Source organism: Duganella rhizosphaerae, from assembly GCF_040364205.1.
In the GTDB taxonomy this organism is placed as follows: domain Bacteria; phylum Pseudomonadota; class Gammaproteobacteria; order Burkholderiales; family Burkholderiaceae_D; genus Rugamonas; species Rugamonas rhizosphaerae.
In genome coordinates this window covers 1-114,082 of the sequence record NZ_BPWK01000021.1, presented here as the reverse complement: position 1 = coordinate 114,082, position 114,082 = coordinate 1, and the positions used below count along the sequence as shown (strand labels likewise).

Here is a 114,082-nt window from a genome sequence, read left to right as displayed (position 1 = left end):
ATTTCATTACTTCTTGTGAACATTTGATATTTTAAGTTTCACGCTGCCTAAGCAGCGTGTGCACTTTCATCAAACGTCCACACTTATCGACTGTAAATTTTTAAAGAACTTCAATTCGGTACTGCTTGCAACCGGCGACAAAGCGTTGTGTTTGTCAGTTGCGAAGAAGGAAGATTATGAGGCGTTTCGCCGCTTTCGTCAACCCTCTTTTTTCCTCGCTCACTTCACATTTTCGTGTGTCGTTTTGCGGGGAGGCGAACTATAGCAAAGGGTACTCATGCTGGCAAGGGTAAAATAGCGGTTTCACCGAAACATAAGTACGTCATGTCCATTCTGCTCACTACCCTCAACGCCCGCTACACCCACGCCTCGCTGGGACTGCGCTATCTATTAGCGAATATGGGAGAGCTGCAGGAGCAGACCCGCTTGCAGGAATTCGTCATCGGCGCGAAAACCACCGAGATCGTCGAACGCATCCTGGCGCACGCGCCGCAGATCGTCGGTTTCGGCATCTATATATGGAACGTCGAGGAAACCACCAAAGTCGTCGCCATGCTCAAGCGCGTGGCGCCGCATGTGGTGGTGGTGCTGGGCGGTCCGGAAGTGTCCTACGAATCGAACGAGCAGGAAATCGTCAAGCTGGCCGATTACCTGATTACCGGCTGGGGCGACGTCACCTTCCCCAAGCTGTGCGGCGAGATCATTCACGGCCCCAAGCCGCTGATGAAGATCCACGCCGGCGTGCAACCGCCGATGGCCGAGATCAAACTGCCCTACTTGCTCTACACCGACGACGACATCAAGAACCGCACCATCTATGTGGAAGCGTCGCGCGGCTGCCCGTTCAAGTGCGAGTTCTGCCTGTCTGCACTGGACAAGACGGCGTGGCCGTTCGCGCTGGATAACTTCCTGGCCGAGATGGAGTCGCTGCACGCACGCGGCGCGCGGCTGTTCAAGTTCGTCGACCGCACCTTCAACCTGAATATCAAGACCAGCCTGAAGATCATGCAGTTCTTCCTCGATAAGCTGGAAGCCAACCCGGACGATCCGGTCTACGCCCACTTCGAGCTGGTGCCGGATCACCTGCCGGACGCACTGAAAGAGGGCATCAGCAAATTCCCGCACGGCGCGCTGCAATTCGAGATCGGCATCCAGAGCTTCAACCCGGCGGTTCAGGCACTGGTCAGCCGCAAGCAGGATAACCAGAAAGCCGCCGACAACATCCGCTGGCTGACCGACCACTCCAACGCCCACATGCACGTGGACCTGATCGCCGGCCTGCCCGGCGAAACGGTGGAGAGCTTCGCCGAAGGCTTCAACAAGCTGTGGGCATTGAATCCGCACGAGATCCAGTTCGGCATCCTCAAGCGCCTGCGCGGCACGCCCATCATCCGCCATACGCAGGAATTCGGCCTGGTGTTCGAGCCATACGCGCCGTACACCATCCTCGCCAACCGCGACATTGATTTTCCGACCATGCAGCGCCTGGTGCGCTTCGCGCGCTACTGGGACCTGGTGGCCAACTCCGGCCGCTTCGGCCACACGCTGCCGGTGCTGCTGGGCGACGACGCCTTCGGCCGTTTCATGGCGTTTGCCGACTGGCTGTACGCCAATACCGACGCCACCCACCGCATCGCGCTGGAGCGCCTGGTGGCGATGGTGTGCAAATACCTGCAAAGCCAGGGCATGGACAAGGACGCCGCCGAAGCGCTGCTGGCCAGCGATTATGCGGGCGCCAAGCCAAAACCGGTCGAGACGCCGGCGCCCAAGCGGCAGGCCCGCCGGCTGGCCGCCTGAGTGCGGGAGCGCACCCCGCTGCACATCCATTGGTAGCCGCCGGGGCGAAACTCCCTTAAACTGACGAAATGCCTATTGCCAAAGAGCCCACACTCACTCTCAATCCCGGTGCCGCCAAGGGGCCTTCGGTCGCCGCAGGCGGCACGTGGCAAGTGCACGCGCTGGCGCAGGGCCGGACCATGGCCACCATCACGGCGCTGATCAAGACCCTCAAGGCCGACAACGTCAAATGGGATTTGACGGCGATCGACAGCATGGACCACATCGGCGCCCAGCTGCTGTGGAACGCCTGGGGCAAGACCCGCCCCGCCGAGCTGCAACTGGCGCCCGGCCAGGAAGAATTCTTCAGCCGGCTCGAAACCACCGGCAAGCTCGAACTGCCGCGCCCCCGCGCGCAGCGCCTGACGTGGGTGATGAAGCTGGGCTTCGCGATGCTGCTGTTCTTCGAGCACCTGATCGCCCTGGTCACTTTGATCGGCCTGGTCGTGCAGGAATTCTGGCGCTTCCTGCGCGCGCCCATGCGCGGACCGTGGAAGGAAATCTCCGCCAATATTTTCCACGCCGGCTTCCAGGCGCTGGGCATCACGGCGCTGGTTGGCTTCCTGATCGGCGTGGTGTTCTCGTATCTGTCGGCGCAGCAGCTGCGCAACTTCGGCGGCGACATCTTCCTGGTCAACCTGCTCGGCATGAGCATCATCCGCGAACTGGGCCCGCTGCTGGCGGCGATCCTGGTGGCCGGCCGCTCCGGTTCCTCCATCACCGCGCAACTGGGCGTGATGCGCGTGACCGAGGAACTCGACGCCATGCTGGTGATGGGCATCTCGCACGGCTTCCGCCTGATCATGCCGAAGGTGCTGGCCCTGGCGATCGCCATGCCGCTGCTGGTGATCTGGACCGACACCATCGCGCTGTTGGGCGGCATGGTGTCGGCCAAGGTCGAACTGAATTTGTCGCCGCAGTACTTCATCCTCAAGCTGCCGGACGCGGTGCCGCTGGCGAACTACATGATAGGCCTGGGCAAAGGCGTGGTGTTCGGCATCCTGATCGCGCTGGTGTCCTGCCACTTCGGCCTGCGCATCAAGCCGAACACCGAAAGCCTGGGGCGCGGCACCACCACCTCGGTGGTCACGGCGATCACCGCGGTGATCCTGGCCGACGCCGTGTTTGCGATCGTCTTCAGTGGCGTGGGGTTCTGATGGCCAATCCAGCACTCGTCCCCGCAAAAGCCTGCGGCCCCGGCACCGGCGAACTGACGCTCGACGGCAGCGTCCCCATCGTCGAGATCACCGGTCTGTGGACCAAGTACGGCCGCACCGTGGTGCACCAGGATTTGAATCTTGAGATCGAACAGGGCGAGATCCTGTCCATCGTCGGCGGCTCCGGTACCGGTAAAACCACGCTGCTGCGCCAGATGCTGGGCCTGGAAACGCCGGCGCGCGGCTGCGTGCGCGTGTTCGGCGAAGACATCAGCGAAGTCGGCTCCGAGCAGTTGCAGCAGCTGCGCAACCACTGGGGCATGCTGTTCCAGCAGGGCGCGCTGTATTCGGCGCTGACGGTGTTCGACAACATCGCCCAGCCGATGCGCGAGCTGCACACGCTGCCCGAAGACCTGATCCTCGACGCCGTGCTGCTGAAGATGAACATGGTGGGCCTGGGCCCCGAACAAGCGAACAAGATGCCGTCCGACCTGTCCGGCGGCATGGTCAAGCGCGTGGCGCTGGCGCGCGCGCTGGCGCTCGAACCCAAGCTGCTGTTCCTTGACGAGCCGACCGCAGGCCTCGATCCCGACCTGTCCGAAGCCTTCGTCTCGCTGATCAAATCGCTGCACCGCGAATTGGGGCTGACGGTGGTGATGGTCACCCACGATCTGGACACGCTGTTCGCGCTGTCGACCCGCATCGCCGTGCTGGCCGAAAAACACGTGATCGCACTGGGGCCACTGAAAGAAGTGCTGACGGTCGACCACCCATTCATCAAGGAGTTCTTCCTCGGTGACCGCGGCCGCCGCGCGCTGGAAGCGCTGGACGAAAAAACCAATACGGAGTCCCATTGATGGAAAACAGATCCCACGCACTCACCACCGGCTTCTTCACGATCACGCTGCTGATCGCGGCCATCCTGTTCGGCCTGTGGTTCAACCGCGACCGCGTCGAACGCGCGCCCTACGTCATCGCCACCGCGCAATCGGTGCCGGGCCTGAACCCGCAGGCGCCGGTGCGCTACCGCGGGCTGGAGGTGGGCAAGGTCGCCAGCATCGCCTTCGATCCCAAGATGGCCGGCCAGATCCTGGTCACCCTCAACATCAACACCGACGCGCCGATCACCAGGACCACCTTCGCCACGCTGGGCTACCAGGGCGTGACCGGCATCGCCTTCATCCAGCTCGACGACGACAAGGTCGGCTCGCCGCTGCTGGCCACCAACAGCGACAACCCGGCCCGCATCCCGCTGCGCGCCGGCTTCTTCGACCAGCTGGAAAAGCGCGGCAAGGAAATCCTGACCCAGTCCGAAGAAGTGACGCGCAAGCTGAACAACCTGCTCAGCCCTGAAAACCAGAAGACCATCCTCAGCGCCTTCTCCGACGTCAGCGCCACCGCCAACGCCTACCGCGAACTGCCGGCCAAGCTGGAGCCGACCATCGCCAAGCTGCCGGCGCTGACCGAACAAACGCAGCGCACGCTGAACTCCTTCAACACGCTGGCCACCGATTCCGACCGCCTGGTGAAAACCCTGCAGGCGCCGGACGGCCCGATCGGCCGCATCGCCGCCACCGCCGACCGCATCGGCGGCTCGGTGGAGGCGGTGGCCGGCGGCATAGAACTCGACACGCTGCCGCAAGTGAACTCGCTGTCCGACGACACCAAGGCTTCGATGCGCGCGCTGCGCAAGACCATGAACAAGATTAACGACCGCCCGCAAAGCCTGATCTTCGGTTCGCCCGGCACGCCGCCGGGTCCCGGCGAAGAAGGCTTTTCCGCCTCGTCCAAATAAGGATCACTGAGATGACTACCGCCATCCGCAACGCCATCCTCGTCGCCGCTCTCGGCGCGCTGCTGGGCGCCTGCGCCAGCAAGGGCCAGCCGACCGCGCAATACGATTTCGGCCCGCTGCCTCAAACGCAGACGCCGGCGCAAGCGCCGTCCGCCGTCGGCGCCATCATCGTCGCCGATATCGTCGGCCCGGCGGCGCTGGACACGGAACGCATGCAATACCGCCTGCTGTACGCCGACGCGCGCCAGTCGCGCCCATACGCCTACAACCAGTGGACCGCCACGCCGTTCCAGCTGATGACCCAGCGCATGAAGGCGCGCATCGCGCAGGCCGGCGTCAAGGTGCTGTCGACCACCGACGCCGCCGCCAGCCCCACCGTGCTGCGCATGGAGGTCAACGACTTCGCGCAGAACTTCGACAGCGCCAGCAGCAGCGCCGGCATCATCAGCCTGCGCGCCTCGCTGTTCCGCAACCACAAACTGGTGGACCAGAAGACCTTCAGCCGCAGCAGCCCGGCCCCCAGCCCGGACGCCGCCGGCGGCGCCCAGGCGCTGGCCGCCGCCACCGACGCCGTCACCGCCGATGTGCTGGCATGGCTGACGGCGCTGCCGTCGCAGTAGGAATGACGGAGACCACCACCGTTACGCCGCCTCCGCCAGCGCCGGAGCCGGCCAGCAAGCCGTCGCCGTTCACGCGGGCGGCGCTGCTGGCCTATGTGCTGCTGATCGTCTACGCCAGCTGGTTCCCGTTCTCGGGCTGGCACAACCAGGGATTGTCGCCGCTGATCTTCCTGGAGCACACCAGCATGCCGCGCTACTGGACCAAGTTCGACGCCATCACCAACGTGGTCGGCTACATGCCGCTGGGGACGCTGATCGTCTACGCGCTGTACCCGCGCTTCAAGGGCATCGCGGCCTGGCTGATGGCGGCCGCCGGCGGCGTGCTGATCTCGGGCCTGATGGAGGGCGTGCAGACCTACCTGCCCAGCCGCGTGTCCTCCAACCTGGACTTCTACACCAACGCCGCCGGCTGCGCGCTGGGCGCGGTGATCGGCGTGCTGACCGTGCGCCGCCTGCTCGACCGCAGCCAGTTGCAGCGCCTGCGCCAGGCCTGGTTCGCGCCGCACGCCAGCCAGGGCCTGGTGCTGCTGGCGCTGTGGCCGCTGGCGCAGATGTATCCGCAAAGCTTTCTGTTCGGCCTGGGCCAGCTGCTGCCGATCCTGTCGGAATGGCTGTCGCAGCTGCTCGACACCGAGATCGACCTGGCCAGCTACGTGCGGCCGGACGCCATCCTGACGGTGGAACAATACTGGCTGTCCGAAACCATCATCACCGCCTGCGGCATGGTGGGCGCGGCGCTGACCCTGCTGTGCCTGCTGCGCAAGCCGGCCCCGCGCGGCCTGCTGGTGGTTGCCATGATAGGCGCGGCCATCGTCGTCAAGGCGCTGGCGACGGCGCTGCTGTTCTCGCCGGAAAACGCCTTCGTCTGGGTCACGCCGGGCGCCGAGGGCGGCTTCCTGATCGGCGCCATCATGCTGGCCGGCCTGACCTTCGCGCCGCACGTGGCGCAGCGGCGGCTGGCGGTCACCACGTTGTTGCTGAGCCTGGTGATCGTCAACACCACCCCGGCCAACCCGTATTTCGTCGCCACCTTGCAGACCTGGGTGCAAGGCAAGTTCCTCAACTTCAACGGCGCGGCGCAATTCCTGACCTTGCTGTGGCCCTTCTTCGCGGTCTGGTTCCTGTGGCTGCCCTCACACAAGCTCAATAAGCCCTGAGCGGGTATCATAGCGGCTACAACTTTCCCCGAGATACAGCGATGAGCGATACACCCTATTTCAAGCATCACGTCTTTTTCTGCATGAACAAGCGTGACGACGGCCGTAACAGCTGCGGCGACCACGGCGCGGAAACCGCGCAAAAACACGCCAAGAAGCGCTGCAAGGAACTCAACATCAACGGCCAGGGCAATGTCCGCATCAACCAGGCCGGCTGCCTGGACCGTTGCGAAGAAGGCCCGGTGCTGGTGGTCTATCCCGAAGGCACCTGGTACACCTACGTCGACACCAGCGACATCGATGAAATCATCGACACTCATCTGGTGCAGGGCAAGGTTGTCGACCGTCTCAAAATCTGAAGAGCTCTATGAACAAGAACGAAAAATTCACCCTGGCCGGCGGCGCCGGCCAAATGGAAGGCATCCTCGACTATCCGAAGAGCGCGCCGCGCGGCGTCGCGCTGGTGGCCCATCCGCATCCGCTGTACGGCGGCACCATGGACAACAAGGTCGCCGTGACGCTGGCGCGCACCTTCGTCAACCTGGGCTACGTGGTGGCGCGCATCAACTTCCGCGGCGTCGGCGCCTCCGAGGGTGTGCATGACCACGGCCACGGCGAGACCGACGACATGGCCGTGCTGCATGCCTGGATGACGGCCAAGTATCCGGGCCTGCCGGTGGCGCTGTCGGGCTTCTCGTTCGGCACCTTCGTGCAATCGCAGCTGGCGCAGCGCCTGGCCGCCGCCGGCACGCCGGCCGAGCGCCTGGTGCTGGTCGGCGCCGCCGCCAAGAAATGGGAAATGGCCACGATCCCGGCCGACACCATCCTGATCCACGGCGAAAACGACGACACCATCCCGCTGATCGACGTGCTGGACTGGCTGCGTCCGCAGGACATCCCGGTGATCGTGATCCCGGGCGCCGACCACTTTTTCCACCGCAAACTCCAGCACATCAAGAGCTGGGTGACGCAGCTGTGGCACCGCGACACCGATGTTGCCGAGACGGAAACGGACACCGCAGCGGCCGACTAACGCCCTATAATCCCTACGCCTTTAACTTTTCACCGAATAAAGCAACCCATGAAAAAAATTATCGCGGCACTGGCCACCAGTGTGATGTTGATGTCCGCCGCCGTCGCCCAAACCCTGCCGCCGCCGACCATCGCCGCCAAATCCTGGCTGCTGCTGGACGCCACCAGCGGCCAGATCATCGCCTCGCAAGACCCGAACGCCCGCATCGAGCCAGCCTCGCTGACCAAGATCATGACGGCCTACGTCACCTTCGGCGCGCTGCGCGACAAGAAAATTGACCTGAAACAGATGGTCAACGTCTCCACCAAGGCGTGGAAGGTCGATTCGAGCAGCTCCAAGATGTTCATCGACCCGGCCACGCCGGTCAGCATCAACGACCTGCTGTACGGCCTGATGGTGCAGTCGGGTAACGACGCCGCCGTCGCGCTGGCCGAAGCGGTCGCCGGCGACGAGTCCGCCTTCGTGGTGATGATGAACAAGGAAGCCCAGCGCATGGGCCTGACCAACACCCACTTCGCCAACCCGCACGGCCTGCCGAGCCCGGAAAACTATTCGACCGCACAAGACCTGTCGGTGCTGGCCAAGCGCGTGATCCTGGACTTCCCGGAGTTCTACAAGATCGATTCGGTCAAGAGCTTCACCTACAACAAGATCACCCAGCCCAACCGCAACCGCCTGCTGTGGCTGGATCCTACCGTGGACGGCATGAAGACCGGCCACACCGAAGCGGCCGGCTACTGCATGATCGCCTCGGCGCACCGTCCGAACGGCGCCGGCGAGCGCCGCCTGGTGTCGGTGGTGCTGGGCACCACGTCCGACCAGTCGCGCACGCAGGAGAGCCAGAAGCTGCTGAACTGGGGCTTCCAGAACTTCGACACGGTCAAGCTGTACTCCAAGGGCCAGGCCATCGCCACGCCGGAGATCTGGAAGGGTTCCAAGGGCGCGGTCAAGATCGGCTTCGCCAACGACGTGCTGGTGACGGTGCCGAAGGGCGTGGCCGCCAAGATGAAGCCGCTGCTGGAGCGCAAGGACCCGCTGGTCGCGCCGCTGGCCGAGAACAGCCGCGTCGGTTCGCTGAAGATGATGGTGGACGGCAAGCCGCTGCTGGAGCTGCCGGTGGTGGCGCTGGAAACCGTCGATCAAGCCTCGATCTTCGGCCGCGCCTGGGATTCGATCCGCCTCTGGCTGAAATAAACCCGCACTGCCCACCGGGGTCTGACCCGCCGGGTCAGCCCCCCGCTACGCTTGGGGGTGGCGGCTATCAGTCGTCGTTGGCGTGGGTGTGCTGCATCGATTCCTGCGCCCACTTGAAGGCCGCCTGGCCGACCATGCCCAGCCCATCCATGTCCAGCCCCTCCTTCTCGGCGATCTCCAGCGCCCGATCGACCTTGTCGCGCTCGAGCAGCAGCACGATCGTCAGATACGGCCCGTAGACCCCATCACTGTTGAGCAGCACGTCGCGGATATCGTCCGACAGATGCATCTTGTCGACCAGGTTGGCCATCGGCACACCGAGCAAGACGTCGAACAGCGACAGCAATCCCACCAGGAACAATTCGTCGCGCTGGGCCTGCGGCAGCTTGCTGCACGTCTCCAGGAAGCGCGCGCGCGTCAGCGCCACTTCCAGCAGCGATTCATCGCGCGCCTGGTTGGCGCCGCCGCCCAGGCGGAACATCGACACCGTCAAACCCCGGTACAACTGATTGCGCCCCAGCACCATGAACGCTTGCTGCAAGCTGGTCACCTTGGTGGTCTGGCCGTTGCTCGGCGCGTTGGCCCATTGCAGCACCTGGTAGGTCATGCCGGGATCGCGCTTGGCCACTTCGATCATGGCCGGCAGCTCGGCGTCGGTGCGCAGCAGGTTGAGCAGCTCGATCGAGGTCATGCGGCTCTGGTCGACCTTGGCGTCCGGGTCCACCTTGTCGCTGGTGGTCAGGAAGTGGCCCATGAAGTAGTTGCAGCCCCACGACATGCACATGCGCTGCTCGTCCCACGATTCGACGCCGTCGACCGCCAGCTTCATGTCGGGATAGCGCATGCGCAGCTGCTTGATCAGGGACTGGAAGTCGGCCAGCGTATGGTCGCCCAGCGACAGCATGGCGACGTCGCACACCGCCAGCAGCGGCGCGTCGGCCGGGTCCAGCGAAATGCCGCGCAGCGCCACCTTGCAGCCGGTCTCGCGCAGCGCCGTCATGCGGCCGGCGATCTGCTCCACCGGCAGGCTGGCGCCCTTGCGGTCGAGCATGAAAACGGTGTGCGGCGCCACCAGCGGCGCATGGCGGTTGAAGATCACGGCGTCCATGCTCAGCTGCACCAGCGCGATGCGGTTCTGGGCAAACTGCGGCAGCCGGGCCGCGACCAGGGTCTCGATCAGCACCGGCTCCGGCAGCGGCGCGCGGTTGCCGCCGAAGGGCACGGAAAAGCGGTAGCCGCACAGGCGGTGGCGTTCGTCGACGATCTCGGCGCGCACCACGATCGCCTCGGGGTCGCCGTCATGTTCGGGTGCTGGGGCGGGCGCTGGCGCCGCCTTGGCGGGCGTGGCGGCCGGCGCCGGCACGGGTTCCGGTTTGGTTTTCAGAAACGATAAGAAGCCCACTTGCTGACCCTCCTTCACCGTATATTACTTTCGATCATACAATGAAAAACCGGGCGAAAAACGCTCCCCGCCGAAAAATTCATTGCCAGACGAACACTAGCCGGCGTAACTAAAGTACAAGCTTGCCGCTATAATCTCGCCACTCCCCTCACCCCTGAAAGTGCGACCATGAGCTACGCCCCGCCGACCGACCTGACCTGCCCCGCCATCGTCACCAGCAAAGGCGGGCTGACCCTGTCGCGCATCGTGGCCGGCATGTGGCGCATAAACGAGTGGCAGCTGACGCCGCAGCAGCGCGTCGGTTTCATCGAGCAATGCCTGGCCCTGGGCGTCACCAGTTTCGACCATGCCGACATTTACGGCGGCTACGGCGTCGAGGCGCTGTTCGGCGAGGCGCTGGCGCTGCAACCGTCGCTGCGCGCGCGCATGCAGCTGGTGAGCAAGTGCGGCATCAAGCTGGTCAACGAGGCGCGACCGCAACACACCATCCAGCACTACGACACCAGCGCCAGCCACATCGTCGCCTCGGCGGAAAACTCGCTGCGCCAGCTGGGCACCGACCACCTGGACCTGCTGCTGATCCACCGCCCGGACCCGCTGATGGATTTCGACGAAATCGCCGGCGCCTTCGAACAGCTGCGCCAGGCCGGCAAGGTGCGGCACTTCGGCGTGTCCAACTTCAGCCGCCACCAGTTCGAGTGCCTGAACCGCCGCATTCCGCTGGCGACCAACCAGGTCGAGTTCTCGCCGCTGTGCGTGGCGCCGCTGTTCGACCAAACCTTCGACGGCCTGCAAGACCTGGGCGTGGCGCCGATGATCTGGTCGCCGCTGGCCGGCGGCCGCCTGTTCAGCCGCGACGACGCCGACGGCAGCCGCGTGCGCGCGGCGATCCAGAAGGTGGCCGACGAGCTGGGGCGCCCGTTCGGCAGCGTGGTGTTTGCGTGGATTATGCAGCTGCCTAGCCGGCCGCTGCCTTTGACCGGCTCGGGCCGCATCCAGGCGGTGGCCGAGGCGGTGGAGGCGACCCAGTTCAGCCTGAGCCGCAGCCAGTGGTTCGAGATCCTGCGCGCAGCGCGCGGCCACGAAGTGGCGTAACGCTACCCCGCACGGCCGTGCGGGGGCGGACCCCGCGGGGTCCGCCCCCTAAGTGGCACGGCCAGCGTATCGCTCAGGGCTTGCCGGGTTGATGTCAGTCTTCATAGACGCGCGGCGGCGCGATGCCGCGCCAGCCCTGCCGCCACGCCAGGTTCAGCGCCAGCGTGCCGGCGATGTAGACGGCGAAGAACAGCGCGAAGTACATGGCCTGCAACCAGGCCAGCAAGCCCAGGTTGACCACCAGCAGCACCAGCGCGGCCTTGCTTTTCTTTTGCTTGGAGCTGGGGAAGCGCACGGTGGTCACCATCAGCCCGCCCACCACGAACAGCAGCGCGACGATCAGGCCGCCATGCAGCACCGTGGCCGCCGGGTCCGGCCACGCCACCACCACCGAGGCCACGCAGGCCGCGCCCGCCGTGCTCGGCATGCCGACGAAATAGCGCGGATCGGTGCGACCGACGTTCACATTGAAACGCGCCAGGCGCAGCGCGCCGCAGGCGACGAAAAAGAAACTGGCGATGCCGCCCACCCGCAGCAGGGTCGGATGGTCGACGCCCAGCTGCACGAAGCCGTAACAATACAACAGCAATGCCGGCGCGCAGCCGAAGTTCATCATGTCGGCCAGCGAGTCGAGCTGCATGCCGAATGCGGAGGCGGTGTTGGTGGCGCGCGCGACCAGGCCGTCGAGCGCGTCGAACACCCCGGCCAGTACCAGCAGCACGGCGGCCAGCCGGTAGTCATGGGCGGATCCGACCAGGGCGTTGTCGACCGAGATCACGATGCTGCCGAAGCCGCAGGCGATCGACATCAGGGTGACCAGGCTGGGCAAGGCGAACTTGGCGCGCTGTACGCGCGCATGGTGTAATGGCTTCAAATTGGGGCAATCAAAAAAACGCCGCGTAGCACAGCAAACGACAAGCTTACCATTTTAACCCGCTGTCCCCCTTGTTCATACCGGGTGCTGCCAGACTGAAATCTGGCATAAAATTGCTACAGCCGGCCACGGCCCGGCGGCACACTGCACAGGAGTTCCCATGATGACCCACCGTCGATGCGCCCCCGCGCTGTCCGCCCTGCTGCTGGCCCCGCTGTTGAGCCTGCTTTTGTCCGCTTGCGGCGGCGGTGGCGGCGGCGCCTCCACCAGCGGCAGCCCCGGCGTCACGCCGCCCGACCTGACCCAGTCGCCGGGCGCCCCCGTGTTCACCGGCAACACCGCGCTCGACGGCTACGACTGGATCAACTACCGGCGCGCGCAGCTGGGCCTGTCCGCGCTGGCGCGCAACGCCGGCATCGACGCCGCGGCCCAAAGCCATTCCAACTACCAGCGCCTGAACAACACCGTCAGCCACGAGCAGACGCCCGGCCTGCCCGGCTTCACCGGCGTCACCCTGTTCGACCGCCTGACCAGCGCCGGCTACAAGGTCACGCTGCCGTATGCGATCGGCGAAGTGATTTCCGCCACCAGCAACCCGTCCGGCTTTTACCAGGCGGAGGAATTGATCACCGCGATCTACCACCGCTTCGTGATGTTCGAGCCGGTGTTCAAGGAAATCGGCACCGGCGCCGCCACCACCAGCGCCAACTACACCTATTTCACCGCCGACCTGACCGCCGTCGGCGGCTACGGCGCCGGCCTGGGCGCCGGCCGCATCGTCAACTACCCGGCCGCCAACCAGGGCGGCGTGCCGGTCAACTTCTTCAGCGACAGCGAATCGCCCGACCCGGTGCCGGGACGCAACGAGGTCGGCTATCCGATCAGCGTCCACGCCGACACCATCCGCGCCGGCGTCGGCGTGACGGTGCAAAGCTTCACGGTGGCGCCGCGCGGCGGCGCCGCGCTGGACGTGCGCCTGCTCAGCCACGCGGCCGACCCCCAGACGCCCGAGACCGCCGCCGCCATCGTGCCGCTGGCGCCGCTCAAGAGCGCCACCGTCTACGACGTCAGCTTCAGCGGCGTGGTGGCCGGCGTGGCGGTGACGCGCAACTGGTCGTTCACCACCCGATGAACGCGTGCGCCGACGCCGTGCTGGACGTGGCCGGCGGCCTGCGGCAGTTGATGGGCGACTACGCGCTGTACCTGAACATCGTGCGGCGCTTCCAGCAGCGCTATCATGCGGCCGCGGCCGAGGTGGGCGCGGCGCTGGCGGCCGGCGACCACGCCGGCGCGCTGCGCATCGTCCACACCGTCAAGGGCGCGGCCGGCATGATCGGGGCGCAACAGGTGCAGCGGCTGGCGGCCGCGCTGGAGGCGGCGTCCTGCGCCGCGCCGCTGGCGCCGCTGGAACGGGCGCTGGCGCAGCTGATGCAGGCCATCGCCACGCTGCTGGCGGCCGAGGGCCCGCCGGACAGCGCGGCCGTGCCGGCCACGGCGCCGGACGCGCGCATGCTGGTGCAGCACCTGGCGCGGCTGCTGGAGGAAGGCGATGGGGCGGCGATCGATGTGCTGGAACAGTCGGCCACGGTGCTGGCCGCCGCGCTGGGCGTGGCGCGCTTCGAGCGCGTGACGAGCGCGGCCCACCAGTTCGATTTCGAGACGGCGCTGGTGCAGCTGCGCGCAGAGCCGGCCTAAGCTCAGCGGCTCAGCGGCTCAGCGGGTATATTCCTTTTCCTCGTCGAAGGCGTCGGCGCACTCCTTGTCGCAGAAGCGGCGCACATTGTCCAACGGTTTGTCGCAATACCAGCAGGCGCCCTTGGGCGGCAGCGTCTGCCGGGTGCGCGCGGGCGCGGGCGGCGCCGTGGCGGACGGCGCTACGCCGGCGCCATCATCCGGTACGCTCTCTTGTGTCGGTTCCACGATCGCCTCCTTTCCAGGCAGTGCTCAGGTCCACGTTTGCAAGATTACTTCAGCGGAATATCCGATGTATGAGAATTCTCAACCAAATCATGATAGCAGGTTCGGCATGGCGGCCCCAGGCGTCAAAAGCCCAAAACCGTGGTTGCCCAGCCGCACCGCAAGCGCTGTAGAATGAGGAAAAATTTATTAATGGAAAAGTAGAAAATGATAGTGAGTCCGACAGGCAACATCGGGCCGCGAATTTTCGTGACTTGCTGGCCATCCCGGGGCAAACTCGATCACCATCGACCGGCATTCCCGCCGTCCCGACGGCGTCGATAAAGCCCCCAGCGATCCATGACTTGCGCGCCTGCCCCGCCCCGGCAACACGCTCCCGGCGTGCGCGCCAGCCTTGCGCTCCTGGCCATCGCTTGCATCTTGCCAGTCGTTATCGTGACCGCCTTCCTGATCGTCCATTTCTATGACCGCGAGCGCACGCAGCTGATCGACAACACCATCAGCCGCGCCCGCTCCATCATCATCGCCACCGACCGCGACATCGAAAGCACCCAGCTGGCGCTGCAAACGCTGAGCACCTCGAACATGCTGCTCAACCAGGACTTGCGCGGCTTCCACCAGCGCGCCACCGGCCTGGTGGACAAGCTGGGCGCCGACAGCATCATCCTGATCGACACCGACGGCACCCTGCTGCTGTCGACCCGCCGTCCGTACGGCGCGCCGCTGGCCAAGCTGGGACGGGCGCCGCTGCTGCAGCGCATCCTGGCCAGCGGCCGGCCGGGCGTGTCCGACATGTTCATCGGCCCGCTGGTCGGGCGGCCCATCTTCGTGGTCGGCGTGCCGGTGATGCGCGCCGGCGCCATCGTCATGACGCTCAACGCGGTCTTCACGCCGCAGCGCCTGCAACACGTGCTGAACGAGCAAAAGCTGGCGGCCAACTGGCGCGCCAGCGTGCTCGACACCGAGGGCCGGGTGGCCACCCGCTCGCACGACCAGGACACCTACGCCGGCCGCCAGGTCAGCGCCGAGCTGCGCCGGCAGCTGGCCAGCGCCAGCGAATCGGGCCTGAAAACCCGCACGCTGGACGGGCAGGACGTCTACGTGGTCTACAGCCGCTCGACCCGCACCGGCTGGAGCGCCGTGCTGGGCATTCCAAGCGAGCAGCTCACGGCCAGCCTGTACCGCACGCTGGCCTGGCTGGTGTCGGTCACGCTCGCCGCGCTGGGCGCCGGCATGGCGCTGGCGTGGCTGCTGGGCGGGCGCATCGCCCGTTCGGTGCAGGCGCTGGTGGCGCCGGCGCGCGCGGTCGGCGCCGGCGCCGAGCTGGCGCTGCCGCCGCTGCACTTCCGCGAAGCCAGGCAGCTGGGCCAGGCCCTGCGCGAGGCCGCGCTCAGCGTGCGGCAAGCCCGCGCCGACATGCGCGAAAGCGAGCAGCGCCTGGCGCTGGCGGCCAACGCCGCCCACCTGGGCATCTGGACCCGCGAGCTGAGCGACCAGCTGATCTGGTGCTCGGAGCAGTGGCGCGCGCTGTTCGGCTTCGCGCCGGAGCAACAGCTGACGCTGGCCGACCTGCTGGCCAAGGTGCACCCGGACGACCGCGCCGCCGTCCAGCGCACCCTCAGCCACGCCCAGCACGGCGCGCCGCGCTACGACATGGAATACCGCGTGCTGCTGGCCGGCGGCGAGCAGCGCTGGATAGGCTCGCACGGCAGCATCGAGCACGACGGGCAGGGCCGGCCGCTGCGGGTGCGCGGCGTGTCGCTCGACATCACCCAGCGCAAACAGGCCGAGCTGGAGCTGCAGCAAAAGCAGAAGGAAGTCACCCACCTGGCGCGGGTGGCCATGCTGGGCGAGCTGTCGGGCGCGCTGGCGCACGAACTGAACCAGCCGCTGACGGCCATCCTCAGCAACGCCCAGGCGGCCCGCCGCTTCCTGGCGCAGCCGGCGCCCGACCTGGCCGAGGTGGCCGAGATCCTGGACGACATCGTCGACGAGGACAAGCGCGCCGGCGACATCATCCAGCGCCTGCGGCGCCTGTTCGGCAAGCAGGACATGCCGCGCCAGCGGCTGGCCGCCGCCGGGCTGGTGGACGACGTGATCGGCCTGGTGCGCAACGACCTGATCCACCACGGCCTGACCGTGCGCACCGAACTGGACGAGCAAGCGCTGACGCTCAGCGCCGATCCCGTGCAGCTGCAACAGGTGCTGATCAACCTGCTGATGAACGCCTGCGACGCCCAGGCCGCGCCGGCGCACGCGGACCGCGTGATCGTGCTGCGCTGCGCGCGCGACGGCGACGCCGTGCAGTTCAGCGTGATCGACCGCGGCGCCGGCATCGCGCCCGACATCCTGGCGCGCATCTTCGATCCCTTCTACACCACCAAGGCGCGCGGCATGGGGCTGGGGCTGTCGATCTGCCGCAGCATCGCCACCGCCCACCACGGCACGCTGTGGGCGCACAACAACCCCGACGGCGGCGCCAGCTTCCACCTGCGCCTGCCGCTGGCCGAAGGCGCGCCATGAGCGGCGAACAGCGGGTGTTCCTGGTCGACGACCAGCCGGCCGTGCTGAAGGCGCTGGCGCGGCTGCTGGGCGCGGCCGGCTTCGCGGTGCAGCCCTACGCCAGCGCCCGCGCCTTCCTCGACGCGCTGCCTGCGGACGGCGCCGACGGCTGCCTGGTGCTGGACCTGTCGATGCCGGAGATGGACGGCCTGGCGCTGCAACAGGCGCTGGCCGGGCGCGCCAGCACCCTGCCCATCATCTTCCTGACCGGCCACGGCGACATCGACACCGGCGTGCGCGCGATGAAGCTGGGCGCGGCCGACTTCCTGACCAAGCCGGTCGACGACGAGCGGCTGATCGCCGCCATCCACGCGGCGCTGGCCCAGCACCGCCAGGCGCGCAGCGCGGGCGCCGAGCTCGACGAGATCCGCCAGCGGCTGGCCACACTCACCCCGCGCGAGACCGAGGTGCTGCACCTGATCATCGAAGGCTTGCTCAACAAGCAGGTGGCGGCCGCGCTGGGCACGGTGGAAAAGACCGTCAAGGTGCACCGCGCGCGCGTGATGGCGAAAATGCAGGTGCGCTCGGTGACGGCGCTGGTGCGCCTGGTCGACCGCGCGCGCCACGGCTAGCCGGCGGTATTGGCCCAAGGTCCAATAGCCGCGCCGTTGCCGCCGGGCTATTGTGCAGTCATGGATACCTCACTTCCCTGGGTGGCTGTAGTAGACGACGACGACGCGATACGGCGCGCGCTGCTGCGCCTGCTGCGCTCGGCCGGCATCCCGGCCCAGGCCTACGCCGGCGGCGCCGACTTCCTGGTCGCGCTGGACGGCGGCCGCCCCTGCTGCGTGGTGCTGGACGTGCACATGCCTGGCCTGTCCGGGCTGGAGGTGCAGGCCAGGCTGGCCGCGCGGGCGCCCGAGGTGGGCGTCATCATCCTCACCGGCCAGCCCAGCCCGGCCGAACAGGCGCAGGCGCAACAGCACCTGCCGCTGGCCTATCTGAGCAAGCCCGTCAACGATCAACTGTTACTGGACACCATCAGCCTGGCCTGCGGCCAGGCGGCGGCGTCCTTCACCGGAGGCCCACGTCCATGAACACGATCACCCCCCTGCATGCCGCCAAGATCCTGATCGTCGACGACCAGCCGCTCAATCTCGCGCTGCTCGAACAGGTGCTGGCCAGCGCCGGCTACACCAGCGTCAGCTGCACCAGCGACGCGCCGGCGGTGGCCGCCATGCACCGCCTGCACCACTACGACCTGATCGTGCTGGACCTGAACATGCCGGACATGGATGGCTTCGAAGTGCTCGACAGCCTGCGCCAGATCGAGGCCGAGCAATACCTGCCGGTGCTGGTGGTGTCCGCCGAGCCGGACTACAAGCTGCGCGCGCTCAAGGCCGGCGCCAAGGACTTCATCTGCAAGCCGTATGACTACGACGAGCTGCTGTCGCGCATCCGCAATATGCTGGAAGTGCGGCTGCTCTACACCGGCAGCCGCAACTACGGCCCGCGCATGGCCGGCCACGACCACCTGACCGGCCTGCCGAACCGCCAGCTGTTCGCGCAGACCATGGTGCCGCAGCTGGCGGCGGCCTGGCCGCGCGCCAGCGCCCTGCTGCTGGTCGACCTGGACGGCTTCACCGCCATCAACGACAGCCAGGGCCACGCCGCCGGCGACGCCCTGCTGTGCCAGTTCGCCAAACGGCTGGGCCAGCTGGCGCCGCCGCCCGCCACCATCGGCCGCCTGGGCAACGACGAATTCGCGCTGCTGCTGCCGGCCCAGCTGCCACAGGCCGGCGCGGTCGCCGACCAGATCCGCGAGGCGCTGCAGCAGCCGTTCGACCTGCCCGGCGGCCAGACCACGATGACGGTCAGCATCGGCATCGCCGCCTGTCCGTCCGACATCGACGACGTCGCCACGCTGCTGCGCTACGCCGACATCGCCCTGCACCAGGCTAAGCAGGAAGGGCGCGACCACTGCTGCTACTTCACCGACGCCATGGACCTGCAGGCGCAGACGCGCTACCAGCTGGAGCACGCGCTGCGCCAGGCCAGCGAACGCGGCGAGTTCGAACTGTATTACCAGCCCAAGGTGCAGATCGGCACCGGCCGCATGGTCGGCGCCGAGGCGCTGCTGCGCTGGAACCGGCCCGGCCACGGCCTGGTGTCGCCGGCCGAGTTCATCCCGCTGCTCGAGCGCAGCGGCCTGATCGTGCCGGTCGGCGCCTGGGCCATCGACCAGGCCTGCCGCCAGATCGCCGCCTGGGCGCCGCACGCCAACGGCCCGCTGCCGATCGCCGTCAACGTCGCCAGCCGCCAGTTCGCCGACACCAGGCTGGAGCAGACCGTGGCCGAGGCCATCGCCCGCCACGGCATCGATCCCGGCCTGCTGTCGTTGGAGGTGACCGAGAGCGCGATGATGGACGACATCGGCCGCACCGCCGCCACCCTGAGCGCGCTGCGCGCGACCGGCGTGCACATCGCCATCGACGACTTCGGCACCGGCTATTCCAGCCTGGCCTACCTGAAGCGCTTCCCGGTCGACACGCTGAAAATCGACATCGCCTTCATCCGCGAAGTGACCAGCAGTCCCGACGACGCCGCCGTGGTGGACGCCATCATCGCCATGGCGCACAGCCTGAAGCTGGAGGTGGTGGCCGAAGGCGTGGAGACCGCGGCCCAGCTGGCCTACCTGGGGCGCCACCGCTGCGACCAGATCCAGGGCTATTTCTTCAGCCGGCCGCTGCCGGCGGCGCAGCTGGAGCAAATGCTGCGCGACGACGTCCGCCTGCGCCTGCCGAACGACGCTGGCGACGCCCCCGAGCGCACGCTGCTGATCATCGACGACGAGCCGCACATGCTGACCTCGCTGCAGCGCCTGCTGCGCCAGGACGGCTACCGCGTGCTGACCGCCAACGGCGCGGCCCAGGCCTTCGCGCTGCTGGCGCAATATCCGGTGCAACTGGTGCTGTGCGACCAGCGCATGGAGGAAATGAGCGGCACCGACCTGCTCGACAAGATCAAGCAGATGTACCCGGACACCTTCCGCATCATCCTGTCCGGCTACACCGACCTGAACACGATCATGGAATCGATCAACCGCGGCGCCCTGTACCGCTTCTACACCAAGCCCTGGGACAACCGCACCTTGCGCAACAATATCGACGCCGCCTTCCGCCACTACTGGCAGCTGCACGGCCTGCAGGAACCAGCGGCGCCGCAGCTGGCCATGGCCGCCGGAGCCTGACATGCATGGGCTGCTGGCAAGCCAGCTCAGCCTGCTCGATCCGGCATCGGCGCAGTGCGATCCCGCCGCCTTCCGCGCCGCCGTCGACGCCAGCTACGAGGCCTACGACGAACAGCTGCGGGTGCTGCGCCGGCAGCTGGACCTGGCCGCCAAGATGGCCAGCCTGGGCCAGGTCGCCGCCGGCATCGCCCACGAGATCAACAACCCGGTGGCCTACGTCTGCGCCAACCTGGAAATGCTGCAGGAGAGCCTGACGCCGCTGCTGGCGCTGCTGCAAACCTGCGAACAGCCCGGCGCCGCCGACCTGCCCGCGCTGTGCCGCGAGCTGCCGCTGCTGGTGCAGGAGTCGCGCGACGGCATGCAGCGGGTGCGTCAGATCGTGCTGGACCTGAAAGCGTATTCGCACGCCGGCGAACAGCCCCAGCAATGGGAGTGGGCCGACCTGCACCGCGGCATGGACGCCACGCTGCACATGCTGCGCAACGAAATCAATGGCCGCGCCGAGATCGTGCGCGACTACGGCGTGCTGCCGCCGGTGCAGTGCCTGCCCTCGCAGCTGAACCAGGTGGTGATGAACCTGGTGGTCAACGCTTCCCACGCGCTGGGCCCGCAACGGGGCCGCATCACGCTGCGCACCGGCGCCCGGGACGGCGAAGTCTGGTTCGCCGTCAGCGACACCGGCAGCGGCATCGCGCCCGACCATGTGCCGCGCCTGTTCGACCCCAGCTTCACCACCAAGCCGATCGGCCAGGGCACCGGCCTCGGCCTGTCGCTGGTGCGGGACATCGTGCACAAGCACGGCGGCCGCATCGACGTCAGCACCGAGCTGGGCAAGGGCAGCACCTTCCGCGTGGTGCTGCCGCAGCGGCATACGGCCTGAGCGCCCCTGGAGAACCCCATGCGTGGCTTCACCACTTCCCCCCGCCTCGCCCTGCTGTGCCTGGCAACCGGCCTGGCCGCCGCGCCGGCCCTGCCGGCCAGCGAGCCGATCTCGCCGGTGCCGCTGAGCTTGCACCAGGACCCGGCCAAGGCCGCGCTGGGCCGGCGCCTGTTCAACGACGTCCGGCTGTCGGGCAACAGCAGCGTCTCCTGCAGCAGCTGCCACAACGTCGCGCGCGGCGGCGCCGACCAGCGGGCCAAATCGCTCGGCTTCCTGGGCAAGCCGGGCGCCGTCAACGCGCCCACCGTGCTCAACGCCGCGCTCAACTTCAAGCAATTCTGGGACGGCCGCGCCGACACGCTGGAAGCCCAGCTCGACATGGTGATCCGCAATCCGGTCGAGATGGGATCGTCGTGGGAGAGCGTGCTGGCCAGGCTGGCCGGCGACGCCGCCTACCGCGACGGCTTCGCGCAAGCCTACCGCGACGGCCTGACCATCGCCAACCTGCGCCACGCCATCGTCAGCTACGAACGCACGCTGATCACCCCCAACGCCCGCTTCGACCAGTACCTGCGCGGCGACCGCAACGCCATCACGGCGGCGGAACAGGCCGGCTACGCCAAGTTCAAGCGCTTCGGCTGCGCCGCCTGCCACCAGGGCGTCAACGTCGGCGGCAATATGTTCCAGAAATTCGGCGTCATGGGCGACTACTTCGCCCAGCGCGGCGGCGCCAACGAGGCCGACCGCGGCCGCTACGCCGTCACCCACAATCCCGACGACCTGCACGTGTTCAAGGTGCCCAGCCTGCGCAACGTGACGCGCAGCGCCCCGTATTTCCACGACGGCTCGGCCGCCACGCTGGAGGACGCGATCGACGTCATGTTCAAGTTCCAGCTGGGGCGCAGCGGCAGCCGGCAGGACAAGGCCGACATCATCCAGTTCCTCAATACGCTCAACAGCACACCGGCGGGGCAGCCATGAACGCGCTCCGCCGGTGGTGGCGACAACGGCTGCGCCTGTACCGGCTGCCGCTGGCCTGCCTGCTGCTGGCCGTCCTGCTGGGAGCGATCTACGCGCGCAGCCTCAGCTATGACAGCAACGACTACTTCGCCAACGTCGCGCTGCTGCGCCAAGTCGCCCAGCTCGACGCGCAATGGGAACTCGACGCGATGAAATCGCGCATCGGCCTGAACCCCAGCTACGACGCGCTGGCCCATCCGCTGGCGGCCATGCACGAGCTGCCCTTGCAGATCGAGGCATCGTCGCCGCAGCTGGCCGCCGCGCTGGACGCCTACCAGCAGACGCTGAGCGCGAAGGCGGCGCTGATGGAGGCGTTCAAGTCGCACAACGCGGTGCTGCACAATTCGCTGGACTTCCTGCCCGTCGCCGCCGACGACATCGGCGTGTCGGCCAACCAGCAGCGCGGCCACCGGCTGGAGGCGATGGGCCATGCGGAGGCGGCCGCCCACCGCCTGCTGCTGGCCTTGCTGATCTACACCGACGGTCCTTCCGAGAACGGCGTCGCCGAGGTCGAACGGGAGCTGGCCGCCCTGGCGGCCGCGCGCGCCGGCCTGTCCGGCGAGCTGGCCGAGCGCATCGACACCATGAGCGCGCACGCGCGCACCGTGCTGGCTGAACAGGTCGCGGTCGACCGGCTGCTGACCGGCATTGCGGCGGCCCCCACCGACGAGCGCATCGACGCCATCAGCGCCCTGCTGGGCCAGCAACAGCAGCTGGCGATGCAGCGCCTGCACGCCTACCGCTACGGGCTGATGCTGCTGGCCGGGCTGCTGGTCGGACTGCTGGCCTACACCGCGCTGCGGCTGCTGCGCAGCCACGCCACGGTCCAGCGCGTCAACGCCGAACTGCAGACCGCCAACGACCACCTCGAAGGCCGGGTGCAGGAACGCACCGCCGAGTTGCTGCAAGCGAACCAGCGCCTGCAGCAGGAGATGGCCGAACGCAAGGCCCTGCAAAGCCGGCTGGTGCAGTCGGAAAAGCTGGCCTCGATCGGCCAGCTGGCGGCCGGCGTGGCGCACGAGATCAACAACCCGCTGGCCTTCCTGGCGTCCAACTTCGGCACGCTGGAGGACTACCTGGACAAGCTGTTCGAGCTGCTGAACGCCTACGAGCAAGCCGAGCACGACGGCGCCCCGCGCGAGGCGGTGGCGCACTCCCGCAGCCGGGTCGACCTGGCCTACCTGAAGCAAGACATTCCGGCGCTGGTGGCCGAGTCGCGCGGCGGCATGGATCGGGTCGGCAAGATCGTGCAGGACCTGAAACAGTTCTCGCGCGTGGAAGCCACCCAGGACTGGGAGTGGGCCGACCTGCGCACCGGCCTGCAATCGACGCTCAACCTGATCGGCGGCGAGCTGGAAGCGGTGGCCGACATCCGGACCGAGTTCGGCCCGATGCTGGAAATCGAATGCATGCCGTCGCAGCTGAACCAGGTGTTCCTGCACCTGCTGCAAAACGCCGCCCAGGCCATCGGCCCCGAACGCGGCCACATCACCGTGCGCTGCGGCAGCGCCGGCGCCGAGGTCTGGCTGGAAGTCAGCGACACCGGCGGCGGCATCGCCGCCGAAGCGCTGCCGCGCATCTTCGACCCCTTCTACACCACCCGGCCGATCGGCAAGGGCACGGGGCTGGGGCTGTCGCTCTCCTATGGCATCGTGCAAAACCACTACGGCCGCATCGACGTGCAGAGCACGCCGGGCCGGGGCAGCACCTTCCGCGTGACGCTGCCGGTCAGCCACCGCATGGCCCAGGCCTAGAAAGAGTGACAGCGGCGCGGCTGCGCTTATAATTCCAAGGTCACTACCCAGTCACTACCGAGTCACTACGCGGCCACGCCAGGAAAACAGCGCATGCAAGCAAACACCACCGCCACCCCGCCTGCCGCCGGCAGCCACGCCCACCTGTCCGGGCGCGTGCTCGGGCTGGCCAACCTGGGCCTGATGGTGCTCGACGCCAGCGGCCGCATCGTCATGTGGAACCAGTGGCTGGCCAGCCATTCCGGCCTGTCGGCCCACCGCGTGCTGGGCAGCGACCTGTTCGAACAATTCCCGGAACTGCGCGGCCAGCGGCTGGAGCAGGCGGTGCAGAGCGCGATGCAGAGCAACCTGCCGCAGCAGCTGTCGCCGGCGCTGAACCGCTCGCCCTTCCCGCTGTACCCGACCGGCACCTGGGGCGGCGAACGGGTCGAGCAGGCGGTGTCGGTCACGCCCTTCACCGAGGGCAAGGAGCGCTACTGCCTGATCGAGGTGAGCGACATCAGCACCACCGTCGGCCGCGAGCGCCAGCTGCGCGGCCAGGCCGAGGCGCTGCGCGCGCAATCGTACGTGGATGGCTTGACCGGCATCGCCAACCGCCGCCACTTCGACGTCGCGCTGGACCGCGAGCTGCGCCGGGCACAGCGCAACCACGGCCAGCTGTCGCTGCTGCTGATGGACATCGATTCCTTCAAGGCCTATAACGACCACTTCGGCCACCAGCAGGGCGACGCCTGCCTGACCCTGGTGGCGGAAGCCTTCGCCGCCATGCTGCAACGCCCGGCCGACCTGGCCGCGCGCTACGGCGGCGAGGAGTTCGCCGCCGTGCTGCCGGACACCGGCCCGGAGCAGGCGGCCCAGCTCGCCGAAACGATCCGCGCCCGCATCGCCGCGCTGGAGATCACGCACGCGCCGGCCGCCAACCGCCCGCACGTGACGATGAGCATCGGCGTGGCCACCTACGACAAGGACCGCCTGTTTGACGCCGCCACCATGCTGGCCGCCGCCGACGCCTGCCTGTACGCCGCCAAGCGCGCCGGCCGGGACTGCGTGATCGTCGACCGTCCGGCCGAAAACGCCGCCTGACCATCCATCAACTCCATGCATGCCTGCCGCTGCGCGCGGCGGGCTTTCACGCATTAGCTGGGCTTATGCATGCCATGCAGAGTATTCATTTGTCAACGCTGGCAAAAAAAGGGCAACATAGTGCATAACCCATAAAAATGGAGACAGCACATGCATCAGCAAGGCGAACTGGCAGGCAAGGTGGCGTTGATTACGGGAGGCGCATCCGGCATCGGCCGCGCCACGGCGGAATTGTTTGCGCGCGAAGGCGCCACCGTGCTGATCGCCGACCGCGACGGCGCGGCGGGCGAACTGGCGGTGGCGGCGCTGATCGAGGCCGGCGCGCGCGCCTCCTTCATCCGCACCGACGTCGCCGTGGCCGCCGATTGCGCGGCGGCGGTGGCGGCGGCCGTGTCGCGCTACGGCCGGCTCGACGTCCTGTTCAACAACGCCGGCATCACGCGCCGCGCCAACGTCATCGACACCACCGAGCAGGAATGGGACCAGGTCATGGCGGTCAACGTCAAGTCGATTTTCCTGATGTGCAAACACGCCGTGCCGGTGATGCAGCAGCAAGGCGGCGGCAGCATCATCAACACCGCTTCCGGCTGGGGGCTGGTGGGCGGCAAGGATGCCGTGTCCTACTGCGCCTCCAAGGGCGCGGTGGTGATACTGACCAAGGCGATGGCGGTGGACCACGGCCCGCAGAACATCCGCGTCAACTGCGTCTGCCCCGGCGACACCGATACGCCGATGCTGCGCAACGAAGCGCAGCAGCTGGGGCTTGAGGAAGCCGCGCTGGTGACGGCCGGCGCAGGACGGCCGCTGATGCGCGTGGGCCAGCCACGCGAGATCGCGCAGGCGGTGCTGTTCCTCGCATCGGATCGTTCTTCCTTCGTCACCGGCGACGCGCTGGTGGTGGACGGCGGCGGCCTGGCCGGATCGGCATAAACCGTGAACAAGTGGGAGAACCCCCAGCTGCTGGAGGAGCACCGGCTGCCTCCGCACGCCTACTTCTTTGCCTACGACGATGCCGAGTCGGCGCGCAGCTTCGACCGTGAGCGCAGCCGCCGCTTCCTGTCGCTGAGCGGAGCTTGGCGCTTCGCGTACTTCGGCCACCCGCTGCAAATGCCGACACAGTTCTACAGCGAGTACATGGCGCACTGGGGCAGCATCGAAGTGCCAGGCATGTGGCAGCTGCAAGGCCACGGCCAGTTGCAGTACACCGACGACGGCATGCCCTTCCCGGTCGACCCGCCCTACGTCCCGTCGGCCAATCCGACCGGCGCTTACCAGTGCTGCTGGACGCTGGGCCCGGAGTGGCGCGGCCAGAACGTGATCCTGCGCTTCGACGGCGTCGAGACCTATTTCGAAATCCACGTCAACGGCCGCTACGCCGGCATGAGCAAGGGCAGCCGGCTGGCGGCCGAATTCGACATCACCGCGTTGCTGGTGGACGGCGAGAACCTGCTCAGCGTGCGCGTGCTGCAATGGGCCGATTCCAGCTATCTCGAAGACCAGGACATGTGGTGGACCGCCGGCATCTTCCGCGACGTCTACCTGATCGGCAAGGGCGCCATCCACGTGCAGGACGTCTGCGTGCAGACCCGCTTCGACGACGCCTGCCGCGATGCGCGCCTGTCCTGCGCGCTGACCGTATCGGCGCAGGACGGCTACCGGATCGATTGGGCGCTGTACGACGGCCCGCGGCAGTTGCAGCAAGGCGGCGGCCAGGCGCCGGCATGGGAAGTGGACGTGCCGGCCCCGCGCCAGTGGAACGCCGAAGATCCCTACCTGTATCGCCTCGAAATCAGCCTGTACGACGCCGGCGACGAACTGCTGGAAGTGGTGCCGCTGCGCGTAGGCTTTCGCGAAGTGAGCGTGCAGGATGGCCTGATGTACGTGAACGGGCGCTATCTGAAACTGCACGGCGTGAACCGCCACGACAACGACCACCTGCGCGGACGTGCCGTGACGATGGCGCGCGTCGAGCAGGATATCGTGCTGATGAAGCAGCACAACATCAACTCGGTGCGCACGGCGCACTATCCCAACGATCCGCGCTTCTACGAACTGTGCGACCAATACGGCCTGTTCGTGATGGCCGAGACGGACGTGGAAACGCACGGCTTCGTCAACGTCGGCAACCTCAGTCAGATCACCGACGATCCGGCATGGGAAGCGGCCTTCGTCGACCGCATCGAGCGCCATGTGCACGCGCAGAAGAACCATCCGTCCATCATCATCTGGTCGCTGGGGAACGAGTCCGGCTACGGCTGCAATATCCGCGCGATGGCCGCGCGCTGCCGCCAGATCGATCCAACACGGTTGATCCACTACGAGGAAGACCGCGACGCCGAGGTGTGCGACGTGGTCAGCACCATGTACTCGCGCGTGCAGATGATGAATGCCTTCGGCGAGTACCCGATGGACAAGCCACGCATCCTGTGCGAGTACGCGCACGCGATGGGCAACGGACCGGGAGGCTTGAGCGAATACCAGGCGGTGATGGACCGTCATCCGCACCTGCAAGGGCACTACCTGTGGGAATGGTGCGACCACGCCATCCTGCAACCGGAGGTGGCGGGACGGCCGTTCTACGCCTTCGGCGGCGACTACGGCGACTATCCGAACAGCGGCAACTTCTGCTGCGATGGCTTGATCTACCCGGACCAGCGGCCCGGCCCCGGCCTGCGCGAATATAAGCAGGTGATCGCGCCGGTGAAGGTGCGCGCCATCGATGCCGCCGCCGGCAGGCTGGAAGTGGAGAACCGCTACTGGTTCAGCAGCCTCGATTGCATCACGCTGCTGATCGAAACCAAGGCAGATGGCGAATCGCTCCGATTGCAGCGCGTGCCCCTGTCGCCGCTGCCGCCGGGCCAGAAGCAGGAGATCCGCATCCCCGAGCCGCCATCGGGCGGCGGCCGGCGCTATCTGAACGTGCGCGTGGTCCGCGACCAGGCCACCGCCTACAGCGCGCCGCAGCATGAGATGGCGGTGTACCAGTTTGCGCTGCCGTCCTCGCCCTCGCCCGCTGTGCCACCAAGCTCCAAGGCCGCGCCCAAGCTCATCGAGCATCGCCTTGAGTACCGCCTCGAAGGCCATGGCTACCAAATGGTGTTCTGCAAACTCACCGGAAAACTCAAGGAATGGGTGGCGCATGGCGCGCCATTGCTTGCGCGCCCACCGCAGCTGACGTTCTACAAACCCTGCATCGATAATCACAAGCAGGAGAACGAAGCCCTGTGGCTGCCGCAGCACCTGAACATCATGCAGGAACATCTGCGCCGCATGGAGATCAGGCGCAGCGACGCGGCGGTGGAGATCATCGTCGATTGCCAGATCGCGCCGCCGGTACTCGGCTACGGCATGCGCTGCCGCTACCACTACCACGTCGATGGCGCGGGCAAGCTGCGACTTACCTTGTCCGGCACACCCTACGGCGGTTTCAGCGACATGATCCCCAAGATCGGCATGACGTTGGGCCTAAGCCGCCAGCTGGACCAGATCGAATACTTCGGCCGCGGCCCGGGCGAGAACTACCCGGACAGCAAGGCGTGCAGCATCATCGACCGTTACCGCAGCAGCGCGGCCGACATGTTCGAGCACTACCCGAAGCCGCAGGACAACGGCAACCGGCAGGACGTCACTTGGGCCACGCTTCGCGACAGCCAGGGCAAGGGCCTGTTAATCCAGGCACCGCAAGGCATCCACTTCAGCGTATGGCCCTACAGCGCCGAACAGATCGCGGCCACGCGGCACGACAACGAATTGCGCGATGAGGACTACTGGACCGTCAACCTCGATCACAAGATGAGCGGACTCGGTTCCAATTCCTGGGGCTCCGAGGTGCTCGAATCGTACCGGGTCTATCTGGAGGCGTTCAGCTACAGCGTGGACTTGTCGCCGCTGAATGGGGAGGACAGCCTGTGATTATCCTGAACAGCGTGGACGAATTCCGCCAGCGCTACCACTCCGCACGCAAGTGGCAGCGCTGCATCGAAGCCATCGCCAACCTGCCGGCGCTGAAGCCAGGCGTGTGCCACTCCATCGGCGATTCGCTGGTCTACCGCCTGGTGGACGGCCCGGCCGCCGCAGCACCCAGCTTCACCGGCAACCGCCGCTACGTCGAGATGCACTACTACCTGTCCGGCAACGAGACCATCGCGTATGCGGCCAAGCCGTCGCTGACACGCCTTGCGGCCTACAGCGACGAGACCGACCGCGAGACCTTCAGCGGCGAAGACGTCCATCGCCACACCGCCAGCGCTGGCCAGCTGCTCATCTTCGACAACGACTGCGCCTACCGGCCGCTGGGCTCCGATCATCTGCGCAAAATGGTGCTGATGGTGACGATAGAAGGTGCGACTTTCCACAATAAGTGAGTTGACATGGCAATTTCGAGTAACGCGCAAATCGGCCGCTTCATGCTGCTGTCGATGGCGGTGGCGGCGATCTTCAATATCCGCAATGTCGTCAACAGCAATATCGCCATCGGCATGGTGGCTGTCCCGTCCTTCCTGTTCGCGACGGCGACCTTCTTCATTCCCTATGTGCTGATCATCGCGGAATTCGTCAGCTTGAACAAGGACGCCAAGTCCGGCATCTACCAGTGGATACGCTCGTCGATGGGCGACAAGTGGGCCTTCGTCGGCGCCTACTGCTACTGGTTCGTGAACCTGTTCTACTTCACATCGGTGCTGCCCAATATCCTGGTGTATTCGTCCTACGCGTGGCTGGGTTACGAATACCAGTTCTCGTCGCTGGTGACGGTACTGCTGTCGATCGTGCTGTTTGCCTTTGCCACCTGGGTCTCCACCAAAGGCGCGACATGGGTGGGCCGCGTGACCTCCATCGGCAGCTCGCTGGTGCTGTTGATGGCGTTCGGCTTCGTGGGATTGAGCCTGGCCGACTGGATCGGCGGCGTGGAGCCCGCCACGCCCATCACCGCCGCCGCGATGACGCCGACGTTCAGCTGGGGCTTCATGGGCGTCATGGCCTGGATACTGTTTGCCGCCGGCGGCGCTGAGTCGGTGGGCGTGTTCCTGAACGACGTGCGAGGCGGCGCCAGGACCTTTGTGCGCACCATCGTTTTCGCGGGCCTGCTGATCGGGGTGCTGTATTCGGTGTCGGCGCTGGTGCTGAACCTGTACGTGCCGGCGTCAAAATTGAGCTATACGTCGGGCGTGTTCCAGGTGTTCGGCGCGCTGGGGGCGCATCACCAGGTATCGCCTGTGCTGCTGAACCGTTTGGTGGGCGCGGTGATGCTGCTCGGTTCCTTCGGCACGCTGATGGTGTGGACTGCCGCGCCGGTCAAGGCGCTGTTCTCGGAGATCCCGAAAGGCATCTTCGGCGAGCGCGCCATCGCCTTGAACCGTCATGACATGCCGGAGCGCGCCGCGTGGATACAGTTTTGCGTGGTGGTGCCGCTGCTGGTGATACCGGCGCTGGGGTCATCTAACGTGAACCAGCTGCTCAATGTGGTGATCAACATGACGGCGGCCACCGCGCTGCTGCCGCCGCTGATCATCATGGCGGCCTACTTCCACCTGCGTCTGCGGCTGGACCACCTGCCGCGCGACTTCCGCATGGGATCGCGCCGTGTCGGGTTGGCGATCACCAGCGTGCTGCTGGCGTTCTTTGGTATCGCCTTCATCGCCGCGATCTTCCCGGCCGGCCAGAACCTGCTGCTCACATTGGGCTACAACGTGGGCGGCGTGGTTCTGTTCCTGGGGTGGGCGTTATGGAAGTACCGCCTGTATGAGCGCGGCCTTGTTATCACTTCCGAGGTTTTGCATCCCGCGCCAGCATCAGCAGGTGCGCGGCGCTCCAACTGAAATTGGTGGCGCCCTGCATGCGGCCGGTGATGGGGTGGTAGTTTTCCCGGATCGGCGCGTCGCCTTGCAGGCCTTCCGCGCCTGTCGTGAAGCGCTTGGCGATGGCGTCGGCTTCCGCGGCGTGGCCGTAGTTGCGCAGACCCGCCGCGCCGAAATAGACCTGGTCCAGCCATACCCTGCCGCGCCAATATATCTCCGGATCGTAGGATGGATTGGAGACGGCTGCCGTCGGCATCGGCACGGGGGTGCCGAATTCGGCCGGGTCCAGCATCTTCGCGATCACCGCGTCCGCCTGCCGCTGTTCGGCGGCGCCGGCCCATAGCGCGGTCCAGCCTTCGGGGCCGCGTCCGCGCATGGTCAGCAGCGTGCCGCCAAGCTTTCGGTCGTAGTAAAAACCGCTGGCGGTATCGAAGAAGCTGGTGTTGATCAGGCCACGCAGATGCGCCGCCTGTTCGCGCCACGCGCGCGCGGCGGCGTGGTCGCCCAGCTCCTGCGCCATATCCGCCAGGATCAGCTTTTCGCGATAGAGGAAGGCGTTCAGGTCCACCGATTCCTGGTCGATGGAGTAGCCCAGCAGCTTGCCTTGCTGGTCGCGGTTCTCGACCACGCGCACCTGCCAGTCGCGCCGCGCGGCGGCCAGGTCGCCGCCGTGGACCCTGTCGGCATAGCGCTGCAAGGCGGCGGGCTCGATGAAGCCGAAGCGGGCCGCGTTGTCCATGCCCGATTCATAGCCGGCCGCCTGCTGCACCGGCAGTTCGATGGCCGCGTACTGTCCGGTATCGACGATGCGGCTGTAGGCGGCGAGACCGAGGCAATCGCGCACGCCGTCCTGCTCCGCTCCGCAGCCGTCGAGCGCCGCCGGCGACAGTGGTTTGACGCGGAAGCGCAGCTGGCCGGCGTCGTCGTTATGGAGCGGGTGCACGGTGGCGCCATATTCGGCCAGGCCGTTGTGATCGTGGTCGCGGTTGCGATACCACCAGCGATGGTAGGCCTCCAACTTGGGCAGCATCTCTTGCAGCCAGGCGCGATCGTGGGATTGGCGGTAGATTTCCCATACCGTCCATGCGGCCAGTGGTGGCTTGGTATCGCGCTCGTTCCAGTTGTCGCCGTCGCCACCGCGCGCGGCATCCATGTTGTAGAAGACATTGTCGGGCACCATCCCCTCGTCTTGCGGACGCACCGCATCGCTGGCCTGTATCTGGTAATCGAACAACGAGCGCACCGTGTTGGCGGCCAGCGCGGGATCAATGGCCGCCAGCGCGTAGGCCTGCTTCCATGTATCCCAGGTCCAGGCGCCGTTGAACCAGCGCGCCGTGGTGGACGGCACCATTGCGTCGTGGCGGAAGGCGCCACGTGGCGCACGCCAATTGCCGATCAGGGTTTCCAGCGCCTTGGTGCTGAGTGTGGACGCGGGAAGCTTGGCCTTCCACGCGGCCCAACGACGCTCGTTCGCCGCAATCGCCTGTTCGGCACGCGCGGGGTTCGACAGCAGCGAGGCCGCATGTGCAGAGGCAGCATCCGTGTCGTCCAGCTGGTAGCTGTAGGCGTTGTAGATCGTTTGCTGCCGGCCGGCGGCGAGCAGCGGCAAGTCGGCGCTGCTGTCGTAGTGCTGGTTGCCCACGCTGTCCTGCGCGCGCACGCTGCGCTCGATGCGGTAGCGCGAACGGCCGCTGGTCATCACGTTGCCTGCGTCGCGCACCTTGCCGAAGGTGATGCTGACGCCGCCGGCATCCTGGACCAGCTGCGGCTTCCACGCCGGCTGGCGCACGGCCACGGCGCCGTCCTTGCCCCACTGCGCCATCAGGTCGCCCTGCCAATGCGCCTTCAGCGATAGCGCCTTGCCGGACGTATTGCGCAAGCGGTAGCGCACCAGCGCACTGCAGGAGTTGACGAAATGCAGATCCACATCCAGCTGCAATCCCGGCCAAACCAGCCGCTGGCTCAACACGCCGGGACGCGCGGCGCTGGTCCAGCGGGCCTGCTCCGGCCGGAAGCTGCGCCCCGTGTGGCGATCCGTCAGATCCAGCCGCTCCAGCGCCGAGGCGATATACAGGCTGTACTCCTCGGCGATCACCAGCGGGCCGCTGAAGGTTCCGGCCAATGTCGGCGTATCCGGCAGCAGGAAGCCGTGCCAGCTGCCGGCATCGAACATGGGATTGAAGCGCTGGTTTTGCTCGGCGTCGAAATCGCGCGCGGCGGTCGGAGTTCCGTATCGGTTGATGGAGGGCGTTTGCGCGTGCGCGGCCCAGGCGGCGGTGCATGCTGCAATCAGCAGCAGGTTGCGAACAGATGAGGACATAGGAGGGAATGAGAACGAGTTATCAGGAAGGGTAACACGATGAGGCCGGGCGTTTTACGCGCCCGGCCCTGATGCATCAGAAGCGGTAAGACAGCGAGGCCGTGGCGTTGCGCCCCAGGATAGGCCGTGCGTAGAACAGGCTACCGTTCGAGCTTTGGTTAAAGCCGCTACGTGGATTCCCTTCGGTCAGGCCGATCGAGTTGGTCACGTTGTTCACTTTCAGGTTCAGCTTCCACTTCTTGTCGATCTTGATCTCCGCTCCCATGTCGATCACATGGTAGGCCGGCAGCGCCAGCGCGTTTTCAAAGTCGGCGAAGCGTTTGCCGATATGGCTGTAGACCAGGAACACATCGCCGAAGCCGAAATGCAGCGTCGGGATCAGGCGCACCTGTGTGTTCGGCGTACGCATCACCTGGTTGCCGTTCTGCTTGGCCTCCTCCGCGTTCGGGTCGATGCCGTTGATGGTGGCCTTCTGCAAGGTAGCCACGTACTCCAGCGAGAACTGCTTGAACGGATTGATGATGCCCTCCAGCTCAATGCCGGTCGACAGCGTCTTGACGAACACCTGGCGGAAGTCGCCCGTGGCCTGGTTGGTTTCGCCGAAGGACAGGTTGTCGAACTTGGTGTGGAATACCGTGGCCGACGTGGTCCAGAACGGCGAAATGTAGCGCACGCCCGCCTCGGTGAAACTGAGCCGGCTGGCGCCGTCGACGAAGCTGTCGCCGCTGTACAGGGTCGGCATGTTGGTGCCGCTGGCGTAGCGGCCATACGTGGCCACGTGGTCGTTGAAGGCGTAGTTGAAACCCGCCGTGTAGGAGGCTTCCTTGATCGTCTTCTGCTTGCGAGTCCACACGCCGGTGCCGGCACGGCGCATGTAGTTGTTGGCGATGATGTTGTCCTTGTCGCTGCCGTCCGCATTGAAGGCGCCGGGGATGATGGCGCCCTCGGTCAGGTTGTCGCCTGGCAGATCGTCGCCGGCCGCCAGCACGCCTTCGTCCTGTACGTCGTAGCGGGCCACTTCGTAGCGCACGCCGGCGTCGAGGCGCAGGTTGTTACTGACCTTCCATTCGTCGTTGACGAAGTAGGACATCGACTTCATGTCGCCTTTGTGGCGTTCGTAGAAGTAGCCGTTGCGCAGCACGCCCTTGTCCGACAGGTAGCCTAGGATCTTGTTGTTGGCGTCGACGGCGACGATATCGAGCCGGCTCGGTTGATCGCGCACGTCGGTGATGATGCGGGCGCCATAGTCGGAATCGTCGTACAGTTTTTGTGCGGCGAACAGGATGCCGGCGGTGAAGCTGTTCTTGTCGTTCTCCTTCGTCACCGACAGCTTGTCAATGAAATGGCCCAGTGAACGGAAGCGTGTCTCGGCCACTGCGTCGGTGGTGAAGCCGTTGCCATTCAGGGTGGATGGGTCGTTGATCAGTTGACCGCTGCCGGCGTAGGCCAGCTTTGCGGTGCCGCCGAAGCGTTTCAGCAGCGCGGCGACGTCGCTGGACTGTGCCGGATCGAGGCGGTTGCTGGCGCGGACCAGATAGCTGTTGGGACCATTGAACACCGACTGCGGCGACACGTCGTATCGCGTGTAGCGCGCGTTGTTGCGGAACGACCAGTCGCCGCCCAGTTCATGCTGCAGGTCCGCGCCGATCACCTTGGCCAGCACGTGGAAGCCGGTATGGAGGTCGGTGGTCACGGGACCATTGGTGGTCTGGTTGGTGATGTGCGCCAGGTCCGGACCATCCAGCGAGCCGTAATGCGGATTCACGCCCGGCACGCCGGTCGGGTTGCCGGGATTGGTCAGCGGGATAGGCAGGTAGAAGGTGTTGTGGTCGTTGACGTACTTGGCCGACAGCGTCAGTTCGCCGCGCTCCAGCTTGCGCGTCAGGTTCACGCGAAGCTGGCCGCCATGGTCGGCGGTGATGCCGATCGGGCGCACGCCCTTGCCTTCGCGGTAGTAGCCGCCGGCCGCGTAGGTCCAGTCGTCGTCGATCGGGCCCGAATACACGCCCTCGGTACGCACCATGCCGTAGTCGCCGATGGTGACCTTGGCCTCGCCCTGCGGCGTTTGCGTGCCCTTCTGGCTGATGAAGTTGACGATGGCCGCCGGGCCGTTGGTCGACAGGATGGCCGAGGTGCCGCCGCGGATCGCCTCGAAGCGCTTGATGGTGACGTCCTCGCGCATCAGAACGTCCACCAGTTCACCGTCGTAGATCACCGGCAGGCCGTCTTCCTGGAGGCTGATGAACTGGAACGCGGCGCCGCCGCTCAAGCCGCGCGGCGAGACGTTGTTAGACACCTCGCCGCCGGATGCTTCCACCCACAGGCCGGGAACCTGTTGCAGCGAATCGGCCAGGCTATGCGGCGCGAGCTTCTCCAACTTGGCCAGGTCCACGGTCGTAATGGCGACCGAGGATTCCAGCTTGGTGCGATTTTTGGCGGTGGTGCCGGTGACGACCACCTCCTGCATGGGCGTGCCCTTGTCGGTGGCGCCCGCCGCGTCGGGCGCTGTTTGCGCCTGCGCGCCGTGCATGGCCGCCAGCTGGGCCAGGGTGGCGACCGAAAGGGTCAACCCGGTTTTTTGTCTCATTTGGAATCTCCAGATAGTTATCGTTATGTTTGTTGTCTTACTTTGTTGCCGCTACACCGAGACCGGCCACATGGTCTGCTCCCGGTAGCCGGTCGTCACCGGCAAATACCCATTGAATTGCGCATCGAGTTCCGCGTCGCCGCTGTCGATGCGCAGCACGCCGCCGTGCAGCGACAGCAGCTTGTCCTGCGGCGCCAGCACATGCAGCCCACGCCTGCCGGCTGCGCGCAGCAGGCTCGGTGAAATCTGCTGGTTGCCGCGTCCCAGCACCAGTCCTTGTCCGCCAATCGGCGACAGCACCAGGTGCGGCGGCGATTGCCAGTCTCCGGCCAGGTTTTCCAGCTCACGACGCGATGCGTCGCGCGCCAGCAGCGTGCCGTCGCCCAGCACCGCGTCCACACCCAGCAAGGCGCCGTCCACGCCCAGCAGCGACAGCAAGGCCTGCGTGGTCGAGCCGGGGCCGATCAGATACAGCGAACGCGCCTCCATGCCTTCCGCAAAACTGCGGGCGATAGCCATGCGCTGCGCCCCGCTGCCGCTGGCATGACGCGACTTGCCGCCTTGCGTCAGCGACGGCGCCAGCGGCAGTTGCAGGTAGCCGTACAGGCGCGGCACGATCTGGTTGCGCCGCAGCGCTTCTTCGTCGAGGTCCATCACTTCGGCATCGCTGCAGATGGCCAGGCCGTTCTGCTGAAACTGGCGCAGCAATAGCCCTGCGGCGGTTGGATGGTTGGCGAATACCGCCGATTGCATCTTCACGCCGGCAGGCACGCCCAGCACCGGCAAGGTAGCCATCACGCCGGCGTCGCGCAGGCCATCCAGCACATCGCGCGCGGTGCCGTCGCCGCCGGCAAACAGCAGCAGGTCTATCCCCATGCCGGCCAGGATGCAGCTGGCGCGGCGCGTATCCGTCGCCTGCGACGGCGACGCAACCGGCACGACGGCGCTGGCCTGCAGGCCCGCCGCGTGCAATGCGTGCAGGCCCATGTCGCCGTCCGCCGTGTACCAGCTGATGGCGTGCGCCGCGCCGCCACAGGCCGCGAACATGACGGCCATGCGTGCGGCCACCTGCGGCAGGACGCCGGACGCTAGCGCGGCCTGCACGCTGTCGGCGCCGTCCGAGCCTTTGAGGCCGGCCGGGCCGCCGATGCCGGCCCAGGGATTGACCACCAGCCCGATCTTCATGCCAGCCCGCGCTCGCCCAGCTTGCGTTGATAGGCGCGCCAGGTGATGGACCAGCGCTCCGGATCGTCCAGCATCTCGCCCTGCACACGGTGGACCGGACAGTTGTGCGGCGCGGTCTTGACCAGATCCGGATCGCTGTGCGCCTCGCCGGCGATGTGGCGCATCACGCCGATAAATTCATCGAGATCGGCGCGCGAGTAGGATTCGGTCGGCTCGATGGTGGCCGGCTCCGGCACTACATACGGATGGTGGCTGGTCCAGTAGTGCACGCCGAAGTCGGCGGCGCGCAGGCCGATTTCTTCCGACGTCACGCCGGTGGCCTCGGTCAGGCCCGCCCAGCTGTAGCGCACCTGCTCGATGCGGCGCTTGCCTGCCGCGTAGGGCGCGGACATGCCGTCGATCTTCAGGAGCTCGTGCATCATGTAGTTGTTGTTCAGGACCGCGATCTCGGAAACGGTGCGCAAGCCCTCGGCGCCCAGGTTCATGATCCACGCATAGGCGCGCAGCATGATGGAGGCGGTGCCGGTGAAGCTGCTGATCTTGCCGATCGATTGCACAGCGCCGTCCACCAGGGTGTAGCGGCCATCCTTCTGCAGCACCAGGGGGCCGGGCAGGAACGGCGCCAGCGCCGCCGTGCAGCACACTGCGCCAACCGCCGGGCCGCCGCAGGCGTGCGGCGTGGCGAAGGTCTTGTGCAGGTTGAAGTGGCACAGGTCGAAACCCGCCTCGCGCGCGCGGGCGATGCCCAGCAGGCCGTTGGCGTTGGCCTGGTCGTACACGCACAAGCCGCCGGCGGCATGCACCACGTCGACGAATTCGCGAATGCGGCCGTTGAAGATGCCGGTGTCCTCAGGGTTGGTGATGACCAGCGCCGCCGTGCGTGGCGATACGGCCGCCTTCAGGGCCGCCAGGTCCGGATAACCGTTGGCGTCCGGGTAAAGTGTGATGACCTTGTAGCCTGCCAGCTTGGCGCAGGCGGCGTCCGACGGGTGCGAGAAGATGGTGGTGATGACTTCATCACGCCGGCCTGCTTCGCCACGGCTCTCGTGCCAAGCGCGCACCATCGCCATGTTGGCGAAGATCGCTTGCGATCCGCCGCGCGCCTGCAACGATACGGCATCCATGCCGGACACTTCTCGCAGCACGCCTTCCAGCTTGTCCATCACCTCCAGCATGCCTTGCACGGTGCTGTCGGGCTGGCGCGGATGCAGCTCCGCCATGCCGGGCTGGCGCGCCAGCTGGTCGTTGATCTTCGGGTTGTACTTCATGGTGCAGGTACCCTGCCCCACGTCCACGTTGAGGTCCGCGCCCAACGTCTCCTGCGACAGGCGCAGGTAGTGGCGCAGCACGCGGTTCTGCGACATCTCCGGCAGCGCCGGTGGGCGCTGGCGCAGCATGGAGGACGGCAACCCGGCCAGCGGCTGGCCTGCCAAGCGCACGATGTCCGGCTCCACTTCCGGCACCAGGATGCCGCGTTCACCGGGCTGGCTCAGTTCAAAGATGACGGGTTCGTCCCAGCGCGCCTGGTGGTAGCGGCGCATCTGCTGTTTGCGGTGGTGGGCGATGTTATCCATGGCGTTCATTGGTTGAGGACTTTCTCTAGCGTTGCGCACAGCAGGTCGATGTCTTCCTGCGTGTGGACTTCGGAAAAGGCGTACAGGGCCGACTGGCCCAGCGCGGGGAAGGCGGCGCTCAGGTCATGGCCGCCAAAGACGCCCTGTTGCAGCAAGGCGGCGTTGATGGCGGCCACCGGCAGGCCGGTGTCGTCGAAGTTGACGACGAACTCGCGGAAGTGACAGCTGCCCGCATGCGTGACACGCACGCCGGGCAGGCTCGCCATGCGCTGCCTGGCGTAGGCGGTGCGCTGGGCGATGCCGGTGGCCAGTTCGGTCATGCCCTGTGGTCCCATCAGCGCGAGATAGACGCCGGCGGTGATGCCCCACAACGCGGCGGCGGTGCCGACGAATTCATTGCCGTTTTCGCGCTTGTCAAACGAGGTGCGGCTGTAGGCCACGTCGCCGAAGCCGTATTCGCCCGGCACGCTGGTCGGCACAATGCCGAACAGCCGGGATGGATACTGCATGACGATGGCGGGATCGTCGTGGCTGGCGATGAAGCCACCCTGGCCGCCGCCGTAGTTCATGTGCATGCCCAATGGCTGGATGTCGCCGCAGACGATGTCGGCGCCGTAATTGGCCGGCGGCGCCAGCACGCCCAGCGACACCGGATCGACACCGACCACGAACAGCGCGCCCACCGCGTGGGCGGCGGAGGCCAGCGCGGCGCCGTCGTCGATGGTGCCGAGGAAGGATGGGATGTCGACGTACAACGCGGCGGTATCTTGATCGAGCAGCTGCTTCACCGTGGCCAGGTCGAGCAGGCCGGTTTTCGGATCGAACGGCGCGGTGATGAAATCGAGATCGGCGCGGCCGTAGGTGTTCATCATGGACAGCTTGTCCGGGTTGACGTGGCCGGCCACGATGACGCGGCGGCGGCCAGTGTGGCGGCCGGCCATGCGCACGGCGGTGGCGGCGGCCTGCATGCCGTCGTACACCGGCACGTTGACCACGTCCATCTCCAGCAACGCGCCCATCATGCTGCAGTACTCGAACAGCGACTGGAAGCGGCCATGATCGTCATACGGTTCGCCGGCGTAGGCGGTGGCGAACTCGCTGCGGCCGTTGATCTCGTCGCAGACGGCCGGCACGTGGTGCTGGTAGCAGCCGCCGCCCAGGAAGCTGAGCTGCCCGGCGCAGTGGCTGTTCTTGCGCAGCAGGCCGTCCACGTGGCGCTTGAGGCGCGCCTCGGACAGATGCGGCGCGGCGATCGCCAGCGGCGCCTGCATGCGCAAGGCGGCGGGGATGTCGGCAAAGAAGTCTTCGGTGCTGGTGGCGCCCACGGCGCGCAACATGGCGTCGCGCACGGCGGGGACCGAGTTGGGGATGTAGGGGTGGATGAAGGGCTTGCCAGGTTCCATGTCATTTCCTGTTGATCGAGGGTGGATACCCCATCTTGTAGGAGCGAAATAACATTGACAAATGATCAGTATGCATGCGATACATTAGAAAAATTCATGCATGGAGAACGCCTTGGTTCATTCTTCCAGTCTGTTACGGCAGTTGAAAACGTTTGAAGTTACGGCGAGGCACATGAGTTTTACCCGTGCCGCCGATGAGTTGTGCATCTCGCAGGCGGCGGTCAGCCACCAGATCAAGACGCTGGAAGAGGCGCTGCAAATCAAGCTGTTCAACCGCATGACGCGGGCCATCGCACTGACCGGCGAAGGGGCGATTTTGCAACGCAGCCTGGTCGATGCCTTCGGCCGCATCGATCGTGTACTGGCGCAGTTGGCGCAGGGCGAGGGGCGCGCGCGCAAGCGGCTGACGGTGGCAGTGACGCCTGCCTTCAGCTCGCGCTGGCTGGTGCATCGGCTGGACCGTTTTCTGGCGGCGCATAGTCAGCTTGAAGTGCGGCTGGTGCATACGGTAATGCACACCGACCTGGGGCGCGACAGCATCGACCTGGCGATACGCTGGGGGGATGGCAAGTGGCCGGGCGTGGAGTGCGAGCGCCTGTTCGGCACCGAGCTGCTGCCGGTATGTTCACCGGCGATGTTGAAGGAAGGCCCGCCGTTGCTGGAGCCGTCCGATCTGGCGCATTACACGCTGCTGCACGAGGACAGCTGCGACGATTGGGAGCGCTGGTTCGAGCAGGCGGGTTTGGCGCCGTCGCTGGCGCTGCGCGGTCCGCTGATCGACGACAGCAATGCGCTGATGCAGGCGGCGCTGAACGGCCAGGGCATCGCGCTGGGCCGCATGGCGCTGATCCGCGACGACCTGCGGCGCGGCACCCTGGTCAGCCCGTTCAGCCAGACGCTGTCCACACAGGGCGCCTACTACATGTGCTGGCGCCCCACCCGCACGGAGCAGGAGGCGTTGACGTGGTTCTCGGATTTCTTGCGTGATGAGGCGCGTGAGCAGGAAAAGCATCTCGCCCTTACCTCGGAATCATGACGGCTGGAATTTCAACGCACCATTGCGCCTGCCGTAACAGGCGTTTGATTTTCCCTTGAGTCATGTCCCCCCAGATTTGGCCGTGATAAGGGTTCACGCGAATGGGATCATCGTAGATAGGATCAAACCCTATCATGAGTGTTTCTTGTCGAAAGTCTCGCGCGATAAATCGGACTGCACCAATCGCGGCAGGCGGGGGAAGCATGATCTGGACTTGTGGATCAAGTCCATCCTTCAGTATCAACTGCTCAAGGTCCACGGAGATACCGGTGGTTGGTGAACTAATTTTCAGTAGTAAAGAAGAGAGTCGACGTCCCCCCCTTCCCATCCGGGACCAGATGATGTTCCGTAACCTTCCGCAAAATGCCGTCGGTATCGTGTATTCCGTCGTGATCGTGCGGTGTTACGTTCCCATCTGCATCACGCGGCGGCGGGGATAACACCAGCGCCCTCGGTAATCACAAGCAGCCACTTTGCCACTTGAGAGAAATCCCTGGTAAGCGACAACTCCTCGTCATTCCCATAGTCAGTAAAGCTGACAAATGCGCGGACATCATACGGCTTCACAATGTGCAGTTCCAAATCTCCATGCACAGTATGCCATTCAATCTGAAGGTCCCCGGCAGATCCAGGGACAATTGCCGGCGTTGGAGTGTCCGCTCCACATATCTGCGATAGAAGCTGCGCCGCAAAATAGGTATTCTCGTAAGAGACCGCCACCCCTCGGTAGCCGTCCCAACCATACGTTAGCCGTCGCAGCGCATTAAGTTTAGCAAGGACGGCATCCATTAATGACGAACTGGATGCGCTCATGCTAATCGCTCGATCAACGGTCTGGGCTCGCTCGTGGCGTGTCACGGCTCCGGAAAATGTTGAGTTAGACATTTTTCATTCCCCATTTCTTATGCGCATATGGAGTAGTAATTTCTCGGAATTTTTTTACGATCTTGCTGCGACCACAAATCATAAAGTCCATTGCAGATGCCACGGTAGGCTCCAGCGGCGTTCCCCGAATCGAGATAGTCAGTCCGAATGTCGGCTTGCCTTTGGCATCAACCCCGGAGCCGCAGTCGATAAACATTCTGGCGTAAGGCGATCCATTGTCTCTCGTGAGAACATAGCGCAGGCTAATGCCTACGCTCTCTGGTTCCGCCGCGCTTCCAGCCCAAAGTGTGATCCACTTCGCGAGCGCTCTTTCAGCATCCGATTCGATCGCGATCTTATTGATGTACGAAATCTCGCATTGATTGACGACAAGCACCTGCTTTTCAAGCTTGCCAGCATATCCCTCAAGAAGAGAAAGTTCGTTGTTGTAAGCAGTGGCCATTGCTTCGAAGTGGGGATAAATTCCGGAACCCTCGACGTTGCGCCAATTATGCAGAAGCCGGTCTGGCTGAAATTGAATCAGTTGACTCCCTGCCGGATCCAAAAACCAAAATCGATCATGCAGCGGACCATCAATCAAGTTCAGCTGATTCATGGAGTTGATGGGCGCATGTCCTCCGAATATTTCAAACGAAGGAGGTAACGGTGAGCGCTCCTCAACGCGAGGATATCGATCACGATACAGCGCCCAGACTTCGCCGCATTTTATCTGCTGATAGCCAACAAGGGAGTCAAATTGAACACCAAGAACGACCTCATCGAGCGGAGGAGCGTCGAAGTCAGGCAAATCGGCAGGTCTGTTGAGAGGAATATTCATCAAGGGAACAATGACATGTTTAGAACACTATACTCCAATGATCCTGGACTGCAATCCACAACAACAACCAAAGCGCCTAGATTGGCAGTTCTGTCGCCGGCCGCGACGATACGCCCTGCGCCAATGCGGCAGCCTGTTCGGCGGCTTGCGCGCGCAGGAAGGCGGGACGCTGGCGCAGCCGCTGCCAGTAGGCGGCGACGGCTGGCGTGAAGGACGTGTGCAGTCCCAGCTGCTCGGCCAGCAACAGCGCGTAGCCAACCGAGACGTCGGCCGCCGTGAAGCGGCCAGCGCACAGGAATTCGTTTTGCTCCAGGCGCGGCGTCAACGTTTTCAGGCGCGATAAAAACCAGCGCGAATAATCCTCCACCACCTGCGGCTGCAAGCGCTCCGGCGATTCGAAGCGGCTGTAGCGCAGCACCAGCGTTTGCGGGAAGGTCAGCGTGGCTTCGCCGAAGTGCAGGTAGTTCAGCCATGCGCCGTAGTCCGCCTCGTCCAGCGCGACGTTCAGCCTTGCCGCCGGATGGCGCTCGGCCAGGTACTGGCAGATCGCCGCCGATTCCGTCATCCGCATGTCGCCATCGAAGAAGGTCGGCACGGTGCCGCAGGGATTGATGTCAAGGTAGGACTTGTCGTGCACGCGCGGCGGGAAGGCCAGCATGCGCAGTTCATACGGCAGTTCCAGTTCCTCCAGCATCCACAACGGACGGAAGGAGCGCGCAGCGATGCAGTGATAGAGGATCATGGCTTACTCCGCAATCCGTTTCAGCCATGCCACGAAGGCAGGGTTCGCGTCCGAAGGCTGGTCCTGGATAAATTTCTCTAGCTCGTCCGTCATTCCGAACAGCGCCCAGACAAGCGGCGCCAGGCGGAAGGCGGCGCTGTTCGCCTGCTCGGCATCGCGCAACAGTTGCAGGCTGCGCTCCTTGTATTCCGGCAGCACGTCCGATTTGTAGCCGCGGGCCTTGCCTAGGCCGGCGAGGTACATCAGTTTGGGAACCTCGGCCGTGGGCCAGTACAGCGACATGGTGAGCGGCCAGTCGAGTATTGAGCGCTCGCCCCACATCGCGGATTTCGGCAGTTGCCCATTGTCCAGCAAGGTCAGCATGAAGGACTGGCCCAGTTCGGTCAAATACGCCGCCATGGATTCGGATGCAGGGCGCTGATAGAACGCGTCCAGCGGCTGCTCGCGCTTGTGGCCGATGCGCGCCAGCAGGCGCTCTTCCAGCCACAGTACCAGCGCGCCAAGTTCATCTTCCGTCGCGCTGCCGCTTTCGCTTGTCTGCCTGGTGCGCGTGGCGCAGTCCCACAGATGCAAGGCGATGCTCCATCGGGCCGCCTTGCCTTCACCGGTACAGCCGACCTCGCCGGTCACGAAATATTTCATCCCTGCCGGCACGATGTCGAAGAGTGCATGGCCGTCGGTTTCGGTTCCCGCTACGACCGGGCCGCTGCCTTCCACGATCAGGATGTTACAGCTGGCGGCGTAGTCGCTCCAGTAATGCGCGGCTTCCGCGAAATACAGGGGAAACGCACGGGTGTAGCGTCCCAAATCATCCTCGCGCTGGGATTCGGCGCGCTCGGTTCCGTCGGTGATTTTTGTTAGCGCAAAGAAGCCGATCCCTGGAGCGCTTTCGGATTTCCTCGCGAACAGCCAGTCCACGTTGCGCAGGCCGTAGTGCCAGATCGGCTGGGTCAGCGACATGGTGGCGATTTTCAGGTTCGCCTGGTCGAGCGGCGCGGACTGCGACGATTGCTGGCGCATCTCCTGATACGCTTCGGCAAACTGATCGAGGTGCTGCTTGATCGGAGGGAAGCCCAGCGCGTACATGCGGCCAAGCAGCGCCTCGCCTTCGTCCACCCTGCCGAGTTCCTGGCAGGCGCGCAGCAGGTTGATGCCGGCCATCGGATCGTGTTGGTGTTCGTCGTAGGCCGGGCCTACCAGCTCCAGCATCAGCGGCAGCTGTCCGCTGTTGCCCATGTCGCCGGACATCATCATCAGCGCGTTGCCGTCGAAGCGGCCGCCGTTCAGCACGGCCGCGTACAGCGCGCGCGCCGCCGGAAATTCCTCTTTTTCCAGATGATGGCGCGCCAGCCACAATTGCGCGCGCCAGCTTCCCGGCAGGGCGGCAGCGGTTTGCAGCGCCTGCAAATAGCCGGCTTCGCCATCGCGCTCCTTCTGGATCGACGCCCACCACATCAAGCCGTTTTCCTGGTTCGGATCGGCCTGGACCGCGCGCCATAAGGTTTCATCCGCCAGCGCCTCGTCGCCGCGCTCGGCGTAGACCTTGGCCAGATTGGTCAGCAGCGTGCCGGTCTCGCCGACCTTCTCCATGCCGGCGCGCAGCGCGGCTTCGGCCGCGTCGCACTGGCCGTTCTTCAGCAGCACGATGCCCAGCAAGGTGTGGCTGCGCTCGGGCAGCGTATCGATTTTCAGCAGGCGCTCCGCCGCCCGCTGCAGGTCCGCTGCGAAGCCATCGTTGAGGCCCGAGAGTATCAAGTTGTAGAGTTCATCCGGCTTGTTCCACTGCTGATTCAGGCTCGGCAGGAACATCTTGTCATGCCACTCGTTGCGGCTGATGTTCAATTCGCGTCCGTAGGCGTCATAGACGGTGATCAGTTCCCCGCCGCCCTGTCGTGCTTCCGTAACTGGGGAGGAATCGGAAGCTTCGTTTTTTTTACCGGACAGGGCGGACAGGAGGCGTTTGAACATGGATGGTGGGGGTTGGTTGGTAAAGGTCGGCGCCTACTTGCCGATGCAGAAGCGGGAGAAGATCACACCCAGCAGATCGTCCGACGAGAACGCACCGGTGATGCCCGACAGCTGCACCTGCGCCAGCCGCAGCTCTTCCGCGAACAGCTCCAGCGACTGGTCGTTCTGCGCAGCGTGTTCGCCGGCGCGCTCCAGATGGGCGCCGGCGTTCTTCAGCGCGATCAGATGGCGTTCGCGCGCCAGGTACAGCGATTCGCCGGTCTGCTGCCATCCGGCGATGCGCAGCAGCTCGGCGCGCAGCAAATCAATACCGATATGCTCGTGCGCCGACAGGTACACATGCGTCGCATCCTCCATCGGATCGACGCCCGGCTTGTGGCCCGACAAGTCGATCTTGTTCCAGATGCGCAGCACCGGCACGCCCGGCGGGAAGGCGGCGACGATGCCCTCGTCCGCGCGCGACGGGCCGTGGTCGGCGTCCAGCAGGTGCAGGATGACGTCGGCCTTGCCGACCTCGCCCCAGGTGCGCTCGATGCCGATGCGCTCGACCACGTCCACGCCATCGTCGATCGCGCGGATGCCGGCGGTGTCGATGATGTTTAGAGGTATACCTTCAATCTGGATGGTCTCGGTGACTTTGTCGCGCGTGGTGCCGGCGATCGGCGTGACGATGGCTACGTCCGTGCCCGCCAGCGCGTTCAGCAGCGACGACTTGCCGACGTTGGGCTGGCCGACCAGCACCACGTTCAAACCCTCGCGCAGCAGCGCGCCTTGCGACGCCTGCTTGAACACCTGCTCCAGCGCTTGGACGATGCCGGCCAGCTGGCCGCGCGCGTCGGATTTTTCCAGGAAGTCGATTTCCTCTTCCGGGAAGTCCAGCGTGGCTTCGACCAGCATGCGCAGGCCGGTCACGCCGTCCACCAGCGCGTTGACCGTCTTCGAGAACGCGCCCGACAGCGATTGCGACGCCGACTTGGCGGCCGCTTCGGTGGAGGCGTCGATCAGGTCGGCCACGGCCTCGGCCTGCGCCAGGTCGAGCTTGTCGTTGAGGTAGGCGCGGCGGGTGAACTCGCCCGGCTCGGCCAGTCGCAGACCCAGCTCGGCGCCCGCCTCCAGCACGCGCGCCAGCAGCAGCTGCAGCACGATGGGGCCGCCGTGGCCCTGCAGTTCCAGCACGTCTTCCCCGGTGTACGAATGCGGCCCCTTGAACCAGATGGCGATACCCTGGTCGATCAGTGCGCCGTCGGCCTGCTTGAACGGGATGTAGGTGGCGTGGCGCGGCTGCAGGGCGGTAGCGCCAAACAGCGCGGTAATCAGCGGCTTGAGGTTCTTGCCGGAGGCGCGTACCACGCCGATGCCGCCGCGCCCTGGTGCGGTGGCGATGGCGGCGATGGGGGAAGAGTCGATATTCATAAGGCAATTGTAAAGTAAAAGTAGGCCGTTCAACCCCGTGTGCCTAAGCGAAACGCCAGCTTCGCCACTTAGGGGTCAGACCCCGTACGGGGTCTGACCCCACCGGGCAGTGCGGGGTAACGCCTGGCTATGCGGGGTAAAAAAAAAGCCCGCGATTAACACGGGCTTTTCTGCAACAAGCTGGCTATCAGGAGTTGGCGGCCGCTGGCGGCGCGAACTTCTTGGAGATCACGTACTGCTGACCGATCGACAGCACGTTGTTCACGACCCAGTACAGCACCAGGCCGGACGGGAAGAAGAAGAACATGACCGAGAATGCCAGCGGCATGAACAGCATCATCTTCGCTTGCATCGGATCGGCAGGCGCAGGGTTCAGCTTGGTGGTGATGTACATCGAGATCGCATACAGCACTGGCAGGATGTACCAAGGATCCGGCGCGGCCAGGTTGGTGATCCAGCCGATCCACGGCGCGCCGCGAATCTCCACCGACGCTTGCAGCACCCAGTACAGGGCGATGAAGACTGGCATCTGCACCAGGATAGGCAGGCAGCCGCCCAGCGGATTGATCTTCTCGGTCTTGTACAGTTCCATGGTGGCCTGGTTCATCTTGGCCGGATCGCCTTTGTAGCGCTCGCGGATCGCCTGCATCTTCGGCGTGACCAGTTTGACCTTGGCCATGCTGCGGTAACCGGCGGCCGACAGCGGGAAGAACGCCAGCTTGATCAGGATGGTGAAGGCGATGATGGTCCAGCCCCAGTTGCCCAGCACCTGGTGGATGTGGTCCATGACCCAGAAGATAGGCTTGGCGATGATGGTCAGCCAGCCGTAGTCCTTGACCAGGTCCAGGCCAGGCGTGACTTTTTCCAGCAGCTTCGATTCCTGCGGGCCGGAGTACAGCTTGGCCTCGTTGCTCACGGTGGCGCCCGGCGCCAGCGTACCCAGCTGCTGGATGGTGCCGATCGCGTACTGGTTGGTCGTCACTTTCTTGGTGAAGATGGTGCGCGCCAGCTTGTCCTGCGGGACGAAGGCGGAGACGAAGAAGTGCTGCGAGATCGCGAACCAGCCGTTGTCGGCCTTGGTCGGGTGATCCTGTACGGCGTCCTTGCCGGTCTTGGCGGCTTCGGCGGCTTCTTTTTCCAGCGTTTCGAACTTCAGCTTCTTGTAGTGGTCTTCGGCGGTGTACAGCGTCGGGCCGGTGTAGCTGCTGTTGAAGTAGGAGTCGCCGGCCGGCTTGTTGCCGTCGTGGACCAGCTGCAGATACAGCTCAGGCTTGACCGGAGCGGCGCCGACGTTGGTCACGTCGTGGCGCACGTCGATGGTGTAGTCGCCGCGCTTGAAGGTGTAGGTCTTGGTCAGCTTGACGCCGGCCGATTCCGCTTCCAGCACCAGTTGCACCTGGTTGGCGTCGCCCAGCATGCGCGGGCCAGGCTTGGCGACGAAGCCGGTCTGGTGGTTCGGCAGGCCGGCGGCGCCGATCAGGCCGGTTTGGGCCAGGTAGGTCTTGCCGGTGCCGGCGTCGACGTCGAACAGCACCTGGTTCTTGCTGGTGTCCACGCCGTCCTTGAACTTCAGCAGTTCCAGGCGCTTGATGGTGCCGCCCAGGGTGTCGACGTCGACACGGAACAGATCGGTGGTGACGGTGATGCGCTCACTCTTGAACGCCTCGGCCGCTGCGGGCGCGCCCGGCAGTGCGGACGCAGCTGAGCCAGCTGCGGCCGTCGCGGTGGCGGCCGGCAGGTCGGATTTCTTCGCTTCCGGGGCCTTGGCGGTCTGCGCCGGGGCGGGAGCAAACATGGAAGGCTTGCCTGTCGAGACCATCCAGTTGTTCCAAAGAACTACCAGCGACACGGCAAACACGATCCACAGGATGGTACGTTTATTGATATCCATTAGGCTATTTGTCAGGAGTGGTTGCAACCGCAAGCGGTCGTAGAAGAGGAATTCGTTTTGCCGTCCGCAGGGGGCACCGGATCGTGTCCGCCCGGATTCCACGGATGGCAGCGGCACACGCGCTTGGCCGCCAGCAGGCTGCCCTTGGCGGCGCCGTGCACCTGCAACGCTTCCAGCGCATAGTTCGAGCAGCTCGGATGGAACCGGCAGCTCGGCGCCATCAGCGGGCTGATGGCCAGCTGGTAAAAACGCAGCAGGAAGCGTAGCAGTTTTTTCATGATGCCACAGGTGGAGGCGGCGGCGTCGAAGGCAAGGCCGGTTTCGGCAGCTTGGCCACCTTGGCCTGCGCGAACAGACGTGCCAGTTCCACCCGCAAAGCCGCTTTCAGCTTGGCAGTGGTGGCCGGTCCGTCCTTGCTGTTGACCGGCTTGGCCAGGCGCACCAGGCAGTCGATCGCCGGCAGGCCGGTCTGGCGGAACAGTTCGCGGGTAACGCGTTTGATCGTGTTGCGCGTGACGGCGCGCGGCGCAAATCGCTTGGCCACAACGACGCCCAGCCGCGCATGCGGCAATTCATTCAGACGGGTGTAGAGCACGAAGTGCGCGCTTTTTTGGGTAGGGCGCAAACGAAAAACGGATGAAAATTCATCCGTTTTAACGATACGCCGAACGCGCGCGAAGTCGTGTGAACCTTCGCCTGTCGAGCCGCTTGAAATACAGCTTTCCACGCGATCAGCTAACAAGAGTTGGCTTATACAGCCAGACGCTTGCGGCCTTTGGCGCGACGTGCGTTGAGCACTTGACGGCCACCGCGGGTAGCCATACGTGCGCGGAAGCCGTGGGTACGCTTACGGCGTACAACGGAAGGTTGGTAAGTACGTTTCATGTTGGTCTCGCTAAAAGCAGAAAAAAATGCAAAATCGGGTTGTGGCCCCGTCAGTTTTTGGTGCCAATGACACTTCGCGCACCCATGCCAACGCTACCGGCACAAGCTGGGTCCATCTCATCGCCCGCTAAATCCACGCTTACTCCATATTGACGTTCATGTGAATAAACTAGGAATACGGGCGGGGAACCCTGAATTATCAACATTTCGGTCCCGCTTGTCAACAACTGATGGCCTCCGGCCGCCATTCGGCGACCGCCTAAAGTGCGAAAATAAGCATCGTGCCTGTGGATAACTTGGGCCGGCGAGAGTAGAATAGCGCGTTACGTGTGGCGAACCCAGGTTCGCCGACACCCTTATCAGCAGTAAAGAATAGATAAAGATTCATGGAAAATTTCTGGCAGACCTGCTCCGCCCAGCTGGAGCTGGAGCTGACGCCGCAACAATTCAGCGCGTGGATAAAACCGCTCATCCCCCTCGACTACGAGGCGGGCAAGTTGCGTGTGGCCGCGCCCAACCGGTTCAAGCTGGACTGGGTCAAGTCCCAGTTCGCCAGCCGCATCACGGCCCTGGCCTGCCAGTATTGGGAAGCGCCGACCGAGGTGCAGTTCGTGCTCGACCCGCGCCTGGCGCTGCCGAAAAAACCGGCGACCGTGGTGCCCGCGCCCGACTACAACGACGGCAACCCGAACGGCCACGCGCGCAACTCCGACCCGGTGCCGTCGGTGCCCGAGTTGCCGGCTTCGGCCGCGCCGCGCCGCGAGCAGAGTCGCATCAACACCGACCTGACCTTCGACAGCTTCGTCACCGGTAAGGCCAACCAGCTGGCGCGCGCCGCCGCGATCCAGGTGGCCAACAATCCGGGCGTGTCGTACAACCCGCTGTTCTTCTACGGCGGCGTCGGCCTGGGTAAGACCCACTTGATCCACGCGATCGGCAACCAGGTGATGGCCGACCAGCCGGGCGCCAAGATCCGCTACATCCACGCCGAGCAGTACGTGCGCGACGTGGTGACGGCTTACCAGCGCAAGGGCTTCGACGACTTCAAGCACTACTATCATTCGCTCGACATGCTGCTGATCGATGATATTCAATTCTTCGGCGGCAAGAGCCGTACGCAGGAAGAATTCTTCTATGCGTTCGAAGCGCTGATCGCTGCCAAGAAGCAGATCATCATCACCTCGGATACCTATCCGAAGGAAATCACCGGCATGGACGACCGCCTGATCTCGCGCTTCGATTCCGGCCTGACGGTGGCGATCGAGCCGCCGGAGCTGGAAATGCGCGTGGCGATTCTGCTCAAGAAAGCCAAGCAGGAAGGGGTTACCTTCTCGGACGACGTCGCCTTCTTCGTGGCCAAGCACCTGCGCTCCAACGTGCGCGAGCTGGAAGGCGCGCTGCGCAAGATCCTGGCGTACTCGCGCTTCCACGGCAAAGACATCACGATCGACATCGTGAAGGAAGCGCTGAAGGATTTGCTGTCGGTGCAGAACCGCCAGATCTCGGTGGAAAACATCCAGAAAACGGTGGCGGACTTCTTCAACATCAAGGTGGCCGACATGTACTCCAAGCGTCGCCCTGCCAACATCGCGCGGCCACGCCAGATCGCGATGTACCTGGCCAAGGAGCTGACGCAGAAGAGTCTGCCGGAGATCGGCGAGCTGTTCGGCGGCCGCGACCACACGACCGTGCTGCACGCCGTGCGCAAGATCGCGCTGGACCGCACCAAGAACCCGGAATGCAACCACGAGCTGCACGTGCTGGAGCAAACCTTGAAGGGCTAGCAAACGTCATTCCCGCGAAAGCGGGAATCCATACTGAGCGTCCTGGCCGGCGTTCTATGGGTTCCCGCCTGCGCGGGAACGACATAGTGGCGGACGGGTTGGTTTGGCTTTATGATCTAGGCAAAAATGCACGTCTGCTCACAAGGCAACATTGTTATAAAAATATCGTTTAATCTTTACTATTGAGGATAACTATGCAATTGGTCAAAACCACCCGAGATACCCTTCTCCGGCCACTGCAGATCGTGAGCGGTATTGTCGAGCGTCGGCACACTATGCCGATTCTGGCCAATATCCTCATCCGCAAAGAGGGCGAGAGCGTATCCTTCCTGTCGACCGACACCGAAGTCCAGATCACCACCAACGCCGAGATCGGTTCCGGCAGCGAAGTGACCGGCACCACCGTGGCCGCGCGCAAGCTGCTCGACATCCTGCGCGCGCTGCCTGAATCGGGCGACGTGACGATGACCCTGCTGAACAAGCGCCTGACGGTACAGACCGGCAAATCGCGCTTCGCGCTGCAGACGCTGGCCGCCGAAGAATTCCCGACCGTGCAGCAGGCCGACAGCTACAGCGCCTCCGTCACCTTGCCGCAGAAAACGCTGAAGCACCTGTTCAACATGGTGCACTTCTCGATGGCCCAGCAGGACATCCGCTACTACCTGAACGGCCTGCTGCTGGTCCTGGACGGCAAGAACGTGATCGCCGTGGCCACCGACGGCCACCGCCTGGCGTTCTGCCAGGTGGAGACCGAGCAATCGTTCGAACGCCAGGAAGTGATCATCCCGCGCAAGACCATCATCGAACTGCAGCGCCTGCTGGAAGAGAACGACGAGACCGTGCAGCTGGACATCGCCGCCAACCAGGTCAAGCTGACCTTCGCCGACATCGAGCTGATCTCCAAGCTGGTCGAGGGCAAGTTCCCCGACTACACGCGCGTGATCCCGAAAGGCTACAAGAACGAGTTCACGATCGGCCGCGATGAGCTGCTGCGTTCGCTGCAACGCGCCGCCATCATGACCAGTGACAAGTTCAAAGGCGTGCGCTGCATCATCACGCCGGGCAGCATGAAGATCAGCTCGACCAACGCGGACCAGGAAGAGGCCGTGGAAGAACTGGAAATCGACTACGGCGGCGACAGCGTCGACATCGGCTTCAACGTGACCTATCTGCTGGACGTGTTGAACAACCTGAAGTGCGACCAGGTCAACGTCGCGCTGGGCGATTCGAACTCGTCCGCGCTGATCTCGATCCCGGACAATGCCGACTTCAAGTACGTCGTCATGCCGATGCGTATATAAAAACGTAGCAGCAGCACCGTCATTCCCGCGCAGGCGGGAATCCATACTGAGCGATATAGGATACTCAGCATGGGTCCCCGCTTTCGCGAGGACGACGCAGTCCCCAGTAATTCGTCACATTGAGAAAGCAGCACATGTCCGCCATCCCAGAAGAGAATCCAGTACCAGTACCGGCCAAAACCGAAGAATACGGCGCCTCGTCGATCCAGATCCTCGAAGGTCTGGAAGCAGTCCGCAAACGACCCGGCATGTACATCGGCGACACCTCGGACGGCACCGGCCTGCACCACCTGGTGTTCGAAGTGCTGGACAACTCGATCGATGAATCGCTGGCCGGCCACTGCACGGAAATCCACGTCACCATCCACTCGGACAACTCGATCTCGATCACCGACAACGGCCGCGGCGTACCGACCGGCCTGAAGATGGACGACAAGCACGATCCGAAGCGCTCCGCCGCCGAGATCGTCATGACCGAACTGCACGCCGGCGGCAAGTTCGACCAGAACTCGTACAAGGTGTCGGGCGGCCTGCACGGCGTGGGCGTATCGTGCGTGAACGCGCTGTCGAAACTGCTGAAGCTGACCATCCGCCGCGACGGCAAGGTGCACTACATGGAGTTCGTCCGTGGCGTGCCGCAGAACCGCGAACTGGCGGAGAAGGACGGCTTCGCCGTCTCGCCGATCAAGGTCATCGGCGACACCGACAAGCGCGGCACCGACGTGCACTTCTGGGCCGACGAGGAAATCTTCAACCACGTTGAATTCCACTACGAGATCCTGGCCAAGCGTATCCGCGAACTGTCGTTCCTGAATAACGGCGTCAACATCAAGCTGACCGACCAGCGCAACGGCAAGGAAGAAATCTTCGCGTTCGAAGGCGGCACCCGCGGCTTCGTCGAGTACATCAACAAAGCCAAGACCGTGCTGCACCCGACCGTGTTCCAGGCCACCGGCGAACGCATGTCGGACCAGGGCACCAACATCTCGGTGGACGTGTCGATGCAGTGGAACGACGCCTACAACGAACAGGTGCTGTGCTTCACCAACAACATCCCGCAGCGCGACGGCGGCACCCACCTGACCGGCCTGCGCGCCGCGATGACCCGCGTCATCAACAAGTACATCGACGAGCAGGAATTCGCCAAGAAAGCGAAAGTGGAAATCTCCGGCGACGACATGCGCGAAGGCCTGACCTGCGTGCTGTCGGTCAAGGTGCCTGAGCCGAAGTTCTCGTCGCAGACCAAGGACAAGCTGGTGTCGTCCGAAGTGCGCGGCCCGGTCGAAGAGATCGTCGCCAAGACGCTGTCGGACTACCTGCAAGAAAAACCGAACGACGCCAAGATCATCTGCGGCAAGATCGTCGAAGCGGCGCGCGCGCGCGAAGCGGCCCGCAAGGCCCGCGACCTGACCCGCCGCAAAGGCATCATGGACGGCCTGGGCCTGTCGGCCAAGCTGGCCGACTGCCAGGAAAAAGATCCGGCGCTGTGCGAACTGTACATCGTCGAGGGTGACTCCGCAGGCGGCTCCGCCAAGCAGGGCCGCGACCGTAAGTTCCAGGCCATCCTGCCGCTGCGCGGTAAGGTGCTGAACGTGGAGAAGGCGCGCTTCGAAAAGATGCTGTCGTCGGAACAGATCACCACGCTGATCGCCACGCTGGGCACCTCGATCGGCCCGGACGAATTCAACGTCGAGAAGCTGCGCTACCACCGCATCATCATCATGACCGATGCGGACGTCGACGGCGCCCACATCCGCACGCTGCTGCTGACCCTGTTCTATCGCCAGATGCCGCAGCTGGTAGAGCGCGGCCACATCTACATCGCGCAACCGCCGCTGTACAAGGTCAAGGCCGGCCGCGACGAGCGCTACCTGAAGGATGACGCGGAAGAAGCGAGCTACATGATGAACGTGGCGCTGAACACCGCCGCGCTGATGCCGCGCGAAGGCGCCGATCCTATCGTCGGCGAACCGCTGGGCGAGCTGGTGCGTCAGTTCAACCTGGCCAACGTCATCATGACGCGTCTGACGCGCGTGATCGACCGTGCGGCGCTGACGGCCATCATGACTGGTGTGACGCTGGATCTGAGCACGCAGGAGCTGGCTGATGTATCGGCCCGCGCGCTGGTGGCGGAGATCAACGATATCGCGGTCAAAGTGACAGTGATTTCGGATGAGCTGTCCGAGAAGCACGCGCTGCGCATCGAGCGTATGCATCACGGCAACATCAAGGTCAGCTCGATCGACGCGGACTTCGTGCAGGGCGCGGACTACAACGTACTGGCCAGCGCGGCAGCCACGTTCAAGGGCCTGATCGGCGAAGGCGCCTACGTGCGCCGCGGCGAAGGCGAGCGCACCAAGGAATCGGCCGTTGTGGACTTCCACCAGGCGATGCAATGGCTGCGTGATGAGGCGGAACGTGTGGTGTCCAAGCAGCGCTACAAAGGTCTGGGTGAGATGAATCCGGATCAGTTGTGGGAGACCACCATGGATCCGACCGTGCGCCGGTTGTTGAAGGTGCAGATCGAGGATGCGATTGCGGCAGATCAGATCTTTACCACTTTGATGGGCGATGATGTAGAGCCGCGTCGGGCGTTTATCGAGAATAATGCTTTGCGGGCGGGCAATATCGACGTTTAAGCCAATGCAGGTGACTCAACTGGTAGCAATTTGTGGGTCATAAATTGCTACCAGTTTTTAGAAAGGCTCATGAATTTTCATGGGCCTTTTTCAATAGTTTCCTTGTTCAATCAATAGATCCTGACCAGCGATACAGTCATTGCAGCAAGCCCAAGAATAAGAAATCGCCAACCGCCAACCGGCGCAGCGGAGCACCCCGATGCTGAACCAACGACATTGCATCGTTCTCATCACTAAGGTGTGTGCAAGCGTGGCTGTTCGGTTAGAATCGTCGCATCATTGGAGAAGTGTATGCGTATAGAAGCAGTCGACCTATTTTGCGGCGTTGGCGGCCTCAGTTATGGCCTCAAAGCAGCGGGAATCAAGATAAAAGCAGGGTATGACACCGATACTAACTGCGAATTTCCCTATGAGAGCAATATTAAGGCCAAATTTCATAAAAAGAATGTGGAGTTGCTAAACGGCGAGTCGATTTTAAAGCACTATTCCAAAGGAACAGTTCGGTTGCTTGCTGGCTGCGCGCCCTGCCAACCGTTCTCAACGCTCGCACTGGGCAGAGACAATTCTGAAGATGCGAAATGGTCTTTGCTGGACCATTTCGCTCGCCTGATTGAAGAGACGCAGCCGGAGCTGGTGTCGATGGAAAACGTACCGCGCGTTACCAATCATGCCCCCTTCAAAAAATTCATAGCGACGCTGACACGTAACAATTACCATTTCGACTGGAAGCGCGTCCGTTGTGCAGACTATGGCATCCCGCAAGAGCGGCGCCGATTCGTACTAGTTGCATCCAAGTTGGGTGAAATCAAGATTCCTGGCCCCACTACCAAGAAAGCGATTACCGTCAAGGAAGCGATCGGCCATCTGCCTAAAATTAAAGCTGGAGAAACTTGCGGCACCGACCCGATGCACAAGGCCAGATCACTGACGCCAATTAATCTTAAACGCATTAAAGCCTCCCAGCCTGGCGGCACTTGGCTCGACTGGCCCGAGGATCTGCGGGCGCCGTGCCACAAAGCGGATTCCGGTAAATCCTTCAAAAGCGTCTACGCGCGTATGAAATGGAACGTGCCATCGCCAACCATTACGACGCAGTCCTATAACTTCGGTACAGGCAGGTTTGGGCACCCGGAACAACATCGCGCGATTACCCTACGCGAAGCAGCTATTCTACAATCGTTCCCCGACGACTATCAATTCGTCGGCCCTGACGTGCCGATAACATTCTCCTCAGTAGGCAGAATGATCGGCAATGCAGTGCCGCCAGCGCTCGGCAAACTTGTTGGCGACATTTTCAAAGCTCACCTCAAACAATTGGAGATAAAATCCTGATGGCCGACCTCAAGTTTCGCATCGAACTGAACGTTCTGAATCATCTTGGCATCGGCCTATACAGCTCGACCCCCGCAGTGGTCAGCGAGGTCATCTCCAATGCTTGGGACGCAGATGCGGCCGAGGTCAAAATCCAACTCAAATCCGACGATGACGAAATCATCGTTGACGACGACGGGCACGGCATGACGGAAGACGCCGTGCTAAACAAGTTCCTAAAGGTTGGATACACGCGACGCCTTCGAGAGAAGAACAAGTCAATGAGCCAAAGCGGCAAACGCCGGGTCATGGGCAGAAAAGGCATCGGCAAGCTCGCCATGTTTTCGCTTGCCAACTCGATTGAGGTCGTCACCAAGGCGGAAGGAACAGATGCGGTTGCATTCAAGATTGACGTCAAAAAGCTGAAGGCGATGACCAGTGGCTCGGAGGATGCCGTTGACTACCCAGTCGAGAGGATCGATGTCCCTGCCGATTTCACGAAACCGATGGGAACGCGTATTCGCTTGACCGATCTAAACTCAAAGATTAACAAGACTGAGGAATATCTCCGCCCGCGGCTTGCGCGACGATTCGGCGTTTTTGCCGATACCTTCAAGGTCGAATTGAATGGTAAAGCCCTTACGCGATCTGAAGCCTCTCTCTACAAAGATCTGCAATTCCTGTGGTTCTTCGATACGGTCGCTCGGGATGAAGTCCTCAAAATCGCGCCCGCAGTTGCGACGAGGACCGACGAGGAGGGGAATATCGAACACTTTGCCGCCAGCCTGCCGGCAATCCTAAAGGTCGGGGGCGTTGACGTGGAAGTAAAGGGCTTTATCGGGACCGTCGACACCCCTTCCAAGCTGGGACGTGGAGACGAAAGCCTCAACAAGGTTTCCATCTTCGCCAACGGCCGCTTGTTTCAAGAGGATATTCTGTCCGAACTTGGCGATGCGCGCTACTTCAACAATTACATCTTCGGTGAGGTGCAGGCCGATTTCTTAGATTCCGACGACACGGATCGCGCCACAGCCAGCCGCGAGGCCATCAAGCACGATGACGCTCACTTTCAGGCGCTGCGTTCGCATCTGGTCATCGTAATGCGCCAAATCCGGGACGAATGGGATGACTGGCGCCGAGAGCTGGGTTACACGAAGACCGCTACTCCAAATCCAAACATCGTCGAATGGCTTGACAGCTTCACCGATCAGCGCGACCGAAAGGCTGCGGACCGCATCATGACATCAATCGGCAACGTCTCGGTCTCCAATGACCCTATCCAAAATCAAGAAGCCCAACGCTTGCTGTATCGCAGCGCGATCGTAGGTTTCGAAAAATTGCGAGCACGACAACGCCTCGATGAGCTAGACAAGATCACCGACGTACTTAGCCCGGAGTTTCAGGCAATCTTCGCGACACTCGACGACATCGAGGAAAGCTATTACCTCGACATCACAAAGCAGCGTCTAGAGATCATCCGCAAATTCGACGTAGAAATTGTAGATGCGAAAAAGCTTGAAAAAGTGGCGCAAAAATACTTGTTTGATCATTTGTGGTTGCTCGATCCGTCATGGGATCGCGTCAAAGGCACTGAAGCGATGGAAGTGACGATGACCGCCGAGCTGAAGCGCGCGTGCCCCGAAGCCGAAGTTGGTGCTCGGCTGGACATCGCCTACCGCACAACGGCAGGTGCGCACATCATTATCGAACTCAAGCGGCCTGGGTTGACTTTGAAGATGACCGATCTCGAAATGCAGGCGCGAAAATATGTTGAGGCGATGGAGCAATATTACCGTGACCATCCAGATTTCCTCGCCAAACTGGGTGGACGAGTCCCCGGAATCCAAATATTCCTACTGATTTCTACTGCCCCGCCGATCTCGCAGAAACAGCAGGAGGCCCTCAATGCCTACAACATCAAAATTCTGACCTACAAGGGCTTGATTGAATCTGCTAAGGCGTCCTACCAGAACTACTTTGACGTCAAGACCACGGTCGGCAAGCTTGAAACGATCCTGAGTAAGCTATAACGACCTACAGCTTGCGGCGCTCATCAAACAACCGCAAGCTCAACTAGCCTTGTAATGACCCAACGAATGTAGTTTTCAAAATTCTCTAAGTTTCCATTCGTTTTGATCTTCGATATTTACGATGAACCGAGTTTCGGCGCGCTGCCAGCAGGTCCCAGGAACACATGCAAATCTTCTTCCAGCGCCGCTAGATCGCCAAGCTGGCACTCCCACACGACATGCACCTGCCATCCGGCCTGTCGCAAGGCATCGTAGCTACGCGCATCGCGCGCCTTATTGCCATTGAGTTTATCGCTCCAGAACTCCACCCGCGACTTCGGAATACGCGCCAGGTTGCAGTTGTCGTGTAAGTGCCAGAAACAGCCGTGAACGAAGATAACTTTCTTCCGCCCGGGAAAGACCAGGTCCGGCGATCCGGGCAGGGTCCGCACATGCAGACGGTACCGGTAGCCGGCTGCGAACACCAGTTTGCGCACGATGAGTTCGGGACGTGTGTTCTTGCCCCGTATCCGTGCCATCAACGCGCTGCGCGCCGCCTGGTCTATCGAATCGACCATGTCGTCCTCCACTCCCTTCATCCTGATTAGAGCAAAGATCGCAGGTCTCACAGAATATTCAAGAGTGTTCTGATAAAACACAAGAAAGTCGCACCAAATACTGTTTAAACACACAGTATAATTGACGCAATTTGTGTCTCATCGGCAGTTGACGGAGTTGGTTGAGGTCCGGCATTGCTTTATACTGCTGCAGTTCCAGTTGGCTAACGCGCCGGGCCGGGCCGGGAGCATCGCGCTAACAGATTACGTCTGGTTGGAGCTAAATCGATTCAATCCAACCGTATTAAAAAAAACACCATGTACAAGCAGCCCCTCTCCTCCGCGCTTCACACAGAACACCTTGTGTTGGCTCCACGCCCTCTAGAATCGATCGAGCTTTTTGCGGGCGCGGGAGGTCTGGCTCTCGGATTTTCCAGTAACGATGTGCATCACAAGGCAGTGGTCGAGTGGAACACACATGCATGCAATACCATACGGCACAATAAAAAGCTCAAGGTCGCTCCGATCAGCCATTGGCCGGATGTGACGGAAGGTGACGTCAGAGAATTCAAGTACGACACTTTTAAGGGCATTGATCTGATCACAGGTGGGCCACCTTGCCAGCCTTTTTCGATGGGTGGGAAGCACGGCGGCTTCCTGGACGAACGAGACATGTTCCCGCAAGCCGTACGTGCGGTACGTGAGACAAAGCCGCGCGCTTTCGTCTTTGAGAATGTCAAAGGTCTGAAGCGGGCCGCCTTCTCAGACTACTTCAACTACATCATGCTTCAGCTTGAGTTCCCTTCTTTGGTGGCGAAAGCCAAAGAGCAATGGACCGAGCATCTGGCCAGACTGCAAAAGCAAAAGGCCACTGGCAAGGGCAGCGAATACAGGGTCTACGAACGCTTGGTGAACGCAGCGAACTATGGCGTGCCGCAAAAGCGCATGCGCGTGTTCTTCGTCGGCTTCCGCGTCGACGAGAACAAGGTGTGGACCTTCCCGGCCGAAACCCACAGCAGCGATGCGCTGTTGCTGTCGCAATGGGCAAAGGGTGGCGACTATTGGAAGCGGCACAAGGTCGCGCTGAAAGACCGTCCGGAGAGGCCTGAGGGTGTCGACAAGAAGATCCGCATACTGTTGGATTCGGATCCCGACGCCAACGTTCTGCCGTGGGAGACAGTGCGCGATGCGATCTCCGATCTACCTGATCCTGAGCGTTATCCAAACAATCGTGATTTCCAGGCACATCGTTTTCAGCCTGGCGCACGTACATATGTCGGGCATACCGGCAGTCCCCTTGATGAGCCAGCGAAAGCGCTGAAGGCTGGCGATCACGGAGTGCCAGGTGGTGAGAATATGCTGCGTCGTCCTGACGGCTCCGTGCGATATTTCACGATCCGCGAGTCCGCGCGCATCCAGACCTTCCCGGATAATTTTCTCTTTGAGGGCTCGTGGTCCGAAATCATGCGCCAGCTAGGCAACGCAGTGCCTGTGCGGCTAGCGGATGTGATGGCGGAAGCTGTCTGCGATTTGCTCAGAGAGTAAATCGCAATTCGGATCTAAGGCGTCAGCTCTATCCCATATTGGTAGTGCTTGGCGGTTTTGTAGAGCACCATGCCGTAGCTGATGATCGCGCCTTTCCAGCCTTCGCCAAGGAAGGTGACGGCGGCCTGGAGCAGGTGCCGCGCGCTGCGGTCCTCATCCGCCAGAATAATGGTTTTTTCGAGCTCTTCTGCCGGCACATCGAAGCGGAAAACGTAGGGCAGTTGCGCTTTCATCGCGTTGAACATTTCGCCCAGCTGGATCCTGTTCTGTTCATCCGTTTTCAGATTGATCTTGAAGTCATCGATGATCGGGTAGGTTTGGTCGAACTTGCCTGGCTTGGTGGTATCGCGTTCCTTGCCGGGATCCTTGGGACCGAAGCCGCCGCCGTTCCACATGTCCTTGTGCTCTTCCTTGAACATCGAGATGAGTATGCCTTCGTTGGCTGCGGTACTCATGCTCTTGTCCAGCAGTAGCGACTTGTATCCGATTGCTTGGGCATCGATACCTTGTCGGCCCAGGAGTTTAGTCAAGTGTTGCGACAACCTGTCGGCCACGTTGATGGCCTTGCCGACGTACTTTGGAATGCCTTGGTAATGCACTACGTAGACGCCTTGCTGGGAGTCCACTTCACGTTGATAGCGCGTTAAATCCAACAACGATTCCTGGCTCAAGACCGTCTCGTTCAGGCCCTCCAACTTTTCTTTCAGTTGGAGGGAGACGGTTTGCAGGAAGTCGAAAACGTAGAGAGAGTGCAATTCGATAGACTTTCAAGAGATGTTTGCCAGGAAATATACCTGCTCATGCTACCTGATCATCGCTTGATGGGGGGAACAGATTCTATTCTGAGGAGAAGGTGCCGATCGTCGAGATCAGCGTGGCGCCGCAACTAGTCTTGTCGCCGTCGTATGCCACCGCTTTGCCGTTGACCATGTGCTTGGCATTGCCGCTTACGATCGTGCAGTTCTGATGACCATAGATAGGGCAAATACACTTATCGCCGATCAGCGCTACAGGCTTGCCGCTTACGGTGATATGGGGGGCACCGCTTTCTACAACTTGACCACCGTGTGAGGTGGGATCCCCTAACCGAATGATATTAGCCATTTAGTTCTCCTGAATGTCCCGATCAACGCCGTTAGCTGCACTGTCGAGGCGATCCGGCTTCAGCTGGCTCTGCGTTGGCGAATCAATCTCTACACGAGTTCAGACCGTCGAATTTTCGGTATTGAACCTCGGCGACTCAAGTGTAATTTTTTCCATATCGACTTCTGCCCGGGCAGCATAGCCTGAGGCATCACACTACCGTCGGCGAAGTATTGACACTCTCCGAGTTACGCTTGTGTTTTTTCGTCACCGTCCACGCATGCCCACCAGCCGCTTTGAGGACATACAGTGCCTGCCATTACCAGCATACCTAAGAGTTAGGCCTTCAAATAGTCGGCAATCCCTGTCCGCTTTCAGCAACCGGCCGCACCCGGATTGACTTTGTTACTCGATCCCAAAGCATCATCGCCTCCTCGTCGGTAATGCTCGGCTTCACTCGCCCTGCTTTATTATTCTCGACACCGGTGTGAAGCTTGACGTCGAGCACGGGCAAGTATGCATTCTTAGGCTCACCTTGGCTGAGGAACACAAATTCATGAGACTCTTCTTCGGTCACTTGAGCGGGTTTCCTTGCCAAAATCTCGAAGCCGCTCCAGTTTCCGATCTTGCGTTGCCCGCGACGTAGAATTTTTATGCGTGAGTACCAGTCACCATTTCCAGCTCTCTTTGCGTCATCTTCTGCTTGTCGTAGACGGGGTTCAATAGCATCGGACTCAACCAAGAAATCCTTCTTGATCGCGGCGATCGAAAAATGTACGTCAGGGTGTTCAACTAGTCTTATGCCCAGCCGAAAATTTTCATGTGTCAGCTCTTCGGAATCGCGAATGAACCCGCCATCCACACATAGCCCTGGCTCAGAAGGAATCTCTAACTCCGCACGAGATCGCAACAGTCGAGCAACAGAGTTCAATTTCTGGACTGACTTCTCGTACTCGGCCTTCTCCCCATAAGGGTTTACTTTCTGAACAAAGAGATCGTCACCTACGGAAAGGTAAGATTCGATTCGATAAAAATCTCCGCCGCCGGGACTAACCCCGAATACGATTTTTTGATGTGTGACGGCACCATTGATGGCCTTACCCAGCATAGAATCCTGGTCACGCAAGTGGTCATAAGCGCGGTAACGTTCCCTTTCTATCTCAGCCAACCGAGTTACAATTATTTCCTTCATATTTGCGGCCTTCCCAGGATGACGCTCCAAGGAAAGAGGAGCCTCAGTGGGCCCATAGACTACTTGAGCAGACAGAGGTACATCAATCAGAAACCGGCCAAAACATACCGTCTTTGTTTTATCAAATAGATGCTCGAGAACTGGAGATGAAGTAGTCATGTTTCTTCCTATGGCACGTCGGCTACCTAAGTGGCCATCGCCTAGTATGAAAACCGATATCGTGATCAGCGCGCCGGCGATGCAGAGGCGAGTGGATCTGCTATGCATGTTTGCACCAGCTCATCGTCTCGATGATGCGAATCAAGCTGTATAAGGTTGATTTCAGCGCATTCGGGTCTTGATAGCTATTTTGATGTTCATAGCCGACTTGACGAAATACTCCGCTGAACTTTCCGCTCAATAGCTGATGCTCTGCGGAGCGGAGCGGAACCGTTTGGTCACCTGGTCCAACGCTTGGTCCTAGCGACACATCCCAGACCCTTGGTTCCTTCGTTGCACTTGGATCGCGCACTTTAAATTTTCCCTGGCGTGAATCAGTAGTGACAGTTAGATTTTGCCAATCATTACCTTGGTACTTCTTATCTAGATTCCACGATACAGATGCCCATGATGCCCTGGCAGTTTCAGCAGAATAGTGAGCATAACTCCGGCTATGATAGGTAGAATTTATGCTTTCATGAAAAGCCTTTGCTCGCTGTAGCAACTCACATGTATGCTCAAAACCGCGATCATCAAGATGCCCAGGATTGAGCCATTCTTCTCTTAGTAGACCGAACCATTTTCCTCTTAATTGATAAATTTCAGCGTAGGGATCGCCATGTACGGGAAGTCGTTGCAATACGGCATCGTCTTTTCGTATCTCTAGCCACCCGTTACCGTAGGCTTTGCTTGGTAGGAGCTCCAGTCCGCCTCGCGCGTTTCCCAAGACGGCAGTAACTTCATCGCCATAATTTCCCAGTACTTTGGCTGCCACAGAGACACCCAAAACTCCTTCTTCAAAACCGCAACGCATACGTTTATAAGCAGCTGGCGCTCCTATCGCTGGCATCGCGCCATGAACTATGCCCAGCACTTGGGACTCAAGTGCTCCCATTTCGGGATGAACCAGTGCCCTTCCGACAAGCCCCCCCATGGAATGCGTAACAACAATGACCTTTTCGCACGTATATTTTTCTGAGTACTTTGCAATCAGGGCTCGAATACGCCCTGCTACTTCAACAGCAGAATCTCTGTTTGATTTTAGCCAGTTGTAGCCCATTGCATGCACGGGAAACCAGCACCCCGCAACAGCCGTCTTGATTTCGTCGAGTGATAGCGGTTTCAATGCTGGTGATGGCGCAGCTCTCCATTGTTGCGGATCCACGTCCACTATTTCCCTCCAATAGCCATATGCGATAGGCATGTTCAAATTTTCTTCACACAGCTCCAAGACGCGACGGTAGCTATCAAAATATATTTCCGACCACCCACGCTCACGCGCCTTCATTTCTTTCGTGTGCCGGTGTCCGTCCGTTACAGGATCATCAATAAGTAAAGGAGTATTCACGCCAACATTGAGATGCACGTCAATGCCATTTAGCGTATGGCGCCGGCCGGCAGTAATCGACTTATTTCCGGTCGGTCCAGTTGGGTCATAGATGTCAACCTCGGTGGTATCCGGGTCCAGTTGTAGCTGTCGGTCAGCAGCCGTAGCGCGAAGAAGCGCTGTCCCTTCAGACAGGTCATCAGGCCGCCAAGCAACGTTATTCGTATAGCTCAGCAACGCTTGTCTCTCCGCTGTCATGCGGAGGTTTGATCCCATAATGCCGGGCAAAAAAATAATCGGCAGCACCCTCTTAGGAGGCACACTCATCTTTTGTGGAACCGTGTCTGCCACAGGAGTGCAGTATCCATTTGCTTTCACACCACCGCTCTCAACCTTCACCCCCAATTGGTTTGTCATGAAATTCCCCTCAATCCAATAACTCAATTTGATAGGTAGCGAAAGCGATCTTAGTAGTAAACTTTTCGGTCAGTCCCGCTTTGCTCGTTGTGCCCTCAAACACTTTTCCATCTTCGAGCGTAATGCGATATTTTCGCTCTGCAATTGGCTCATCGGTAGTAAGGTCGGTTACAAGCACTTGCTGATCATGTTCGACTTCTGTGCTGGGGAGCTTTAGGTTTTCAGTCGAACCACTTCCACCATTCTCGTGAGAAAATTGCGATGACTTGATAGTGTGGACTCCACTACTTTGCTGGGTAATAGCGCCTCCGCCATAATCGGCCTGGCATCCCTTGGCAACTACTTTGATTGTCGGTGACTGCAACTCGATACCAACATTCGCAATCAACCTTATCCTCTTCAACGAAGTTATTTCGATATCACCATCTTGCGATTGGATCCGAATATTCCCGCTGGCAGCGACCAATTTGATGCCGAGTTTGAAAGCGAACATGCTAACGCCACGAGTTGCTCTCAACATCAGGTTTCGTCCGGCACCGATGCGCGTATCAGCAGCACTGACCATGTCAATAGCTGACGTCGCTCCCAGCGCAAGGGATTGCTGGCTTCCGATGAAGGCGCCTGCAGGTGCGCTAACGGCGACAATCGGTTCACCTTCTCCATCCCATTTTTTAATTCGCCCGACCAATAGATCGAGTTCGGGACCGTCCGCCAAATCCTCAGCATGTTTTTCCGCCAAGGCGGATAGTTGCTGAGCCACTTGCTGAGATAGCTCAGCTGTACTCAATAGTTCCTCTCGGCTCAGCAGCTGTCCTGAAGAATTAGTCTGGCCGCTCGCGGTGATCAGTACGCCCTGGGCGCCTCGAATCGAGACCGCCTTATCACTTCTGAGTTCAGCCCCTTCGCCTCGCGAATTGCCTGCACCATTTACTCTCGACTGTGTGAGAAAACCGAGGTTCAGTTCGCTGCGGCCGTGGTCGCTGGACAGTTGGGCACTGATCTGTCCTTCGGTGTCATCAAAACGCAATTGATTAGCGCGGCTGCCTTTGATTTCGCGGCTTTTGATACCGGAAAGGTAGCGGTTGCCTGGAAGGTCGCCGGCGCTGCTGAGGGCTGGTGGACAAGCTTGCTGGTTGTAGAGCTGGCCGACGATGACCGGCTTGTCTGGATCACCGCCGAGGAAATTGACTAATACTTCGGTGCCGATGCGTGGCAGGCCGACGGTGCCGCATTGTTGAAGGCTGCCGGGGCCGTTGCCGGCCCAGTTTGAGGCGACTCGTACCCAGGCGGAGTCAGTCTGGGTATCGGATGCGCCGGCGTTGGCGGCCTGCTCGTGATCCACCGCACGCGTGCCGGGGAAGCGGATCTTTACACGGCCCATCTGGTCGCAGTGGACTTCCTCCCCTTCCGGCCCGACAACGATCGCGCTTTGCATCTGCGCCTGCGGCAGATCCGTACGCGGATCATAGGCCGGCACAATGATCACCCCACGCCGCACAGCCGTGAACTGGATATGCATGCGTAGCGGTCCCGATGCCACCTTGTCCGCCACATCCTTTTGCAACTGCAACTCTTGCGCGCCCTGCATCCAACGGCTGCGGGCGAACAGGCGTTCCACGCGCATCGCCAGCGCCTTGGGCAGGTTGTTCTGCGCATTCACCTGCAAGGCCGTGACGACAAAATCCCGTTCCTCGGCCTGATGCTCGTCCACCTCGGGATGCTCAGCCAACGTGAAGTACTCTCCGGCGCACAGATCGCGCACGCTGCCTTCGCCGTGGAAGCATTTCGTTTCGTAGTCGTGCCGATCCATGCGCAGCTTGCCCAGGCGACACAGGTCCTCGTTGTCACTCCCCGCATGCGGCGTCAGGATTTGATAGTCGTCCAGGCTCGCGGCCAGCTCGTTGCCGCTCACGCCCTGATTCACGCCGCTGCTGGCGTCCATCATCATGAAGTCGCGGCCTTGCGCGTTGCGATAGTCCCAGCTATGCCGCGTCACCGTGCCCGGCTGCAGGCTGCGCACCGCGCTCCAGGAAGTGATCGTGTCGCGCTCCTCGGTCGCGGCGTCGCGGTGATAGCGGATGGTGCCGGCGGCGTTCTGGCGCAGCATGTCGGCGTTGTTGAACAGCACCAGCGTATGCACCGGGTACTCGCCGCCCTCCGCGCGCACGAACCAGCCTATGCCGCGCCGCTTCAGCAGGCGCCGAATGAAGGCCGCGTCCGATTCGTTGTGCTGCATGGTGAACTCGCGCTGCGGATATTCGCGCTGGTGGAAGCATTCGTCCACCTCGTGCTTGAAGCAGGTGCCGAGGATGGGACTCTTGTGCCGCCATTCGTTCAGGATGCGCTGGACGATCTCCACCTCGTTCATGTTGCGGAACACGCGCGTGTTGGTGCGCTTTTCCAGTATCGACAGCGCATCGCGCAGCACCAGCTGGTAGCTGGCCAGGCCGCCGTCGCTGTCGCCCGAGCTGGCCTCGGTGACGATGCCGCAGACGCTGCGCAAGTCTCCCGTGTCGGTGACGAATTCCAGCGCGGCCGGCACGGCGATCATTTGCTTCAAAGGCAGATACGCGTCGGACGACACGCACAGCACGCGATACTCGATGCCGCCGCACAGCGCCTCCGAGCCGAACACCCGCTGCGGCAGCAACATATCGTCGTTGACGCCTCCCGGCAGATCCAGCCGCAGGCGCAACGGCCGGTTGCTGGCCACCAGTTCCTTGGCCAGGCCCATGAAGCTGAAGAAATCATTATCGCTTTCCACAATCGCTCCTCAGGTATGCAGCAGGTACATCAGCTCTTCGCGGTCCCGGCTTGGCGGCCCGTCCACCAGGCAGGTGTTGACGCCCAGCCTGCATCCTCCATCCAGACTCGGCGCGCGCACATCCTCCGCCCGCTGGATCAGATGCACTTCATATGTCATGCCTACGCCGCAGTGCAGGCCCAGCATCGCTTCCAGCCGCTGCGCGGCGCTGTGGCCGGGCAGGAAATCCCCGTAGGCCGCGCTATCCAGCGGACCGATGCGCAGGCGCACGCGCGCATCGCAACCGTAGATGCGCTCGCCCAGCATCACACCCGCGCCCAGGTCGACATGGGCCTTACCCAGCTGCGCCTGATCCGCCGCAGGCAGCGCTTGCCACTGCACGACCAACTGCTCCACCACAAAGCGCACGTTGAAGTATTCCGAGTAGATCCCCGCCATCAACGGCGCCGATACGCTGCGGCTCCGGATCTGCATCGCGTAACGCGCCAGCGTCTCGCGATCGACCGATCCGTCGGGAGCCGCACCGGACAGTGCAAGCAGCATCGCGAGAAAACCGTCGTCGCCATCCGCCGCCGTCATGCATTCCGGCCGGTGCTTGGCCCACGCCTGGTAGAACATGCACAGCGACCGGTGCGACAGCATGTCCAGGAAGGCGCGCGGCCCGCCGTCGTTGCTGGTCCTCTCGTGACGGTTGATGCACTCCGAGTAATGCAGCGGCAGCGCGCCGTGGCTGCCCAGCAGGCCCATGAAGGCTGGCGTCAGGCGGATCAGGTCGCCGCCATCGTCGCTAACGTTCTCGATCTGGTTCGGCGGGAACGCCAGCGACAGCCGGTTGCGATAGCGCAGCCGACGCGGCGGCTGCGCCTGCTCGACCAGGCGCACCGCCTGGAAAAACTCGAAGCCTTGCGGCTCCGCCAGCAGTGCGTCGATCAGGCCAGCGTCAGTGCGCCGTTGCGGGGCAGGCATCGCAGCAACTCCTTTCCGCTCACGTGGGACAGCACAACCAGTTGCGTGAAGCTATTCAAATGCACATGCAGGCCGAACAGATGATCGAGCACCTGCGCGAAGGCATGCACGCCGGTGCCGGCATACGCGTCCTCGTCCAGCGACACCCGTACTTCCACGCCGCGCAGATAGGCGCTGCCGCGCACCTGCCGCACCCACGCGGTGGCCGGCTGCTGCGACAGCGCCATGACGCCGTCGATCTGCCGCTGCGAGACGGCGCTGTCCTGCTGGGCGTACAGGCGCAGCATCGCGGTCAGCGCCGGCAATCCCTCCTGCGTCAGCGAGCGGTGGTTCAGCGCCAATTGCGTGATGAGTCCCCATTGATTGCCGCCGCTTGCCTGCCGGTAGGACAGCGTCGGCCGCCGCAGCAGGCGGATCGGGAAGCTTCCGGCGGCCACCTCTGTGCTGAGGTCCCCGCGCGCGCGGCCGTATTGCATGCCATGCGGCAGGTTGCGATTGGTGCAGGTGACGCGCACCGAAGCCGTGCCCTCGTCCAGCTTCAGCGGCGAGAAATCGCGGTCCACCAGCGCGAGAGAGTATTCGTGGCCGGCGGCGGCGTCGGCCAGTTCCTCGTCGCGATGGGCGAGCCAGTAGTGGCCTTTGCGGCTGTCCTCCTCGCCGTGGCGCAGCGAATAGTAGGGAAAGAACTCGGTGAGCGCGCTGCCCTGCGGCGTCTTGCGCAGCAGCTGCACCGTATCGATGCTGTAGATTTCGCAGGCGCTGCCTGGCATCTCGTCCGGCATCAGCGGATAGCTGCTGCGGCGGTGGTCGATGCGGATCGGCGTGGCTTGTTGCGTGTACAGGTTGACTACGGGCGTGCAGCCCAGCACCAGATGGTCTTCCGACAGCGTGCGCAGGATGCGTGCGGCCGGCGCGTCGGGCCGCAGCTCGGCCAGGGCAACGCGCAGCGTCAGCCGCGAGCAATCGGCCGGGCTGGCGGCCACCAGCGCGGCCAGGTCGATATCGAAGAAGTCGAATTTTTCCGGGAAGGCAAAGTACTCGCTCAGCAACCGGTAGGCGCTGTGCTCCGAGGACGCGGCCGGCAGCAAAGCGTCCTCGGCGGCGAAGCCGGCCGGCGCGATCGGCAGCCGGTCCAGCATGCGCCACTGGCCGTTCGCCTCCACGCAGGCACAGGCTGCGCGCATGAAGAGCATGTCGCGCAGGGTGGCCCGCAGCGAAGCCTCGCCGTCGATAAAGACGCGCACGATCGGCAGGCCCAGCGTCGCCAAGCCCCGCGCGGCGGCCGTGCTGTCGATGGTGATGCAGATCGCGGAACCGGCCTCGCCCGGCAGCGGCAGGGTCGACGGCGCCTGGATGTACGGCTCGAACCAGGCGGCGCTGATGGTCAGCGGCGCCACCGTCACGTCGTAGACGGTGCGAAAGCGGCAGGCGACGGCGCTGCGTCCCAGCGACTTCATCTCCGTGCCGCGCGGCAGTGTGGTGACGCTGCTGATTTCGTTGACCTTGGCGCCGCTGTAGTCGATGCGGGCGATGGAGCAGGAAGGAATCGGCCGCAGGTAGTGCGGATACAACATGCCCAGCAGCGCTTCGGTGAAGTTGGAATAGCCGTCGTCAAGCAGCTTGGCGACGCGGGCGTTGAGAAACGCCGTCGCCTGGATCAAGCGTTCGACATGCGGATCAGCGCAGGTCTCGCCGCTCATTTGCAAACTGCCCGCCAGCTTGGGGTAGCGACTTGCAAACTCGGCGCCGGTGCGCCGCAGCATGCTCAGTTCGCGTTCGAAGTAAGGCAGCAGTTTTTCCATCGTGGCATCCATCGCAAGATGGGCGGTCCACAGAAATTTATGGACCGCTCAGGTTGCCGATCATGTCATGCCAGCAGGCTCTCCTATTTGATCTTCAGCAACGCAGCCTTACTTCGTCACCCGCTCCCAGCCGGCGCGCACCGCATCCTTGAACTTCTCCCAACTCGACTGCGCATGCTTGCTTTCCCAATCGCTGCGCAGCTCAGGCTCGGCCTCCTCCCACGGCTTGTCCTTGTAGCCGGGGTTGCCCGCCATCGACTGGCCGTAGCGGTAGGCCGGATCGAACTCCTGATAAGTACCGCCGCCATACGAGAAAGTGTCCTGCCAGTGCGTGCGGAAATACAGGACGTCGTCGCCCTCGCCGCCGCGCAGGATGTTCAGGCTGTCCTGATTCGGCTGCGTCGTGTCGCGCGGGTAGATGCGCATGCCGCTGCGCTGCACCGTGCTCTGCTCCGAGATCGGCACGTTCACGCCGGTCAGCGATGGCGACGCCACTTCGCCGCGCTGCATCGATCCCTGCGTCAGCGAGCCCTGCTCGGAACGCGCAAAGTCCACCGCCTCCTCGCGCTGGCGAATGCCATGCTGCTCCGGCGCGCTTTGCTGCGCGCCCAGGCCGGTCTGCGGCGCGCCGGCGCCGCTGCGCTGCACTTCGGCGCCGGTCCAGCCGCTGGCGCGCCACATGGTCTCGTGCTCGTCGATGTCGATCGGATTGAAATCCTCCACGATGTCGGCCGCGCGGTCGGCTGCCTCCATGCCATTGGTCTGGATGGTCAGCACCACGTGGCCGCGGTTCAACGCCTCCGCATAGATGTGGCGGTCCGCATGCTCGCGCCCCAGCAGGCCGCTGAACATCTGCTTGATGGAGTGGAGTATGGATTCGTTGTCGTTGATGCGCGGCGTGCCGGCCACGGTGCCGGAATCGCTCACGGTGATGCTTTCGGCGGCATAGCCGCTGTGAATCAGTTCGTCCTTGGCTCGGTTGGCCTCGGCACGGGTTTCAAATACAGCTGCGAGTGTGTGTGTCATGGTGGCTCCTGGATAAAGACGCTGGCGTTCAGACCTGGTGTCCGACTGCAATCCCAGTCTACGTCTTACGTCGCGGGCGTAGCGCTCGTTTGCCAGCAGGAAAATGAGCGCACCGGATTGCATCGTTCAAGCCGCTCAGGCGGCCATCAGTTGCTGCTGCAAGGCCTGGTTGAAGGCGGGGATATCGTCCGGCTTTCGGCTGGTGATCAACTTGCCGTCCACCACCACTTCCTCGTCGCTCCACTCGGCGCCGGCGTTGCGCAGGTCGGTTTCCAGGCTGGGCCAGCTGGTCACGTGCTTGCCCTTGACCAGGTCGGCGTCGATCAGGGTCCACGGGCCGTGGCAGATCGCGGCGATGGGCTTGTTCTCGCGGCCGAATTCGCGGATGAAGGTGATCGCCTCCTTGTGCAGGCGCAGCTGGTCCGGATTGGCCACGCCGCCCGGCAGCACCAGCGCGTCATAGTCGGCCGGCCTGGCGTCGCGCACGTTGAGCTCCACCTCGTAGCGCGAGCCCGGCTGCATGTGGTTGAACGCCTGGATATGCTCGCCCTTCTCCTTGGTCGAGACCAGCGTCACCCTGGCGCCCTGCTGTTCCAGGAAACGGCGCGGTTCGGTGTATTCGGCCTGCTCCACGCCGTCGGTCATCAGGATGGCGACGTTGGTGTTTTTCAGTTCGGTAGTCATGGCTACTCCTGTCTGGTGAGAACGGAGTAGCGTGCCATATCGACGGCGCGCCGCATGTGCGCGCACGAACATTACGACAACATGAGGATGAACTCCCGGCCCGGCCGGGAGTCCGGTGCCCCCATCAAGCCTGGGGTTCGATCGTCTTCACCAGTTCGCCGGCTTTCATCGCGCTCATCAGGCCCATCAGCGTGCTGAAGGCGTTGCTGTCGCCACCGCCCATCTGCACCTGCGGCACCAGCGGCACCTTGGCCGTTTCAAACGCTTCGGCCAGGCGCAGCATCACGGTCTGCATCAGCTGCTTGTCCGCGCCTTCCCCCTGCATCGCCTCGGACTTGGCCTGGATGGCCGCCGCCTCCGCCTCGCCCACCGAGCGGATCGCCGATGCGCGGCCGGCGCCTTCCATCTCCTGGCGGAACTTGTCGGCCTGCGCCAGCGCTTCGATTTCCTGGCGGCGCTTCTCGGCGGCCTTGACGTTGGCCGAACCCTGGTTCTCCTTGATCGAGATATCCACCAGCGAGCCGGTCAGCTCCTTCTGCTTGGCGGCGCGCTGTTCGGCCTCGTTCAGCTCGCGCTGCTTGTCGGCCGCGATCTGCTTCTGTGCAAACGTCTCGACCTGCTCGCGGGCGATCTGGCGGTCGCGCAGCTGGGCCATGATGTCCTCGATCTTGTTGTCGCCGGCCTGCGGTTTCGGCGTGCCGATCAGCACCTCCTGGAATTCCAGCGAGTAGGCCTGGAAGCGCTGTTTCATGTCGATCGACGCGTTGTTCTGCAACTCGCTGCGCGACTGGATCAGGTCGATGAAGGTCTTGGTCTGCGAAACGTTTTTAAAGTACGACGACACCATCGGATCGAGCGTCTGCTCAACCAGCTGCGCCACGTTGCCGAAGCGCTGCACCACCATCGGCGCCTTGCGGTAGTCGATGTGCACCACCACCGACAGCGGCAGCTGCGGCTCGAACGCGTCCTTGGTGATCAAGGTGATCTCGCGCAGGTTCTTGTCGAAGTTGGAGCCGCTCTCGCCGGACTTCCACATCAGCACGAAGTTGGTGGTCGGCACCAGCTCGATCTTGCCGGCGTAGGTGTTGAAGGCGTACTTGCCCGGCATTAGCGCATCGCGCCACACGCCGCGGCAGCCGGTCTCCACCAGCTCGCCGTGCGAATACTCGGTGCCCGACAAGTCCGTGCCCACCCGGCCCGTGTACGACACCACCACGCCGACAAAGCCGACCGGGATGATGGTCTTCTTGATGAACTCCACCGTCGCAAACAGGCGGTTGATGAAGTAGGTGCCCTCCACCAGCACCCGCTCCTGGCGGCCGCGACGACCACCGGCGGCGAGGAATTTCTCCGGCTCCTGGAAGGCGTTGTGGGTGTCGCCGACATCGGGCGCCAGCAGCTCGTCCTTCAGCAGGCCGGGGCCGTCCTGCACCGTCACCACGGCCAGCTGGTCGGAGTCGTGCGAGCCGGTCACTTCCTTGATCACCACGGGCTTGAAGCCGCCGCGCTCGTCGAGCACGCCGCGCATCTGCTGGTAGTAAGCCTTCTCCAGCGCATCCAGCGACATCGAATAGGTCGACTCTTCCGTCATCACGACGAACAGCGCCGGGTTGATGATATGCGTACCTTCGCGCAGCACCATGCGCTGCGGGCCTTTCTGGCCGCCGTCGCGCAGGAAGTCGCGGACGTTGCGGAAGTCGACGATGCGCGAGTTGTCGGCCAGCGTCTGGCCGGCCGGCAGGTCCATGCCGTCGCGGGCGAACACGTAGGCGATGGTGCCCTGCGTGACCGACACCATCGGATGGATGTGCACGCGATACTGGAACGGCGCGAAGAAATGGAAGCCGCCGCGGCGCAGGTCAGGCTGCAGGCCGGCCTCGCCGTTCAGCGCCAGCAGGCCGTTCTGCACCGAGCCGGACGAGCTCCATAGTTTTTCGATGACCCCGACTCTGTCGTTGGGGATGTACTTGATGATCCCGGAAAACTTGATCAGGGCGGCGATGATTAAAATCAGGACGACAACGGTCACTTCACTGCCAAGCAGGGTAAACATACGAACCTTTCGGTTGTGGAAAAAGTTGTGGATGCAGGTGTGGCGTGTGCGGTCTGACGCAGCTAGCGCGGCGGGCTGGCAATGGTCAGGCTGGCGTGTGGGGGAGTTGCTGCGGTCGCCGCGAGGGCACTTGCGAGTGGGGTGAACACGATTTTTTGTTAGGACTTTTCAGTGAGTTCGTGCAGCTCATTCTGGCACAAATCCCTTGAAGGTAAAGGCTGTCCGCCGCGATTAGAGCCGCAGCTCTAATCGCGGCGAACCGCCTTAACCGGCCGGCGTGTAGCTGAAGCCGGCGCCGATGATCTTGGCGATGGCGACCTGATTTTCCGCGCTCTCGCTAAAGCCCATCAGCAAGTCGGCGCGCGACACGCCGTCGTGCAGGCGGTCCAGCCAGAAGCTGTTGCCGCCCTCATCCGGCGCGCGGTGCAGCACGTTGTTGTACAGGTTGGTGACGAACTGCTGGTCGGTCGGCGCCGCGCCGTACAGGGTCTTGAATTCCTGGCTGTCGATGAAGCCCTGCGCCACCGTCTTCAGGTCGACGCCGCGGTCCAGCACATTGATCCAGTAGCCGACGCCGCCGCTGTCCGGCGCGCGGTTGAAGGCGGACTGGTACAACCGGTACGCCTGGCCGCCGGCGCCGCCCAGATCCAGCGCCACCGCGTGATCCGAGAACATCAGCCGCTCGACGCCGGTCAGCGTGTCGGCATCCTTGTCCGCCCAGTAGTCCCTGACGCTGACGCTGCCGTCGGTGTTGCGCACGATGCTCAGCTCATACTGCTTTTGCGCGTAGTAGACGGTGTCGAGGCCGGCGCCGCCGTTCAGGCTGGCGCCGGTGCCTTTGCCCAGCATATAGTCGTTGCCGTCGGTGCCCACGGCCACCGGCTTGGTCGTGGTGAAGCTGTAGCTGGTCGCGCCCGCGTAGTGGTTGCCGGCCAGGTCGAGGATGCTGCCGTCCGGCAGGTTCAGCGTGTAGGTCATGCCCGGCACCAGGTTCTGGTGCGGATTGATCACCAGCGCATGGCCGGACACCGACGCCAGCGGCTCGCCGTTGCCGGTCACCGCAACACCGGCGGAATCGGTCAGGGTGATGCCCGTGCCCAGCATGATGGTCTCGTTGAAGTTCAGCGCGAAACGCGGCGTCAGCGGCACATCGACCGCGCCCGCCGCCACCGTGCTCGATACCAGCCGCGGCGCCGTCACGTCGCCGCTGGTCAGGGTTTCCTCGACCGTGTAGGTGCCGGTGTGGTCGGTGCCGCCGCGGATGTCCAGGTAATAGTCGCCGGAGACGTTGGCGACGTAGGTCATGCGGGGTTCATTGCCGCTGGCGGCGCTGCTGCTGGCATAGGCATACGAGCCGCCGTAATTGTTCACCAGCGACATGCCGGCATAGTTGCTGCTGGTATCCAGGGTGCCGCCGCCGCTGGACTTGCCGTGCAGGTCGAACACATAGGTCCGGCCCGCATCGAGGTGCACCTTGATCCAGTCATGGTCGTCCGCCACTCCGATGATGCCGGTCACCGGCGCGCCGGGACTCAGCGTGCCCAGGGTCGCCGGGGTGGCGGGGAAGTCGTCGCGCCCCAGGTCGGTCGCGCTCAGCTTGTAGCCGCCGGCCAGGCCGCTGCTCGTCGAGGTCGCCACGGTCAGGTAATAGTCGGCCGACTGCGCCGGCTCGAACAACTTGTGGATCTTGCCGTCGGACGAGTACTGGTAGCGCAGCGACACGTAGTTGCCGGAGCTGTCCTTCATCTCGAGCGAGGTGTAATTGTTCCAGTTGCCGCCGCCTTCGACCGGCGCCAGGTCCAGCGCATAGGTCTGGCCGGCGATCAGGTGCACCTTGAAGACGTCGCTGTCGCTTGGCAGTTCCAGCTTGCCGCTCACGGCCGTGCCGGGTTCCAGCGTGCCGGCATGGGCGGCGTCGTTGCCGTAGTCGTCCTTCTGGCCGAATTGCGCCGCCACCCGGTAGGTGCCGGACGTCTGCGTCGCCGCCACTTCCAGGTAGTAAGTGCCCTTGACCGATGGCGTGAACGGCAGCGTCCCGGCGGTGGCGGTATAGCTGGGGGGCGACGACACCAGCAGCTTGCCGGAGGCGTCGAGCAGGTTGAAGGCGACGCCGTAACCGCCGTTGAGCGTGCCGGCGCCTTCCTTCTGGCCCCCGAGCGTGAACCAGTAGAGCGTATCGGCGTCGAGCGTGACCGCAAACCAGTCGCGGTCGCCGCCGCCGGCTTCCAGCTCGCCGTTCATCGGAGTACCCACCAGCAGCTTGCCGGCGGTGGCGGTGGTGGCGCCGAAATCGTCCACCGCCTGGCTCGCCGTCACGTTATAGGCAACGCCGGTGTAGCCGGACGCCTGCAGATAAAAACTGCCGCCCTTGGTCGGCGTATAGCTGAACGTGGTGTCGTTGCCATAGCGCGTAGACGCGACGGTGCTGCCGGCGCCATCCTGCAGCAGCAGGTACTGCGTGTACGAGGGAATCGTCCCGTCGGCGCCCATGCTGAAGGTGTAAGTCACGCCGGCGGCCAGCTCGGTCTTGAACAGGTCGACATCGTTGGGCGCCTGCACCTTGCCGTGGAGCGTAGTCCCCAGCGCCAGCGCGGCGGCGTCGGCGCGGGTGTTGCTATAGTCGTCCACCGCGGCAAGGCCCAGCTTTACCGTGTACGACAAGGCGGTGGACAAGCTGGAGTAACTGTCCACGCGCACCGTGTAGCTGCCGCTCTTGTCCGCCTGGAAGCGGAGCACCGTCTCGTTGTTGAACGTCTGGTTGGCGGCGCCGGCGTACTGGCCATTGCTGTCATACAGGTAGAGGCTGGCGTAGCGGCTATCGCCGGCTTGCGTATTCAAGGTCACCGTGTAAATCTGGCCCGCCACCGTGGTGATGGTGAAGGGATCGGTGTCGCCATTGAACTCCAGCGACCCGCTCAGCTGGGCACCCTCGTTCAGTCTGCCCGGCGCTGCGGCCGTAAAATCGTCGCTCAGCAAGCGCATGCTCTGCGTATAGCGGCCGAGGTAGGAGTCGGTGGTCACGGCCAGGTAATAGTCGCCGCCAGTCTCCACCCTGAACGGAGAGGCGCCGAGCGCGCTGTAATAGCGTCCGTTGGCGTCATAGATAGCGACGTTGGCCGGTACCGATCCCGTGCCGGCGTCAAAGGCGATGATCTGCCCGGCCACGGTATGGAATTTGAACCAGTCGGAGTCACCCGGCCGCTCGAATTTTCCGGTAATCGTATTGCCGCTGAAGTAGCCGGTGGTGGTGATGTCGGCGGCGAAGTCGTCCGCCGCCGGCGGCGCCACCTTGATGGTGTAGCTGCCGGCGGCGCTGTATCCGGCGCCGGCCGACACGTAGTAGTCGCCGGAAGTGGTCGGCGTAAAATTCATCGCCGGTCCGAAGCTGCCGTTGCCGTAAGCGTAGCCCATCCACTGCCCGGTGGGGCCCATCAGCGTGAGCGAGGTGTTCGACATGCTGGCCAGCGTGCCCCCGCCTTGCGCCGCGCCGTCCAACTGCAGCACGTAGCTGGTGCCGGCCGTGAGCGACATGCGGAACCAGTCGCTGTCCGAGGTGGTCTCAAAGATGCCGGTCGTGCCTTTGCCGACGACCAGGCGGCCGGTGGTGTTGATATCGCTGCTGTAATCGTCGCTCATGGGAATTGTAGATGGATCAATAGTTCCAACATATTATCAACATTTCACACCGGAAAAACTATTCAATTGTCACCCGCGGCCGCGCCGCGACGCGCCCAGCGTCTATAATTGATTTTCCCTGCCGAACCCGGAAAGTGCCCATGCCGAAGCCCGTGCCGTCCCTGCTAGCGCTGACCTTCGCGGCCCTGTCGCTGACCACGGCGCATGCCGCGCCGGGCGAACTGGTGATGCTGGCGCCGCTGGACCAGACCATGCCCATCGTCCGCTTCAGCAACGGCGCGCTGGACGGCGGCATCCTCAAGGACGTGGGCGACGCCCTGGCGCAGCGGCTGGGCCTGCGCGCGGTCTACCTCAGCGTCGACGTCGCCGGCGTCACCCCGGCGCTGAGCAGCGGCCGCGCCGACGCCATGTGCTACGTGATGCCGGTCTGGATCGACGGCGACTACGACTGGAGCACGCCGCTGCTGCCCGACACCGAAATGGTGGTGGCGCACGCCGACGCGCCCCGCCTGCGCTCGCTCAAGGACCTGCGCGACAGGCCGATCGGCACCGTCGCCGGCTACCGCTATCCGCGCCTCGAGCAGGTGCTCGGCAGGCGCTTCTTCCGCATCGACTCGGCCAGCATGGACGCCAACGTGCAGCAGATGGTGGCCGGCAAAGTGCAATACACGCTGGCCGGCGAGAACACGCTGTTCTACCTGCAGCGCATCCATCCGACGCTGAAACTGCGGCCGGAGCTGGTGTTCGCCAGCTTCAAGGCGCAATGCGCGTTCTCGCGCAAATCGCAAGTCCCGTTCACCGACGCCAACCGGGTCATCGACGCCATGCTCAAGGAGGGCGTCATCGACCAGATCATGGCGCGCTACCGTTAGTCTCACAGCGCTACCCCGCAATGAAAACTAGAGGCCGATACTGATCACCCCCTCTTTGGAACTGTGATAGGTCGTGCTGTTTGGCGCCGACTGCTGCAGCTGGACCAGATAGCCATCGCCCGATGGCGTCGCGCTCAGGACGAAATCGGTGTTCGGCTGCAGGCCGCAGGCCAGAAGTTTGCCGGAGGCCGCCGCCACCGGCGAGGTCCAGCTCATGCCGGCCGATGGGACCGTTCCAGTGTTAAAGGCGATCACGGTCTGCGTCCCCAATAACAGCGCTGACGTATTTGCGTCCCCGGCCAAGCGCTGGGCCGCGATCGGCATGGCGGCGGCGGTGCCATTGTCGTTGTCGGCCACGGTCAGGACATGCATGAAATACGTGGGACCGCTGCCTGTGGCTGGCGCGCTGATTTCGAGCCGCCAGGCGCCGACGTCGTTGGTGTCGTTATTTGTGTCGGATTCAACCGGCCGGTAGTTGCGCCATTTAAAACCTCCATCCGCCTGACGTACGCGCACAGTGAAGCGGCAATCGCCGTTAGCGCCGCCCGGCAGATAATCGCCGGTAGTGGAATGCATTTGCTCGCATTGCTGATTGCGGACGTTTTTACCACCCACTTCGGCGATCTTGGCATCCAGCGGCAGAATGGTTTGCACGGTTACCATGCCACCGCCGTTGCGTATGGTGATGTTGCGGGCGGCACCGGGGGCGAAGCCAAACGTCGAACGGCCGTCGGCCACCGGCGTGACAACGACGTTCTGCGGCGCGATTGGCTCATTGACCGAATGCAGCAAGAACGTGACCGGCAGGCTGGCGTTCACCGGCTGTACCCGGTCAAAGATGACGGCGACAGGCATGGCGCTAAGCGATGGTGCGCGAAGGTAAACCACGCTACGCACGAAACCATCGGCGGCATCGAACTTTCCAGGCGCGTAAGCCTTGCTGGCATTGCCTCGCGTGTAGGTGTAACCAGGCGCGGATTCGTAATTGATCACGCCACCGATGGCATTGACACCGGATGGTTGCACTTCCTCGATGGTGGGATAGAGCTTGCGTGGCGCGCTGACCCACTGTCCGCCATCGTTGCTGTAGTCGGCACTGTTGTCGAACTTCTGGAAGCGTTCGCTCGCATCGAAGGCCACGATGGTGTTGTGTGCAATGCTGCGGGCATAGTAATTGGCCCAATGAGGAGAACCGAACGAGTCATAGCGGCCAGAGTCGATCAGCAATGGCGCCTTGTAGTTGAGCGAGATACTGTTCTGGTCTTGGTGATGGTGGTTATCGCTCATGAATGACGTCGATTTGAACTCCAGCAGTACGGCATCCGGGTAAGTCCAGCGGTCGCGCATCAATACCTGTCCAGAGCGCCGGAAGTAAGCAGACAGATCCAGCGAAGGTGGCGGTACCGCCTTGCTTAAACTGACCGGCCAGAACAGCCGCTCCAGAACTAGCGGAGGACTGGCCGCAGTAGTGCGTTGCCCTTGGATCTGCGACTGATAGAACCACCAAGCCTGTTCATCCCCCGTTTCGCTTGCGGCCCACAACGCGATATTGCCGAGCAGAGTGTCGGTGGAGAGGGTCTTGTAGTTGTCACCGCTGGCCGGGAAGGTATGGTCATCGCGCAAGGCGTAGATGTAGGGGTATATAGTCTTGGGCAACCAGTCGAGCGGGAAGGTGAGGTCCGCCGGATTTTGCAGTGCGCTACGCCATAACAGCACACGGGTCGGGGTATCTACGATGCTGTAGGAATACCCAGAGTGATAACCGCCATCGATAGAAATATCGTTGCGTACCGCCAGGAAGCCCTTGGCGAAATGATTGTAGGCGATATCTATCATCGGCGCGACTTCGGGATAGTCGTCGACAATCGCCAGCATACCGGCGGCGGCGCCATAGACGCTGCTGTAGTTCATGCCGGCCATGTAGGCATCGGAGATCGAGGGCTGAAGTGGGGAGGCCAGGCGGTTCCAGTTCTGGTATGCCGGTTCCTTTTCGCAGCTGAACAACTTAGTTGAGGCGTTTAGCTTCCCGCAGATTTCATCCACCAGATTGCTGGAGCCCGTTTGCGCGGGAGCCATGATGGTGTCCTTGATGGTCTGTGCCATGGCCGCACGATAGCTGCGTCCTGTGCCATCGTTCGGTATCGGTTTTCCCTCAAGGTCGTGATACAACCAGTCATACAAGAGGCCAAGGGCGGTAACCCGGCCACCCATGGACATATCCTGGCCCGCTGTCACTGGCACGGCGCGCATCTTGTCGACGTAGTTCAGAGCGCCATCCAGGTAGGCGGGGTTGCCAGTCACCTTGTAGGCCAGCCCGAGCTGCTGGGCTAGCGGGACGATGGCGTTGCGGTGCCCTGTAGCCACGTTGCAGACGGCCAAGGCTAGGTCGGTCGATGGCGTGCCTGTCGTCGGACAGCTTTGCAATTTCACGATGTTGGCACTGAGCTGGTTGATCATGGTGTACCAAGCCACGCTCAGAGGGGTGTCGATGGTGGGGATGTCGGCTACAGTTTGGCCATTCAAATCGGTCAGTTTGAACCCGCTGATCGATTCGTTGGCTCGGCCGATGAATTGATGCACAGTCTCATCCGGCAGGTAACTCAGAGCCGCACTGTCTGTCGTCGGCCATGCCTGCACCCACTTGACTACATCGTTCACCTTCAGGCTGACCTGATGGGTTGTGCTGTTCCAGGAAAATTCGATGCGCGCGCTTTTCCCTGTTGGGAGGTCGAACTCACCATGGGTAATGTAGCGCGCATTGCTAGCGTCTGTGCGCTGCAGCAGGCCAATTTGAAAACTCGCGGAGCCGGGAAGGTCCTTATCCGTATGGCGCAGGAACAGGCCATTTTTCGCACCAATGCCCTTCAGTTCGCCATAGACGGTCTGTTGTGACGCATCGATCGCCGGATTGTACTCGGTGGGCGTGATGGATAGGGTGAAGGTGCCGCCGGCGGCCGGAAACGCGGCGGGCAGGAACGGTAATTGGCCCTTCAGTTTGTCGATGGCAGCCTGCGTAGTCAGTAAATGCGGGTGCTCCGTTTTCAACGGCGGCGTCGCCTGCGCAGCGGTGGCAACACAAATCACGGCGGCGACCAGTAGGTACAGCGGCCGGAAGGGAGGGGGTATGTGCAAAGTGCTTCTCCGAAATAATAAATATTTAATAATATATTGTTTCAGAGGTCCATGTTAAAAAAACAATGCATCGACCGGCTCACCTTCCAAGTACACTGTTGTAGACAATTCAACAGCATATGCATAAAATTCAATTTGTGACACAGTCATACAAGGAGTCCGCCATGTCCGCCGACACCCTGACCGCCGCCCTGCAAGCCCACAACCAGGACCGCGACCCGCAACTGCTGCGCATGAAGTATCGGAAGATGGCGCAAAGCGCCTTCCTGTTCCTGCGCGGCGCCGACCACCTGTTCTACGACGCCCTGCCCGACCAGCCGCTGTTCCGCAGCGCGCCGCTGGCCTGGGCCTGCGGCGATCTGCACATGGAAAACTTCGGCAGCTATAAGGGCGACAACCGCCAGGTCTATTTTGATATAAACGATTTCGACGAAGGCGCGCTGGCGCCGGCCAGCTGGGACCTGGTGCGCCTGCTGGCCAGCATCCGGTGCGGCGCCGACGCGCTGCGGGTGTCGGCGCCGGAAGCCGCGGACCTCGGCGCCCACTGCCTGGACGCCTACCGCGCCGCGCTCGCCACCGGCAAGCCGCGCTGGGTGGAGCGCGAAACCAGCGTGGGCCTGATCCGGGACCTGCTGGACGATCTGAGGAACCGCACGCGCGCCGACTTCCTCGACAAGCGCACCACCCGCAAAGGCCAGCGCCGCAGCCTGAACCTCGACGGCGAGAAAGCATTGCCGCTGCTGCCCGGCCAGCGCGAGCTGCTGGCCGAATTCCTGCCGCGCTTCGCCCAGCAGCAGGACAACCCCGGCTTCTACACCATGCTGGACGCGGCGCGCCGCATCGCCGGCACCGGCAGCCTGGGGTTGATGCGCTTTGTGGTGCTGGTCGAAGGCAAGGGTTCGCCGGACGGGAACTACCTGCTCGACATCAAGGAGTGCAAGCCGTCGGCGCTGACGCCGCGCCTGACCGCGTGGAAGATCAAGCAGCCGGCGTGGCCGGACCAGGCCGGCCGCGTGGTGGCGGTGCAGCAGCGCATGCAGGCGGTCGATCACGCCTCCCTGCACGCGATACCGCTGGACGGCAAGTCCTGCGTGCTGCGCGGTCTGCAACCGTCGGAAGACCGCGTGGCGCTGGATGCTTGGGGCAAGAAGCTCAGTCGCCTGCAGGAAGTGATCGCCACCATGGGCTGCAACCTGGCCTGGGACCAGCTGCGCGCCGCGGGCCGCGCCGGCGCCGCCGGTGCGGACGAGCTGATCGCCCACGGCCAAGACGACAGCTGGCGCCAGCCCATGCTGGATGCGGCCAGCGCGATGACCGAACTGACGCAATCCCAATGGCAGGCCAGCAAGGCCTGGCTGGCTAGTGCCTGATTAGTGCAGGACTAGTGCTGGACTAAGGCCGGAGCAGCACGCCCTGCGCCAGCCAATGCTGCAGATAGCCCGCCAGCGCCAGCATCGCTTCCTCGCCGGCGTCCGCGCACACCTCGCCGAAACTCGCCCCTTCGGCGATGCGGTACAGGGCTTGCGCCTCCGCCGCCGCCAGCGAACGGAAATGCGGCTGCTCGCCCTGGCGCCACACCAGCCAGCGCGTCGCGCCGGCGGCTTGCTCCACCTGCGGCGGTTCGGCGCCGGCGGCCAGCGCCTGCCACAGGGCGACGGCGTTCCAGTGCATCTCCAGCAGGTGCACCGATGGATGCAGGCCGAATTGCAGATCGCCCCATTCCTCGGGCGGTATCGCCGCCATGTCGGCGGCGGCCAGCGGCGCGGCGTCCGGCGCATCGAAGGCCAGGCCCAGCGTCCATTCCAGTCCCGCCAGTTCGGCGATGAAGGGATAGTCCGGCAGCGCCGTCTGCGCATGCGCGGCCAGGCCGGCGCCGAACCAGCGCAGGTTGGCGTGCTGCGACGGATGCGCGGCGAGATAACCGTTGGCCAGTTCGGCGAACATGTCGTCGCCGACGAAGGTCCAGGTCTTGTCGTAGGCTTCGCACAGCGCCTGCCGCAAGCGGCTGCGATAGGCGCGGTGGTAGATCGCCAGCCGCGACCCGGCGCTCAGCCCGTACTGCTCGCGCACGGCGGCGTGGATGGCGCCGGGCGCCTCGTCGGCCAGGATGTAGCGCTGGAAGTCCAGCTGCAAGCGTTCGAGGGCGTTCATGCCGCCTCCGCGAACGCGCGCGCGCGCCGCAACTCCGCCGACAGCTCGGACAGCGGCGGAATATTATCGTCGCGCTCTATCATCGTCGCCACCTTGCCGAAGCGGCGCAAGGCCTGCGCGTACAAGGCCCACACCGGATCGGCCACCGCCTGGTCGTGGGTGTCGATGATGCAGCCTTCCTGCACGCTGTGGCCGGCCAGGTGGATCTGCTGGACGCGCCGCGCGGGCAGCGCGTCCAGGTAGGTGATCGGATTGAAGCCGTGATTGACGCAGCTGACGTAGACGTTGTTCACGTCCAGCAGTATCAGGCTGTCGGACTCCTCGGCCACGGCGGCGACGAAGTCCCATTCCTGGAACGTGTCCGACTCGAAGGACAGGTAGCTCGACACGTTCTCCAGCAACAGCGGGCGTTCCAGGTAATCCTGCACGCGCCGCACATTGCGCACCACGGTGGCCACGGCCTCCTCGGTGTACGGCAGCGGGAACAGGTCGTGCATATTGGCGCCGTGCGTGCCGGTCCAGCACAGGTGGTCCGACACCCACAGCGGCTCCACGCGCCGCATCAGCGCCTTCAGCTCGCGCAGGTAGTCTTCGGACGGACCTTGCGGCGTGCCGATCGACATCGACACGCCATGCATCACCACCGGATAGTCGCGGCGTATGCGGTCCAGCATCGCCAGCGGCTTGCCGCCGGGGACCATGTAATTCTCGGACAGGATCTCGAACCAGTCGACGCCCGATTCAGCGGGCGGCGTGGCGATGATGTCGTTGTAGTGCGCGGGGCGCAAGCCAAGGCCGAAGCCCGGCGACGGTAGTGTGGATGTCATGTTTTAGGTAGCGCCGGCGGCGCCGGCGCGGTATCGATGATGACGCGTGCAGATTACTTGTCCAGGTCGACGATCTTGCCCTTCTTGGCGAAGCAGGCGCCGGCCTTGGTGGCCAGGAAGCCGTGGCCCTTGCAGGAGTTCTGGCCCTTGCAGGCGTTTTCCGCGGTGGCGCAGTCGCTGGTGCCCTTGCAGCTGTTGATGCCGGCGCAGTGCACGGTGTCGTCGGCGCTGATGGTGGTGGTGGCGGCGATGGCCGACGCCGACATGGCCATGGTTGCGACGGTTGCTGCCATTGCGGCGATACGGGTGATGTGGTTCATGTGATTCTCCAAAAAAAGTAAGTTAGGTTGGTGCTGCATGACTCTGTCGCGGCCACTTCCCGATTGCTTACACAATTTTGAAAAATATTTTGTATTTTGACTTGAATCAAAGTTTTTACTGCGCTGCATCAATAGACTTCTCTACGTTACTTAACGACAAAAAGAGGAAGTGAAATGAGCAAGCTTTTAGCAGCAGCAGTATTGGCCACCCTGAGCCTGGCGGCTGGCAGCAATGCGATGGCGGAAGAATCCCCATGGCTGGTGCGCGTGCGCGCCGTGCACCTGGATCCGGCCGACAAGTCCGATCCGGTCGGCGGCGCCGGCGCATCCGACCGCCTCACCGTCAGCAGCAAGACCATCCCTGATTTCGACATCTCCTATTTCTTCACGCCCAACCTGGCGGCGGAACTGCTGCTGACCTATCCGCAAAAACACGACGTGGCACTGGACGGCAAAAACATCGGCACCTTCAAGCATCTTCCGCCCACGCTGCTGATGCAGTATCACTTCGTGCTCAATTCGCCGCTCAAGCCTTACCTGGGCGCGGGCGTGAACTACACCACCATGTCCAAGGTCGATCTGCTGGGCGGCAAGGGCGGCCTGGAACATGACAGCTTCGGCCTGGCGCTGCAAGCGGGCGTGGACTACGCCATCGACAAGAAATGGTCGCTCAACTTCGACGTGAAGAAAGTGCAGATCCGCAGCGACGTCTTCATCAGCGGCGCCAAGGTCAGTCGCGTCAAGGTCGATCCGCTGCTGGTCGGCGTCGGCGTCGGCTACCGCTTCTGATACACAGCACTGATACACAGCACTGATACACAGCGCTGATACACAGCGCCGGTCAGCGTTGCGACACCGCGACAGACCTAGCAATATGGTGACACGGACGGGTAATCTGGGGACAATCAAGCTCCTGGACTACCCGTTTTCGCTTTTCCCGGAAGGAGCACCGCCATGTCGTTCGACCACGTAAAAATCGGCACCCGCCTCGGTTTCGGCTTCGCCATCGTCCTGGCGCTGCTGGTCGCCGTCATCGTGCTGGGACTGAGCTCCATGACCCGCATCGGCAGCCGCACGCACGACATCATCGACGACAAGAACGTCAAGATGGAGGCGGCCAACCGCATGGTGGACAACGTGCGCAACATCACGCTGTCGCTGACGAATATCGTGGTGGTGCCCAGCACGCCGGAAGTGAACGCCGAGCTGGAAAAGATCGCCGAGTCGCGCAAGAAGTACGGCGCGGCCAAGAAGATCCTGCTGGACCATATCACCGACGACCAGGAAAAAGCCATGCTGGCCACGCTGGACGGCCTGCTGAAGGAAGGCGCGGCCAAGAACAACAAGGTGATCGAACTGCGCAAGGACGGCGAGATCCAGGACGCCACCTCCTACCTCACGCAAACCGCGGCGCCCAGCCTGAAGGGCGTGCTGAAGGCGCTCGACGACATCCTGGTCTACGAGACCGCGCAGGCGCGGCAGGCCGGCGAGGAGGTCGAAGCCGTGCTGCGCACCGCGCAGATGGTGCAGGTGGGCCTGGGCGCGCTGGCGATGGCGCTGGGCTGCGGCGTGGCCTGGTTCATCACGCGCTCGATCACGGTGCCGCTGAACGCCGCGGTCGACGTCGCGGAGACGGTGGCCTCGGGCGACCTGTCGTCCAACATCAGGACCGGCGCCACCGATGAAACGGGCCGCCTGCTCAGCGCCCTCAAGTCGATGAACGACAGCCTGCTGCAGGTGGTCGGCCAGGTGCGGCAGGGGACCGACACCATCGCCACCGCATCGAATGAAATCGCCGCCGGCAACCTGGACCTGTCCTCGCGCACCGAGCAGCAAGCCAGCTCGCTGGAGGAAACCGCGTCGTCGATGGAGGAGCTGACTTCCACCGTCAAGCAGAACGCCGACAACGCGCGCCAGGCCAACACGCTGGCGCGCAGCGCGTCGGAGGTGGCGACCAGGGGCGGCGCCATCGTCGCGCAGGTGGTCGACACCATGGGCAGCATCAACAGCTCCTCGCGCAAGATCGTCGACATCATCGCCGTCATCGACGGCATCGCCTTCCAGACCAACATCCTGGCGCTCAACGCCGCCGTCGAAGCGGCGCGCGCCGGCGAGCAGGGACGCGGCTTCGCGGTGGTGGCGTCGGAGGTGCGCAACCTGGCGCAGCGCAGCGCGGCGGCGGCCAAGGAAATCAAGGAACTGATCTCGGCCTCGGTGGCCAACGTCGACGACGGCTCGCGGCTGGTCGGCGAGGCGGGGCAGACGATGGGCGACATCGTCGACAGCATCCGCCGCGTGACCGACATCATGGGCGAGATCACCTCGGCCAGCCAGGAGCAGACCATGGGCATCGAGCAGATCAACATGGCCATCACGCAGATGGACGAGGTCACGCAGCAGAACGCGGCGCTGGTGGAACAGGCGGCGGCCGCATCGCAGAGCATGCAGGAGCAGGCGGCGGCGCTGGCCTCGGTGGTGGGCTTCTTCAAAACCGGCGCGGCGCCGGGGACCGCTATAATGGTGCGCACCCACCACTAACGGAAGCCCGGCCCATGCGCAAGATCCTGATCGTCCTGACCGCCCTGATGCTGACCGCATGCGTCGACGACACGGCCTCGTACTACGCGGACGGCAGCACCGGCAACCACGCCTTGACGCTGCACCGCGCGCAGAAGCACTTCTGGAGCAGCGAAAGCACTGTGGAGCTGATCATGCAGCGGCTGCCCGAATGCCTGCGGCGCATCGAGTTGACCGAGATGCCGGCCGATGACGTGGAGATCGAACTGCTGTCCGGTGGCGACAACGTCTGGACGCTGCGGGCCGGCAAAGCGATGTGGCAGGTTGAAACGCAGAGCTGCACCCAGTACCCCGACGTCAAAGGCGACGGCGGCGAATTGATCGGAGTGTTCCGGGTCGATGGCAAGAAGCTGGTGTTCGAAGCCGCCGTGCTTGAACCGGTCGGCTCCGACGCTACCCCACCCGCCAAATAACCCCGCACGGCGAAGGGGTCTGACCCCGCGGGGGTCAGACCCCAGGCTTGCGGGGTTAGCGCAAGGCCAGGCGGCTCGCCGGGCGCTTGGCGCTCGCGTTGGCGCCCTGGTCGCCGCTCAGCTTGAATCGGCTGACCAGTTCGGCCAGCAAGCCGGCCTGCTCCTGCATGCTGCCGGCGGCGGCCGCAGCCTCTTCCACCAGCGCGGCGTTCTGCTGCGTCACCGAATCCATCTCCGTGATCGCCATGTTGACGTGGCCGATGCCCGTGCTCTGCTCGCTCGACGCCTCGGTGATCGCCGACATGATCTGCGTCACCCGCGACACGCTGGCCACCACCTGATCCATCGTCGTGCCGGCTTCCGCCACCAGCACGCTGCCGGCGTTGATGCTTTCCACCGAAGCGTTGATCAGCTCCTTGATCTCCTTGGCCGCGCCGGCCGAGCGCTGCGCCAGGTTGCGCACCTCGGACGCCACCACCGCAAACCCGCGTCCCTGCTCGCCCGCGCGCGCAGCTTCCACCGCCGCGTTCAGCGCCAGGATGTTGGTCTGGAAGGCGATGCCGTCGATCACGCTGATGATGTCGACGATGCGCGTGGCCGAGGCGTTGATGGTGTCCATGGTCTGCACCACCTTCGACACCACATGCCCGCCCTTCTCCGCCACCGACGACGCCGACAGCACCAGCTGGTTGGCCTGCACCGCGTTGTCGGCGTTCTGGTTCACGGTCGAGGTCAGTTCCTCCATCGACGCGGCCGTCTCTTCCAGCGAGCTGGCCTGCGATTCGGTGCGCGCCGACAAATCCATATTGCCGGAGGCGATCTCGCCCGACGCGGTGGCGATGGTGTCGGCGCTGCGGCGGATCTCGCCGATGGTGTCGGCCAGCCGCGCCTGCATCGACTTCATGCCGTACAAGATGCTGGCGCGGTCCGAGTCATGCGTCTTGATGCTGGCGCTGAGGTCGCCGCCGGCGATCTGCTGGGCGATTTCGCTGACGTATTCGGGATCGCCGCCGATGGTGTGGCGCAGGCTTTTGTTGACCATGCTGACGATGGCCCACAGCACCAGGCACACCAGCGCCAGCACGCCGGCCGACTTGTACAGCGACTGGTAGAACGCGTTATCGATGTCGTCGATATAGGCGCCGGTGACCAGGTCCCAGTCCCACTGCGCGAAGTGCACCACGCGGCTCATCTTGGGCACCGGCTCCTTGGTGTTCGGCCGGGTCCAGGAATAGCGCACGAAACCGCCGCCTTCCGGCTTGGCGCCGGCCGCGGCGATGTCGCGGTACAGGTAGACGCCGTTGGGGTCCTTGAAGTCGGCCATGTCCTTGCCGTTGTTCTCCGCCTTGAAGGGATTCATCAGCGAACGGGTGCCCTGGGTGATGGTGATGTAGCCATCCTTGCCGAAGCGCAGGCCGGCGATCACCGCCATCGCCTGTTTCTGGGCGTCTTCCTTGCTCAGGGCGCCGGAGGTGGCTTTTTCGCCGTACAGCTTGAGGATGCTCATGCCGGCGTCGTCCAGGTTCATCAGGTCGATCTGACGTTCCTCGATGCGCACGTCGCGCATCTGCATGGTCTGGTACAGGAAGATGGCGGTGATGCACAGCAAGCTGCAAATCAACGGTACCCAGAGCTTCTGTTGGAAGGACAATTTGTTCATGGTACAGAGTCTCCGTATTGTCTTATGGAAACCAGAATACCCGAATTGTCTCGGACGAATGTCGCTTATTTACAAATTTTGTATCAAAAAACACGGCGGGCGCCGCGATCTGCATCGTGGCGCCCGCCGGGAAAACGTGGTCCGATTTACTGGGCGTTGCGGTCCTTGACGGTCTTGGCGGCCAGTTGCGCATCGACCCGGGCGATCTTGCCGCGCGGCGCCACGTAGGCGACGTCGGTGGTGACTTCGTTCTGCTCCAGCGCGCCGGCCTGGATGGCGGCGATGGTGTCAGCCTTCACCTGGGCGCGGGTGACGGTGCTTGGGGCAGACTTGACATTGGCGATGTCCGCGGTGACTTCGTTCTGCTCCACAGGGCCCTGGGCGAAAGCCGCACCAGCGGCAAGCAGGAGGGAGACCGATGCGATGATGGATTTGGCGTTCATTTTGATGCTCCTTGTCAGATTAAGTGTGGCGCCCAGTTTTGAGTGCCAACCGGCTTTGTGTCGTCGATGGAGTCATATTAGGATTAATTTTTCAGATATAAAAGCGCAAATATCCGGTCAAATCCATTCGCTTATCCGATCAGTTAACTCGGCTATCAGCCTTTTTCGCTGTCCAGCACGGCGGTCGAGTGGGCGTCGTAACGGCTGCCCGCAGCGGCGCCGGCCGGCACCGCCTGCTCCAGCCGCGCCAGGTCGGACGGCGACAGCTGCAGCCGGGTCGAGGCCAGCGCCTCCTCCAGCCGCACGCGGGTGCGGGCGCCGACCAGCGGCACGATGTCCTGGCCCTGCGCCGCCACCCAGGCGATCGCCACCTGCGCCACCGACACGCCCAGCTCGCCGGCGATGGCGCGCAGCTTTTCCACCAGCGCCAGGTTGCGGTCCAGGTTCTCGCCCTGGAAGCGCGGGCTGGCCAGGCCGCGGAAGTCGGCCTCGCCTTCGCGCTGCTTGCTCCAGTGGCCGCTGATCAGGCCGCGCGACAGCACGCCGTAGGCGGTGATGGCGATGCCCAGCTCGCGGCAGGTTTGCAGGATGCCGTTCTCGATGCCGCGCGAGATCATCGAATATTCGATCTGCAGATCGGCGATCGGATGCACGGCGTGGGCGCGGCGCAGCGTCTCGCTGCCAACCTCGGACAGGCCGATGTGCTTGACCTTGCCGGCCTGGACCAGCTCGGCGATGGCGCCGACGGTGTCCTCGATCGGCACGTTCGGATCAAGGCGGGCCGGACGGTAGATGTCGATGTGCTCGACGCCCAGGCGCTTGAGCGAATACGCGGCGAAGTTCTTCACCGCCACCGGACGGGTATCGATGCCGATCCAGTTGCCGGCCGGGTCGCGCATGGCGCCGAACTTGACGCTGATCTGCACCTGGTCGCGGCCGCCGGCGGCCAGCGCCTCGGCCACCAGCAGTTCGTTGTGGCCCATGCCGTAGAAATCGCCGGTGTCGAGCAGGGTGACGCCGGCCTCGATGGCGGCGCGGATGGTGGCCAGGCTTTCCTTGCGGTCCGCCGGGCCGTACAGGTCGGACATGCCCATCAGGCCCAGGCCCAGTTGAGCGACTTGCGGGCCGGTGCGGCCAAGTTTGCGGGTTTGCATCATGTTTCTCCAGGGTGGTTAGCGACTGGATGCATTATGCTATTATCGATTGCGGCAATAAATACGGTAAATCCTATTACTTTATTCGAACAAAGATAACAATCGTGGACCAATTCAAGGCCATGCAGATCTTCAAGGCGGTGGCCGACTGCAAGAGTTTCACCCAGGCCGCCGAGCAGCTGGACCTGCCCAAGCCCACCGTCACCAACGCTGTGCAGGCCATCGAACAGCAGCTGGGCGTGCGCCTGCTGCAGCGCACTACGCGCAAGGTCAGCCTGACTGTCGAGGGGGCGCAATACCTGGAGCGCTGCACCGCCCTGCTCAACGACCTGGACAACCTCAACGGCCTGTTCGCCGGCGAAGGCCGGCTGCTCAGCGGCGCGGTGCGGGTCGACCTGCCGGAGCGGCTGGCCCACCTGTACGTGATCCCGGCGCTGCCGGCCTTCTTCCAGCGGCATCCGCACATCCAGGTGCGGCTGGGCTCGAACGACCGCTTCGTCGACCTGGTCGGCGAAGGCATCGATTGCGCGGTGCGCGGCGGCACGCTGCGCGATTCCACGCTGGTGGCGCGCCGCATCGACTCGATGGAGCAGATCAACGTCGCCTCGCCCGCCTACCTGGAACGCCACGGCCGGCCGCGGACGCTGGAGGATTTGCGCCTGCACACGGCGGTCAACTTTTTCTCCAGCCAGAGCGGGCGCGACCTCGACTGGGAATATGTCGATGCCGACGGCGTCGAGCGCACCCAGGCCATGCGCAGCCAGGTGTCGGTCAGCGGCACCGAGGCCTATCTGGCCGCCTGCCTGGCCGGGCTGGGCCTGATCCAGATGCCGCGCCAAAGCCTGGCGCCGCTGCTGGCCTCGGGGGAATTGGAGGAAATCCTGCCACAGTGGCGCCCGGCTCCGCTGCCCTTGAACATCGTTTATGCCCATAATCGGCACCTGTCGCCGAGGGTGCGGGTGTTTGTCGACTGGCTTGCTAGTGTTCTTGAGCAACAAACTGTGTCAGAATGAGGCATTCCTTCTTAACAATCCTTTCCACATGAGATACATACTGTCGATGGCGCTGCTGGCGTTAGGCGTCGGCCACGCCCACGCCGCCGCGCCCAAGGCCGGAAAACCGGTCGAGGCCGCGATTTCCGGCATCGACGGCGAACGCCTGCTGCAGCACATCACCATGCTGGCCTCCGACGAGTTCGAAGGCCGCGCGCCGGGCACGCACGGCGAAACCGTCACCATCGACTACCTGCAGCAACAGTTCAAGAAGCTGGGCCTGGAGCCGGGCAACCCGGACGGCACCTATCTGCAGGCGGTGCCGCTGGTGGCCATTTCCAGCCATCCGACGCTGAGCTACACCAAGGACGGCCAGAGCAGGCAGCTGACCTTCGGCGACGACTATGTCGCCTGGACCGCGCGCACCGAGAAAAAAATCGAGGTCGCCAATTCCGAGCTGGTGTTTGTCGGCTACGGCGTGCAGGCGCCGGAATTCCAGTGGGACGACTACAAGGGCGCCGACCTCAAGGGCAAGACCCTGGTCATGCTGATCAACGACCCGCCGCTGCCGGATCCCAAGCATCCCAAGCTGCTGGACCCGGCCATGTTCGGCGGCAACGCGATCACCCGCTACGGCCGCTGGAACTACAAATTCGAGATGGCGGCCAAGATGGGCGCGGCCGCCGCGCTGATCGTGCACGAGACCAGGCAGGCCAGCTATCCCTACGACGTGGTGCGCAACAGCTGGGGCCGCGAGAATTTCGCCCTCAAGAGCAAGACGCCGGATCCGGCCTTCCCGGCCATCCCCGGCTGGCTGCAAGGCGACCGCGCGCGCGAACTGTTCAAGGCCGGCGGACTGGATTTCGACGTGCTCAAGCAGCAGGCCCTGTCGCGCAGCTTCAAGCCGGTGCCGCTGGGCGTCAAGCTCAACGTCACGGCGCTGAACGCCTGGCGCGAAGTGGGCTCGCACAACGTGGTGGGCAAGATCACCGGCTCCGATCCGCTGTTGAAGAATGAAGTGATCGTCTACAGCGCGCACTGGGACCATTTCGGCATCGACGAGAGCTTGCCGGGTCCGCGCACGCAGCAGATCTTCCACGGCGCCATGGACAACGCCGCCGGCGTCGCCGCGCTGCTGGAGATCGCCCGCATCTACAAGGCGCTGCCGGTGGCGCCCAAGCGCAGCATCGTGTTCGTGCTGACCACGGCGGAGGAACGCGGCCTGCTGGGCGCGCAATACTACGCGCGCAATCCGCTGTACCCGCTGAACAAGACGCTGTTGAACATCAACGTGGACGGCCTGAACATGTGGGGCCGCACCCGCGACGTGGAGCTGAGCGGCATGGGCAAATCCAATGCCGACGAGCTGGTTGCCGCCATCGCGCGCAGCCAGGGGCGCACGGTGCGGCCGGACAGCAACGCCGACTACGGCAGCTTCTACCGGGGCGACCAGTTCGAGTTCGCCAGGGGTGGGGTGCCGGTGGTGTATCTGCGCAGCAGCTCCAACTTCGTCGGCAAGGCTGCCGGCTACGGCCGCGAAAAGCTGCTGAACTACAGCGCCCACCAGTACCACACCGTCAACGACACGGTGCAAGCCAAATGGGACACCAGCGGCGCGGTGGAAGACATCGAGCTGCTGTTCAAAGCCGGCTACCAGACCGCCCAAGGCAAAGACCGCCCGCAGTGGAAAGACAACGCCGAGTTCAAGCGCTGACTTCTTTGCATGGGGGTCAGATCTGACATTCGGACACGATCTCATCCGTCGTGCCGGTTCACTGAGCGTTCCGACGCGGCGACGGCGCGGCTTACCGTCTTAACCGAGACGCCGAAGTACGCGGCGATTTGCTGCATCGAAAACGCGGTCGACCGATAGGCCTCAGCCATGGCAGCTTCGCGCGGCGCGAATGTTGCGGCATATTCCTCCAGCGTCAGGGCAAGGGCCCGCCTTTGCACTCGCGCTATCTCTGCCGACCTGGGTTCTTTCGCGGACTCCCTGTGGCGGGCAATGAATGTCTCGTCACCTAAAATGCAGCGGAAACTTACTTTCTTCAGCGGGCTGTCCGCATGCAAGCCCGCCATGACAAAGCGGTGATAGGCTTGCCGCGCGGCGATCTGGTCCGGGCCGAAGCAGGTCAATAGCCAACTCGTCGTCATCCATGCGGCCACCGGCGCCTCGCCCATCATGGCGCGGTAGCTGCTCCACTCCCAGTCACCGGGTGCCGCCACTACACTGGCCCGCACGGGATTCAAAACGATATAGCGCGCCAGTTCGCGCAGGTAGCTCTCCTTCTGCACCAGGATGGCGTGATAACGGCCCTGCGTAACGTGTCCGACCAATTCGTGGCGGCGATTGTAGTACTGCGAATACGCGCTATTCAAATGGCGCATGCCTTGCGCGAGATTACCTTCGGGAGTCTCGATCAGCACGTGGTAGTGGTTCGTCATCTGGCAAAAGGCGTGGATCAGGAAATGAAAGCGCCGGCATACGCGTTCCATTTCTTCCAGCCATACCAGGCGGTCCACGCGATCGCGAAAGATATCCTCACGTCGGTTGCCGCGGCAAGTGACGTGATACAGCGCACCGGGAAATTCGAGTCGGAGTGGGCGGACCATCTCCGCAATGTAGCCGGTGCGCCCTGGCGCGGCGCTGATAAAACGCAGAGGTCGCCGCAACCCGGGCTGATCTTTTACGAATAAGGCAGAGGTCGTGTCCGAATGTCAGATCTGACCCCGGAGTTTTTGTAGCTGGGACTGGTTGCGCTGTTGGTGGGCGTCGGCGCCGGCGGTGGCGATGTCGGCCCGCAGGCCCTGGCGCGCTTGCTCGATGCGGGCGCTGTCGTCCGGCGTTAGTTCCAACAGGCTGAGCAGGTAGGTGACGCCCCATTGCAGCCGCGTCGCCGGACCGACGGCCGCTTGCCATGCCTTGTCGTACCAATCCAGCACAGCCGCAGCGTCGCCGCGCCGCTTGGCGCTGGAGGCCAGGCTCAGCATGAAGTAGTACGGTGAATGCGAACGCGGCAATTCGGCCAGCAGCACTTGCTCCGCTTGCGCCGGCAGGCCGGCGTCGTTCAGCGCGCTGACCGCCGTGTTGACCAGCGTGTGGCGTTCGTAGCGATCAGTCGATTCGGCCAGCGCCGCTTCCACCCGCAGGCGCACTTGTTCGTGCAAGCCTTGCGTCGGCGCCAGCAGGCGACCCAGGCGCATTTGCAGGCGCACCGCCGTCAGGCGGTCCGGCGCGCTGAGCCAGAAATCGTCGGCCCATTGCGCGGCGGTGGCGCCCAGCGCCGCCACCAGTTCTTCACGGCGCGTGGCGAACTTGATCAGAGGGACGCCGCTGTTGCCGAGGATGTCCATGTTGGCGCGCGCCAGCCGCGCGTCGCCAAACACCTTCAGCAGCAAGGCGGCGTTGGCCGCGGCGTCGACATCCTGGCCGGCCGTGGCCAGCTGCGCGTGCAGTTGCAGGCGCACGCCGGCGTCGGCGTCGTCGCAGGCGCTCACCAGCGCCAGCAGCGTCGGCGCCAGCGCGCGCGCGCCCAGCAAACGGCCTTCGTCGGTATCCCAGGAATAATGGCTCAGCAGCGACCACTCGCCGGCGCTGAGCTTGCGCTCGCCTGACAAGGCCGCCGCCAGCGCGGCCGAGGCGGACGATCCGGCCGCATGCACGGCCAGCGCCACGTCGAAGGCGGCGGTGAACAGTTCGCCGTCCAGCTCGCACGGCAGACGCGTGATTTCGCCGCCGTCCGGCGCGTACAACACCAGCGTCGGATAGCTGCGCAAGCCGTACTGCGCGGCCAGCGCCTGCGCGCCAGCGCTGTCGCCGTCGAGGTGGTAGCACAGCACCGACGCCGAACGCTGGACGAACTCGTCCCGCGCGAAAATATCGGATTTGACCCGGTTGCAGGGCGGGCACCAGGCCGCGCCCCAGTACAGGAACAGCGGCCGCTGCTGCGCCGCCGCCAGGGCGAATGCGGCGTCGAGGCCGCCTTGCTGCCAGTCGATCGCCGCCATGCCGCTCAGGACTCGCGCGCCAGGGCCAGGAATTCGGTGCGCATCGCCAGGTTGGGCTGCAGCTCGCCCAGCATGGCCGAGGTGACGGTTTCTTCGCCCGGCGTGCGGATGCCGCGGCTTTCCATGCACAGGTGACGGCACTTGACGACCACGCCGACCGCCTTCGGTTCCAGCACTTCCATCAGCGCGTTGGCGATCTGCATGGTCATGCGTTCCTGCACCTGCAGGCGCTTGGCGAAGCAGTCCACCAGGCGGGTCAGCTTGGACAGGCCGACGATCTTGCCGTTCGGGACGTAGCCAACCGTGGCCTTGCCGAAGAACGGCGCCAGGTGGTGTTCGCAATGGCTGTAGACCGGGATGCCGCGCACCACGATCAGTTCGTTGTACTGCTCGGCGCCGTCTTCGAAGGCTTTCAGCAGCTCGACCGGATCCTGGCCGTAGCCGGAGGTCCAGTGTTTCCATGCCTTGGTGACGCGCGCCGGCGTTTCCACCAGGCCCGGACGGTCGGGATCTTCACCGAAGCTGGCGAGCAGACGACGCCAGTCGCCTTCCGAGAATTCTTTTTGAGACATGATGAAACACCTTTTTTTTACGATTGCCGACAGTATATAGAAATCCGCGGCAGCGCACCCGCTAAGGCCGGTTGGCCTTCAACAGCTCGGCGGCGATCGACACCGTGGCCGTCATGTCCGGCCACTCCGGATCGCCCGGCCCGAACCAGCGGGCGTCGGCGATTTCCGTGGGGTCGACGCGGATCTCGCCGTCCAGGTATTCGGCCGTGTAGGCGATCATCAGCGAATGCGGGAACGGCCACGACTGGCTGCCGAAGTATTGCAGCTTGTGCACCCGCAGCCCGACTTCCTCGTACACCTCGCGGTGCACCGCCTCCTCGACCGATTCGCCCGCCTCCAGGAAGCCGGCCAGCGCGGTGTAGCGCTTGTACGGCGCGTTGGCGTGCATGGCCAGCAGCACCTGCCCGCCCTTGCGTATCAACACCATCATCGCCGGCGAGATGCGCGGATAGGCGCTCATGCCGCAGGCCGGGCATTGGTAGCAGCGCTCGCCTTCGAGCCGACCCATCGGCGTGGCGCAGGCGCCGCAAAAACGGTGCGTGCGGGCCCAGTCGGCCAGCTGGAAGGCCCTGCCGGCCAGGGCCACGAAACCGTCGTCGACGACGCCGAACAGCGAGCGCAAACCGTGATAACCGTACTCCGGCCCCGGCAGTTCCGGCTGATCGACCCACGCCAGCTGATAGTAGCGGCCTTCCCACTGGCCCAGCGCATGGAAGCGCTCCGGCGGCAATTTCAGCGCCGCCACGGCCTGGTGGTCGGGCAAACCCAGGATTTCGTTGCGTAAAAGCAACTCTCCACGGTGGAACACGAAAGTCAGCGGATGCTCATGCGCGGCGGGGCGGATCAGCGGCGTAAATGTGGCGGGCGTCAGCAGCATGTCGGGGAGGCTCAGGTTTTATCGCAAAACATGATCTTACAGTGTTTCCTAAATGATTATTTTCGGCGGTGAGAATTGATGACAATCCGATCACGGTAAACACGCTAAGTCATTGTTTTCAGACCAAGATTTAAACTACTTTTGGCCCTGTGCTCTCCGCATGGGGTCGATTGGCGGTACTATATATTTCCGTAAGGAGAACATTTAAATGCCATCACTCATACCTGGTTTAACCACCGACCAAATCGCCAGCCTGCAGTCCTTCCAGATCGCCTTGCTGACGACCGCCGACATGCAACTGCTCACGACCCTGCAAATGACCGCATGGAACACCGAGCAGCTCGGCTACTTTGGTACCAGCCAGCTGCGCGCGCTGTCCACGCAGAATCTGCAGGCGCTCAACAGCGCTCAGCTGGGGTATGGCATCACCACCCAACAAATCCAGGCGCTGTCGAGCGCGCAATTGCTCAACCTGACGACCAACCAGCTGGTCAACGGCCTGACCACCGCCCAGTTCGCCGCGCTGGCGACCCCGCAGCTGGCCGCGCTGACCACCGCGCAACTGGCCATGCTCGGCACCGGCGACATCGCCGCGCTGAAGACCCAGGCGCTGGCCTCGCTGAGCACCCAGCAGCTGCGCGGCCTGCGCACCGACCAGATCGCCGCGCTGGGCAGCAGCCAGAGCGCCGCGCTGAAAACCAGCCAGATCGCCGCGCTGAGCAGCAACCAGCTGATCAGCCTGGACACCGAAGACGTCGCCGCGCTGACCACGCTGCAGCTGGCCGCGCTCGGCACCGGCCTGCTGGCCGCGCTGACCACCGGCCAGGTGGCGGCCCTGGGCACCGCCCAGGCCGGCAGCCTGGCGACCGGCCAGATCAGCGTGCTCAGCAGCGACCAGCTGGCCGCGCTCGGCACCGGCGGCTTTGCCGCGCTGAAAACGGCGCAGATCGCCGCGCTGACCACCAAGCAATTCGTCGCCCTGAGCACCGACCAGATCGTCGCACTGACCACCGCGCAAACCGCCGCGCTGACCACGCTGCAGCTGGCGCAGATGTCCAGCAGCCAGCTGGCCGCGCTGGAAACCCAGGACTTCGCCGCGCTCAAAAGCCAGCAGCTGAACGCGCTGAACACCAGCACCACCGCCGTGCTCAGCACCGACCAGATCGCCGCGCTCAGCACCGCCCAGGTGGCCGCGCTGAAGACCAGCCAGGTCCGCGGCCTGAGCACCGACCAGATCGTCGCGCTGAACACCGCGCAAATCGGCGCGCTCGGCAGCGCGCAAGTGCTGGCGCTGACGTCCGACCAGATCGCCGCGATCGAAACGCGCGACATCGCCGCCATGAAATCGGCGCAGTTCGCCGCCATGGCCACGGCCCAGCTCAACGCGCTGGGCACCGACCAGCTGCAGGCGCTGACCACCGCGCAAGCGGCGGCCCTGACCACGCAGCAAGTGGCCTCGCTCGGCACCAGCCTGATCGCCGCGCTGAAAACGGCCGACCTGGCCGCCATGAAGACCCAGCAGATCGCCGCCATCTCCAGCAACGGCATCGCCGCGCTCGGCACCAGCCAGGTCGCCGCCCTGACCACGCAGCAGATCGGCGCGCTCAAAAGCTCGCAACTGGCGGCGCTGGACACCGACCAGATCGCCTCGCTGAGCTCGAACCAGGCGATCGGCCTGGGCACGCAGCAAGTGGCCGCGCTGTCGACCAAGCAACTGGCCGCGCTGAGCACCGCCAACTTCGCGGCGCTGCGCTCGCAATCGCTGGCCGCCCTGGGCACCGGCCTGGTCGCCGCGCTCACCACCGACCAGATCGTCGCGCTGAGCACCGCGCAGGCGGCCGCGCTGAACTCGCTGCAATTGGCGGCGCTGTCCAGCGACCAGCTGGTCGCGCTGGAAACGCGCGACCTCGCCGCGCTGAAAACCCAGCAGCTGGCCGGCCTGAGCACCAGCAATCTGCGCAGCCTGGGCACCGACCAGGTCGCCGCGCTGAGCACGGCGCAACTGGCCGCCCTGTCGACCCAGCAGCTGAACGCGCTCGACACCGACCAGATCGTCAGCCTGACCACCGCCCAAGCCGCCTCGCTGACCACCCGCCAGCTCGCCGCGCTGGGCAGCAACGCCATCGCCGCGCTGGAAACCCGCGACGTCGCCGCGCTCAAGAGCGCGCAACTGGCCGCCCTGAACAGCAGCCAGGTCGCCGCGCTGGGCACCGACCAGATCGTCGCGCTGACCAGCGCCCAAGTGGCCACGCTGGGCACCCTGCAATTGGCCGCGCTCGGTTCCGACCAGCTGGCCGCGATGGACACCCAGGACCTGGTCGCGCTCAAATCGCAGCAGGCCGCCGCGCTGGCCACCGGCGCCGTCGCCGCGCTGACCACGGCGCAGTTCGCCGCGCTGGGCAGCACGCAGCTGGCCAACTTCACCACCGCCCAGGTCGCCGCGCTGACGACCGACCAGATCGTCGCGCTGACCACGCTGCAGGCGAGCCAGCTGGCCACGCGTGAAATCGCCGCGCTGTCGACCGACCAGCTGAACGCGCTGGAAACGGCCGACTTCGCCGCGCTGAAGACCGCGCAAATCGTCGCCCTGACGTCGAACCAGATCGCCGCCCTCGGCACCGGCCTGATCGTCGCCCTGACCACCGCCCAGGCCGGCGCGCTGACGCCGGGCCAGTTGAACGCGCTCAGCAGCGACCAGCTGGGCGCCATGGAAACCCAGGACTTCGCCGCGCTCAAGACCAGCCAGCTGCTGGGCCTGGGCACCAAGTCCATCGCCACGCTCACGCCCGGCCAGGTCGCGGCGCTGCAAACCTCGCAGATCTCGCAACTGACGTCGGACCAGATCCAAGTGCTCAGCTCGATCCAGCTGGGCGCGCTGACCACGCAGCAGGTCAACGCCCTCAGCACCGTGCAGATCGGCTACCTGCTGACCGAACAGATCGCCGTGCTGACCACCGCCGACTGGGCCGCGCTGAAATCGTCGCAGCTCAACGCGCTGAGCTCGAAGCAGATCGCCGCCGTCACCACCGACCAGATCGTCGCGCTGACCAGCGCCCAGGCGTCCAACCTGAGCACGCAGCAACTGGCGCAGCTGTCGACCGATCAACTGGTCGCGCTGGAAACCCAGGACCTGGCCGCGCTCAAGACCAACCAGATCGCCGGCCTCGGCACGGCCGCCGTCGCCGCCCTGACCACCACCCAGACGCAGGCGCTCAAAACGCTGCAGACCGCCGCGCTGAGCACCAGGCAAGTGGCCGCGCTGACGACCGACCAGATCGTCGCGCTGAGCACCGCGCAGGCGTCCAGCCTGACCACGCAGCAAGTGGCGGCGCTGTCGAGCGACCAGCTGCTGGCGATCGAGACCGAGGACCTGGCCGCGCTGAAGACCGCGCAACTGGCCGCCCTCGGCACCGCCCAGATCAGTCTGCTGAGCACCGACCAGATCGTCGCGCTGGGCACCGCCCAATACGCCGGCCTGGGCTCGCGCCAGCTGCAGGCGCTGACCAGCGACCAGCTGGTGGCGATGGAAACGCGCGACCTGGCCTCGCTGAAGACCGCGCAGGTGATCGGCCTGGGCAGCGACCAGCTGAACGCGCTGACCAGCGGCCAGGTGGCCGCCTTGACCACCCTCCAGCTCAACGGTCTGAGCACCGCGCAGCTGACCAAGCTGAACACCACGCAGATCGCCGCCATGGCCACGGCGCAGGTGGCGTCGCTGGCCACCGCGCAGGTGGCGCTGCTGGGCAGCGACCAGCTGGTGGCGCTGGGCACGCAAACGCTGTCGCTGATGAAGACGGCGCAGATCGCCGCCCTCAAGACCGCGCAGATCGCCGCCCTCAACAGCGACCAGATCGCCGCGCTGAGCACCGCGCAGGTCAGCAACCTGACCACGCTGCAGATCGCCGCCCTCGGCAGCGACCAGCTGAACGCGCTGGAAAGCCAGGACTTCGCCGCGCTCAAGACCGCGCAATTCGCCGCGCTGAGCACCGACGTCATCGCCAGCCTGAGCACCGCCCAGGTCGCCGCGTTGACCACCGCCCAGCTGTCCAGCCTGAGCACCCGCCAGACCGTGGCGCTCGGCACCGCGCAATTGGCCGTGCTCTCCAGCGCCGCCATCGTGGCGCTGAAGACCGCGCAACTGGCGGCGCTGACCACCGACCAGCTCGACGCGCTGGGCACCGACCAGTTCCGCGTGCTGACCGCGGTGCAGATGGCGGCGCTGAGCAGCGCCCAGTTCAAGTCGCTGACCACCGACCAGATCGTTGCGCTGAACACGCTGCAAGCGGGCAGCCTGGCCACCGCGCAAGTGCGCGCCATGACCGCCGGCCAGCTGGCCGCGCTGGAAACCCAGGACCTGGCCGCGTTCAAGACCGCGCAAGTGGCCGCGCTGAGCACCGATCAACTGGTGCTGCTGAGCAGCGACCAGATCGCCGGCCTGAGCGTCACGCAAGTGGCCAACCTGAGCACCGCGCAAGTGGCGTCGCTGACCAACGGCCAGATGCTCGCGCTGGAAAGCCAGGACCTGGCCGCGCTGAAAACCGCGCAATTGCAGGCGCTCGGCACCAGCCAGCTGGACGCGCTGTCGACCGACCAGTTGCAAGCGATGACGGCGGCGCAGTTGTCCTCGCTGAGCACGGCGCAATTCCAGGGCCTGCTGACTTCGCAGATCAGCTCGCTGACCACGGCCCAGGTGGCGGCGCTGGCCACCGGCCAGGTCGCCAGCCTGAGCGCCGCCCAGCTGGCGGCGCTCAGTACCGATGAAATCGTCGCGTTGAAAACCACGCAGGTCGCCTCGCTGCTGACCGCGCAAGTGCAACTGCTGAGCACCGACCAGATCGGCGCGCTGACCAGCCTGCAGGTCAGCGCGATGAGCACCGGCCAGCTGTCCTCGTTGACGACCGACCAGATCGCCGCATTGAGCACGGCCGACTTCGCCGCGCTGAGCGCCGCCCAGTTGGGCGCGCTGGGCATGTTGAGCAACCTGACCACCGACCAGATCCAGGCCTTGACGCCGACCCAGGTCGGCGGCCTGACGACGGCCCAGATCGCCGCGCTGAACACCGCGCAGATCGTCGCCCTGACCACCCGCCAGATCGGCAGCGTCAGCACCGCCGGCGTCGCCGCCCTGAACAGCGACCAGTTGCGGGCGCTGGAGCTGGAAGACCTGGCCGCGATGAAAACCACGCAGATCGTGGCGCTCGGCACCGACCAGGTGGCCGAGCTGACCACCGACCAGATCATGGCGCTGACCACCGCGCACGCCGGCGCCCTGACCACCGCGCAAGTGGCCGCGCTGGGCACCGACCAGGTACGGGTGTTGACCACCGCCGACCTGCTGATGCTGCGCTCGGCGCAGATCGCCGCGCTCAGCACCGACCAGATCGGCGCGCTGGTGATCGACCAGGTGCAGGCGCTGGGCGCCGCCCAGCTCAACGCGCTGAGCTCGTCCCAGTGGCAGTCGCTGAACTCGGACCAGATCATCGAACTGACCACGCAGCAATACCAGTCGCTGGGCACGGCGCAAGTGGCCGCGCTGACCACGCTGCAACTGGCGGCGATCGAGCTGGAAGACCTGGCCGCGCTGAAGACCGCCCAGATCGCCGCGCTCGGCACCGGCCAGGTGCAGGCGCTGACGGTCGACCGCATCGCCGCGCTGACCACCGCGCAGGCGCAGGCGCTGGGCAGCAACCAGCTGCAGGCGCTGGGCTCGGACCAGATCCAGGCGCTCACCACCGACGACCTGCTGGCCCTGAAGGCCGCGCAAATCGTCGCGCTGAACAGCAACCAGCTCAACGCCCTGCTGGTCGACCAGCTGCAAAGCCTGGGCTCGACCCAGCTCAACGGCCTGACCACGGCGCAGTTCAACGCGCTGGGCACCGACCAGATCGTCCAGCTGACCACACGCCAGGTGGCGCAGCTGGCCACCGCCCAACTGGCCGCGCTGAGCTCGGACCAGCTGGTGGCGCTGGAACTGGAAGACCTGGCAGCGCTGCTGAGCACGCAGATCGCCTCGCTGGCGACGCTGCAGATCAGCCAGCTCGGCCTGGCGCAGATCGGCGCCCTGACCACGCTGCAGGCGGCCGCCCTGGGCAGCGCCCAGCTGGTGGCGCTGAGCACCGACCAGTTGCAGGCGCTCAGCACCGACGACCTGCAGGCGCTGAAGACCACGCAAATCCAGGCGCTGACCACGCAGCAGCTGGTGTCGCTGACCATGGACCAGCTGCAAAACCTGACCACCGCGCAGATCGACGCGCTGACCTCGGCGCAGGCGGCCTCGCTGACCACCGACCAGATCGCCGGACTGACGACGCTGCAGGTCGATAACATCGCCACCCGCCAGCTGAACGCCTTCACCAGCGACCAGATCGCCGCCCTCAGCACCGACGACTTCGTCACGCTGTCGAGCACGCAGATCGCCGCGCTCAACGCCGCCCAGTTCGGCGCCATCACCACCGACCAGATGGTCGCGCTGAGCAGCATGCAGGTGTCGTCGCTGAGCACGGCGCAGGTGGCCGCGCTCAGCAGCGACCAACTCGACGCGCTGGAAACGGCCGACTTCGCCGCCATGAAAACGGCGCAGATCGCCGCCATCCCGACCGCCAACATCGCCGCGCTGACCACCGGCCTGGTGGCCGCGCTGGCCACGGCCCAGATCTCCGGCCTGGGCAGCGACCAGATCGTCGCCCTCGGCAGCGACCAGATCGCCGCGCTCGGCACCGCCCAGGTGGGCGTGCTCAGTTCGGCGCAGATCGTCGTCATGGGCACCGGGCAGATCGCCGCGCTGAGCACCATGGACTTCGTGGCGCTGCGCAGCAACCAGCTGGCCGCGTTCCGCAGCGACCAGTTCGCCGCGCTGACCAGCGACCAGTTGAATGCGCTGTCGAGCAGCGCCATCACCGGCCTGAGCACGCAGATGCTGGGCGCGCTCACCAGCGACCAGTTCAGCCAGCTGAGCACCGCGCAGATCGCGGCGCTGACCTCGCTCCAGGCGCCGTCGCTGAGCACGGCCCAGCTGGCCGCGCTCACTACCGACCAGTTCGCCGTTTTGAGCACCAGCGCCATCAAGAACCTGCTGGCCGTCCAGTTCGGCGCGCTGACGACCGACCAGATCGTCGCGCTGAGCACGGCGCAGACGCGCGCCCTGACCAGCGTGCAACTGACCGCGCTCACCAGCGACCAGGTCGCCGCGCTGGAGACGCGGGACCTGGCCGCGCTGGCCACCGCCCAGATCGTCACGCTGGGCAGCGATCAGCTGCAAGCCTTGTTGACCGAGCAGTTCGCCACGCTGGCCACCGCGCAACTGTCGGTGCTGACCACCGACCAGATCAGCGCCGGCCTGAGCACCGACCAGATCGTCGCGCTGACCACCGCGCAAGCCAGCACGCTGGCCACGCGCCAGGTGGCGGCGCTGACCACCGACCAGATCGTCGCGCTGGAAACGGCCGACCTGGCCTCGTTCGCCACGCGCCAGATCGCCGCGCTGGGCAGCCAGCAAGTGGCGGCCCTGAGCAGCGACCAGTTGAACGCGCTGACCACCGCCGAGCAGGCCGCGCTGACCACCAGCCAGCTGAGCAACGGCCTCGGCACGGCCCAGCTGGCCGCGCTCGACAGCGCCCACATCAGCGCGCTGACCACCGCGCAGCTGGTGTACGGCATCGGCAGCGACGGCATCGCCGCGCTCACCACCGACCAGCTGCTTGCGCTGCGCACCGCGCAAACCTCGATGCTGAGCACGGCCCAGGTGCAGCAGCTGACCACCGACCAGATCGTCGCACTGGGCACGGCCCAGGCCGCGACCCTGAGCACCCAGCAGATCGCCGCCCTCACCACCGACCAGATCGTCGCGCTGGAAACGGTCGACGTCAACGCGCTGGCCACGCGCCAGATCGCCGCCCTGACCAGCGACCAGGTCGGCGTGCTGGGCAGCGACCAGCTGAACGCCTTGAGCACCACGCAACTGGCCGCGCTGAGCACGCGCCAGCTGGCCAACGGCCTGCGGACGGCGCAAGTGGCGGCGCTCGACACCGCCCACATCGCCGCGCTGAGCACCGCGCAGCTGGCCTACGGCCTGAACACCGACGCCATCCTGGCGCTGACCAGCGACCAGATCAACGCGCTGAAAACCGCGCAGATCGCCGCGCTGACCACGGCCCAGGCCAGCAGCCTGTCCACCGACCAGATCGCCGCGCTGGCCACCGCCCAGGTCACCGGCCTGTCCACCGCGCAAATGCCGTGGCTGACCGCCGACCAGCTGGCCGCGTTCAACACCGCCCAGGTCGCCGCGCTCGACACCCAGGACGTCGCCGCGCTGACCGCCGGCCAGTTCACCGGCCTGTCCACCGACCAGACCGTGGCGCTGACCACGGCCCAGGTGCGCGGCCTGAAGACCGCGCAGGTGGCCGCCATCGCCGCCGGCCAGATCGGCGTCTTCAGCACCGACCAGATCGCTGCGCTGAGCACCGCGCAGGCGGCCGCGCTCAGCGTGACGGCGGTGGTCGCCCTGTCGACCGACCAGCTCGGCGCGCTGCTGACGGCCGACGTCGCCGCGCTGGGCACGCTGCAGGTGTCCAGCCTCGACGTCACGCAACTGCCCGGCCTGAACACCGCGCAGGTGCAGGCGCTGACCAGTGTCCAGCTCGGCGCGATGACGGCCGACCAGATGTTCGCGCTGAGCACCGGCCAGATCAGCGCGCTGCGCACCGCGCAGATCGGCTACCTGAACACCACGCAACTGGCGGCGCTGTCGGACGGCCAGATCCAGTCCTTCACCACGGCCCAGGTCGCATCGATCAAGCTCAGCCAGATCACCGCGCTGACGGTGGACCAGATGGCCGCGTTCGGCACCGACCAGCTGCAGGCGCTGAGCACGTCGCAGATCCAGACCCTGACCACCACCCAGCTCAACGCGCTGACCGGCCCGCAGGCGGCCGCGCTGACGACGCAGCAGATGGCGGCGCTGAAGAACGCCCAGATCGCCGCGCTGACGGTGGACCAGATCAACGCCTTCACCACCACCCAGCTGGGCGCCTGGACCACCAGCCAGCTCGGTTCGCTGACGGCGACGCAGATCGGCTACCTGTCGACCGCGCAGATCGCCGGCCTGACCAACCCGCAGGTGGTGGGCCTGAAGACCAGCCAGCTGATCGTCTTCACGACCGACCAGATCGCCGCGTTCACGGCCGGCCAGGTGCCGTCGCTGACCACCGCCGGCCTGACCGCGCTCAGCGTGGCGCAGGCCAACGCCTTCACCGGCACCCAGGTGGCGGCGATGACGGTGACGCAGACCATGGCGCTGAACGCCTCGTCGACCAACTACGCCACGCCGCTGGTGCTGGACCTGGACGGCAACGGCGTGCGCACCGTGAGCATCGCCGCCGGCGTGCAGTTCGACATCCGCGCCGAAGGCAAGGCCGTCCACACCGGCTGGGTCGACGCCCACGACGGCCTGCTGGCCCTGGACCGCAACGGCGACGGCGTCATCAACGACGGCGGCGAGCTGTTCGGCAGCGCCACCGCGCTGGCCGGCGGCGGCAAGGCGCGCGACGGCTACGCCGCGCTGCAGGCGCTCGACAGCAACGGCGACGGCCAGATCGACGCCGCCGACCAGGCCTACGGCGCGCTGCGGGTCTGGGTCGACGGCAACTCCGACGGCGTCAGCCAGGCGGACGAGCTGAAGACGCTGGCGCAGCTGGGCATCGCCGGCATCGCCACCCACGCCGACGCCGCGCTGACGCTACAGAACGGCAACGCCATCGGCCTGACGTCGAGCTACACCGGCACCGACGGCAGCACGCACGCCAGCGCCGACGTCTGGTTCCTGGCGCAGAAAGGCGCGACGGCGGGGGCCACGCTGCAGCAGCAGGTGAGCGGCCTGAGCAACGCCATCGCCGGCTTCGCCGCCGGCCACGCGGCGGCGGCGGCCGTTCCGGCCCCGCAGCTGACGCTGGCCAAGGCCGCCGACGGCACGCTGGCCGAAGCGCTGCGCCACTACCAGGCCGGCCAGGCCCTGCAAGCCGCGTGGACCGACACCCACGGCGACAAAGCCTTGGGCGCCAGCCCCGCCACCAGCTGGTTCAGCGTCCCCAACCGCTAAACCCGATCGGGGTCAAGTCTGACATTCGGACACGGGCTCTGCCGTAGCAGCCGCTACGGCAGAGCCCGTGTCCGAATGTCAGACTTGACCCCGGGGTTGCGGAGTAGAATGCAACGATTTCACTGACCACCACGTTATGACCGCATACGTTCCTGTCGACCCCGCTTCGTTTCAGTCCAGCCCGCTCGGCACCGTCATGGCGATGGCCGCCAGCGGGACCTTGTCCATCGCCGACCTGTTCAGCGCCGCCGGCGTGCTGCAGGAGAGCGGACAGTTGCCGGCCGCCGTCGCGCTGTACCGCACCTGGATCGCCCACACGCCGTCGCCGCTGGCCTATGCCGCCTGCTTCAACCTGGCCGTGGTGCTGTCCGGCGCCGGCGACGACGACGCCGCCGAGGCGCTGCTGCGCCAGGCCGTGGCGCTCAATCCGGACTTCGTCGAGGGCCGCCTGAACCTGGGCTCGCTGCTCGAGCGCCGCGGCCGCCCGGACGACGCGCTGGCCATGTGGAATGCCATCCTCAGCGATCCGATCCAGCCCGATATCCAGACCACCCCCGCGCTGTACACCCAGACCCTCAACAACCTGGGCCGCCTGCTGGAGATCCGCAAGCGCTACCCGGAGGCCGAAGCCCGGCTGGCCCAGAGCCTGCGCGTCAACCCCAAGCAGGCCGACGTGATGACGCACTGGGTCCACCTGCGCCAGAAGCAGTGCGCGTGGCCGGTCTACAGCGGCCTCGACATCCCGGTCGCCACCATGATGGACGGCACCTCGGCGCTGGCCATGCTCAGCGCCTCCGCCGATCCGGCCCAGCAGCTGGCCGCCGCGCGCCGCTTCGTTAAGGACAAGGTCAAGGCCGACGTCGCGCCGCTGACCGGTGCCCACGGCTACCACCACGACCGCCTGCGCATCGGCTACCTGTCGTCGGACTTCTGCTCGCACGCGGTCTCCATCCTGACCGCCGAGCTGTACGAGCTGCACGACCGCAGCAAGTTCGACATCTACGCCTTCAGCTGGAGCCGCGAGGACGGCTCGCCGATCCGCGCCCGCGTGGTCAAGGCCATGGACCACTACCTGCGCATCGACCACCTGAGCGACGAGCAGGCCGCCCGCGCCATCCGCGCCCATGAAATCGACATCCTGATCGACCTGCACGGCCTGACCCTGGGCGCGCGCCCCAACATCCTGGCCTACCGCCCGGCGCCGGTGCAGCTGACCTATCTCGGCTTTCCCGGCAGCACCGGCCTGCCCGGCATCGACTACGTGCTGGCCGACGAATTCCTGATCACGCCGGAGATGACCAGGGACTTCAGCGAGCAGCCGCTGTACCTGCCGGACACCTTCCAGATCAACGACCGCCAGCGCCTGATCGCGCCCAAGCCGACCCGCGCCTCGGTCAACCTGCCGGAAGACGCCTTCGTCTTCTGCTCGTTCAACAACAACTTCAAATTCACACCCGAGGTGTTCGCGGTGTGGATGAACATCCTGAACCGCGTGCCCGGCAGCGTGCTGTGGCTGGTGGCCGACTATCCGGAAGTGCGCGAGAACCTGTGGCGCTACGCCGAGCAGGCCGGCGTCGCCCGCACCCGCCTGATCTTCAACAGCCGCGCCATGCCAGCCGACTACCTGGCGCGCTACCAGCTGGCCGACCTGTTCCTCGACACCTACCCGTTCAACGCCGGCACCACCGCCAGCGACGCGCTGTGGGCCGGCCTGCCGCTGCTGACCTGCGCCGGTCAGACCTTCTCGTCGCGCATGGCCGGCAGCCTGCTGCGCGCGGTCGACCTGCCGGAACTGATCACCTTCAACTTCGCCGACTACGAGGAGAAGGCGGTGGCGCTGGCCAACGATCCGCAGCGCGTCGCCGCCATGAAGCGCCAGCTGCACGACCACCGCAACACCTGCGCGCTGTTCGACAGCCCGCGCTTCGTGCGCAACATGGAGGCGGTGCTGCAGCAGATCGCCAAGCCGGCCGCGCCGCGCATGGCGCCGCCGCCGACCTCGCTGCTGAAGGCCGGCGCGCCGCGCCTGCCCGCCACGCAGATCCCGATCGTCACCGTGTCCTACAACGCGCCCGACCTGGTGCAGGCGCTGCTGGCGTCGCTGCGCAAGTTCTACCCGAACCGCGTCACCATCATCGACGGCTCCAATCCGGACATCGCGGAACAGATCCGCGCCATCGCCGCGCGCTACGACAACGTCGAGTTCATCCCGTTCGGCTACAACATCCACCACGGCCCCGGCATGACCTGGGCCATCAACAACCTGGGTCTGAAGGGCGAGGTGCTGTTCCTCGATTCGGACGTGGAAGTGATCAACCCCGGCTTCATCGAATCGCTGCAAAGCCACCTGCAGCCGGAGATGTACGGCGTCGGCAATCTGCACCTGGTCAACGAGCAGGGCTACGACCGTCCCGACGACGGCGCCGTGCGCTACCTGCACCCGGCCTGCATGCTGGTCAACCTCGACGTGGCCCGACTGTGGCCGCTGCCGATCAAGCACGGCGCGCCGATGGTGCAGACCATGCTGGCCATCCACCGCGCCGGCGCCCACCACCTGATCGCCGCCGTCGACTGGGTCGGCGAGGATTTCAGCCGCGCGCCGAAACGCCACTTCCTCAAGCACGACTGGCAAGGCACCGTGATCCGCACCGGCGGCTACCACTACGACCTGCCGGCCGCCTCGGCCCACGTCAACCTGGACCTGCTGTCGCTGGTGCCGGCCGACGCCGGCAAGCTGGTCGACGTCGGCTGCCACGACGGCGCCTTCGCCAAAGCCTACCGCCAGCGCAACCCGATCTGCCACTACACCGGCATCGAGCGCGATCCGGCGCCGGCCAACGCCGCCCGCCCCCATTGCGACTACGTGTTCGACCAGGACATTGAAAGCGCCAGCCCGGAATTCTGGTCGCACGTGGCCGGCGCCGATTGCTGGATCCTCGGCGAGGTGCTCGAATACATGAACGACCCGTGGGCGGTGCTGACCAAGATCCGCTCCAATATGTCGCCGGGCGGACGGGTGGTGGCGGCCATCCCCAACTTCCAGCACTGGGGCATCCAGGCCCGCCTCAACGCCGGCGACCTGCGCTACGGCTCCGGCGCGGCGATGAACCAGGGCCACAAGCGCATCTTCACGCGCGGCGCTATGCTCGACCTGTTCCAGCAGGCCGGCTTCAAGATCGCCGGCGGCAGCTCGCGCATTCCGGACGAACCGGCGCGCGAGAAATACCTGCCGGCGATACGCCTGATGGCGCAGGCCAGCGGCATCGATCCGGCCATCGCGGTCGAGGATGCGCTGGCGCCGCAATACATCCTGGTGGCGGTCGCCGCCTGAGGCCAAGGCTCCCATGTCCGCCCAGCTGAACGCCGCCATCGCCGCCGGCAACGTCGCCGAAGCGGCGACGCTGGCGTTTGCGCAGGCGGGACTGGGCGTGCTGCCGATCACGGAGCTGATCGGCATCGCCGGCCTGCTGACCGCGCGCGGCAGGCCCGAACAGGCCGTCGCCCTCTACCAGCTGTGGATCAGGCATGCCGATACGCCGCTGCTGCACGCGGCCTGGTACAACCTGGCGGTGCTGCAGATGCAGGGCGGCGACCAACGCAGCGCCGAACAATCCTACCGCCGCGCGCTGGAAATCCAGCCGCGCTTCATCGAAGCCTATCTGGGCCTGGGCGCGCTGATGGAACGCCGCCGCAGTCCGGAAGAGGCGCTCGACACCTGGTACGAAGCGCTGGACCTGCTCGATCCCGCCGCCGCCAACGCCGGCAAGCTGCAGATCCAGCTGCTCAACAACATCGGCCGCGTGGCCGACGGCCGGCGGCGCCGCCACGAGGCCGAGGAAGCGCTGAGCCGCAGCCTGCAACTCGATCCGCGCCAGCCGCTGGTGGCCGCGCATTGGGTGCGGCTGCGCCAGCAGCAGTGCGCCTGGCCGGTGCTGGCGCCGTTGCCGGGACTGGACGAAGAACAACTGCTGGCCACCGCCGCCGCGCCGGCCACGCTCAGCGCCAGCGACGATCCGGCCGTGCAGCTGGCGGCCGCCCGCCGCCACGTCGCCATCCACGTCGCGCCCGGCGCCGCGCCGCTGGCCGACATTGCCGGCTATACCCACCGCAAGCTGCGCGTCGGCTACCTGTCGCCGGACTCCTGCCCCCACAGCGCCGAGCTGTATGCGCTGCACGACCGCAGCCTGGTCGAGGTCTACGGCTTCTGCTGGGACGAGGAAGACAATTCCGCGCTGCGCCTGCGCATCGTGCAGGGCCTGGACCACCACCTGCGCATCGCCGGCAGCAGCGACCTGCAGGCCGCGCAGCTGATACGCGCGCACGAAATCGACATCCTGGTCGACCTGCACGGCCTGCACGCCGGCGGCCGGCCGGGCATCCAGGCGCTACGCCCGGCGCCGGTGCAGATCGCGTGGCCCGGCTATCCCGCCACCACCTCGCTCGACGGCGTCGACCACGTGCTGGCCGACGCCTACGTGCTGCCGCAGCAGCTGGCGCCCTACTTCAGCGAACAGCCGCTGTATTTGCCGGACACCTTCCAGATCGTCGACCGCCAGCGCAAACCCGGCCGCCGTCCCGCGCGCGCCAGGCTGCGCAACGCCTACGGGCTGCCGCCGAAGGGCTTCATATTCTGCTGCTTCAGCGACAGCGACAAACTGGCGCCGCCGCAGTTCGCCAGCTGGATGCGCATCCTGCTACGGGTGCCGGACAGCGTGCTGTGGCTGGCCGCCGACAGCGAGCAAGCGCGCGACAACCTGCGCGTGGCCGCGCTGCGCCACGGCGTGGCCAGCGAACGGCTGTGCTTTGCCGATCCGGAGCCGGAACACGATCTGCTGCGCTGCCAGGCGGCCGACCTGTTCCTCGACACCCTGCCCTTCAACGCCGCCGGCCAGGCCTGCGACGCCCTGCAAGCGGGCCTGCCACTGCTGACCTGCTCCGGCCGCAGCTATGCCAGCCGCACCTCCGGCAGCCTGCTGCACGCGGCCGGCCTGCCGGAACTGGTCACCCACAGCCTGCAGGCGTTCGAGGACGCGGCGGTGCGGCTGGCCTGCGCGCCGCAGCAGCTGGCCGCGCTGCGCCGGCGCCTGTCCGGCCAACGCAAGAGCTCCGCGCTGTTCGACACGCCGCGCTTCGTGCGCAACCTCGAACAGGCTTACCTGCGGGTGGCGCGCGGCACACTGGAGCGCAGCAGCGGCAGCGGCAATAGCAGCGGCACCTCCTGCGCCAGCGACGCCGACCGCAGCCATCACCACGACACCAGCCTGCCGCTGGCCAGCATCCTGATCGCCGCGCAAGACAGCGATGGCGCCGCGCTGGAGCGCACGCTGCACAGCGCCCTCGCGCAAAGCTGGGGCCATACCGAAATCATCGTCTGCGACAGCAGCGGCGGCGAGGCGCTGCGCGCCAGCGTCGCGCCGTTGTTGAAACGCCATCCGCAGCTGCGCTACAGCCGCGCCCCCGGCCTGTCGCAGGCCGCCAGCCTGGATCACTGCCTGGCGCTGTCGCTGGGCGAGTACATCGCCGTCGCGCCGCCAGGCGACCTGCTGCATCCGGAAAAACTGGCGCGCATGATGCACTTTTATGTAACCTACCCGAACGTCGGCCTGGTCGGCAGCTGGCGCCGGCCGCCGGACGGCGCCGGGCAGCCGCTGTTCGGCGCCGACACCGTGGTCGACGGCGCCGCGCTGGGCAGCCTGCTGCTGTCGTCCGATGCGGCCGCCACCGCCACGCTGTGCGACCCGGGCACGCTGCTGCTGCGCCGCAGCATACTGGGCGCGGGCTTCGGCCACTATCTCGGACGGCACTATTCCTGTCTTCCAGGCATCGCCATCGCGCTGTCGGCGCTGGCCGGCGGCTCCGGCGTCTACCTGGCCGAACCGCTGTCCGAGCGCCACGCCGGCGGCGCACCGGCCGCGCCGCAGTCCGAGCTCGACGCGCTGGCGCGCGCCCTCGACGGCTTGCATCTTTTATACGCAACCCATGCGCAGCAAGCCTTCCTGACCGACGCCGCCGCTTTCAAACAGATACTGGCCACGCGCCTGGCCGCCCTCAACGCGCTGCTCACCAGCGGCCACGCCGCGCTGGCCGCCGGCGCCGGCCCCCATCTCGACGCCCTGCACGATGTGCTGCGACAGGGCTATCAACTGCTGCTGTCAACCTGAGTTCGCTTTTTTGTGGAAATTTCCCATCCTTCCAGAAGACGCCCCTAACAGGCCCTGCTTTTCGTTTAAAATACGACGGATGTGGCTGACAATATGGCCTGTAGGCCTTCACACATAATCAGCACAACTATTCGGGGATAGTATGAAAGCAGTCATATTGGCAGGCGGCCTTGGTACCAGGCTGAGCGAAGAAACCACTGTCAAACCGAAGCCGATGGTCGAAGTCGGCGGCAAGCCCATCCTGTGGCATATCCTGAAGAGTTACTCGGCGCACGGCATCAATGACTTCGTCATCTGCTGCGGCTACCGCGGCTACGTCATCAAGGAATTCTTCGCCAACTACTTCCTGCACACTTCGGACGTCACCTTCGACCTGCAGAAGAACAGCATGGAAGTGCACGAACGCCACGCCGAACCGTGGAAGGTCACGCTGGTCGACACCGGCGCCGACACCCTCACCGGCGGC

General features: G+C 64.3%; 82 protein-coding genes. 42 read left to right on the top strand and 40 right to left on the bottom strand.

The annotated features are described in order from the left end of the window. Positions 1-324 precede the first annotated feature (324 nt). The 9 genes from RUGAMON1_RS30055 (at position 325) to RUGAMON1_RS30015 (ending at position 8,792) form a co-directional block, all read left to right on the top strand. The gene (locus tag RUGAMON1_RS30055; RefSeq protein ID WP_445233956.1) at positions 325-1,797 is read left to right on the top strand and encodes a B12-binding domain-containing radical SAM protein; all 1,473 of its coding nucleotides are present in this window, start codon (positions 325-327) and stop codon (positions 1,795-1,797) included. 68 nt (positions 1,798-1,865) lie between these two features. Continuing rightward, positions 1,866-2,993: an MlaE family ABC transporter permease gene (locus RUGAMON1_RS30050; protein ID WP_445233955.1), complete on the top strand. Its 1,128-nt coding sequence runs from the start codon at positions 1,866-1,868 to the stop codon at positions 2,991-2,993. After that, positions 2,993-3,850, top strand: coding sequence for an ABC transporter ATP-binding protein (locus RUGAMON1_RS30045; RefSeq protein ID WP_445233954.1), 858 nt, complete (start codon positions 2,993-2,995; stop codon positions 3,848-3,850). Before RUGAMON1_RS30050 ends, RUGAMON1_RS30045 begins: the two co-directional genes overlap by 1 nt. Continuing rightward, on the top strand, positions 3,850-4,788 hold the full coding sequence (locus RUGAMON1_RS30040; protein ID WP_445233953.1) for an MlaD family protein: 939 nt from the start codon (positions 3,850-3,852) through the stop codon (positions 4,786-4,788). Before RUGAMON1_RS30045 ends, RUGAMON1_RS30040 begins: the two co-directional genes overlap by 1 nt. Positions 4,789-4,799: 11 nt before the next feature. Beyond that, positions 4,800-5,408, top strand: coding sequence for an ABC-type transport auxiliary lipoprotein family protein (locus RUGAMON1_RS30035; RefSeq protein WP_445233952.1), 609 nt, complete (start codon positions 4,800-4,802; stop codon positions 5,406-5,408). A 2-nt stretch (positions 5,409-5,410) separates the two neighbouring features. Continuing rightward, the gene (locus RUGAMON1_RS30030; RefSeq protein ID WP_445233951.1) at positions 5,411-6,565 is read left to right on the top strand and encodes a VanZ family protein; all 1,155 of its coding nucleotides are present in this window, start codon (positions 5,411-5,413) and stop codon (positions 6,563-6,565) included. Between the two features lie 41 nt (positions 6,566-6,606). Next, positions 6,607-6,924 (top strand): (2Fe-2S) ferredoxin domain-containing protein, encoded by a 318-nt coding sequence (locus RUGAMON1_RS30025; protein WP_116994064.1) that lies wholly within the window; start codon positions 6,607-6,609, stop codon positions 6,922-6,924. A gap of 8 nt (positions 6,925-6,932) precedes the next feature. After that, complete coding sequence (locus tag RUGAMON1_RS30020) at positions 6,933-7,598, top strand: alpha/beta hydrolase (protein ID WP_445233950.1); 666 nt, start codon at positions 6,933-6,935, stop codon at positions 7,596-7,598. A 48-nt stretch (positions 7,599-7,646) separates the two neighbouring features. Beyond that, complete coding sequence (locus RUGAMON1_RS30015) at positions 7,647-8,792, top strand: D-alanyl-D-alanine carboxypeptidase family protein (RefSeq protein ID WP_445233949.1); 1,146 nt, start codon at positions 7,647-7,649, stop codon at positions 8,790-8,792. A gap of 67 nt (positions 8,793-8,859) precedes the next feature. Here the strand turns inward: RUGAMON1_RS30015 and RUGAMON1_RS30010 are convergent, their stop codons facing one another. Continuing rightward, positions 8,860-10,194, bottom strand: a complete 1,335-nt coding sequence (locus tag RUGAMON1_RS30010) for an EAL and HDOD domain-containing protein (RefSeq protein WP_445233948.1) — start codon at positions 10,192-10,194, stop codon at positions 8,860-8,862. Positions 10,195-10,362: 168 nt separating this feature from the next. Between RUGAMON1_RS30010 and RUGAMON1_RS30005 the strand changes: the two genes are divergently transcribed. Beyond that, positions 10,363-11,289: an aldo/keto reductase gene (locus RUGAMON1_RS30005; protein ID WP_445233947.1), complete on the top strand. Its 927-nt coding sequence runs from the start codon at positions 10,363-10,365 to the stop codon at positions 11,287-11,289. A gap of 94 nt (positions 11,290-11,383) precedes the next feature. Here RUGAMON1_RS30005 and pssA read toward each other — a convergent pair whose 3' ends face one another. Further along, positions 11,384-12,163 carry a CDP-diacylglycerol--serine O-phosphatidyltransferase gene (pssA, locus tag RUGAMON1_RS30000; RefSeq protein WP_445233946.1) on the bottom strand — a complete coding sequence of 260 codons (780 nt, stop codon included), beginning with the start codon at positions 12,161-12,163 and terminating at the stop codon, positions 11,384-11,386. Between the two features lie 160 nt (positions 12,164-12,323). Here pssA and RUGAMON1_RS29995 point away from each other — a divergent pair, with 160 nt between their 5' ends. Then, positions 12,324-13,295 (top strand): CAP domain-containing protein, encoded by a 972-nt coding sequence (locus tag RUGAMON1_RS29995; RefSeq protein ID WP_445233945.1) that lies wholly within the window; start codon positions 12,324-12,326, stop codon positions 13,293-13,295. Further along, the gene (locus RUGAMON1_RS29990) at positions 13,292-13,858 is read left to right on the top strand and encodes an Hpt domain-containing protein (protein ID WP_445233944.1); all 567 of its coding nucleotides are present in this window, start codon (positions 13,292-13,294) and stop codon (positions 13,856-13,858) included. Before RUGAMON1_RS29995 ends, RUGAMON1_RS29990 begins: the two co-directional genes overlap by 4 nt. Positions 13,859-13,876: 18 nt before the next feature. Here RUGAMON1_RS29990 and RUGAMON1_RS29985 read toward each other — a convergent pair whose 3' ends face one another. After that, positions 13,877-14,083, bottom strand: coding sequence for a hypothetical protein (locus tag RUGAMON1_RS29985; RefSeq protein ID WP_445233943.1), 207 nt, complete (start codon positions 14,081-14,083; stop codon positions 13,877-13,879). Between the two features lie 417 nt (positions 14,084-14,500). On the opposite strand from RUGAMON1_RS29985, the gene RUGAMON1_RS29980 reads away from it, so the two are divergent. The 12 genes from RUGAMON1_RS29980 to RUGAMON1_RS29925 all read left to right on the top strand — a co-directional run bounded on the left by RUGAMON1_RS29980 (position 14,501) and on the right by RUGAMON1_RS29925 (position 30,385). After that, positions 14,501-16,603 carry a sensor histidine kinase gene (locus RUGAMON1_RS29980; protein ID WP_445233942.1) on the top strand — a complete coding sequence of 701 codons (2,103 nt, stop codon included), beginning with the start codon at positions 14,501-14,503 and terminating at the stop codon, positions 16,601-16,603. Then, complete coding sequence (locus RUGAMON1_RS29975; protein WP_445233941.1) at positions 16,600-17,214, top strand: response regulator transcription factor; 615 nt, start codon at positions 16,600-16,602, stop codon at positions 17,212-17,214. Before RUGAMON1_RS29980 ends, RUGAMON1_RS29975 begins: the two co-directional genes overlap by 4 nt. A 60-nt stretch (positions 17,215-17,274) precedes the next feature. Further along, positions 17,275-17,679: a response regulator transcription factor gene (locus RUGAMON1_RS29970; protein ID WP_445233940.1), complete on the top strand. Its 405-nt coding sequence runs from the start codon at positions 17,275-17,277 to the stop codon at positions 17,677-17,679. Then, on the top strand, positions 17,676-19,832 hold the full coding sequence (locus RUGAMON1_RS29965; RefSeq protein ID WP_445233939.1) for an EAL domain-containing protein: 2,157 nt from the start codon (positions 17,676-17,678) through the stop codon (positions 19,830-19,832). The genes RUGAMON1_RS29970 and RUGAMON1_RS29965 overlap by 4 nt, the downstream gene beginning before the upstream one ends. Position 19,833: 1 nt before the next feature. Beyond that, a complete protein-coding gene (locus RUGAMON1_RS29960) occupies positions 19,834-20,712 on the top strand; it encodes a sensor histidine kinase (protein WP_445233938.1) in 879 nt (292 codons plus the stop codon). An 18-nt stretch (positions 20,713-20,730) separates the two neighbouring features. After that, complete coding sequence (locus tag RUGAMON1_RS29955) at positions 20,731-21,693, top strand: cytochrome-c peroxidase (protein WP_445233937.1); 963 nt, start codon at positions 20,731-20,733, stop codon at positions 21,691-21,693. After that, entirely contained in the window at positions 21,690-23,486 is a 1,797-nt protein-coding gene (locus RUGAMON1_RS29950; protein WP_445233936.1) for a DAHL domain-containing protein, read from the top strand. The genes RUGAMON1_RS29955 and RUGAMON1_RS29950 overlap by 4 nt, the downstream gene beginning before the upstream one ends. 93 nt (positions 23,487-23,579) lie before the next feature. Further along, the gene (locus tag RUGAMON1_RS29945; protein ID WP_445233935.1) at positions 23,580-24,569 is read left to right on the top strand and encodes a diguanylate cyclase domain-containing protein; all 990 of its coding nucleotides are present in this window, start codon (positions 23,580-23,582) and stop codon (positions 24,567-24,569) included. 150 nt (positions 24,570-24,719) lie between these two features. Then, on the top strand, positions 24,720-25,499 hold the full coding sequence (locus RUGAMON1_RS29940) for an SDR family NAD(P)-dependent oxidoreductase (protein WP_445233934.1): 780 nt from the start codon (positions 24,720-24,722) through the stop codon (positions 25,497-25,499). Positions 25,500-25,502: 3 nt separating this feature from the next. Further along, complete coding sequence (gene ebgA, locus RUGAMON1_RS29935) at positions 25,503-28,481, top strand: beta-galactosidase subunit alpha (RefSeq protein ID WP_445233933.1); 2,979 nt, start codon at positions 25,503-25,505, stop codon at positions 28,479-28,481. Then, on the top strand, positions 28,478-28,933 hold the full coding sequence (locus RUGAMON1_RS29930) for a beta-galactosidase subunit beta (protein WP_445233932.1): 456 nt from the start codon (positions 28,478-28,480) through the stop codon (positions 28,931-28,933). Before ebgA ends, RUGAMON1_RS29930 begins: the two co-directional genes overlap by 4 nt. A gap of 6 nt (positions 28,934-28,939) precedes the next feature. After that, a complete protein-coding gene (locus RUGAMON1_RS29925; RefSeq protein ID WP_445233931.1) occupies positions 28,940-30,385 on the top strand; it encodes an amino acid permease in 1,446 nt (481 codons plus the stop codon). Here the strand turns inward: RUGAMON1_RS29925 and ygjK are convergent. From ygjK to gcvPA, 5 genes are all read right to left on the bottom strand, one after another. Continuing rightward, a complete protein-coding gene (gene ygjK / locus RUGAMON1_RS29920) occupies positions 30,327-32,684 on the bottom strand; it encodes an alpha-glucosidase (protein ID WP_445233930.1) in 2,358 nt (785 codons plus the stop codon). The two genes, RUGAMON1_RS29925 and ygjK, sit on opposite strands and share 59 nt — an antisense overlap. Positions 32,685-32,760: 76 nt before the next feature. Further along, entirely contained in the window at positions 32,761-35,271 is a 2,511-nt protein-coding gene (locus tag RUGAMON1_RS29915) for a TonB-dependent receptor (protein ID WP_445233929.1), read from the bottom strand. Between the two features lie 51 nt (positions 35,272-35,322). Then, a complete protein-coding gene (locus tag RUGAMON1_RS29910; RefSeq protein WP_445233928.1) occupies positions 35,323-36,456 on the bottom strand; it encodes an ATP-NAD kinase family protein in 1,134 nt (377 codons plus the stop codon). Continuing rightward, the gene (gene gcvPB, locus RUGAMON1_RS29905) at positions 36,453-38,030 is read right to left on the bottom strand and encodes an aminomethyl-transferring glycine dehydrogenase subunit GcvPB (RefSeq protein WP_445233927.1); all 1,578 of its coding nucleotides are present in this window, start codon (positions 38,028-38,030) and stop codon (positions 36,453-36,455) included. The genes RUGAMON1_RS29910 and gcvPB overlap by 4 nt, the downstream gene beginning before the upstream one ends. Before the next feature lie 5 nt (positions 38,031-38,035). Beyond that, the gene (gene gcvPA / locus RUGAMON1_RS29900) at positions 38,036-39,433 is read right to left on the bottom strand and encodes an aminomethyl-transferring glycine dehydrogenase subunit GcvPA (RefSeq protein WP_445233926.1); all 1,398 of its coding nucleotides are present in this window, start codon (positions 39,431-39,433) and stop codon (positions 38,036-38,038) included. Positions 39,434-39,533: 100 nt separating this feature from the next. Here gcvPA and gcvA point away from each other — a divergent pair, with 100 nt between their 5' ends. Further along, on the top strand, positions 39,534-40,469 hold the full coding sequence (gene gcvA, locus RUGAMON1_RS29895; protein ID WP_445233925.1) for a transcriptional regulator GcvA: 936 nt from the start codon (positions 39,534-39,536) through the stop codon (positions 40,467-40,469). Positions 40,470-40,889: 420 nt separating this feature from the next. Here gcvA and RUGAMON1_RS29890 read toward each other — a convergent pair whose 3' ends face one another. The 9 genes from RUGAMON1_RS29890 to rpmH all read right to left on the bottom strand — a co-directional run bounded on the left by RUGAMON1_RS29890 (position 40,890) and on the right by rpmH (position 49,070). Beyond that, a complete protein-coding gene (locus tag RUGAMON1_RS29890) occupies positions 40,890-41,282 on the bottom strand; it encodes a hypothetical protein (protein WP_445233924.1) in 393 nt (130 codons plus the stop codon). Positions 41,283-41,346: 64 nt separating this feature from the next. Next, the gene (locus RUGAMON1_RS29885; RefSeq protein ID WP_445233923.1) at positions 41,347-42,171 is read right to left on the bottom strand and encodes a TIGR04255 family protein; all 825 of its coding nucleotides are present in this window, start codon (positions 42,169-42,171) and stop codon (positions 41,347-41,349) included. Between the two features lie 76 nt (positions 42,172-42,247). Continuing rightward, positions 42,248-42,913 (bottom strand): glutathione S-transferase family protein, encoded by a 666-nt coding sequence (locus tag RUGAMON1_RS29880; protein WP_445233922.1) that lies wholly within the window; start codon positions 42,911-42,913, stop codon positions 42,248-42,250. Positions 42,914-42,916: 3 nt separating this feature from the next. Beyond that, entirely contained in the window at positions 42,917-44,881 is a 1,965-nt protein-coding gene (locus RUGAMON1_RS29875) for a tetratricopeptide repeat protein (RefSeq protein ID WP_445233921.1), read from the bottom strand. 33 nt (positions 44,882-44,914) lie between these two features. Continuing rightward, positions 44,915-46,294 carry a tRNA uridine-5-carboxymethylaminomethyl(34) synthesis GTPase MnmE gene (mnmE, locus tag RUGAMON1_RS29870; protein WP_445233920.1) on the bottom strand — a complete coding sequence of 460 codons (1,380 nt, stop codon included), beginning with the start codon at positions 46,292-46,294 and terminating at the stop codon, positions 44,915-44,917. A gap of 187 nt (positions 46,295-46,481) precedes the next feature. Then, positions 46,482-48,185 carry a membrane protein insertase YidC gene (gene yidC / locus RUGAMON1_RS29865; protein ID WP_445233919.1) on the bottom strand — a complete coding sequence of 568 codons (1,704 nt, stop codon included), beginning with the start codon at positions 48,183-48,185 and terminating at the stop codon, positions 46,482-46,484. 11 nt (positions 48,186-48,196) lie between these two features. Next, positions 48,197-48,463, bottom strand: a complete 267-nt coding sequence (yidD, locus tag RUGAMON1_RS29860) for a membrane protein insertion efficiency factor YidD (protein WP_445233918.1) — start codon at positions 48,461-48,463, stop codon at positions 48,197-48,199. Further along, positions 48,460-48,900 carry a ribonuclease P protein component gene (gene rnpA, locus RUGAMON1_RS29855; protein WP_116994020.1) on the bottom strand — a complete coding sequence of 147 codons (441 nt, stop codon included), beginning with the start codon at positions 48,898-48,900 and terminating at the stop codon, positions 48,460-48,462. Before rnpA ends, yidD begins: the two co-directional genes overlap by 4 nt. Positions 48,901-48,935: 35 nt before the next feature. After that, positions 48,936-49,070, bottom strand: coding sequence for a 50S ribosomal protein L34 (gene rpmH / locus RUGAMON1_RS29850; RefSeq protein ID WP_040378179.1), 135 nt, complete (start codon positions 49,068-49,070; stop codon positions 48,936-48,938). 386 nt (positions 49,071-49,456) lie between these two features. On the opposite strand from rpmH, the gene dnaA reads away from it, so the two are divergent. The 5 genes from dnaA to RUGAMON1_RS29825 all read left to right on the top strand — a co-directional run bounded on the left by dnaA (position 49,457) and on the right by RUGAMON1_RS29825 (position 58,135). After that, on the top strand, positions 49,457-50,854 hold the full coding sequence (gene dnaA, locus RUGAMON1_RS29845; protein ID WP_332855481.1) for a chromosomal replication initiator protein DnaA: 1,398 nt from the start codon (positions 49,457-49,459) through the stop codon (positions 50,852-50,854). A gap of 194 nt (positions 50,855-51,048) precedes the next feature. Continuing rightward, positions 51,049-52,155, top strand: coding sequence for a DNA polymerase III subunit beta (dnaN, locus tag RUGAMON1_RS29840; protein WP_008453129.1), 1,107 nt, complete (start codon positions 51,049-51,051; stop codon positions 52,153-52,155). 134 nt (positions 52,156-52,289) lie between these two features. Continuing rightward, complete coding sequence (gene gyrB / locus RUGAMON1_RS29835; protein WP_445233917.1) at positions 52,290-54,794, top strand: DNA topoisomerase (ATP-hydrolyzing) subunit B; 2,505 nt, start codon at positions 52,290-52,292, stop codon at positions 54,792-54,794. Between the two features lie 291 nt (positions 54,795-55,085). Further along, positions 55,086-56,126, top strand: coding sequence for a DNA cytosine methyltransferase (locus RUGAMON1_RS29830; RefSeq protein WP_445233916.1), 1,041 nt, complete (start codon positions 55,086-55,088; stop codon positions 56,124-56,126). After that, positions 56,126-58,135 (top strand): BbrUII/HgiDII family restriction enzyme, encoded by a 2,010-nt coding sequence (locus RUGAMON1_RS29825; protein ID WP_445233915.1) that lies wholly within the window; start codon positions 56,126-56,128, stop codon positions 58,133-58,135. Before RUGAMON1_RS29830 ends, RUGAMON1_RS29825 begins: the two co-directional genes overlap by 1 nt. A gap of 116 nt (positions 58,136-58,251) precedes the next feature. On the opposite strand, the gene RUGAMON1_RS29820 is transcribed toward RUGAMON1_RS29825, so the two are convergent. Further along, positions 58,252-58,692 carry a very short patch repair endonuclease gene (locus tag RUGAMON1_RS29820; protein ID WP_445233914.1) on the bottom strand — a complete coding sequence of 147 codons (441 nt, stop codon included), beginning with the start codon at positions 58,690-58,692 and terminating at the stop codon, positions 58,252-58,254. Between the two features lie 297 nt (positions 58,693-58,989). Here RUGAMON1_RS29820 and RUGAMON1_RS29815 point away from each other — a divergent pair, with 297 nt between their 5' ends. Next, on the top strand, positions 58,990-60,216 hold the full coding sequence (locus RUGAMON1_RS29815) for a DNA cytosine methyltransferase (RefSeq protein ID WP_445233913.1): 1,227 nt from the start codon (positions 58,990-58,992) through the stop codon (positions 60,214-60,216). Positions 60,217-60,230: 14 nt separating this feature from the next. On the opposite strand, the gene RUGAMON1_RS29810 is transcribed toward RUGAMON1_RS29815, so the two are convergent. The 11 genes from RUGAMON1_RS29810 to RUGAMON1_RS29760 form a co-directional block, all read right to left on the bottom strand. Further along, on the bottom strand, positions 60,231-60,887 hold the full coding sequence (locus RUGAMON1_RS29810) for a GIY-YIG nuclease family protein (protein WP_445233912.1): 657 nt from the start codon (positions 60,885-60,887) through the stop codon (positions 60,231-60,233). Between the two features lie 166 nt (positions 60,888-61,053). Next, positions 61,054-61,320, bottom strand: coding sequence for a PAAR domain-containing protein (locus RUGAMON1_RS29805; protein WP_445233911.1), 267 nt, complete (start codon positions 61,318-61,320; stop codon positions 61,054-61,056). 325 nt (positions 61,321-61,645) lie between these two features. Then, the gene (locus RUGAMON1_RS29800; protein ID WP_445233910.1) at positions 61,646-62,650 is read right to left on the bottom strand and encodes a T6SS immunity protein Tli4 family protein; all 1,005 of its coding nucleotides are present in this window, start codon (positions 62,648-62,650) and stop codon (positions 61,646-61,648) included. Between the two features lie 100 nt (positions 62,651-62,750). After that, positions 62,751-64,433 carry a Tle4 family T6SS lipase effector gene (locus RUGAMON1_RS29795; protein ID WP_445233909.1) on the bottom strand — a complete coding sequence of 561 codons (1,683 nt, stop codon included), beginning with the start codon at positions 64,431-64,433 and terminating at the stop codon, positions 62,751-62,753. A 10-nt stretch (positions 64,434-64,443) separates the two neighbouring features. Then, positions 64,444-67,197 carry a type VI secretion system Vgr family protein gene (locus RUGAMON1_RS29790; RefSeq protein ID WP_445233908.1) on the bottom strand — a complete coding sequence of 918 codons (2,754 nt, stop codon included), beginning with the start codon at positions 67,195-67,197 and terminating at the stop codon, positions 64,444-64,446. A gap of 9 nt (positions 67,198-67,206) precedes the next feature. Further along, positions 67,207-68,163 (bottom strand): type VI secretion system baseplate subunit TssG, encoded by a 957-nt coding sequence (tssG, locus tag RUGAMON1_RS29785; protein WP_445233907.1) that lies wholly within the window; start codon positions 68,161-68,163, stop codon positions 67,207-67,209. Continuing rightward, complete coding sequence (gene tssF / locus RUGAMON1_RS29780; RefSeq protein ID WP_445233906.1) at positions 68,127-69,965, bottom strand: type VI secretion system baseplate subunit TssF; 1,839 nt, start codon at positions 69,963-69,965, stop codon at positions 68,127-68,129. The genes tssG and tssF overlap by 37 nt, the downstream gene beginning before the upstream one ends. A 108-nt stretch (positions 69,966-70,073) precedes the next feature. Beyond that, positions 70,074-70,991, bottom strand: a complete 918-nt coding sequence (locus RUGAMON1_RS29775) for a hypothetical protein (RefSeq protein WP_445233905.1) — start codon at positions 70,989-70,991, stop codon at positions 70,074-70,076. Between the two features lie 135 nt (positions 70,992-71,126). Then, positions 71,127-71,675: a type 1 glutamine amidotransferase domain-containing protein gene (locus tag RUGAMON1_RS29770; RefSeq protein WP_445233904.1), complete on the bottom strand. Its 549-nt coding sequence runs from the start codon at positions 71,673-71,675 to the stop codon at positions 71,127-71,129. A 124-nt stretch (positions 71,676-71,799) separates the two neighbouring features. Next, positions 71,800-73,728, bottom strand: coding sequence for an SPFH domain-containing protein (locus RUGAMON1_RS29765; protein WP_445233903.1), 1,929 nt, complete (start codon positions 73,726-73,728; stop codon positions 71,800-71,802). A 264-nt stretch (positions 73,729-73,992) separates the two neighbouring features. Continuing rightward, positions 73,993-77,364: a DUF4214 domain-containing protein gene (locus RUGAMON1_RS29760; protein WP_445233902.1), complete on the bottom strand. Its 3,372-nt coding sequence runs from the start codon at positions 77,362-77,364 to the stop codon at positions 73,993-73,995. 140 nt (positions 77,365-77,504) lie between these two features. Between RUGAMON1_RS29760 and RUGAMON1_RS29755 the strand changes: the two genes are divergently transcribed. Continuing rightward, a complete protein-coding gene (locus RUGAMON1_RS29755; protein ID WP_445233901.1) occupies positions 77,505-78,236 on the top strand; it encodes a substrate-binding periplasmic protein in 732 nt (243 codons plus the stop codon). 27 nt (positions 78,237-78,263) lie between these two features. Here RUGAMON1_RS29755 and RUGAMON1_RS29750 read toward each other — a convergent pair whose 3' ends face one another. Beyond that, complete coding sequence (locus RUGAMON1_RS29750; protein ID WP_445233900.1) at positions 78,264-81,368, bottom strand: heparinase II/III domain-containing protein; 3,105 nt, start codon at positions 81,366-81,368, stop codon at positions 78,264-78,266. Positions 81,369-81,532: 164 nt separating this feature from the next. Here RUGAMON1_RS29750 and RUGAMON1_RS29745 point away from each other — a divergent pair, with 164 nt between their 5' ends. Next, on the top strand, positions 81,533-82,738 hold the full coding sequence (locus RUGAMON1_RS29745) for a DUF2252 domain-containing protein (RefSeq protein ID WP_445233899.1): 1,206 nt from the start codon (positions 81,533-81,535) through the stop codon (positions 82,736-82,738). Positions 82,739-82,760: 22 nt separating this feature from the next. Here the strand turns inward: RUGAMON1_RS29745 and RUGAMON1_RS29740 are convergent, their stop codons facing one another. Genes RUGAMON1_RS29740 through bufA2 form a run of 3 tightly spaced genes read right to left on the bottom strand, consistent with a single transcriptional unit; the run spans position 82,761 to position 84,666 of the window. Further along, positions 82,761-83,519 carry an HvfC/BufC family peptide modification chaperone gene (locus RUGAMON1_RS29740; RefSeq protein WP_445233898.1) on the bottom strand — a complete coding sequence of 253 codons (759 nt, stop codon included), beginning with the start codon at positions 83,517-83,519 and terminating at the stop codon, positions 82,761-82,763. Further along, positions 83,516-84,346, bottom strand: a complete 831-nt coding sequence (bufB, locus tag RUGAMON1_RS29735) for an MNIO family bufferin maturase (RefSeq protein ID WP_445233897.1) — start codon at positions 84,344-84,346, stop codon at positions 83,516-83,518. Before bufB ends, RUGAMON1_RS29740 begins: the two co-directional genes overlap by 4 nt. Positions 84,347-84,399: 53 nt before the next feature. Further along, entirely contained in the window at positions 84,400-84,666 is a 267-nt protein-coding gene (gene bufA2, locus RUGAMON1_RS29730; RefSeq protein ID WP_008453189.1) for a BufA2 family periplasmic bufferin-type metallophore, read from the bottom strand. A gap of 174 nt (positions 84,667-84,840) precedes the next feature. Between bufA2 and RUGAMON1_RS29725 the strand changes: the two genes are divergently transcribed. The 3 genes from RUGAMON1_RS29725 to RUGAMON1_RS29715 all read left to right on the top strand — a co-directional run bounded on the left by RUGAMON1_RS29725 (position 84,841) and on the right by RUGAMON1_RS29715 (position 87,656). Next, on the top strand, positions 84,841-85,455 hold the full coding sequence (locus RUGAMON1_RS29725; RefSeq protein ID WP_445233896.1) for an OmpW/AlkL family protein: 615 nt from the start codon (positions 84,841-84,843) through the stop codon (positions 85,453-85,455). Between the two features lie 165 nt (positions 85,456-85,620). After that, positions 85,621-87,204, top strand: coding sequence for a methyl-accepting chemotaxis protein (locus tag RUGAMON1_RS29720; protein ID WP_445233895.1), 1,584 nt, complete (start codon positions 85,621-85,623; stop codon positions 87,202-87,204). Positions 87,205-87,218: 14 nt separating this feature from the next. Beyond that, positions 87,219-87,656, top strand: a complete 438-nt coding sequence (locus tag RUGAMON1_RS29715; RefSeq protein ID WP_445233894.1) for a hypothetical protein — start codon at positions 87,219-87,221, stop codon at positions 87,654-87,656. Between the two features lie 55 nt (positions 87,657-87,711). Here the strand turns inward: RUGAMON1_RS29715 and RUGAMON1_RS29710 are convergent, their stop codons facing one another. The 3 genes from RUGAMON1_RS29710 to RUGAMON1_RS29700 form a co-directional block, all read right to left on the bottom strand. Beyond that, a complete protein-coding gene (locus RUGAMON1_RS29710; protein WP_445233893.1) occupies positions 87,712-89,316 on the bottom strand; it encodes a methyl-accepting chemotaxis protein in 1,605 nt (534 codons plus the stop codon). Positions 89,317-89,462: 146 nt separating this feature from the next. Continuing rightward, positions 89,463-89,759: a DUF4148 domain-containing protein gene (locus RUGAMON1_RS29705; protein WP_445233892.1), complete on the bottom strand. Its 297-nt coding sequence runs from the start codon at positions 89,757-89,759 to the stop codon at positions 89,463-89,465. A gap of 155 nt (positions 89,760-89,914) precedes the next feature. After that, entirely contained in the window at positions 89,915-90,913 is a 999-nt protein-coding gene (locus tag RUGAMON1_RS29700) for an aldo/keto reductase (protein ID WP_445233958.1), read from the bottom strand. A gap of 104 nt (positions 90,914-91,017) precedes the next feature. On the opposite strand from RUGAMON1_RS29700, the gene RUGAMON1_RS29695 reads away from it, so the two are divergent. Together RUGAMON1_RS29695 and RUGAMON1_RS29690 are read left to right on the top strand one after the other, a co-directional pair. Further along, positions 91,018-91,926, top strand: coding sequence for a LysR family transcriptional regulator (locus RUGAMON1_RS29695; protein WP_445233891.1), 909 nt, complete (start codon positions 91,018-91,020; stop codon positions 91,924-91,926). A gap of 28 nt (positions 91,927-91,954) precedes the next feature. Continuing rightward, positions 91,955-93,619 (top strand): M20/M25/M40 family metallo-hydrolase, encoded by a 1,665-nt coding sequence (locus tag RUGAMON1_RS29690; RefSeq protein WP_445233890.1) that lies wholly within the window; start codon positions 91,955-91,957, stop codon positions 93,617-93,619. Positions 93,620-93,660: 41 nt separating this feature from the next. On the opposite strand, the gene RUGAMON1_RS29685 is transcribed toward RUGAMON1_RS29690, so the two are convergent. From RUGAMON1_RS29685 to nudC, 4 genes are all read right to left on the bottom strand, one after another. Further along, positions 93,661-94,518: an REP-associated tyrosine transposase gene (locus RUGAMON1_RS29685; RefSeq protein ID WP_445233957.1), complete on the bottom strand. Its 858-nt coding sequence runs from the start codon at positions 94,516-94,518 to the stop codon at positions 93,661-93,663. Between the two features lie 105 nt (positions 94,519-94,623). Further along, positions 94,624-95,913, bottom strand: a complete 1,290-nt coding sequence (locus RUGAMON1_RS29680; protein WP_445233889.1) for a thioredoxin family protein — start codon at positions 95,911-95,913, stop codon at positions 94,624-94,626. Between the two features lie 5 nt (positions 95,914-95,918). Beyond that, entirely contained in the window at positions 95,919-96,485 is a 567-nt protein-coding gene (folE, locus tag RUGAMON1_RS29675; protein WP_332855513.1) for a GTP cyclohydrolase I FolE, read from the bottom strand. Between the two features lie 61 nt (positions 96,486-96,546). Next, positions 96,547-97,362, bottom strand: coding sequence for an NAD(+) diphosphatase (gene nudC, locus RUGAMON1_RS29670; RefSeq protein ID WP_445233888.1), 816 nt, complete (start codon positions 97,360-97,362; stop codon positions 96,547-96,549). A gap of 208 nt (positions 97,363-97,570) precedes the next feature. On the opposite strand from nudC, the gene RUGAMON1_RS29665 reads away from it, so the two are divergent. The 4 genes from RUGAMON1_RS29665 to RUGAMON1_RS29650 all read left to right on the top strand — a co-directional run. Then, positions 97,571-107,455 (top strand): SPM autocatalytic domain-containing protein, encoded by a 9,885-nt coding sequence (locus tag RUGAMON1_RS29665; protein WP_445233887.1) that lies wholly within the window; start codon positions 97,571-97,573, stop codon positions 107,453-107,455. Positions 107,456-107,591: 136 nt separating this feature from the next. Further along, entirely contained in the window at positions 107,592-110,786 is a 3,195-nt protein-coding gene (locus tag RUGAMON1_RS29660; protein WP_445233886.1) for an O-linked N-acetylglucosamine transferase family protein, read from the top strand. 13 nt (positions 110,787-110,799) lie between these two features. Then, the gene (locus RUGAMON1_RS29655) at positions 110,800-113,616 is read left to right on the top strand and encodes an O-linked N-acetylglucosamine transferase family protein (protein WP_445233885.1); all 2,817 of its coding nucleotides are present in this window, start codon (positions 110,800-110,802) and stop codon (positions 113,614-113,616) included. 142 nt (positions 113,617-113,758) lie between these two features. Further along, the coding region (locus RUGAMON1_RS29650) for a sugar phosphate nucleotidyltransferase (RefSeq protein ID WP_445233884.1) at positions 113,759-114,082 on the top strand (324 nt) is incomplete at its 3' end.

What these genes read in the sequence shown, in the direction of transcription:
- RUGAMON1_RS29760 (WP_445233902.1), bottom strand. Translation starts at nt 77,364, where the DNA reads ATGAGCGACGATTACAGCAGCGATATCAACACCACCGGCCGCCTGGTC.
- RUGAMON1_RS30045 (WP_445233954.1), top strand. Translation starts at nt 2,993, where the DNA reads ATGGCCAATCCAGCACTCGTCCCCGCAAAAGCCTGCGGCCCCGGCACC.
- RUGAMON1_RS29820 (WP_445233914.1), bottom strand. Translation starts at nt 58,692, where the DNA reads ATGGTCGATTCGATAGACCAGGCGGCGCGCAGCGCGTTGATGGCACGG.
- RUGAMON1_RS29875 (WP_445233921.1), bottom strand. Translation starts at nt 44,881, where the DNA reads ATGTTCAAACGCCTCCTGTCCGCCCTGTCCGGTAAAAAAAACGAAGCT.
- RUGAMON1_RS29710 (WP_445233893.1), bottom strand. Translation starts at nt 89,316, where the DNA reads ATGAACAAATTGTCCTTCCAACAGAAGCTCTGGGTACCGTTGATTTGC.
- RUGAMON1_RS29880 (WP_445233922.1), bottom strand. Translation starts at nt 42,913, where the DNA reads ATGATCCTCTATCACTGCATCGCTGCGCGCTCCTTCCGTCCGTTGTGG.
- RUGAMON1_RS29680 (WP_445233889.1), bottom strand. Translation starts at nt 95,913, where the DNA reads ATGGCGGCGATCGACTGGCAGCAAGGCGGCCTCGACGCCGCATTCGCC.
- RUGAMON1_RS29965 (WP_445233939.1), top strand. Translation starts at nt 17,676, where the DNA reads ATGAACACGATCACCCCCCTGCATGCCGCCAAGATCCTGATCGTCGAC.
- gcvPA (WP_445233926.1), bottom strand. Translation starts at nt 39,433, where the DNA reads ATGGAACCTGGCAAGCCCTTCATCCACCCCTACATCCCCAACTCGGTC.
- RUGAMON1_RS29725 (WP_445233896.1), top strand. Translation starts at nt 84,841, where the DNA reads ATGAGCAAGCTTTTAGCAGCAGCAGTATTGGCCACCCTGAGCCTGGCG.
- RUGAMON1_RS29775 (WP_445233905.1), bottom strand. Translation starts at nt 70,991, where the DNA reads ATGACACACACACTCGCAGCTGTATTTGAAACCCGTGCCGAGGCCAAC.
- RUGAMON1_RS30035 (WP_445233952.1), top strand. Translation starts at nt 4,800, where the DNA reads ATGACTACCGCCATCCGCAACGCCATCCTCGTCGCCGCTCTCGGCGCG.
- dnaA (WP_332855481.1), top strand. Translation starts at nt 49,457, where the DNA reads ATGGAAAATTTCTGGCAGACCTGCTCCGCCCAGCTGGAGCTGGAGCTG.
- RUGAMON1_RS29740 (WP_445233898.1), bottom strand. Translation starts at nt 83,519, where the DNA reads ATGAACGCCCTCGAACGCTTGCAGCTGGACTTCCAGCGCTACATCCTG.
- gyrB (WP_445233917.1), top strand. Translation starts at nt 52,290, where the DNA reads ATGTCCGCCATCCCAGAAGAGAATCCAGTACCAGTACCGGCCAAAACC.
- RUGAMON1_RS30055 (WP_445233956.1), top strand. Translation starts at nt 325, where the DNA reads ATGTCCATTCTGCTCACTACCCTCAACGCCCGCTACACCCACGCCTCG.
- RUGAMON1_RS30050 (WP_445233955.1), top strand. Translation starts at nt 1,866, where the DNA reads ATGCCTATTGCCAAAGAGCCCACACTCACTCTCAATCCCGGTGCCGCC.
- RUGAMON1_RS29795 (WP_445233909.1), bottom strand. Translation starts at nt 64,433, where the DNA reads ATGACAAACCAATTGGGGGTGAAGGTTGAGAGCGGTGGTGTGAAAGCA.
- RUGAMON1_RS29800 (WP_445233910.1), bottom strand. Translation starts at nt 62,650, where the DNA reads ATGACTACTTCATCTCCAGTTCTCGAGCATCTATTTGATAAAACAAAG.
- RUGAMON1_RS29940 (WP_445233934.1), top strand. Translation starts at nt 24,720, where the DNA reads ATGCATCAGCAAGGCGAACTGGCAGGCAAGGTGGCGTTGATTACGGGA.
- gcvPB (WP_445233927.1), bottom strand. Translation starts at nt 38,030, where the DNA reads ATGGATAACATCGCCCACCACCGCAAACAGCAGATGCGCCGCTACCAC.
- RUGAMON1_RS30040 (WP_445233953.1), top strand. Translation starts at nt 3,850, where the DNA reads ATGGAAAACAGATCCCACGCACTCACCACCGGCTTCTTCACGATCACG.
- RUGAMON1_RS30020 (WP_445233950.1), top strand. Translation starts at nt 6,933, where the DNA reads ATGAACAAGAACGAAAAATTCACCCTGGCCGGCGGCGCCGGCCAAATG.
- tssG (WP_445233907.1), bottom strand. Translation starts at nt 68,163, where the DNA reads ATGCCTGCCCCGCAACGGCGCACTGACGCTGGCCTGATCGACGCACTG.
- RUGAMON1_RS29915 (WP_445233929.1), bottom strand. Translation starts at nt 35,271, where the DNA reads ATGAGACAAAAAACCGGGTTGACCCTTTCGGTCGCCACCCTGGCCCAG.
- RUGAMON1_RS29950 (WP_445233936.1), top strand. Translation starts at nt 21,690, where the DNA reads ATGAACGCGCTCCGCCGGTGGTGGCGACAACGGCTGCGCCTGTACCGG.
- bufB (WP_445233897.1), bottom strand. Translation starts at nt 84,346, where the DNA reads ATGACATCCACACTACCGTCGCCGGGCTTCGGCCTTGGCTTGCGCCCC.
- RUGAMON1_RS29890 (WP_445233924.1), bottom strand. Translation starts at nt 41,282, where the DNA reads ATGAGCGCATCCAGTTCGTCATTAATGGATGCCGTCCTTGCTAAACTT.
- RUGAMON1_RS29720 (WP_445233895.1), top strand. Translation starts at nt 85,621, where the DNA reads ATGTCGTTCGACCACGTAAAAATCGGCACCCGCCTCGGTTTCGGCTTC.
- RUGAMON1_RS30025 (WP_116994064.1), top strand. Translation starts at nt 6,607, where the DNA reads ATGAGCGATACACCCTATTTCAAGCATCACGTCTTTTTCTGCATGAAC.
- RUGAMON1_RS29770 (WP_445233904.1), bottom strand. Translation starts at nt 71,675, where the DNA reads ATGACTACCGAACTGAAAAACACCAACGTCGCCATCCTGATGACCGAC.
- RUGAMON1_RS29970 (WP_445233940.1), top strand. Translation starts at nt 17,275, where the DNA reads ATGGATACCTCACTTCCCTGGGTGGCTGTAGTAGACGACGACGACGCG.
- RUGAMON1_RS29960 (WP_445233938.1), top strand. Translation starts at nt 19,834, where the DNA reads ATGCATGGGCTGCTGGCAAGCCAGCTCAGCCTGCTCGATCCGGCATCG.
- tssF (WP_445233906.1), bottom strand. Translation starts at nt 69,965, where the DNA reads ATGGAAAAACTGCTGCCTTACTTCGAACGCGAACTGAGCATGCTGCGG.
- RUGAMON1_RS29825 (WP_445233915.1), top strand. Translation starts at nt 56,126, where the DNA reads ATGGCCGACCTCAAGTTTCGCATCGAACTGAACGTTCTGAATCATCTT.
- RUGAMON1_RS29655 (WP_445233885.1), top strand. Translation starts at nt 110,800, where the DNA reads ATGTCCGCCCAGCTGAACGCCGCCATCGCCGCCGGCAACGTCGCCGAA.
- folE (WP_332855513.1), bottom strand. Translation starts at nt 96,485, where the DNA reads ATGTCTCAAAAAGAATTCTCGGAAGGCGACTGGCGTCGTCTGCTCGCC.
- RUGAMON1_RS29765 (WP_445233903.1), bottom strand. Translation starts at nt 73,728, where the DNA reads ATGTTTACCCTGCTTGGCAGTGAAGTGACCGTTGTCGTCCTGATTTTA.
- RUGAMON1_RS30005 (WP_445233947.1), top strand. Translation starts at nt 10,363, where the DNA reads ATGAGCTACGCCCCGCCGACCGACCTGACCTGCCCCGCCATCGTCACC.
- RUGAMON1_RS29745 (WP_445233899.1), top strand. Translation starts at nt 81,533, where the DNA reads ATGTCCGCCGACACCCTGACCGCCGCCCTGCAAGCCCACAACCAGGAC.
- RUGAMON1_RS29805 (WP_445233911.1), bottom strand. Translation starts at nt 61,320, where the DNA reads ATGGCTAATATCATTCGGTTAGGGGATCCCACCTCACACGGTGGTCAA.
- RUGAMON1_RS30015 (WP_445233949.1), top strand. Translation starts at nt 7,647, where the DNA reads ATGAAAAAAATTATCGCGGCACTGGCCACCAGTGTGATGTTGATGTCC.
- RUGAMON1_RS30030 (WP_445233951.1), top strand. Translation starts at nt 5,411, where the DNA reads ATGACGGAGACCACCACCGTTACGCCGCCTCCGCCAGCGCCGGAGCCG.
- RUGAMON1_RS29885 (WP_445233923.1), bottom strand. Translation starts at nt 42,171, where the DNA reads ATGAATATTCCTCTCAACAGACCTGCCGATTTGCCTGACTTCGACGCT.
- RUGAMON1_RS29715 (WP_445233894.1), top strand. Translation starts at nt 87,219, where the DNA reads ATGCGCAAGATCCTGATCGTCCTGACCGCCCTGATGCTGACCGCATGC.
- RUGAMON1_RS29705 (WP_445233892.1), bottom strand. Translation starts at nt 89,759, where the DNA reads ATGAACGCCAAATCCATCATCGCATCGGTCTCCCTCCTGCTTGCCGCT.
- RUGAMON1_RS29945 (WP_445233935.1), top strand. Translation starts at nt 23,580, where the DNA reads ATGCAAGCAAACACCACCGCCACCCCGCCTGCCGCCGGCAGCCACGCC.
- RUGAMON1_RS29955 (WP_445233937.1), top strand. Translation starts at nt 20,731, where the DNA reads ATGCGTGGCTTCACCACTTCCCCCCGCCTCGCCCTGCTGTGCCTGGCA.
- dnaN (WP_008453129.1), top strand. Translation starts at nt 51,049, where the DNA reads ATGCAATTGGTCAAAACCACCCGAGATACCCTTCTCCGGCCACTGCAG.
- RUGAMON1_RS29690 (WP_445233890.1), top strand. Translation starts at nt 91,955, where the DNA reads ATGAGATACATACTGTCGATGGCGCTGCTGGCGTTAGGCGTCGGCCAC.
- RUGAMON1_RS29665 (WP_445233887.1), top strand. Translation starts at nt 97,571, where the DNA reads ATGCCATCACTCATACCTGGTTTAACCACCGACCAAATCGCCAGCCTG.
- gcvA (WP_445233925.1), top strand. Translation starts at nt 39,534, where the DNA reads ATGGAGAACGCCTTGGTTCATTCTTCCAGTCTGTTACGGCAGTTGAAA.
- RUGAMON1_RS29995 (WP_445233945.1), top strand. Translation starts at nt 12,324, where the DNA reads ATGATGACCCACCGTCGATGCGCCCCCGCGCTGTCCGCCCTGCTGCTG.
- RUGAMON1_RS29815 (WP_445233913.1), top strand. Translation starts at nt 58,990, where the DNA reads ATGTACAAGCAGCCCCTCTCCTCCGCGCTTCACACAGAACACCTTGTG.
- nudC (WP_445233888.1), bottom strand. Translation starts at nt 97,362, where the DNA reads ATGCTGCTGACGCCCGCCACATTTACGCCGCTGATCCGCCCCGCCGCG.
- RUGAMON1_RS29990 (WP_445233944.1), top strand. Translation starts at nt 13,292, where the DNA reads ATGAACGCGTGCGCCGACGCCGTGCTGGACGTGGCCGGCGGCCTGCGG.
- RUGAMON1_RS29910 (WP_445233928.1), bottom strand. Translation starts at nt 36,456, where the DNA reads ATGAAGATCGGGCTGGTGGTCAATCCCTGGGCCGGCATCGGCGGCCCG.
- RUGAMON1_RS29975 (WP_445233941.1), top strand. Translation starts at nt 16,600, where the DNA reads ATGAGCGGCGAACAGCGGGTGTTCCTGGTCGACGACCAGCCGGCCGTG.
- RUGAMON1_RS29700 (WP_445233958.1), bottom strand. Translation starts at nt 90,913, where the DNA reads ATGCAAACCCGCAAACTTGGCCGCACCGGCCCGCAAGTCGCTCAACTG.
- RUGAMON1_RS29830 (WP_445233916.1), top strand. Translation starts at nt 55,086, where the DNA reads ATGCGTATAGAAGCAGTCGACCTATTTTGCGGCGTTGGCGGCCTCAGT.
- ygjK (WP_445233930.1), bottom strand. Translation starts at nt 32,684, where the DNA reads ATGTCCTCATCTGTTCGCAACCTGCTGCTGATTGCAGCATGCACCGCC.
- RUGAMON1_RS29660 (WP_445233886.1), top strand. Translation starts at nt 107,592, where the DNA reads ATGACCGCATACGTTCCTGTCGACCCCGCTTCGTTTCAGTCCAGCCCG.
- RUGAMON1_RS29685 (WP_445233957.1), bottom strand. Translation starts at nt 94,518, where the DNA reads ATGGTCCGCCCACTCCGACTCGAATTTCCCGGTGCGCTGTATCACGTC.
- RUGAMON1_RS29755 (WP_445233901.1), top strand. Translation starts at nt 77,505, where the DNA reads ATGCCGAAGCCCGTGCCGTCCCTGCTAGCGCTGACCTTCGCGGCCCTG.
- bufA2 (WP_008453189.1), bottom strand. Translation starts at nt 84,666, where the DNA reads ATGAACCACATCACCCGTATCGCCGCAATGGCAGCAACCGTCGCAACC.
- mnmE (WP_445233920.1), bottom strand. Translation starts at nt 46,294, where the DNA reads ATGAATATCGACTCTTCCCCCATCGCCGCCATCGCCACCGCACCAGGG.
- yidD (WP_445233918.1), bottom strand. Translation starts at nt 48,463, where the DNA reads ATGAAAAAACTGCTACGCTTCCTGCTGCGTTTTTACCAGCTGGCCATC.
- yidC (WP_445233919.1), bottom strand. Translation starts at nt 48,185, where the DNA reads ATGGATATCAATAAACGTACCATCCTGTGGATCGTGTTTGCCGTGTCG.
- rpmH (WP_040378179.1), bottom strand. Translation starts at nt 49,070, where the DNA reads ATGAAACGTACTTACCAACCTTCCGTTGTACGCCGTAAGCGTACCCAC.
- RUGAMON1_RS29925 (WP_445233931.1), top strand. Translation starts at nt 28,940, where the DNA reads ATGGCAATTTCGAGTAACGCGCAAATCGGCCGCTTCATGCTGCTGTCG.